The organism is Psychroserpens luteolus (genome assembly GCF_021032705.1).
GTDB classification, from domain to species: Bacteria; Bacteroidota; Bacteroidia; order Flavobacteriales; family Flavobacteriaceae; genus Psychroserpens; species Psychroserpens luteolus.
This window is the reverse complement of sequence record NZ_JAHVXI010000002.1, coordinates 576,715-692,057: the sequence shown is the minus strand read 5'-3', so window position 1 is coordinate 692,057 and position 115,343 is coordinate 576,715. Positions and strand designations below refer to the sequence as shown.

General features: G+C 33.4%; 109 protein-coding genes and 1 other RNA gene (2 of these 110 only partly in view). 46 read left to right on the top strand and 64 right to left on the bottom strand.

Features of this window, described 5'->3' with window-relative positions:
- Both KWG70_RS08830 and KWG70_RS08825 read right to left on the bottom strand, forming a co-directional pair.
- Positions 1-1,173: the 5' portion of a glyceraldehyde-3-phosphate dehydrogenase gene (locus KWG70_RS08830; RefSeq protein WP_230935641.1), read on the bottom strand. It extends 276 nt beyond the left edge of the window; the window shows 1,173 of its 1,449 coding nt (coding positions 1-1,173); its start codon is at positions 1,171-1,173; the stop codon falls past the left edge of the window.
- A gap of 142 nt (positions 1,174-1,315) precedes the next feature.
- Positions 1,316-2,731 (bottom strand): trypsin-like peptidase domain-containing protein, encoded by a 1,416-nt coding sequence (locus KWG70_RS08825; RefSeq protein WP_230935640.1) that lies wholly within the window; start codon positions 2,729-2,731, stop codon positions 1,316-1,318.
- Between the two features lie 157 nt (positions 2,732-2,888).
- Between KWG70_RS08825 and dapF the strand changes: the two genes are divergently transcribed.
- From dapF to KWG70_RS08800, 5 genes are all read left to right on the top strand, one after another.
- Entirely contained in the window at positions 2,889-3,662 is a 774-nt protein-coding gene (dapF, locus tag KWG70_RS08820) for a diaminopimelate epimerase (protein ID WP_230935639.1), read from the top strand.
- Positions 3,662-4,186: a GNAT family N-acetyltransferase gene (locus KWG70_RS08815; protein WP_230935638.1), complete on the top strand. Its 525-nt coding sequence runs from the start codon at positions 3,662-3,664 to the stop codon at positions 4,184-4,186. The genes dapF and KWG70_RS08815 overlap by 1 nt, the downstream gene beginning before the upstream one ends.
- Positions 4,187-5,230, top strand: a complete 1,044-nt coding sequence (mltG, locus tag KWG70_RS08810) for an endolytic transglycosylase MltG (protein ID WP_230935637.1) — start codon at positions 4,187-4,189, stop codon at positions 5,228-5,230. It abuts the gene before it with no gap.
- 38 nt (positions 5,231-5,268) lie between these two features.
- On the top strand, positions 5,269-6,144 hold the full coding sequence (locus tag KWG70_RS08805; protein WP_230935636.1) for a DUF2279 domain-containing protein: 876 nt from the start codon (positions 5,269-5,271) through the stop codon (positions 6,142-6,144).
- Positions 6,145-6,252: 108 nt separating this feature from the next.
- Positions 6,253-6,945, top strand: a complete 693-nt coding sequence (locus KWG70_RS08800) for a peptidoglycan-binding protein LysM (RefSeq protein WP_230935635.1) — start codon at positions 6,253-6,255, stop codon at positions 6,943-6,945.
- 75 nt (positions 6,946-7,020) lie between these two features.
- Here KWG70_RS08800 and KWG70_RS08795 read toward each other — a convergent pair whose 3' ends face one another.
- The 6 genes from KWG70_RS08795 to dnaA all read right to left on the bottom strand — a co-directional run bounded on the left by KWG70_RS08795 (position 7,021) and on the right by dnaA (position 12,653).
- The gene (locus KWG70_RS08795; RefSeq protein WP_230935634.1) at positions 7,021-7,821 is read right to left on the bottom strand and encodes an energy transducer TonB; all 801 of its coding nucleotides are present in this window, start codon (positions 7,819-7,821) and stop codon (positions 7,021-7,023) included.
- A 195-nt stretch (positions 7,822-8,016) separates the two neighbouring features.
- Positions 8,017-8,478, bottom strand: coding sequence for a DUF2314 domain-containing protein (locus KWG70_RS08790; protein ID WP_230935633.1), 462 nt, complete (start codon positions 8,476-8,478; stop codon positions 8,017-8,019).
- A 70-nt stretch (positions 8,479-8,548) separates the two neighbouring features.
- Positions 8,549-9,265, bottom strand: coding sequence for an SAM-dependent methyltransferase (locus KWG70_RS08785; RefSeq protein WP_230935632.1), 717 nt, complete (start codon positions 9,263-9,265; stop codon positions 8,549-8,551).
- 3 nt (positions 9,266-9,268) lie between these two features.
- Entirely contained in the window at positions 9,269-10,684 is a 1,416-nt protein-coding gene (locus KWG70_RS08780) for a PQQ-dependent sugar dehydrogenase (RefSeq protein ID WP_230935631.1), read from the bottom strand.
- A 67-nt stretch (positions 10,685-10,751) separates the two neighbouring features.
- Positions 10,752-11,216, bottom strand: a complete 465-nt coding sequence (locus KWG70_RS08775; RefSeq protein WP_230935630.1) for a low molecular weight protein-tyrosine-phosphatase — start codon at positions 11,214-11,216, stop codon at positions 10,752-10,754.
- Positions 11,217-11,225: 9 nt separating this feature from the next.
- Positions 11,226-12,653 (bottom strand): chromosomal replication initiator protein DnaA, encoded by a 1,428-nt coding sequence (gene dnaA, locus KWG70_RS08770; RefSeq protein WP_230935629.1) that lies wholly within the window; start codon positions 12,651-12,653, stop codon positions 11,226-11,228.
- 189 nt (positions 12,654-12,842) lie between these two features.
- On the opposite strand from dnaA, the gene KWG70_RS08765 reads away from it, so the two are divergent.
- The gene (locus KWG70_RS08765) at positions 12,843-13,253 is read left to right on the top strand and encodes an acyl-CoA thioesterase (protein WP_230935628.1); all 411 of its coding nucleotides are present in this window, start codon (positions 12,843-12,845) and stop codon (positions 13,251-13,253) included.
- On the opposite strand, the gene KWG70_RS08760 is transcribed toward KWG70_RS08765, so the two are convergent.
- Genes KWG70_RS08760 through KWG70_RS08740 form a run of 5 tightly spaced genes read right to left on the bottom strand, consistent with a single transcriptional unit; the run spans position 13,250 to position 16,800 of the window.
- Positions 13,250-13,870: an IMPACT family protein gene (locus tag KWG70_RS08760; RefSeq protein WP_230935627.1), complete on the bottom strand. Its 621-nt coding sequence runs from the start codon at positions 13,868-13,870 to the stop codon at positions 13,250-13,252. The two genes, KWG70_RS08765 and KWG70_RS08760, sit on opposite strands and share 4 nt — an antisense overlap.
- On the bottom strand, positions 13,871-14,734 hold the full coding sequence (locus KWG70_RS08755) for a DMT family transporter (RefSeq protein WP_230935626.1): 864 nt from the start codon (positions 14,732-14,734) through the stop codon (positions 13,871-13,873).
- Positions 14,731-15,348 (bottom strand): HAD family hydrolase, encoded by a 618-nt coding sequence (locus KWG70_RS08750; protein ID WP_230935625.1) that lies wholly within the window; start codon positions 15,346-15,348, stop codon positions 14,731-14,733. The genes KWG70_RS08755 and KWG70_RS08750 overlap by 4 nt, the downstream gene beginning before the upstream one ends.
- On the bottom strand, positions 15,335-16,339 hold the full coding sequence (gene ribD / locus KWG70_RS08745) for a bifunctional diaminohydroxyphosphoribosylaminopyrimidine deaminase/5-amino-6-(5-phosphoribosylamino)uracil reductase RibD (protein ID WP_230935624.1): 1,005 nt from the start codon (positions 16,337-16,339) through the stop codon (positions 15,335-15,337). The genes KWG70_RS08750 and ribD overlap by 14 nt, the downstream gene beginning before the upstream one ends.
- Positions 16,336-16,800 (bottom strand): NDR1/HIN1-like protein, encoded by a 465-nt coding sequence (locus KWG70_RS08740; protein WP_230935623.1) that lies wholly within the window; start codon positions 16,798-16,800, stop codon positions 16,336-16,338. The genes ribD and KWG70_RS08740 overlap by 4 nt, the downstream gene beginning before the upstream one ends.
- Positions 16,801-16,864: 64 nt before the next feature.
- Here KWG70_RS08740 and KWG70_RS08735 point away from each other — a divergent pair, with 64 nt between their 5' ends.
- Positions 16,865-17,356 (top strand): GNAT family N-acetyltransferase, encoded by a 492-nt coding sequence (locus tag KWG70_RS08735; RefSeq protein WP_230935622.1) that lies wholly within the window; start codon positions 16,865-16,867, stop codon positions 17,354-17,356.
- Positions 17,353-18,216 (top strand): peptide chain release factor N(5)-glutamine methyltransferase, encoded by an 864-nt coding sequence (gene prmC, locus KWG70_RS08730; RefSeq protein ID WP_230935621.1) that lies wholly within the window; start codon positions 17,353-17,355, stop codon positions 18,214-18,216. Before KWG70_RS08735 ends, prmC begins: the two co-directional genes overlap by 4 nt.
- A gap of 41 nt (positions 18,217-18,257) precedes the next feature.
- Here prmC and KWG70_RS08725 read toward each other — a convergent pair whose 3' ends face one another.
- From KWG70_RS08725 to KWG70_RS08715, 3 genes are read right to left on the bottom strand one after another with little or no spacing between them, the layout of a single operon-like run.
- Complete coding sequence (locus KWG70_RS08725; protein WP_230935620.1) at positions 18,258-20,735, bottom strand: beta-mannosidase; 2,478 nt, start codon at positions 20,733-20,735, stop codon at positions 18,258-18,260.
- Positions 20,722-21,429 (bottom strand): copper homeostasis protein CutC, encoded by a 708-nt coding sequence (locus KWG70_RS08720; RefSeq protein ID WP_230935619.1) that lies wholly within the window; start codon positions 21,427-21,429, stop codon positions 20,722-20,724. The genes KWG70_RS08725 and KWG70_RS08720 overlap by 14 nt, the downstream gene beginning before the upstream one ends.
- 1 nt (position 21,430) lies before the next feature.
- The gene (locus KWG70_RS08715) at positions 21,431-23,719 is read right to left on the bottom strand and encodes a beta-N-acetylhexosaminidase (protein ID WP_230935618.1); all 2,289 of its coding nucleotides are present in this window, start codon (positions 23,717-23,719) and stop codon (positions 21,431-21,433) included.
- Positions 23,720-23,780: 61 nt separating this feature from the next.
- Here KWG70_RS08715 and ligA point away from each other — a divergent pair, with 61 nt between their 5' ends.
- Complete coding sequence (gene ligA, locus KWG70_RS08710; protein WP_230935617.1) at positions 23,781-25,775, top strand: NAD-dependent DNA ligase LigA; 1,995 nt, start codon at positions 23,781-23,783, stop codon at positions 25,773-25,775.
- Between the two features lie 97 nt (positions 25,776-25,872).
- Positions 25,873-26,616: a hypothetical protein gene (locus KWG70_RS08705; RefSeq protein WP_230935616.1), complete on the top strand. Its 744-nt coding sequence runs from the start codon at positions 25,873-25,875 to the stop codon at positions 26,614-26,616.
- Here the strand turns inward: KWG70_RS08705 and KWG70_RS08700 are convergent.
- A complete protein-coding gene (locus KWG70_RS08700) occupies positions 26,605-26,994 on the bottom strand; it encodes a DoxX family membrane protein (RefSeq protein ID WP_230935615.1) in 390 nt (129 codons plus the stop codon). The genes KWG70_RS08705 and KWG70_RS08700 overlap by 12 nt on opposite strands.
- Before the next feature lie 147 nt (positions 26,995-27,141).
- Between KWG70_RS08700 and KWG70_RS08695 the strand changes: the two genes are divergently transcribed.
- Positions 27,142-27,918, top strand: a complete 777-nt coding sequence (locus KWG70_RS08695) for a hypothetical protein (RefSeq protein WP_230935614.1) — start codon at positions 27,142-27,144, stop codon at positions 27,916-27,918.
- Here KWG70_RS08695 and KWG70_RS08690 read toward each other — a convergent pair whose 3' ends face one another.
- Both KWG70_RS08690 and KWG70_RS08685 read right to left on the bottom strand, forming a co-directional pair.
- Entirely contained in the window at positions 27,919-28,830 is a 912-nt protein-coding gene (locus KWG70_RS08690) for a bifunctional metallophosphatase/5'-nucleotidase (protein ID WP_230935613.1), read from the bottom strand.
- A 5-nt stretch (positions 28,831-28,835) separates the two neighbouring features.
- Positions 28,836-29,594 carry a 5'-nucleotidase C-terminal domain-containing protein gene (locus tag KWG70_RS08685; protein WP_230935612.1) on the bottom strand — a complete coding sequence of 253 codons (759 nt, stop codon included), beginning with the start codon at positions 29,592-29,594 and terminating at the stop codon, positions 28,836-28,838.
- A gap of 72 nt (positions 29,595-29,666) precedes the next feature.
- On the opposite strand from KWG70_RS08685, the gene KWG70_RS08680 reads away from it, so the two are divergent.
- The 15 genes from KWG70_RS08680 to KWG70_RS08610 all read left to right on the top strand — a co-directional run bounded on the left by KWG70_RS08680 (position 29,667) and on the right by KWG70_RS08610 (position 46,251).
- Entirely contained in the window at positions 29,667-30,185 is a 519-nt protein-coding gene (locus tag KWG70_RS08680) for a DUF6913 domain-containing protein (RefSeq protein WP_230935611.1), read from the top strand.
- The gene (gene dapA, locus KWG70_RS08675; protein ID WP_230935610.1) at positions 30,185-31,066 is read left to right on the top strand and encodes a 4-hydroxy-tetrahydrodipicolinate synthase; all 882 of its coding nucleotides are present in this window, start codon (positions 30,185-30,187) and stop codon (positions 31,064-31,066) included. The genes KWG70_RS08680 and dapA overlap by 1 nt, the downstream gene beginning before the upstream one ends.
- Positions 31,067-31,185: 119 nt before the next feature.
- Positions 31,186-32,001, top strand: coding sequence for an outer membrane protein assembly factor BamD (locus KWG70_RS08670; protein WP_230935609.1), 816 nt, complete (start codon positions 31,186-31,188; stop codon positions 31,999-32,001).
- 12 nt (positions 32,002-32,013) lie between these two features.
- A complete protein-coding gene (locus tag KWG70_RS08665) occupies positions 32,014-32,343 on the top strand; it encodes a DNA-directed RNA polymerase subunit omega (RefSeq protein ID WP_230935608.1) in 330 nt (109 codons plus the stop codon).
- 7 nt (positions 32,344-32,350) lie between these two features.
- Complete coding sequence (coaBC, locus tag KWG70_RS08660) at positions 32,351-33,562, top strand: bifunctional phosphopantothenoylcysteine decarboxylase/phosphopantothenate--cysteine ligase CoaBC (RefSeq protein ID WP_230935607.1); 1,212 nt, start codon at positions 32,351-32,353, stop codon at positions 33,560-33,562.
- Positions 33,555-34,442, top strand: coding sequence for a type IX secretion system protein PorD (porD, locus tag KWG70_RS08655; protein WP_230935606.1), 888 nt, complete (start codon positions 33,555-33,557; stop codon positions 34,440-34,442). The genes coaBC and porD overlap by 8 nt, the downstream gene beginning before the upstream one ends.
- A gap of 59 nt (positions 34,443-34,501) precedes the next feature.
- Positions 34,502-36,154, top strand: a complete 1,653-nt coding sequence (gene recN, locus KWG70_RS08650; RefSeq protein WP_230935605.1) for a DNA repair protein RecN — start codon at positions 34,502-34,504, stop codon at positions 36,152-36,154.
- A 49-nt stretch (positions 36,155-36,203) separates the two neighbouring features.
- Positions 36,204-37,022 (top strand): enoyl-ACP reductase FabI, encoded by an 819-nt coding sequence (locus KWG70_RS08645; protein ID WP_230935604.1) that lies wholly within the window; start codon positions 36,204-36,206, stop codon positions 37,020-37,022.
- Positions 37,023-37,258: 236 nt separating this feature from the next.
- Positions 37,259-38,968, top strand: a complete 1,710-nt coding sequence (locus KWG70_RS08640) for an FG-GAP-like repeat-containing protein (protein ID WP_230935603.1) — start codon at positions 37,259-37,261, stop codon at positions 38,966-38,968.
- Between the two features lie 239 nt (positions 38,969-39,207).
- Positions 39,208-41,259, top strand: a complete 2,052-nt coding sequence (locus tag KWG70_RS08635) for a T9SS type A sorting domain-containing protein (RefSeq protein WP_230935602.1) — start codon at positions 39,208-39,210, stop codon at positions 41,257-41,259.
- Between the two features lie 75 nt (positions 41,260-41,334).
- Positions 41,335-42,345, top strand: a complete 1,011-nt coding sequence (locus tag KWG70_RS08630; protein ID WP_230935601.1) for a glycosyltransferase — start codon at positions 41,335-41,337, stop codon at positions 42,343-42,345.
- Complete coding sequence (locus KWG70_RS08625; protein WP_230935600.1) at positions 42,335-43,303, top strand: CdaR family protein; 969 nt, start codon at positions 42,335-42,337, stop codon at positions 43,301-43,303. The genes KWG70_RS08630 and KWG70_RS08625 overlap by 11 nt, the downstream gene beginning before the upstream one ends.
- The gene (gene coaE / locus KWG70_RS08620; RefSeq protein WP_230935599.1) at positions 43,300-43,899 is read left to right on the top strand and encodes a dephospho-CoA kinase; all 600 of its coding nucleotides are present in this window, start codon (positions 43,300-43,302) and stop codon (positions 43,897-43,899) included. The genes KWG70_RS08625 and coaE overlap by 4 nt, the downstream gene beginning before the upstream one ends.
- Positions 43,900-43,962: 63 nt before the next feature.
- Positions 43,963-45,537, top strand: coding sequence for a sensor histidine kinase (locus tag KWG70_RS08615; protein WP_230935598.1), 1,575 nt, complete (start codon positions 43,963-43,965; stop codon positions 45,535-45,537).
- A 3-nt stretch (positions 45,538-45,540) separates the two neighbouring features.
- Positions 45,541-46,251 (top strand): response regulator transcription factor, encoded by a 711-nt coding sequence (locus KWG70_RS08610; protein ID WP_230935597.1) that lies wholly within the window; start codon positions 45,541-45,543, stop codon positions 46,249-46,251.
- Positions 46,252-46,322: 71 nt separating this feature from the next.
- Here KWG70_RS08610 and KWG70_RS08605 read toward each other — a convergent pair whose 3' ends face one another.
- The 10 genes from KWG70_RS08605 to KWG70_RS08560 form a co-directional block, all read right to left on the bottom strand.
- Positions 46,323-46,514: a cold-shock protein gene (locus KWG70_RS08605; RefSeq protein WP_230935596.1), complete on the bottom strand. Its 192-nt coding sequence runs from the start codon at positions 46,512-46,514 to the stop codon at positions 46,323-46,325.
- A gap of 88 nt (positions 46,515-46,602) precedes the next feature.
- Complete coding sequence (miaA, locus tag KWG70_RS08600) at positions 46,603-47,517, bottom strand: tRNA (adenosine(37)-N6)-dimethylallyltransferase MiaA (RefSeq protein ID WP_230935595.1); 915 nt, start codon at positions 47,515-47,517, stop codon at positions 46,603-46,605.
- Positions 47,507-48,337 carry an ion transporter gene (locus KWG70_RS08595; protein ID WP_230935594.1) on the bottom strand — a complete coding sequence of 277 codons (831 nt, stop codon included), beginning with the start codon at positions 48,335-48,337 and terminating at the stop codon, positions 47,507-47,509. The genes miaA and KWG70_RS08595 overlap by 11 nt, the downstream gene beginning before the upstream one ends.
- Positions 48,338-48,359: 22 nt before the next feature.
- Positions 48,360-50,324 carry a DUF3857 domain-containing protein gene (locus KWG70_RS08590; protein WP_230935593.1) on the bottom strand — a complete coding sequence of 655 codons (1,965 nt, stop codon included), beginning with the start codon at positions 50,322-50,324 and terminating at the stop codon, positions 48,360-48,362.
- A 6-nt stretch (positions 50,325-50,330) separates the two neighbouring features.
- Complete coding sequence (locus tag KWG70_RS08585) at positions 50,331-51,692, bottom strand: exonuclease domain-containing protein (RefSeq protein WP_230935666.1); 1,362 nt, start codon at positions 51,690-51,692, stop codon at positions 50,331-50,333.
- A gap of 12 nt (positions 51,693-51,704) precedes the next feature.
- A complete protein-coding gene (locus KWG70_RS08580; protein ID WP_230935592.1) occupies positions 51,705-52,367 on the bottom strand; it encodes a YggS family pyridoxal phosphate-dependent enzyme in 663 nt (220 codons plus the stop codon).
- Positions 52,368-52,370: 3 nt separating this feature from the next.
- Positions 52,371-53,609, bottom strand: a complete 1,239-nt coding sequence (locus KWG70_RS08575) for a DUF1015 domain-containing protein (RefSeq protein WP_230935591.1) — start codon at positions 53,607-53,609, stop codon at positions 52,371-52,373.
- Entirely contained in the window at positions 53,610-54,251 is a 642-nt protein-coding gene (locus KWG70_RS08570; protein WP_230935590.1) for a M23 family metallopeptidase, read from the bottom strand.
- A gap of 20 nt (positions 54,252-54,271) precedes the next feature.
- A complete protein-coding gene (locus tag KWG70_RS08565) occupies positions 54,272-55,162 on the bottom strand; it encodes a 3-hydroxyacyl-CoA dehydrogenase family protein (protein ID WP_230935589.1) in 891 nt (296 codons plus the stop codon).
- An 82-nt stretch (positions 55,163-55,244) separates the two neighbouring features.
- On the bottom strand, positions 55,245-56,204 hold the full coding sequence (locus KWG70_RS08560; RefSeq protein ID WP_230935588.1) for a Gfo/Idh/MocA family protein: 960 nt from the start codon (positions 56,202-56,204) through the stop codon (positions 55,245-55,247).
- Positions 56,205-56,361: 157 nt separating this feature from the next.
- Here KWG70_RS08560 and KWG70_RS08555 point away from each other — a divergent pair, with 157 nt between their 5' ends.
- Positions 56,362-57,003: a protein-L-isoaspartate(D-aspartate) O-methyltransferase gene (locus KWG70_RS08555; protein ID WP_230935587.1), complete on the top strand. Its 642-nt coding sequence runs from the start codon at positions 56,362-56,364 to the stop codon at positions 57,001-57,003.
- Positions 57,004-57,045: 42 nt separating this feature from the next.
- On the opposite strand, the gene KWG70_RS08550 is transcribed toward KWG70_RS08555, so the two are convergent.
- From KWG70_RS08550 to smpB, 5 genes are all read right to left on the bottom strand, one after another.
- A complete protein-coding gene (locus tag KWG70_RS08550) occupies positions 57,046-57,537 on the bottom strand; it encodes a GNAT family N-acetyltransferase (RefSeq protein ID WP_230935586.1) in 492 nt (163 codons plus the stop codon).
- 4 nt (positions 57,538-57,541) lie between these two features.
- A complete protein-coding gene (locus KWG70_RS08545; RefSeq protein WP_230935585.1) occupies positions 57,542-59,383 on the bottom strand; it encodes a Xaa-Pro dipeptidyl-peptidase in 1,842 nt (613 codons plus the stop codon).
- 164 nt (positions 59,384-59,547) lie between these two features.
- Positions 59,548-60,063 (bottom strand): hypothetical protein, encoded by a 516-nt coding sequence (locus tag KWG70_RS08540; RefSeq protein WP_230935584.1) that lies wholly within the window; start codon positions 60,061-60,063, stop codon positions 59,548-59,550.
- 10 nt (positions 60,064-60,073) lie between these two features.
- Positions 60,074-62,539, bottom strand: a complete 2,466-nt coding sequence (locus KWG70_RS08535) for a DUF5686 and carboxypeptidase regulatory-like domain-containing protein (RefSeq protein WP_230935583.1) — start codon at positions 62,537-62,539, stop codon at positions 60,074-60,076.
- A 167-nt stretch (positions 62,540-62,706) separates the two neighbouring features.
- Positions 62,707-63,165 (bottom strand): SsrA-binding protein SmpB, encoded by a 459-nt coding sequence (smpB, locus tag KWG70_RS08530; RefSeq protein WP_230935582.1) that lies wholly within the window; start codon positions 63,163-63,165, stop codon positions 62,707-62,709.
- Between the two features lie 82 nt (positions 63,166-63,247).
- On the opposite strand from smpB, the gene KWG70_RS08525 reads away from it, so the two are divergent.
- Positions 63,248-63,988, top strand: coding sequence for a DUF6503 family protein (locus KWG70_RS08525; RefSeq protein ID WP_230935581.1), 741 nt, complete (start codon positions 63,248-63,250; stop codon positions 63,986-63,988).
- Here KWG70_RS08525 and KWG70_RS08520 read toward each other — a convergent pair.
- From KWG70_RS08520 to KWG70_RS08490, 7 genes are all read right to left on the bottom strand, one after another.
- Positions 63,981-64,496, bottom strand: a complete 516-nt coding sequence (locus tag KWG70_RS08520; RefSeq protein WP_230935580.1) for a SixA phosphatase family protein — start codon at positions 64,494-64,496, stop codon at positions 63,981-63,983. The genes KWG70_RS08525 and KWG70_RS08520 overlap by 8 nt on opposite strands.
- A gap of 6 nt (positions 64,497-64,502) precedes the next feature.
- A complete protein-coding gene (locus tag KWG70_RS08515) occupies positions 64,503-65,282 on the bottom strand; it encodes an alpha/beta hydrolase family protein (RefSeq protein WP_230935579.1) in 780 nt (259 codons plus the stop codon).
- 93 nt (positions 65,283-65,375) lie between these two features.
- Complete coding sequence (deoC, locus tag KWG70_RS08510; RefSeq protein ID WP_230935578.1) at positions 65,376-66,038, bottom strand: deoxyribose-phosphate aldolase; 663 nt, start codon at positions 66,036-66,038, stop codon at positions 65,376-65,378.
- A gap of 221 nt (positions 66,039-66,259) precedes the next feature.
- Positions 66,260-67,120 (bottom strand): TraB/GumN family protein, encoded by an 861-nt coding sequence (locus KWG70_RS08505; RefSeq protein WP_230935577.1) that lies wholly within the window; start codon positions 67,118-67,120, stop codon positions 66,260-66,262.
- A 57-nt stretch (positions 67,121-67,177) separates the two neighbouring features.
- Positions 67,178-67,666 (bottom strand): acyl-CoA thioesterase, encoded by a 489-nt coding sequence (locus KWG70_RS08500; protein WP_230935576.1) that lies wholly within the window; start codon positions 67,664-67,666, stop codon positions 67,178-67,180.
- Between the two features lie 49 nt (positions 67,667-67,715).
- Positions 67,716-68,312: a TetR/AcrR family transcriptional regulator gene (locus KWG70_RS08495; protein WP_230935575.1), complete on the bottom strand. Its 597-nt coding sequence runs from the start codon at positions 68,310-68,312 to the stop codon at positions 67,716-67,718.
- 107 nt (positions 68,313-68,419) lie between these two features.
- A complete protein-coding gene (locus tag KWG70_RS08490) occupies positions 68,420-70,000 on the bottom strand; it encodes a T9SS type A sorting domain-containing protein (RefSeq protein ID WP_230935574.1) in 1,581 nt (526 codons plus the stop codon).
- A gap of 261 nt (positions 70,001-70,261) precedes the next feature.
- Between KWG70_RS08490 and KWG70_RS08485 the strand changes: the two genes are divergently transcribed.
- Entirely contained in the window at positions 70,262-70,885 is a 624-nt protein-coding gene (locus tag KWG70_RS08485; protein ID WP_230935573.1) for an OmpW/AlkL family protein, read from the top strand.
- Positions 70,886-71,013: 128 nt separating this feature from the next.
- On the opposite strand, the gene clpB is transcribed toward KWG70_RS08485, so the two are convergent.
- Complete coding sequence (clpB, locus tag KWG70_RS08480; protein WP_230935572.1) at positions 71,014-73,623, bottom strand: ATP-dependent chaperone ClpB; 2,610 nt, start codon at positions 73,621-73,623, stop codon at positions 71,014-71,016.
- A gap of 206 nt (positions 73,624-73,829) precedes the next feature.
- Between clpB and ytxJ the strand changes: the two genes are divergently transcribed.
- From ytxJ to KWG70_RS08460, 4 genes are all read left to right on the top strand, one after another.
- A complete protein-coding gene (gene ytxJ, locus KWG70_RS08475) occupies positions 73,830-74,213 on the top strand; it encodes a bacillithiol system redox-active protein YtxJ (protein ID WP_230935571.1) in 384 nt (127 codons plus the stop codon).
- 123 nt (positions 74,214-74,336) lie between these two features.
- Positions 74,337-75,146, top strand: a complete 810-nt coding sequence (locus KWG70_RS08470; protein WP_230935570.1) for a TylF/MycF family methyltransferase — start codon at positions 74,337-74,339, stop codon at positions 75,144-75,146.
- A 584-nt stretch (positions 75,147-75,730) separates the two neighbouring features.
- Positions 75,731-76,486, top strand: coding sequence for an SDR family NAD(P)-dependent oxidoreductase (locus tag KWG70_RS08465; protein ID WP_230935569.1), 756 nt, complete (start codon positions 75,731-75,733; stop codon positions 76,484-76,486).
- Between the two features lie 24 nt (positions 76,487-76,510).
- On the top strand, positions 76,511-77,428 hold the full coding sequence (locus KWG70_RS08460) for a helix-turn-helix domain-containing protein (protein WP_230935568.1): 918 nt from the start codon (positions 76,511-76,513) through the stop codon (positions 77,426-77,428).
- A 21-nt stretch (positions 77,429-77,449) separates the two neighbouring features.
- Here KWG70_RS08460 and KWG70_RS08455 read toward each other — a convergent pair whose 3' ends face one another.
- The 7 genes from KWG70_RS08455 to fahA all read right to left on the bottom strand — a co-directional run bounded on the left by KWG70_RS08455 (position 77,450) and on the right by fahA (position 88,432).
- Positions 77,450-80,893 (bottom strand): DUF7619 domain-containing protein, encoded by a 3,444-nt coding sequence (locus KWG70_RS08455; RefSeq protein WP_230935567.1) that lies wholly within the window; start codon positions 80,891-80,893, stop codon positions 77,450-77,452.
- A gap of 114 nt (positions 80,894-81,007) precedes the next feature.
- Entirely contained in the window at positions 81,008-82,192 is a 1,185-nt protein-coding gene (locus KWG70_RS08450) for a hypothetical protein (RefSeq protein WP_230935566.1), read from the bottom strand.
- Between the two features lie 193 nt (positions 82,193-82,385).
- Positions 82,386-83,990, bottom strand: coding sequence for an ELWxxDGT repeat protein (locus tag KWG70_RS08445; RefSeq protein ID WP_230935565.1), 1,605 nt, complete (start codon positions 83,988-83,990; stop codon positions 82,386-82,388).
- 136 nt (positions 83,991-84,126) lie between these two features.
- Positions 84,127-84,462, bottom strand: coding sequence for a hypothetical protein (locus tag KWG70_RS08440; RefSeq protein WP_230935564.1), 336 nt, complete (start codon positions 84,460-84,462; stop codon positions 84,127-84,129).
- Between the two features lie 75 nt (positions 84,463-84,537).
- Positions 84,538-85,161: a response regulator gene (locus KWG70_RS08435; protein WP_230935563.1), complete on the bottom strand. Its 624-nt coding sequence runs from the start codon at positions 85,159-85,161 to the stop codon at positions 84,538-84,540.
- Positions 85,151-87,016, bottom strand: a complete 1,866-nt coding sequence (locus KWG70_RS08430) for a sensor histidine kinase (protein ID WP_230935562.1) — start codon at positions 87,014-87,016, stop codon at positions 85,151-85,153. Before KWG70_RS08430 ends, KWG70_RS08435 begins: the two co-directional genes overlap by 11 nt.
- Positions 87,017-87,139: 123 nt before the next feature.
- Positions 87,140-88,432: a fumarylacetoacetase gene (gene fahA, locus KWG70_RS08425; protein ID WP_230935561.1), complete on the bottom strand. Its 1,293-nt coding sequence runs from the start codon at positions 88,430-88,432 to the stop codon at positions 87,140-87,142.
- Positions 88,433-88,622: 190 nt separating this feature from the next.
- Here fahA and KWG70_RS08420 point away from each other — a divergent pair, with 190 nt between their 5' ends.
- Entirely contained in the window at positions 88,623-89,897 is a 1,275-nt protein-coding gene (locus KWG70_RS08420; protein ID WP_230935560.1) for a serine hydroxymethyltransferase, read from the top strand.
- Positions 89,898-89,949: 52 nt separating this feature from the next.
- Here the strand turns inward: KWG70_RS08420 and KWG70_RS08415 are convergent, their stop codons facing one another.
- The 6 genes from KWG70_RS08415 to KWG70_RS08390 all read right to left on the bottom strand — a co-directional run bounded on the left by KWG70_RS08415 (position 89,950) and on the right by KWG70_RS08390 (position 95,349).
- A complete protein-coding gene (locus KWG70_RS08415; protein ID WP_230935559.1) occupies positions 89,950-90,405 on the bottom strand; it encodes a nuclear transport factor 2 family protein in 456 nt (151 codons plus the stop codon).
- A 67-nt stretch (positions 90,406-90,472) separates the two neighbouring features.
- Complete coding sequence (locus KWG70_RS08410) at positions 90,473-92,044, bottom strand: choice-of-anchor Q domain-containing protein (RefSeq protein ID WP_230935558.1); 1,572 nt, start codon at positions 92,042-92,044, stop codon at positions 90,473-90,475.
- 114 nt (positions 92,045-92,158) lie between these two features.
- Positions 92,159-92,890, bottom strand: coding sequence for a carboxypeptidase-like regulatory domain-containing protein (locus KWG70_RS08405; RefSeq protein WP_230935557.1), 732 nt, complete (start codon positions 92,888-92,890; stop codon positions 92,159-92,161).
- A gap of 94 nt (positions 92,891-92,984) precedes the next feature.
- A complete protein-coding gene (locus KWG70_RS08400; protein WP_230935556.1) occupies positions 92,985-93,374 on the bottom strand; it encodes an acyl-CoA thioesterase in 390 nt (129 codons plus the stop codon).
- Positions 93,375-93,410: 36 nt separating this feature from the next.
- Complete coding sequence (locus tag KWG70_RS08395) at positions 93,411-94,244, bottom strand: hypothetical protein (RefSeq protein WP_230935555.1); 834 nt, start codon at positions 94,242-94,244, stop codon at positions 93,411-93,413.
- A gap of 73 nt (positions 94,245-94,317) precedes the next feature.
- Entirely contained in the window at positions 94,318-95,349 is a 1,032-nt protein-coding gene (locus KWG70_RS08390) for a glutaminyl-peptide cyclotransferase (RefSeq protein ID WP_230935554.1), read from the bottom strand.
- Between the two features lie 88 nt (positions 95,350-95,437).
- Between KWG70_RS08390 and ffs the strand changes: the two genes are divergently transcribed.
- From ffs to fsa, 4 genes are all read left to right on the top strand, one after another.
- An RNA gene (ffs, locus tag KWG70_RS08385) (signal recognition particle sRNA small type) lies at positions 95,438-95,536 on the top strand.
- A 60-nt stretch (positions 95,537-95,596) separates the two neighbouring features.
- Complete coding sequence (locus tag KWG70_RS08380) at positions 95,597-96,400, top strand: SDR family oxidoreductase (protein WP_230935553.1); 804 nt, start codon at positions 95,597-95,599, stop codon at positions 96,398-96,400.
- Between the two features lie 42 nt (positions 96,401-96,442).
- On the top strand, positions 96,443-96,862 hold the full coding sequence (locus KWG70_RS08375; protein ID WP_230935552.1) for a hypothetical protein: 420 nt from the start codon (positions 96,443-96,445) through the stop codon (positions 96,860-96,862).
- A gap of 102 nt (positions 96,863-96,964) precedes the next feature.
- Positions 96,965-97,618, top strand: a complete 654-nt coding sequence (gene fsa, locus KWG70_RS08370) for a fructose-6-phosphate aldolase (protein ID WP_230935551.1) — start codon at positions 96,965-96,967, stop codon at positions 97,616-97,618.
- A gap of 59 nt (positions 97,619-97,677) precedes the next feature.
- Here the strand turns inward: fsa and KWG70_RS08365 are convergent, their stop codons facing one another.
- A complete protein-coding gene (locus KWG70_RS08365; RefSeq protein WP_230935550.1) occupies positions 97,678-99,126 on the bottom strand; it encodes a TlpA family protein disulfide reductase in 1,449 nt (482 codons plus the stop codon).
- A 192-nt stretch (positions 99,127-99,318) separates the two neighbouring features.
- On the opposite strand from KWG70_RS08365, the gene KWG70_RS08360 reads away from it, so the two are divergent.
- Positions 99,319-100,944, top strand: a complete 1,626-nt coding sequence (locus KWG70_RS08360) for an ABC-F family ATP-binding cassette domain-containing protein (RefSeq protein WP_230935549.1) — start codon at positions 99,319-99,321, stop codon at positions 100,942-100,944.
- A 16-nt stretch (positions 100,945-100,960) separates the two neighbouring features.
- On the opposite strand, the gene KWG70_RS08355 is transcribed toward KWG70_RS08360, so the two are convergent.
- Positions 100,961-101,197 (bottom strand): putative signal transducing protein, encoded by a 237-nt coding sequence (locus KWG70_RS08355; protein ID WP_230935548.1) that lies wholly within the window; start codon positions 101,195-101,197, stop codon positions 100,961-100,963.
- Positions 101,198-101,613: 416 nt separating this feature from the next.
- Here KWG70_RS08355 and katG point away from each other — a divergent pair, with 416 nt between their 5' ends.
- Entirely contained in the window at positions 101,614-103,824 is a 2,211-nt protein-coding gene (gene katG / locus KWG70_RS08350; RefSeq protein ID WP_230935547.1) for a catalase/peroxidase HPI, read from the top strand.
- A 73-nt stretch (positions 103,825-103,897) separates the two neighbouring features.
- Entirely contained in the window at positions 103,898-104,365 is a 468-nt protein-coding gene (locus KWG70_RS08345) for an ankyrin repeat domain-containing protein (protein ID WP_230935546.1), read from the top strand.
- A 67-nt stretch (positions 104,366-104,432) separates the two neighbouring features.
- On the opposite strand, the gene KWG70_RS08340 is transcribed toward KWG70_RS08345, so the two are convergent.
- Both KWG70_RS08340 and KWG70_RS08335 read right to left on the bottom strand, forming a co-directional pair.
- Positions 104,433-105,071 carry a peroxiredoxin gene (locus KWG70_RS08340; protein ID WP_230935545.1) on the bottom strand — a complete coding sequence of 213 codons (639 nt, stop codon included), beginning with the start codon at positions 105,069-105,071 and terminating at the stop codon, positions 104,433-104,435.
- Positions 105,072-105,177: 106 nt separating this feature from the next.
- Positions 105,178-106,854, bottom strand: a complete 1,677-nt coding sequence (locus KWG70_RS08335; protein ID WP_230935544.1) for a Na+/H+ antiporter NhaC family protein — start codon at positions 106,852-106,854, stop codon at positions 105,178-105,180.
- A 102-nt stretch (positions 106,855-106,956) separates the two neighbouring features.
- On the opposite strand from KWG70_RS08335, the gene KWG70_RS08330 reads away from it, so the two are divergent.
- Both KWG70_RS08330 and KWG70_RS08325 read left to right on the top strand, forming a co-directional pair.
- The gene (locus KWG70_RS08330; RefSeq protein WP_230935543.1) at positions 106,957-107,979 is read left to right on the top strand and encodes a metal-dependent hydrolase; all 1,023 of its coding nucleotides are present in this window, start codon (positions 106,957-106,959) and stop codon (positions 107,977-107,979) included.
- 224 nt (positions 107,980-108,203) lie between these two features.
- Entirely contained in the window at positions 108,204-108,566 is a 363-nt protein-coding gene (locus KWG70_RS08325) for a hypothetical protein (protein ID WP_230935542.1), read from the top strand.
- A 21-nt stretch (positions 108,567-108,587) separates the two neighbouring features.
- On the opposite strand, the gene KWG70_RS08320 is transcribed toward KWG70_RS08325, so the two are convergent.
- Positions 108,588-109,802: an aminotransferase class I/II-fold pyridoxal phosphate-dependent enzyme gene (locus KWG70_RS08320; RefSeq protein WP_230935541.1), complete on the bottom strand. Its 1,215-nt coding sequence runs from the start codon at positions 109,800-109,802 to the stop codon at positions 108,588-108,590.
- A gap of 190 nt (positions 109,803-109,992) precedes the next feature.
- Here KWG70_RS08320 and KWG70_RS08315 point away from each other — a divergent pair, with 190 nt between their 5' ends.
- Together KWG70_RS08315 and KWG70_RS08310 are read left to right on the top strand one after the other, a co-directional pair.
- Positions 109,993-110,451 (top strand): Lrp/AsnC family transcriptional regulator, encoded by a 459-nt coding sequence (locus KWG70_RS08315; protein ID WP_230935665.1) that lies wholly within the window; start codon positions 109,993-109,995, stop codon positions 110,449-110,451.
- Between the two features lie 26 nt (positions 110,452-110,477).
- Entirely contained in the window at positions 110,478-111,104 is a 627-nt protein-coding gene (locus KWG70_RS08310) for a CPBP family intramembrane glutamic endopeptidase (protein WP_230935540.1), read from the top strand.
- Here the strand turns inward: KWG70_RS08310 and KWG70_RS08305 are convergent.
- Together KWG70_RS08305 and KWG70_RS08300 are read right to left on the bottom strand one after the other, a co-directional pair.
- Positions 111,101-111,787 (bottom strand): LytR/AlgR family response regulator transcription factor, encoded by a 687-nt coding sequence (locus KWG70_RS08305; RefSeq protein ID WP_230935539.1) that lies wholly within the window; start codon positions 111,785-111,787, stop codon positions 111,101-111,103. The genes KWG70_RS08310 and KWG70_RS08305 overlap by 4 nt on opposite strands.
- A complete protein-coding gene (locus KWG70_RS08300; protein ID WP_230935538.1) occupies positions 111,780-112,832 on the bottom strand; it encodes a sensor histidine kinase in 1,053 nt (350 codons plus the stop codon). The genes KWG70_RS08305 and KWG70_RS08300 overlap by 8 nt, the downstream gene beginning before the upstream one ends.
- 201 nt (positions 112,833-113,033) lie before the next feature.
- Between KWG70_RS08300 and KWG70_RS08295 the strand changes: the two genes are divergently transcribed.
- On the top strand, positions 113,034-114,452 hold the full coding sequence (locus KWG70_RS08295; RefSeq protein WP_230935537.1) for a serine hydrolase domain-containing protein: 1,419 nt from the start codon (positions 113,034-113,036) through the stop codon (positions 114,450-114,452).
- A gap of 7 nt (positions 114,453-114,459) precedes the next feature.
- Here the strand turns inward: KWG70_RS08295 and KWG70_RS08290 are convergent, their stop codons facing one another.
- Entirely contained in the window at positions 114,460-115,143 is a 684-nt protein-coding gene (locus tag KWG70_RS08290) for a LytR/AlgR family response regulator transcription factor (RefSeq protein WP_230935536.1), read from the bottom strand.
- Positions 115,140-115,343, bottom strand: the 3' portion of a protein-coding gene (locus tag KWG70_RS08285; protein ID WP_230935535.1) for a sensor histidine kinase. 816 nt of this gene lie beyond the right edge of the window; the window shows 204 of its 1,020 coding nt (coding positions 817-1,020); the start codon falls outside the window, past its right edge — the gene reads right to left on this strand; the stop codon is at positions 115,140-115,142. The genes KWG70_RS08290 and KWG70_RS08285 overlap by 4 nt, the downstream gene beginning before the upstream one ends.

Sequence of the window (115,343 nt, the reverse complement as noted above, 5' to 3'; positions counted from 1 at the left end):
TTCTTTTTCTAATTCTAAATTTAAAATAGCTAGAGAACCATTTGGAACAGGAACTCTAATAGCATTAGAAGTTAGTTTTCCTTCAAGAGAAGGTAAGGCTTTTGACACCGCTTTACCAGCACCAGTTTCAGTAATAACCATGTTGAGTGCCGCAGCTCTTCCACGACGGTATTTTTTATGGAAATTATCCACTAAATTTTGGTCATTTGTATAGGCATGAATCGTTTCTAAATGTCCACTTACAACTCCAAATGTATCTTCCATAGCTTTTAAAACAGGCGTAATTGCATTTGTAGTGCATGATGCTGCTGAAAAGATATCTACTTTATCAGGATTGTTTTCAAGGTGATTTACACCATGAACAATATTAGGAACACCTTTACCTGGAGCTGTTAATAATACTTTCTCTACACCTTTAGATTTTAAATGTCTTCCTAAAGCTTCGTCATCTCTAAAAGCACCAGTATTATCAATAACTAAGGCATTATTGATACCTAATTTGGTATAGTCGATGTCTTCTGGAGCATTTGCCGAGATAACATTTACAGTAGTTCCATTAATAATTAAGGCGCTGTTTTTAGCATCTGCAACAACAGTACCAGGAAAATCTCCATGTACAGAATCATTACGTAGTAATGATGCTCTTTTTTCTAAAACAACCTGATCTATGGCACCTCGAGTAACGATAGCTCTTAAACGTAATTGACTCCCTTTTCCGGTTCGAGTCATTAATTCTCTTGCCACTAGACGACCAATTCTACCAAAACCATAAAGAACAACATCCTTAGGTTGTATGGCTTTATTTTTCTTTGCGTCTTTAAGTTTAGCTGCAACAAAACCTGTAGCATTACTATATTTTTGATCTTCTAAATGAAACTCATACGTTAACTTTCCAATGTCTAATTTAGCAGGAGGAAGGTCTAGAGTTTTAATAGCTTGGGCAATTTCTACAGAGTCAAAAATTGAAATTGGTTTCTGCACAAACTCTCCAGCATATTCGTGAAGATTTAAAATTTCGCTCACATTGCGATCAATTAATTGGTTTCTAAATAGCACCAATTCTATTGATTTATCGTACCAAAGGTCGCTAACAATTTTAATAAATTCAACTGTAGCTCTTCTACGATCTGCCTGAAAAGCAAGTTCTTTTTCATAAGTTCCGTTCAAACCCATTGTAAATGATTTAGTGTGTTGTGTGTTTAAAAATTTTTGCAAAAATAATATATTTCAAACGTTTTCGTAGCGTTTTTTGATAAAATAAAAACCCCTTCAAAATTTTATGTTCTGAAGGGGTTTGTATACATTTAATTTATATCTATCTAAAGATGACTTCTTTTCGTTCTAGATCTGTATTTAAATATTCTAGTTTGAAAATGTTTTCTTGAGCATTTTCGCCATACTTTTTTGTAAACTTTGTAATATCTTCCACACTATGTATTGTAATATCATTTATTCCTGTAATGATATAACCACGTCTGATGCCTAATTTAGAATAGAGAAACTTATTTTTATTATCTTGCACGATAACTCCATTTTTAATATTATAGTCCTTTTTTAATTTAGACGGAAGGTTACGTAATTCCATATTAATAAACTCAACACTTATAATATCACTTTTAGACAGTGTTACAGGTATAATCTTTACTTTACTGTCTCTTTCAATTTCAACATTAACAACATCATTAGGACGTTTGGTTTTTATATAACCACTTAAATCTGAAAACTTCGAGATCGCAACATTATCTAACTTTCTGATAATATCTCCATTTTTAATACCAGCCTTTTTAGCACCAGAGTTATCTTCAACATTACTAATGTAGACCCCTTGAATTTCACTAACACCTAGTTCTTTAGCTTCATCTGAGTTTCTATTTAAAATAGACACACCAAGAACACCTTCTTGAACATCTCCATATTCCATAATGTCTTGAACTACTTTTCTGGCAATATTACTTGGTACTGCAAATGAATACCCTATATATGAACCTGTTCTTGAGCTAATCGCTGTGTTAATGCCTATAAGTCGTCCGTTAGAATTCACCAAAGCGCCTCCAGAATTTCCTGGATTTACAGCAGCATCCGTTTGAATGAAGGATTGAGAATTTCTCCCAGATAAGTCTCTAGATTTTGCACTAATAATTCCTGCAGTAACTGTAGATGTTAAGTTAAAAGGATTGCCAACAGCTAAAACCCATTCACCTACTTTTGCATGATCTGAATCACCAAACTCTATAGCAGGTAAATCTTCTTCTGCATCAATCTTTAAAAGCGCAATATCAGTTTTTTCATCAGTACCAATTAGTTCTGCTTCAAATACTCTGTTATCATTTAAGGTAATTGAAATGTTGCTTGCACCAGCTATAACATGATTGTTGGTGATAATATATCCATTTTTATCAATGATAACACCACTTCCAGTTCCAACTTGAGCACGTTGAGAGCGTCTTCCGTAGAATAAATCTTCAAAAGTAAGAGCACCACTTACAATAGAGGTGTTCTTTACGTGAACCACAGAATTTATAGTGTTCTCAGCTGCTAATGTGAAATCTGATTGTTCTCCATTAATGAGATTGGCTGTTTTTGTATTGTAGCTTGCGTTTAAAAACTGAGGCTCATTTGAGCTTTCAGTTACAGTTATGATTTGTTCTTTTTCTATAAAGTGAGTGTAGGTAGATAATGCAATAATTCCACCTAAAACAGACACAAATACTAAGGTTAAAATCTTTTTCATAAGTTATTAGGTTTTTAAAATGTTTAATAGCGTATTTAACGATTAAATTTAGTTATTTATTGAAATTGAAATTCAACTTTAACGATTTTTAACGTTGAATTTAACGCTCATTTAACAGCACAATTATCGCGTCATAATTTATATATTTGCAACACGTATGGCATTTACATTTTATAAATATCAAGGAACAGGAAACGACTTTGTAATAATTGATAATCGTCGGCAAACTTTCAACAAGAAAGACACCAAGCGTATTGCCTTTTTGTGTGATAGACGTTTTGGTATTGGAGCAGATGGTTTGATACTTTTAGAAGATCATGAATCATGTGATTTTAAAATGGTATATTTTAATGCTGATGGAAATGAAAGTTCAATGTGTGGAAATGGTGGTCGTTGCATCACAGCTTTTGCCAACTATTTGGGTGTTATAGAGAATGAAGCCACTTTTGAAGCTATTGATGGTTTGCATAAGGCTAAAATAGAAAATGGCTTGGTAAGCTTACAAATGCAAGATGTTGATGATATCGATGTGCATGAATCACATACGTTTTTGGATACAGGCTCACCACATCATGTTCAAATGACAGATCGTTTAAGTGAGTTTGATGTAAAAACTATCGGAAGACAAATTAGAACAAGTCCACTTTACAACGAAGCTGGTAGTAATGTGAATTTTGTTAGTAAGAATACTGATGATAATTTTTCTGTTAGAACCTATGAAAGAGGTGTTGAAGATGAGACTTATTCATGCGGAACGGGAGTTACTGCTGTTGCTTTGGCAATGAACTATATTGGTGAGACCACTAAGGATATCATTACTTTGCAAACTGAAGGAGGAACTCTTCAAGTGTCGTTTGAAAGGCATGAAAATGTTTATAAGAATATATGGCTTATAGGTCCAGCAACTCTAGTTTTTAAAGGCGAGATCTAATGAAAACACTTAAAGGCACACATATTTATTTAAGAGCATTAGAGCCAGAAGATCTTGAATTTATTCATGAGATTGAGAATAATCAGGATATTTGGGAGATTAGTAATACGATTACACCATATTCTAAGTTCTTAATTAAACAATATTTAGAACAAGCACATAAAGATATTTTTGAAGTCAAGCAATTACGCTTGGTTATCTGTGATACTAATGATAAAGCGCTTGGTATGATAGATTTATTTGATTTTGATTTTAAAAACAGGCGAGCTGGTGTTGGTATTTTGATTAAAGAATCTGCCAATAGACAAAAGGGTTATGGAAAGGAGGCCTTACAATTATTAATAAACTATTGCACATCTCATTTAGATATGCATCAGTTATTTTGTAATATTTCCGAAGATAATAGTGTGAGCTTGAAACTATTTGAAAATCAAGGATTTGAAATTATCGGACTAAAAAAAGATTGGAACTATGTGAATGGTTCTTATAAAAATGAATACTTATTACAAATACTATTTAATTAAATGTACTTAAAAAAAATACTTTGGGCTATTGCTTTAGTCGGTTTGGTTGTTGCTGCATATTTTGGTTTTTATGTATACAATGCTATGATAGCACCTAATACAAATTTCAATAATGACGAAGCCTATATTTTTGTCTCTAAAAGTGATACTTATAAAGATGTTAGAGTACAGCTAGAACCTTTACTTAAAGATATAGACAATTTTGATGCATTAGCAGAACGAAAAAAATACACGACCAATTTAAAAGCAGGTCGATTTGTGATTAAAAAAGGAATGAGCAATAATGATATTATCAATTCTATTAGAAGCAATAATATTCCTGTTAAGATATCTTTTAATAATCAAGAGAGTATAGAGAAATTAGCAGGTCGTATTAGTGTTCAAATCGATGCAGACAGTACATCACTTATTGCTGTGATGACCGATGATACGTTTTTGAAGACAAGTGGGTTTACTAAACAAACGGCCTTAGGAATGTATATTCCCAACAGCTATGAGTTTTTCTGGAATACATCACCAGAAGGTTTTAGAGACCGAATGCTCAAAGAGTATGCTAGTTTTTGGAATGGTAGCAGAACAGCAAAAGCAAAGGCTATTGGTTTGACCAGAGACCAAGTAATGACTTTAGCGTCTATAGTTCACGAAGAGTCGAAGCAAGCCAGTGAGCAACCAAGGATAGCTGGTGTATATATGAACCGTATTCGCATAGGAATGCCACTTCAAGCTGATCCTACATTGAGATTTGCTGCATATCAATTGCCTGAATATAAGAATACAGTGATTAAACGTGTACTAAATAAACATAAAGAGATTAAATCACCTTACAATACTTATATGAATGCAGGTTTGCCTCCAGGTCTTATTGCTATGCCTGATATTTCAGCAATTAATGCTGTGTTGAACTACGAAAAACACAATTACCTTTATTTTGCTGCTAATGCAAAAAAACTTGGATTTCACAAGTTTGCAAAAACTCTAACACAGCATAATGTTAATGCAAGAGAATATCAACGTTACTTATCGTCACAAGGGATAAATAAATAATGTCAATAAGTCGTTACATTCTTTTTTCATTTTGTTGTATGGTTGCACTTTCAGTAAGTTCGCAATCTAAGATAGATTCTTTTTTAAAAATCAGTGATACATTAAATAAATCAAGACGAAACGCTGTAGTCATCACTCAAGCTTCTTTAGCTTCTTTAACATTAGTAGGATTGGATCAATTGTGGTATGCTGATTTTCCAAGATCAAAATTTAAGACCATTGATGATACAGATGAATGGCTGCAAATGGACAAATTGGGTCATGTGTTTTCTTCATATCAACTCGGACGAATAGGCGCAAATACATTGAGATGGAGTGGAGTAGGCAAAAAGGATCAGCTCGTCTTTGGAGCGACATTAGGTTTCGGATTTTTGACAGCCGTTGAAATCTTTGATGGTTATTCTGAAGAATGGGGATTTTCATGGTCAGATATGGTTGCTAACGGATTAGGAACGGGATTATATATTGGGCAAGAATTGCTTTGGGATGAACAACGTATCACAATGAAATATTCATTTCATCAAACACAATACGCCAGTCAGCGGCCAGATAAATTAGGCGAAGGGTTTCTAGAGGAAATGCTAAAAGATTATAATGGTCAAACCTATTGGTTAAGTGCTAATTTACATTCGTTCTTTAAAGAAAGTAAAATTCCTAAGTGGATTAATGTCGCAGTTGGCTATAGTGCAGAAGGAATGCTCACCGGAAAAAATGAAAATGTTGATAATATATTTATAACTCAAGACAGGAGACGACAATTCTTCCTGAGTTTAGACGTAGATTTGTCTAGAATACAGACAAATTCTCGAGTGTTGAGGACTGTATTTGACGTTTTGAACGTAATTAAGGTGCCATTTCCAGCTATTGAATTCAACGGGAAAAATGGCATAAAGCTCCACTATATCTACTTTTAACAACACTTTAACAGCTTATTTTTAAATATATAGAAAAAAGCGTATATTTGCAGGCGCAATTTGTAAGTCATACAAGGGGACAATTTTGACTTACTAAAATTAGCTATTATGATTAAAAAAGTAGGTAATTATTTTGTTGTACCATTAGCTATTTGTGTCACACTTTATATGGCACTTAAACCTGAACAATCGATCAATTATGCCGATTATTCAACTGAAGGTTTAGAACTGGATTACAACATATCTAAGGAAATGGCTTTTACTGAAGATGCTTCTGATGATGTAAATACTTCTGCAGAATTATCTAACCCGTTTCAGTCAACACATACATATTTCCCATATTTAGGTAAATCGTATCATGGGTTTAAGGAGGCTTTAGCATTTAAAGAATCCAGAGGAAATTACTTTACGGTAAATACGCTTGGTTATTTGGGTAAATATCAGTTTGGAGCCGAAACCTTAAAAATGATCGGAATTTACAATCCAACACAATTTTTATACAATCCGGAGTTACAAGAAAAGGCATTTTTAGCGAATGCAGAACGTAATAAATGGATTCTAAGAAAGGATATCAAACGTTTTGTTGGAAAGAAAATTAGTGGTGTAGAGATTACAGAATCTGGTATTTTAGCTGCAGCTCACCTAGCAGGTCCTGGTAGTGTGAAGAAGTTTTTAAGAAGCTATGGAGGTAATAATTTCTCTGATGCTTATGGAACAACAGTAAGACATTACATGAAGAAGTTTTCAGGCTATGATACATCATTTATAGAAGCAGATAAGAAAGCGAAAGCTACATTATAATAGATTGATAATGAATAGTTGAAAAGCCACATAGTATATGTGGCTTTTTTTAGTTTAAATATGTATCGTGTGAGTTTAACATCCTATGCTAAAAGAAAATACGAGTTCTTGATCCACATACTCTCCATTGACATTCTTTGCTGGTTTCCATGCTCCTGATGTTGTGTTAATTACTTCAATTATCTTCTTGTCAATATCTGGGTCACTTGAGTTTGATTCAATTCTGGTATTAGTAATCTTGCCTTGCTGTGTTACTGTAAAGTAAACCTTTGCAGAATTGAGTTTTTCTTGGTCTATATGTCCTAATAGACTATGACCACGTTCTTCGAGATATGTTATAAGTGCGTCTTCTCCATCTATATATTCAGCTTGTTGATTGGGAACAATTGTAAAGTGCGGACACCAATAGTCGTATTTGGTTTGCAATGTTTCTTCGTTTATTTGTTCATAATCTCCTCTTACTAAAATATTTGTTGAAAAGTCAGCTGCTTTTAATAGCTCGATTTGAGATTTAGATAATTTATCATCCTTGCTTAGTGCAACAAAATTAGTTTGCTTGTTATCTTTAACTACAATAATACTGACAGACTGGTAAGATTCTAAAGGAGGCATTTGTTGTTTTGATAAGAAATCAGTTATAGATTTGGCTTTGATGAGGTCAGATTTTTTAATAGCATCATATCTAGTGCCTACTGAATAAAAAAAGCGAGGACTATTTTTTTTCATGTTTTTAGAAACTCCAGTAATAGAAGCAAGTCGATTATCTTCAGAAATTTCAGTTTGATCTGTTACTTTAGTATCAACGTTTAATACCCCATAAACCACTAAGCTAAAAACAATAAGAGCTGTGCTAAAAATTATTCTATTCTTTTTCATATGATATATATCTATTAATTCATAGTTATAAATGTATGATATATAGCAGATTAAGCTTTATTTGAAATGTCAAAAAAGTGTGAAATTAGTGTGAATCACGCTGAATTCAGATAAGATGGTTGGTGTTTTATTAGACAGAGAAATGGTGATCTATAGATTGAAAATTGTTTTTTTTCTATCTATAGCTCTAAGCTGTTACTGTTCTTCAAACAGATATTTTTCCGTAAAATCGCCTTCGGAAATTTGTTTTACATCATTGGTGATTACCCAATCTTCAATATCAGTTCTAATAATTTTAACGGTATCGCCAATACTTACATTTTGTACCCAATATGGTTCATTAATTAAAATCCCAGTAAATTGATTGTTATCAAAACCTAATGTGCTTACCCACATATGTTCATTATAATCGGCACTTTCAAATTTACTTTTTACAACAAACCAATAATTGGTGTCTTTTGCATGCTTACTTAGTTCTTCGATGAAATGATCAAGAGTTTCTTGTGCCTCTTTTACTGCTAATTTAATCTTTTCATTGTCGGCATTAACTTCAAACGTGTCTTCATTAATCGTTGTCACATTATTTACATTTTGTTTACATGAGAAGCTTAGCATCATAAATGCTGAGACTAAAATAATGGTTACGACTTTTTTCATCAGGTATATTTTTTTATTTGGTGCTATTATATGATTTGAATTGTAAGAATTACGTTTACTATGTTGTGTTTTAATCCTTATGAATCACAAAAATAGCGGGACGTTTATGCAGATCAATATTAGTGTGTTTCCATTCACCGACAGTCATGGTTTTAATATATTCTGTAGGTAGGGTAATATCGCAGGCCACACATACACGTGTATTCTTATGAAGTGTAGCACATATATCTTCTAAGATCTTATTATTACGATAGGGTGTTTCAATAAATAACTGCGTTTGATTTTGTTCAAATGATAAGCGCTCCAATCGTTTTAAGGTGGCTTTCCGTTCTTGTTTATCGATAGGAATGTAGCCATTAAAAGCAAAACTTTGTCCATTCATTCCCGAACTCATTAATGCTAATACTATAGAGGAAGGACCAACCAGTGGTACTACCTGAATGTTATTATTGTGAGCCAATTTTACAATATCTGCTCCAGGATCTGCTATTCCAGGGCAACCAGCTTCAGAAAGCAATCCCATAGGCTTGCCACTTTTACAATCATCAAGAAAATTTTCAATTTCTTCTGGTTGTGTGTACTTATTTAAAATCTTAAAGTTTAAGGTAGATTGTTGTTTCCGCGAATCTACCTTTTTTATAAATCGTCTTGCTGTCTTTTCATTTTCAACAATATAGTCGTCTACTAGTTCAATAATTTTTTTTACTGAAATGGGTAAAACCTCGAGTGGAGGATTATCGCCTAGACGTGTTGGAATAAGATATAGCTTACCGAAGTTTGAATTCATTAGTTACTCTACTATTAGTTTGCGCACACTCTTCTCACCATTTGTTCCCATGATTTCTACAATATACAATCCGCTTGTTAAAGATTTTGTAGTTATGGTCACCAACTGTTCATTAAAATTAGATTGTGATTGCACCAACTTGCCTTGAATATCATGTATGTTGATATTGCTTATTTGGCCAGATGCGTTTAAGAAATCAAAAGTGAGTGAGTTTTTTGTTGGATTTGGATACATTTTAATAGCATCTATTGTTTGCTCATTTACACTTAAATTGTCATCAATAATTCGTGATATAGTTCCATTATCTAGCCCTACAGTATATAATTCACCATTTACATCTTCTCCAAAAGCTGAGAAACCATGGCCTACAAATCGGTCGATAAAATTAAGTTGAAACACATCTGTTGAGGTTTCTTCGACTACCCCAATCTCATCACTACAATAATCAGCGAAAAAATATAAACCTTGCAAATTAGGTTGTGCAGTTCCTCTGTATCGAAAACCTCCAGTTATAGCACATTTAAAAGGGTTGCCACCATAGTTGTATTCAGCAACAGGTGCTGTGTGAGTGATTGTACTACACCCTGTAACGCTACTAAATGTTGAGGTGCCTTCAAAACACTTCCAGCCATAGTTTTCACCACCTGATGATGTAAATGGAACTCGATCGATTTCTTCTCGATTACTTTGACCAACATCAGCTATCCAAAGATCTCCATTAGAACGATCAAAAGAAAATCGTGATGGATTTCTTAAACCATAAGCCCATATTTCATCTAAAGCGGAAGAATTACCAACAAAAGGATTGTCATTAGGAATAAGATATGTTGTACCTGCATCTATTTGGGCTTGAGTTACATTAACATCAAGTCTTAACATTTTACCTAACAGTGTTGTAAGATTTTGAGCTCTATTTCCTGGGTCTCCACCAGATCCACCATCACCAGTAGAGATGTATAAATAACCGTCATTGGGACCAAAATGCATATCGCCAGCATTGTGGTTAAAAAAAGGTTGATTTATAGTAAGTAGAATAACTTCTGAGCTCGAATCTGCAGTATTAGCGGTAGCTCTTGTGAATCGAGAAATTATTGTATTTTCATTATTATCAATGAAATTTACATAAAAATAGCCATTAGTTGCATAATCGGGATGAAATGCAATACCTAGTAGGCCTTGTTCACCTCCATTATTTGTGACTCTAGGGTCAATGTCTAAAAATGGAGTGGCATTTACAGAACCATCGGCATTTATAATTTTAATAACACCTGCACGTTCGGCTACAAATAACCTGTCGTCTCCAGCGTGTTTTAAATTTAAAGGGCTAGAAAGCCCAGTTGCAAAAACTTCTAAGTTGACGTTTTGGCCGTAACTTAGAGATATGACAAAGCAGGCTAGTAAAAGAGTTAAATTTTTCATTTTTCTAGATTTTAAGGAATTTTTTTTACAAAATACGAAAAAAAATAAGAGTTTATTTACAAATTCATTATCTAGAACTGTTTGTCAACTCCTTAGAAAGAATCGTGCAGGCTCTATCTAGAAGAGAAAATACATGCTCGAAATCTGAAATATCACCATAATACGGATCTGGAACTCTTTTATCATTAACAGAATTATCAACTTCTAGAATAAGCTTAATTTTTGCAATGTCTTTATTGTTTCTGGCGAGTTTAGCCACATTGTCAAAATTTGATTGATCCATGACATAAATAAAGTCGAAGGTGTCAAAGTCTGATACTTTAAACTGTCGCCCGCGTTGATTTGAAATGTCTATACCATACGATTTGGCTACAGCAATCGAACGCCTGTCAGGCAAATCCCCAACATGGTAGTTGGCAGTTCCGGCCGAATCGACATAAAAATGGTCTTGAGAAAGCTTAGATTGCAAAATGCCATGAGCTAATGGCGAACGACAAATATTGCCTAAGCATACCATTAGAATACTAGTCATGATAATGATTTAAAGCGATAATTTTTTTGAAAGATCTTCAACATATTTTCTAAACTGCTTATCTGTAGAAGATAAGTTGTCCACAGTTTTGCAAGCGTGAAGAACCGTAGCATGGTCACGTTTTCCAATTTGAGAACCAATACTTGCTAGTGATGCTTTGGTGTATTTTTTAGCAAAGAACATCGCTAATTGTCTGGCTTGAACAATGTGACGTTTTCTCGTTTTAGATTGAAGTGTACTCACATCCATTTGGAAATAATCAGAAACAACTTTTTGGATGTAATCTATAGAGACTTCACGTTTGGTGTTTTTGACAAATTTCTCAACAATCTCTTTAGCGAGGTTAACTGTGATTTCTTTTTTATTGAACGACGATTGCGCAATTAAAGAAATTATAGCACCTTCTAATTCGCGAACATTGGTTTTAATATGTTTAGCGACGTATTCAATGATTTCGTCTGGCATCTCAACACCATCACGATATAGTTTATTTTTAAGAATTGACACACGTGTTTCAAAATCTGGACTCTGTAATTCTGCAGAAAGACCCCATTTAAAACGAGATAGTAAGCGTTGTTCAATATCTTGCATATCAACAGGCGCTTTGTCACTTGTTAGAATGACTTGCTTTCCGTTTTGATGTAAATGATTAAAGATATGGAAGAATACATCTTGCGTTCCTGATTTTCCAGATAAGAATTGTACATCATCAATGATAAGAACATCTATAATTTGGTAGAAATGAATAAAATCATTCCTATTATTCTTCTTTACAGAATCAATATACTGTTGTGTGAATTTTTCAGCTGAAATATATAATACTGTTTTTTCAGGATACTTATCTTTAATATCAACACCAATAGCATGTGCTAAGTGTGTTTTTCCAAGTCCTACACCTCCAAATATTAATAAAGGATTGAACGATGTGCCACCAGGCTTATTTGCTACTGCTAAACCAGCATTTCTAGCTAAACGGTTCGAATCACCTTCTAAGAAATTTTCGAAACTGTAGTTTGGATTAAGTTGAGACTCAATTTTTACATTTCTAATTCCAGGAATTACAAATGGATTTTTGAGTTCAGGATTTTTATTATTTAATGGAACATCTACATCTTGAGATTTCAAAGCACCACGATTAGAACTAGGAATCTTTTCTGTAAACGGTTGTTTATTACCGTAAGTGTTTTCCATTTTGATAACGTAAACCAATTTGGCGGTTTCACCTAATTGTTTGGTAAGGGCTACTTTTAAAATTTTCACGTAGTGTTCTTCTAACCACTCATAGAAAAATTTACTTGGCACTTGAATACTTAAAGCGTTATCTGTAAGTTTTACTGCTACTATAGGCTCAAACCAAGTTTTATAGGCTTGAGGTTGTATGTTGTCTTTTATAAATGACAGACAGTTAGTCCAAACCGATTGCGCAGTTACATCCATTCTCTAAGTTAATTTTTGTATTGTTAGTTAGTTAGCAAAAAAAAGAGAAATTCGAGTTTCTCTGTGTAATTTTAACATGACAAATATGTGAACAAAATTTTTAATAAAAAAATCAAAATGGGTTGATTTTCTAGAATTTTTTCCTCATGTTTAAATCGATTCGAAAATACAAAAAAAATATCAAAAACTATGGTGAATGTTTCCAAATCTGATGAAATACAATTTAGAGTGCGTTATGGTGAAACAGATCAAATGGGAGTTGTGTATCATGGTAATTATGCACAATATTTTGAAATGGGAAGAACAGAATGGCTACGTAAAATGGGATTTTCTTATAAAGAAATGGAAGATGACGGAATAATGTTACCTGTAATTTCATTACATATAAATTACAAAAAGTCAGCGTGTTATGATGACCTCATTAAAGTAAAAACTAAACTTGTTAAAAAACCAACAGCGAAAATAGAATTTGATTATGAAATTGTAAATGAAAACGATGAAATTTTAACAACGGGAAATTCTATTTTGGTATTTATGGATATTCATAAGAATCGGCCTACAAGATGTCCAGATTATATTTTAGACAAACTGCAAATTTAATCGTTCAACTTCTTAATGTTAATCTCGTAAAGTGCATCAAAAATTTCAAAAATAGATTGTGCATCTTTTAATCTTACTGAAATTATAATTTCACAACTCAATTCTAGCGTTTGATTTATAATATTTAGATGTTTCTCTTTTACAATCCTCATCACTTTATTCATGTTTTTGTAATCAAAAGAGATAGCATAGTCTACATTGACCGTTTTTGATATAATTGTAGAGGCCTCAAGTGCCAATTGAGCTCCAGTTTTGTATGCATTTATTAATCCGCCCACACCTAATTTTGTGCCTCCGAAATAGCGCACAACGACAATCAGTATGTTGGTTACTTCAAAAGATTGAATTTGACCATAAATTGGCATTCCGGCACTATTATTTGGTTCACCATCATCATTAGCTCTATAGACAAGCTCTTCTTCTTGCGTACCAAATTGATAAGCGTAACACCAATGTCTTGCTTGGTGGTGTTGTTTTTTTAGAACATCTATATGGTGTTTTACTTCGTCTTCTGAAGTCACTGGAAAGGCATAACCAAAAAACTTGCTATTTCGGTCTTTAAATAAAACCTCGGGAGAAGGCTTGGTTATTGTTTTGTAAATATCGGTATCTTTCATTTAGGCCAAAGTTACTATTACTATCGAAATAATAGCGAGCGCTATTCCAATCCAATTCATTTTAGAAATTTTTTCCTTAAATAGGTAAACCCCTAATAGTGTCGATACCATTACTATCGCTACATTATTAATTGTAAATAGGGTGGAGCTTTCCAGATTTTCGTGATTCAATGCTTTAAGTAAATAATAAATGGAGAAATAATTGATAATACCTAAAATAGCTCCTCCTAAAACTGTTTTAAGCTGAAATTTTTCTAAGCTTTTAGTGCTTTTGATACATAACAAAATGGCGCCAATACAAAAAGCAAAGGAAAAAATTGTGGCTGAAAAGATAGGAATTCCGTTTTCCGGTAAATATGTGGTTTCCACATATTTTATCGAAGTGTCTATAACTCCAGTACCTATAAATAATAATAGAGGTAACCATAGACCTTTTGTTATATTATCTGATGTTTTTGGTTTTACTGAAGCAAGGTATACTGCTACAAGCGCTAGAATAATACCTGAAATTTTCTGAAAACCAACCCCTTCATTATAAACATATATTCCAAATATTACAGGAATAATCACGCTCATCTTAGCTGCAACAGAAGCTACTGAGAGTCCGTTGCGTTGGGCTGTTAAAGCCATAATGTTAAAAACTGCAATAAATAAGAATCCTAAACCTACTGCACCATAAATCCACTCAGACTTTATAATATCTTTTATAACAATAGGCTCGTCATAGATCCACAATCCAAATAAACAAGCTGTGAGATAATTAACAACAATAGCCTGAAGCGTATTGATTCTATATGTGTTGAAAAGTTTAAATAGTATGAATATACCTGTAGACGCTGCAATACTAAGTAAGAGATATATCAAAATAAGTCTTTTTTAATGTTGAATAGATTGATGACATCCTCTTTGGTTTCATCAATATTCCATGTGTGGATACCTAGTTTAGAAGCGGCATCTGTATTAGCTTTAGTGTCATCTATAAATAAGCAGGCTTCAGCTTTTAGATTGTTTTCTGTTAATACAAATTCGTAAATATCTCTATTAGGCTTTCTTAATTTGATTTCATGAGACAGATAAAATTTATGAAAGCAGGTTTTAAATTCATCATAGAATGAAACCCTGTCTTTAATCCATGTGATGTGTAAATCATTAGTATTGCTCAGTAAAATGAGCTGGTAGTTATTATCTTTTACAAGTGATTTGAGAAACTCTAGGCGATGAATAGGAAAGTCTTTCAATATGAAATTCCAAGCATTAACAATATCTTTTTGAGATAAATGAGGAAAGTTATCAGTATAAAATGCTATGAACTCTTTTGTAGATATCAGGCCTTGTTCATACAAGGTATTTATGGCAATCAGGTCCTCAGGAAGATCTTCCAACTGAAATAGATTTAGTGCATTTTGCATAGCACCTTGTTTATCTAAATTGATAAAGACATCTCCAAAATCGAAAATAATAGTTTTAATTGTTGACATATATTTTTAACGAATCTTCAAGGATAGGTGTTTCTGAAATGAGTTGTCCAGAACATTGTGGAGCTTTAGTTCCTTTAGAGAAAATTGAAGCTCCAGTGAATACTCTGGCTTCATCCCAGAAATTTTCATCTATAAATGCTTGAAGCGTTTTTGCACCACCTTCTATAATGACTGAATTAATATTTTTTGAATGTAATAATGCTCCGATTTGTTGCGGAAGCGGTTTTTCGAAATCCGTGTTTTCTTCTGAAATAATCAATGTTTCAGCTTTTGAGTCGAATACCAAATAATCTTGGGATAATTTATTTGTCCTGTCAATAACGATTCTAATTGGCTGATTTCCTGTCCAATCTCTAACCGTCAAACTCGGATTATCTTCTAGAACTGTATTTGTGCCAACTAAAATGGCTTGCTCTTCTGCGCGCCATTTGTGCACAAGTTGTCTAGAGCTCACATTTGTAATCCAAACAGGTTGTTTTTTATCTTTCGAAATAGGTGCAATAAAACCGTCTTTGGTTTCGGCCCATTTCAATATGATATAAGGTCTCTTTTTATTATGAAATGTAAAAAAACGTTTGTGATGTACTTTGCATTCATGTTCTAAAACACCAACAATCACATGACATCCAGCTGCTTTTAGCTTGGCAATACCTTGTCCAGCTACTTGCTCATTATCGTCAATACATCCAATCACTACATTGGGAATATTATGTTTAATAATAAGGTCACTGCAAGGCGGTGTTTTTCCAAAGTGAGCACAAGGCTCTAGCGTGACATATAGCGTAGCTTCTTTGAGCAAGCTTTTGATCTTAACAGAATTAATAGCATTTACCTCTGCATGCGCGCCACCATAAGTACTAGTATAACCTTCACCAATAATTTGATTTTGATATACGATCACACAACCAACCATTGGGTTTGGTGCTGTGGAACCTAATCCTTTTTTTGCAATAGCGATGCAACGTTCTATATAGTTTTCGTGTGCGGTCAAAATTTAATTTTTACCATTTCGGTTTCATCTACAGGATAAGTATATGAGAATCCAAGCGTTTTGTAGATAATATCACCTTTATATTGAACTTTGATTTCTTTATTAATGACACTGTTTAAAATATTTCCAAGTATATTCTTATTGTCGCTTCTTAAAATACTATCTGTATCTACTTTAACTTTTAGAGGAATGGTGAATTCTTTTTTTGCTGGTACTTTGAAACTTTCAGAAGATACATGGGCAACTTTCACATCATTAACATATACCGAAATGTTATCACTTTCTAATCGGCCACCTACATCATTAGGGTTTTGAAAAATCGCATTAGCCTTTAATGTTATTGTTTTTGACGTAGACTCATCAAGTTTAATATCTTCAATAGCAACAAACAGGGGTTTTTCATTAACACTACAATTAAAACAGACTAGTGATACTGTTAATAATAAAATGAATTTTCTCATCTCTTTAAAATAGATTTATCTGTATCTTCATACCGAAATTAGAAAGCAAAAATACTACAATAAAGTGAGTCAAGATAATATCATTATTAGAGAAATTCGTCCAGAAGATAATTCGCAAATTGAAGCCATAATCAAAGGTTGTTTTCCAGAATTTAAAATTCCGTTGAAAGGCACGGCTTATGAAGATGCTGAAACACCTTTTATGTATGAATCTTATCAAGGTGATAAAGAAATATATTATGTAGTTGCAAATGATAAAGAAGTTTTAGGTGGAGGAGGAATCAAGCCATTAAAAGACTACGATGGCAATGTTTGTGAGCTTCAAAAAATGTATTTCTCGCCTAAAGTTAGAGGAAAGGGGTTTGGTAAAAAAATGTTTACCAAATGTTTAGAGGCTGCCAAAGATTTTGGTTTTGAGACTTGCTATTTAGAATCGGCATCGCAACTTAAAGCGGCTATCCATATCTATGAGCAATTCGGATTTGAGCACAGGAACGAACCTTTAGGTAATACAGGACACTATTCTTGTGGTGTTTGGATGACTAAAGCACTATGAGGTTAAAGGATATTCAGGATATTTATCATAAAGAGTTAGATGTAATCTACGGAAAAAATGAAGTAGATGCGTTCTTCAATCTTGTTATTGGTCATTATTTGAAACTCGATAGGGTACATCTTTTAATGGAGCCTGATTATTCGATTACAAAAATAGAAGAGCAGCCACTATTTGAGACTTTGAGTCAGTTGAAATTAGAAAAACCTATCCAGTATATTTTAGGAGAAACTGAGTTTTTTGGTTTGCTATTTAAGGTTAATGAATATACATTAATTCCGAGACCAGAAACTGAGGAGTTAGTGGCTTTAATCTTGGAAGATTTTAAAGGACAGTCTTGTAAGATTCTTGATATAGGAACAGGTACAGGTTGTATTGCTATTTCATTAGCAAAGCATATTGAACATGCAAGTGTATCTGCTGTTGATATTTCCGAAGATGCTATAATCATAGCAAAACAAAATGCCGAGATTAATACTGTAGATGTAAACTTTATAACAGATGATATTTTAAATCCTCGCTATGTTAAACCTGTTTCGGGATCTCATGATTATGATGTTATTGTCTCAAACCCACCTTACGTGCGACATTTGGAGAAAATCGAAATAAAACCCAATGTACTAGATCATGAGCCGCACTTAGCGTTGTTTGTAGATGATAAAAACCCGTTGCAATTCTATAAAGCGATTTGTGAATTTTCCCAAACGCACTTGAAAGATAATGGGGTTTTATATTTTGAGATTAATGAATATCTCGGTGAGGAAATGATTGAGCTTTTAACTGATTTTAATTTTAAACACATTGAGCTTAAAAAAGATCTATCGGGAAAGGACAGAATAATCAAAGGAGTAAAAAAGGGCTAATTTTAATATTTATAATGTTATGCTGAACTTGTTTCAGTATCTCAATCGAGCATCTCATTCAAAGTTTTAATATTTAAATCATCTAGGCTGTCAGCCTCTGTTTCGAATTCAATTGTAATAGTTTCATTTGGCATTAAGTCAAAATAATTATCACTAAAATGACCTTTGTTTTTTGTATAAAGGAATACATTTTTTTGAAGTGTAGTACTTTTCAATGTAATCTTAAATCCGTTGTCTGATTTAGAAACTGTTTTAGCTATGGTCTCTTTTTTGAGTTTTAGGTTTTTTGGTTTGACCAAATAAAAACAGGAGTTATAATCTCCAAACGTAGTAATGACAATAACTTCATTCTTATTGATGTTGAGTTTTGTTAAATCAATTTGATGTATTAGTTTACTCGAGCTCTCATTTATTTTTGGTGCTGTGTTATTTGCTGAGGTTATAAGATTTCCATTAAAATCTATAATCCTTAGCGTAAAGGAATTCTCTATCTTGCTTAAGTTATCATTAACGATGTAGGTTTTTAGTGTGTCATTTTCAACTGTGTTAGATATAAGGATATTCTCATATGATTTTTTAGCCTGATAATGCAACGCTTTCCAATTTCCGAAGTAATCAATGCTAGACCAAGACACGGCTGGCCAACAATCATTAAGTTGCCAATATAAGGTTCCCATATTGTAGGGTCTAGCTCTACGATGAGCTTTAATGCCTTTTGTTATACCGTAAGCTTGTAACAACTGACTCACATATATATAATCTTCAGCATTAGTTGGAACAGGGAAATCACCTTGCATATACTCGTCAATAAGTTGAAACCCGCGTACATGCTTTTGATGATTTTTAAAGCCTGCCGAGGTAATCTCAATAGAATCGTTCTGGTTGATATATCTAATCGCTTCATAACTAGGGAACGATTGAAACCCAAATTCACTCATAAAACGTGGTACGTTTTCTTCTAAGTACTCAAAAGGATAGGCGTCATGCCAAATCCACCAATCGTGAGCATCCCCTTCAAATTTATATTTAGGATTTCCACGACCATATTTTGGTGAAGATTCCCAATATGATGTTTCAGTAAGGTCTTTAACGGTTTTTGGTAAGATAGAATCAAATACTTTTAAGTAGTTATTCCAAATTTCCTCTTTTTCTTCATCACTTCGGTTAGCTTGCCAACCCCAACGATGCCAACCTTCAGAATTCTCATTATTACCGCACCATAAGGCAATAGAGGTATGGTTTCTAAGTCGTTTTACATTTTGAGCTGCTTCCAATTGTATATTGTCAAGAAACGCTTTGTCTCCTGGATACATAGCACAAGCGAACATGAAATCTTGCCACACTAAAATGCCTTTTTCATCACACAGATCATAGAAAGTATCATTTTCATAGATGCCGCCTCCCCAAACTCTGAGCATGTTCATGTTAGCTTCAACCACATCACTTAAAAGGTGTTGGTAATGTGCATCTGTGACTTGGTTTTGCATGCTGTTTTGCGGAATATAATTTGCGCCTTTAGCATAAACAGGAGTATCATTAACTTTAAAGTAAAAGGACTCTCCAATACTGTCTTTTTCATTAACAAGTTCTATGGTTCGTATACCTTTTTTTATTGATATGCTGTCAAGAATTCTTTTGTGATCGCGTACTACAACTTTTATATCATATAAATACGGTTCTCCTAAGTTGTGAGGCCACCATAGTTTAGGGTTTTCAATACGTATAGGTAAGTAGGAGTGATTTGAATTGGGTAGTTTATCGTGGGTGCTGTTCAATGAACCATTGATATAAATATCACATTGATAGGAATTTTCTAAATTTGACTCAGTCTCTAAATCAATAAGGAAAGTCGCAACATGCTTTCCAACAATTACTTGTTGCGCATGGATGTCCTTAATTTTTATATCATTCCAAGCTTCAAGAGTTATAGGTCGCCAAATCCCACTAGTATTAAGTTTTGGTCCCCAATCCCAACCATATTGAAATTGTGCTTTTCTTGTAAAAATGCGATTCCCCTCTGGTAATTGATAATTGAGTTTTGCTTTGTTGCGTTCTTCGGAAATAGAGCTGTGTTCAAATACAATGTGCAAGTTGTTTTCTGATGTCAAAATCGACTTTACATCAACTGAAAATTCTCGAAAGGCATTATCTGTTTTGAGAATTAAGCTATCATTTAAAAAGACAGAGGCATAGGTGTCTAAGCCTTCAAAGTTAAGCAAGATGTATTTTTTGCTTAGTGTTTCTTTAGCTACTGAAAATGATGTTTTGTATTCCCAGTCGGTATCAGAAATCCATTGCAAACTGTCTTCATTAGCACCAATAAATGGATGTTCAATACGCTTATTATTTAAAAGATCTGAATGCACATTTCCAGGTACCGAAGCCGTATTCCATAAAGAATCATTAACGGCTTTAAAAGACCAGTTATTATGTAGGTTTATTGATACTGGAACATCATGTTTTGGCTGACAGCTCATCAACATCAATACCGTTATGACTAGAATGCTATAGGTCTTCATTAATTGTTTTTAGAATGGCTTTTATTTCGTTGAGACTAGATACGGTTTGAGGGGTGTTTCCAAAAAAAGGAGAAGACTCAAAGCTTGTGGTTTCGGATGCTGAAGCATGAATTTCATCAAAGCCTTCATCTTTAAACACTTTGGCGTTTTCAGAAGAGATACCACTTCCAACTAAAATCGTGATTCGATTATTTGCTTGTTGATGTAATGTTTTCAAAAGATTTAATCCATTAATTGCTTTTGGTTGTTGACCAGAAGTTAACACCCTTTTAATCCTAAGATTAATAAGTTGTTCTAAGGCCTCTTTTACGTTTGGAACCATATCAAAGGCACGATGAAAGGTAAATGACAATGGTTTTGATAATTCGACCAGTTCTCGCGTACGTTCTATGTCTATAGTATGATTAGGATTTAAAACACCAGATACGATCCCATGACAACTTAAATCTTTGCAGATTTGAATATCTCTTTTAATAATCTCGAATTCTTTTTCAGTATAACAAAAGTTGCCACTTCGAGGTCTGACGAGTACAAAAGTTTCAATGTCTAATGTTGAAATCACTTCTTTTATCAATCCAAAACTTGGCGTCATGCCTCCAATGGATAATTCGCTACAAAGCTCAATACGTTTTGCACCAGCGTCTTGAGCGTGCTTAGCAGATTGATAGGAGTTGGCACAGATTTCTAATAGCATACTAGTTGATTATTATTTCGTCTATAAAAGTCCACGCTTTATTGCCAGCACCTTGTTTACCGTCTGGAATGGTTCCGTAATTTGGAACTTTAATTTTGATATACCTGGTTAAAACGCTTTTACGTTGTTTATTTTGATTATTAATTTTTACATCATGTTGTAATTCGTTCCTCTTATTCAAAATAATTTTTCGTTCCTCTAAATCGTCATAAATAACATTAACGTATTTTGGAGCATAAATCCATTGACCTTCACCATTATAAAAACGCATATCTATAGTATAAACATCAATTTTTTCTCCTAAATCAATAGTGATCTCAATATCTTCTCCCCAAAAGCCTAACCATTCTTTGTCGCCATAACGCGAGTCGCTTCCTGAGATGCCATTAATTAATCCTTGAGGTCCACTTCCGGAGTAAGACTTATGTGGTGTTTTGTTAATGGTGATTGTTTTACCAACGCCTTTGTGATAGTTGATGGTTTCAGAAAACACTGCTCCTAATCGTTTTTCAGAATTAAACACGGCAGCCTTAATGGTTTGGCTTGTATTTATAGGAATAGCTTGTGTATATAGTTCTGAAGCTAAATTGGGTTCAGAACCATCTAATGTGAATCTAATATGTTTGTCTTGTATTGTTGTTGAGAGTTGATAAGATGTGGTATTGTTTTTTGAAACGAGTTCTCCAGAAATCTCATAGAGATGGTTAGCGTAGTTAATGCTTAATGCGTCTAGTCGTTTATTAAAATGTTCAACACGCTGAGTAAAATTTGTGTAGTCTTTATTGTCGCTTTTTGACCAAACGACTTCGCTCATGGCCAACATTCTTGGGAATGCCATATATTCTACGTGCTCTTGAGTTGGCATGTATTCTGTCCAAATGTTGCCCTGAGCACCTAATACGTATTGTACTTCGTCTTCTGTTAATTCCTCGGGAATAGGATTGAAACTATAGACCTTTTCAAGAGGTAGAAATCCACCAATAGCAGTAGGTTCATCGGCATTAGTTGATTGGTAATAATCAAAATAACAATGCGATGTAGGTGTCATGACGACATTGTGTTTCTGTTTGGCTGCTTCCACAGCACCTTTAGTACCTCGCCATGACATGACTGTGGCATTGGGAGCTAATCCTCCTTCTAAGATTTCGTCCCAACCTATAATTTGTTTGCCTTTAGCGTTCAGGTAAGTTTCAATGCGCGTAATAAAATAATTTTGAAGCTCGTGCTCATCTTTTAAACCTTCAGATTTGATGCGGTTTTGACATTGCTTACACGTTTTCCATTTGGTTTTAGGTGCTTCGTCACCACCAATATGAATATACTCACTTGGGAAAAGAGTAATAACTTCATCTAGCACGTCTTCCAGAAAATTAAAGGTTTCATCTTTAGAACAATAAATATGTTCAAAAACACCCCATTTTGTAGCAACATCTACTTGTTCACCAGTGCAACCTAAATCAGGATATGCAGAAATAGCTGCTTGAGCATGACCTGGTAATTCAATTTCTGGAATAACAGTCACATGACGACTTTGTGCATAGGTAACTATATCTTTAACCTCTTCTTGAGTATAGAAGCCACCATAGCGCTTTCCGTCAAATTGATGTGGTTGGTCACTATAATGACCAATGAGTGTTTCATTTCTAAAAGCAGCAAGCTCTTGAAGTTTTGGATATTTTTTAATCTCTATTCGCCAACCTTGATCTTCGGTTAAGTGCCAATGAAACGTATTCATCTTTAACATAGCTAAGGCATCTATGTACTTTTTGATAAAATCTACAGAAAACATATGTCGTCCAACATCTAAATGCATGCCTCGATATTTAAACTGAGGCTCATCAGTAATAGTCATGCATTGAATAGAAATTTTTTCTTCAGACGTTGAATTATTTTCAAACTCTTTAGGTAACAATTGTCTTAAGGTTTGGACTGCATAGAATGCGCCTTGATCGGTGTTTGTTCTAATACTTATTTGATAGGGTTGAATATCTAGTGTATAACCTTCCTTGTTGTTTATAGTTTCGTCCTTTATAAATTGAATGTCATTGTTGTTCTTAAGTTTGATTTCGCTACCGTTTTCTATAAAATGTCTGAGAAAATCACCCGATATTTTAAAGGTATCATCATAAGAGATGCCAACATTATCATCTAAAACAAAATAGCCTTTATTAATGGTTTGGGTTGAAGGAATAGGGATAATTTGCGGAATTTCAGCACGATACTCTTCGGATTTACAATTGAATAAAAAGCTGATAAAAACACTGAGTGCTACAATTTTTTTGAATGACATTTTAGTATATTAGTGTGCTTTAAATATAAGGTAAAAAGATAACTTTTTCACGACGATTTTAATGAGTATACAACAAAAAATTCAGGACCTTCGCAATGAATTGCGCGAGCATAACTATAATTATTACGTTCTTGATAATGCCACAATAAGTGATTACGAGTTTGATATGAAACTCAAACAACTAAAAGACTTAGAAGCGCAACACCCAGAATTTTATGATCCAAATTCGCCAACATTACGAGTTGGAGGAGAGGTGACTAAAAATTTCAATACGATTGTTCATGAACATCGTATGTACTCATTAGATAATTCGTATTCGAAGGAAGATTTGCTAGATTGGGAAAAACGAATAAAAAAACTTGTAGATGGAGACGTGTATTATACTTGTGAATTAAAATATGATGGTGCTTCAATAAGTTTAACTTATGAAAACGGAAATTTGTTGCGTGCAGTGACTCGAGGTGATGGTACTCAAGGCGATGAGGTTACTGCTAATATCAAAACGATTAAATCTGTACCATTACAATTGAAAGGCGATTTTCCACCTAAGTTTGATATTAGAGGAGAAATTGTATTGCCTTTTGAAGGCTTCAATAAAATGAATGAAGAACGTTTAGAAGCAGGAGAGGAGCCTTATCGAAATCCGAGAAATACAGCTTCAGGAAGTTTAAAACTTCAAGATAGTGCCGAAGTAGCGAAACGCCCTTTAGAATGTTTATTATACAATATTACAGGACATAATCTTGGATTTAATACGCAATTTGAAACTCTAGACAAGGCTAGACAAATGGGTTTTAAAGTTCCGAATGCTGCGAAACTTGCAACTTCTATTGATGAGGTATTAGAATTTATAGCTTATTGGGATGTACATCGTCATGATTTGCCTTATGAAACTGATGGTGTTGTAATTAAAGTGAATAACCTTCAACAACAGGAGGAGTTAGGATATACAGCAAAAGCACCACGTTGGGCAATGGCTTATAAGTTTAAAGCAGAGCAGGTATCTACACGTTTAAATGAAATTACCTATCAAGTGGGAAGAACTGGAGCGATTACGCCTGTTGCTAATTTAGAACCCGTAGAATTGGCAGGTACCACTGTAAAGCGTGCATCATTACACAACGCAGATCAAATAGAAAAGCTGGATATTAGGGAAGGTGATGAAGTGTTTGTTGAAAAAGGAGGAGAGATTATTCCGAAGATTATTGCTGTTGATATGAGTAAGCGATCAGTAAACTCAATACCAACACAGTATATAACGCATTGTCCTGAATGTCAAACCGAACTTATAAGACAGGAAGGAGACGCTAAGCATTATTGTCCAAACTATAATGGTTGTAATCCACAGATTATTGGACGTATCCAACATTATATTTCTAGAAAAGCTATGGATATTGAAGGGTTGGGAGGTGAAACTGTGGCGTTATTGGTTAATGAGGGCTTGATTTCGAACTATTCAGATTTATATACCTTAAAAAAGGATGAAGTGATGCCATTAGAGCGAATGGCTGAAAAAAGTGCTGAAAACTTGATTAATGGCATAGAAGCATCCAAACAAATCCCTTTTGAACGTGTTTTATTTGCTATTGGTATTAGATATGTAGGTGAGACTGTTGCAAAAAAACTAGCGAAACATTATAAGAGTATTGATGCCATTGTTGAAGCAACTGTTGAAGACTTGGTATCAGTTGATGAAATTGGAGATCGAATAGCCGATAGTGTTGTGGAGTTTTTTGCTTCAGAAGAGAATAAGGCGATTATTCAAAAACTGAGAGATCATGGATTGCAACTAGAAGTATCTGCAGATAAGCTTGCAAATCAAACCGATAAACTGAAAGGGTTGAGCATCGTTGTTTCTGGAGTATTCGAAACGGTTTCAAGAACAGAATTAAAAAAACTTATAGAGGATAACGGAGGAAAAGTGTCCTCTTCAATCTCATCTAAGACCAATTTTTTAGTAGCTGGTGATAAAATGGGACCAAGTAAGCGCACTAAGGCGGAAACATTAGGTGTGGAAATAATTTCAGAAAAAGACTTCTTATTGAAATTGAATTAAAAATCCTACAAAAAGTTATTTTTTATCGATTAAATGCATTTTTTAACGTTTATATGTATTTTTTATATATATTTGCTTTGCTATTAAGGAATAAATTATGTACTTAAGTAAAATTTTAGGGATTATACTCATACTGTTGAGTATACTATTTCTAGGACTACAGTCTTTAGGAAAAGAGTTTGATGCTTTTGGTGTCAAAGCTTTGGCTATGACGGTATTGATTATTTTGTATTTCGTCAATGTAAAACAAAAGCATATTTTATTTATACTGTTTTTAGTGACTTATGCCGCTGCCGAAATTCATAATTATTTTACTTACAATCTCTTTCCTCCAGAAAATGCGACTTATGACATTCATTATCTTATTGGAAACGGACTTTACATTTCGGCGTATTTGTTTTTAATAGCTAGAATTTTGTCTATTATGAACTTCAGAAAAGCGATTTTGAGGTTTTCAATGCAGACGTTGCTTCTCTTCGCTTTAGGTATTTTTGTTGTTTACATGATTACTGATCTATCTAAAGAGGGAATAGGGATTGACTATGGTTATACTGTAGAAATGGTGTATAACTCTATTATCATGTTTTTAGTCTGCTTAGCATTGGTTAACTATATGTATAATGATAGCAAAAAATCTATGAATCTACTCATAGGTTCTATATGTATAGTGTTTTCTGAAGTCATTCAAATAGCTTATTACTATATTTCAGATTTCGATAATACTTTAAGTGTTATCTATTCATTCTTTTTAGTAGGTGCATTTGTATTCTTTTACCTTCAATCAAGGTTAGTCCAAGAGTACAATGCTGTCTATGAACAGCACCAAGAATTAAAAGCTTAACTTCTTTCCAACTATTGGAATATCTTTTCTATAGATATAAAGAATAATAAATGACAAGATAAACGTTGTAACAGCGGTGTAAAATAACATACCTCCATCACCTTTTATTTCAATACCTAGTTGAGTTAAGTGCATCAATACGGCACCACCAATAACACCTAAGGTTAAAGTAGCACCTGCCCAAGCCGTTTTTTTGAACAATAATAAAATCCCAGCAATTAACTCGGTAATTCCAATTCCTATTCTTCCAACAGGTTCTAATCCAACTTTCGTGAAAATATAAATACTGTCTTCATGTCCTGTAAATTTAAATCGTAACGTTTGGATTAAAATTACAGCGACGATAATTCTTAAAATGAGTGGAAAATGTTTTTTCATAATATAATTGTATTGTGTATTAGACGATTAGAAAAATAAACCCTACACAGATTTCTAAAATTTGATAAAAAATCGATAAAACGTGCATTTTTTACGTTGAAATACATAATTTTTATTATATTTGCCTTACCCAATTAAAAATCTACCATGCAAAAAAAGCAAAAAATAAGGCCAAATATGGCTTTAGTTATAGTCTTGTTTGTGTTGCTATTAGCTACGTCTATTGCGACCTATTTTGACTATATCATTGTAACAAAAATAGCTAAGTTAATAACAGTTACCGTTTTACTTACATTTTATTTTTGTCAGCTTAACAAGATGGCTAATGTGTTTTTAACGCTGTTTTTAGTATTTTTTATTGGTGACGCGTTATCTGTGTTTGATTTTGGGGCACTGTCTTCCAAATTGTCTAAATCAATGTACATTGGAGCTTATCTATTACTCATTTTTGTGCTTTTAGGGAAGTTGAAGCGCGTTAAGTTTGAAGGCTTGGTAAGTGTTTATTTAGTACTTGTATTAATGCTCAACTCTTATTTCTTGTATACTTTATATGGTGTAGCTAAAGAAAATTTTGTCGATACTGTGAATTTGGTTTTGTATGTATGCCACGGAATTACACTTATAGCTATGACTTATTTTGCTTTTGCGGTTTATTTAAGTAGAGAAACGGCACAGTCAATTACATTTTTATTAATGGTCTTTTGTTTTGTGTTTTCAGATGTATTAAACTATATCTGTAATTTGTATGTGTACTTTTGGATTTTTGAGGTGTTTGAAAAAGTACTCCATACTGCAGGATTGTTTCTTTTATATAAATATGTATTTGACCATCATATGAATAGGAATAGTGATAAACGAATTAATTTTTCTGAGTACTTCATCCCAACCACAGAGTCCTTACGTGAAATACAAGTTAATCTATAGTTAGACAATTATAGACTTGCCATTCGCCGCTTTATTCTTATCGGCATCAAAGTAAAAATCTATTCGTCCTAAATTAATACCATAACAGCCAACTTGGTTTACCAAAAGGTTTTCACCTATAGAATTTTTAACAACGGTAGGCTTTTTTAGAAAGGTATGTGTATGACCTCCAATGATTAAATCAATATCTTTTGTGGCTTCCGCTAATTTAAGATCACTAATTTTTTCTGGACGATTACGGTAATTATACCCTAAATGAGATAGACAGATGATGAGATCACATTGTTCGTCTTGTTTCAATATTCTTGTCATTTCTTGAGCGGCTTCCGTCGGGTCTAAATACTTAGTTTCTTTATACATTTTTTTGTCTACAAGTCCGTTCAATTCAATCCCTAGTCCAAAAACTCCAATTTTAATACCATCTTTTACAATGATGCGATATGGCTTAACATGAGTATCCATAATCGTATTGGTAAAGTCATAATTAGCAGAAACAAAATCAAATTTGGCATGTGGTAATTGCGCATAAAGACCATCAATACCATTGTCAAAATCATGGTTCCCTATGGTAGCTACATCATATTTAAGCATACTCATAAGTTTAAACTCAAGTTCGCCACCATAATAATTAAAATAAGGTGTGCCTTGAAAAATATCACCAGCATCTAATAATAATGTATTTGGATTTTCTTTTCTTATTGCGGCTATTAAGCTTGCGCGTCTGGCCACACCACCTTGGTTTGGATTTCGCCCATCATCTGGCCCAAAAGCATCAATATGACTGTGAACATCATTAGTATGTAATATGGTGATCTTTTTTGTTGCAGGAGCGAATGATGTTAAACCCATTCCACCAAGACCAATTAAAGCCGATGCAGCTGCTGTTTGTTGTATAAACTCTCTTCTTTTCATGGTCATTAGTTTTTTAGCTGAATAAATCGGTTATCTGTAACTGGGTTAAGTGTATCTATCTTAGTAAAGTAGTCGATAAGTACATTTCTAATTTTATAATCCAAAACATAAAGACTATCATTAGTTTTAAAGAAATCCATGCGGTCTCCTCCGTTATATAAATAATCGTTGGTGGCAACATTATAGGTTTTATTAAAATCTATGTTTTGTCCATTAATGCCAGCAGATTTAAAATTACCATCGACATCCAAAACAATATTCAATTTTGAAATAGGATGTGCTCGTTTAGCTTTGACGAGATAATCAATAAGTTCTTTAACTTGTGCGCCTTTTAATTTAACCACGACAGTCGAGTTGTCAAATGGCATCACTTCGTAAGCGGTTCTTGTAGTTACATTTCCTTTAGAAATAATAGCACGTATACCTCCATGATTCAGTAGTACAAAATCAATATCCTCTCCAGTTCTGCTTTTAAAAATTGGATTGGATTGCTCATAAACGGCATCTGCCATCATGTTGCCAATGGCTGTGTTGTAATCACCATCTCCTTTAGAATAGGTATCAACAGCGTAGGCTAAAATACTATCCAGATTAGCGTTAACATGGTCTCTGTAAGGTTTGATAAAGTCTTCAACAGCTTGGTCTATGTCTAGACTGTCCGAAATATTAATTTGCTTTCCTTCAATTTTATTGAGATGCATCTCTTTTTTGCACGAGCTAAACGCAACAAGGCAAACGAGAAGTATAAAATGTTTATAATTCATAGAATTTATTGTGAAATGTTTAGAATATCGTACGATGTGTTTTTACTACATTTGTACAAAGCATAAATATAAATGATTTTAAAGGCATTTAAGACAAAATCAAACCAAAAATACATCAACAAATTGTTAAGTGCTAGGAGTGTTGCAGTTAGTAACACAAAAATGAATACTGTTGGTGTTATTCTGAATATGAGTGAATATTCAGATTTTGAGTCGTTTAGAATGTATTTTAAAGGTTTGGGAATTCATGAGGCAAAAACTAAAATTATCGCTTTTGTCGAAGATCCTAAAGATTCTAATGTGCTATGGGATACTTATTTTAACCCTAAAGATTTCGGTTGGAAAGGAAAGATAAATAATATCGACTTACAAACCTTTATAGACACAAAGTTTGATGTATTGATCTGCTATTATGAAGAGCATCACTTAGAGCTTGACATGATTACAGCATTATCTAAAGCAAATTTTAAAGTGGGTTTAACAAATGATGATCAGCGTTTTTACGATTTGATGATTGATATAAAACCGAAAGAGTTTTCAGTTTTTAAAACAGAAATGAAAAAATATTTAACAGTTCTAAATAAATTATAATGACTAAATTTCATGGTACAGGTGTAGCTATTATTACACCTTTTAATGCAGATCTTACCGTAGATCACAATGCATTAACAAACTTGGTAAACTTTAACATAGAAAATGGTACCAACTATATAGTAATTAGTGGTACAACGGGAGAAAGTGTGACTATCACTAAACATGAAAAACAGGCTATTATTAAAACGATTGTTGAGGCCAATAATGGACGAGTGCCTTTGGTTTTAGGTATTGGTGGAAATAATACAGCGCAAGTTATTGATGAAATTAAAACAACAGATTTAAGTGCTATAGATGCACTTTTATCGGTATCGCCTTATTACAGCAAACCGCAGCAAGAAGGAATCTATCAACACTTTAAAGCTATTTCTGAAGTATCTCCAGTTGATATTATTTTGTACAATGTTCCTGGTCGTACGTCATCAAATATGACTCCAGAAACTACCTTGCGTTTAGCAAGAGATTTTAAAAACATTATTGCGGTAAAAGAAGCTGGAAATAATGTACACCAGTACTTAACATTATTAAGAGATAAACCAGAAGATTTTTTAATCATCTCTGGAGATGATGATCTTGTGCTTGGTGTTGTGTTGGCTGGAGGAGCTGGTGTAATATCGGTTTTAGGTCAAGCGTTGCCTAAGCAATTTACGACAATGATAAATCTAGGATTGGAAGGAAGAGCCAAAGAAGCCTACAAGATTCATTTTGGCCTGATGGAAATGACATCACTCATTTTTTCTGAAAATAATCCTGCTGGTATAAAAGCAGTTTTAGAGGCTTTAGGCTTATCAAAATCTACTGTTAGATTGCCATTAGTTGAAGCAACTAATGAGCTTAAACAAAAGATTAAAACAGAACTTCAAAAAATAGAAAGTTAGATAAATAGTTAAATAATACTTAAACATAATAGCAGCCTAATTTCAACCGTTATTTTAGCATGAAATTTAGTTTTTATAATACGTTAGAAATACGTACTTTTGCAACCTGTTTTTTATTTATGAAGAAATTAGTTTACTTATTAGCAATTCTTTTAGCATTTAGTTCATGTAGTGAATATCAAAAGGCATTGAAGTCTGAGGATATAAAAACTAAGTTTGAGGTTGGTACTCAAATGTTTGATGCTGGTAAATGGTCTAAGGCCAATAGGATTTTTGCTCAAATAGTACCCAATTATAGAGGAAAGCCTCAAGCAGAAAAATTGATGTACATGTATGCGAGATCATTTTATGAAATGAGAAGCTACATAGAAGCTGGTTACCAATTAGGTCGATTTGAAAATGCATATCCAAATAGTGAAAAGGTTGAAGAAATAGCATTTTTAGCTGCTAAGAGTTACTACCAAGTGTCTCCTGTTTACAGTAAAGAGCAGCAAGAGACAGTAGAAGCTCTAGAAAAGCTTCAGTTATTTGTAAATAAATATCCTAATTCTGAACTGTTACCAGAAGCGAATAAATTGATTAAAGAATTAGATTATAAATTAGAACGTAAAGCTTTTGAAATTGCAAAACAATATAATAGAGTTGCTTATTTTGAATCTTCAGATTATGAAGCGGCAATAAAAGCGTTTGATAATTTCTTGGCAGATTTCCCAGGAACATCTTTTAAAGAACAAGCGATGTTTTATAGATTGGATTCTGCATACAAATTAGGAATCAATAGTATTGAAGCTAAAAAAGAAGCAAGATTAAATACAGCTATCAATTATTATGATAGTTTTAAAAAGTTTTTTCCAAATTCAGAATTACTGAAAGACGCAGATAAGATGAATGAAGAAATGACAACAGCGGTACAACAATTTAATACGAAAAGTTAATTTACATATATAATGGATTTAAAGAAAACCAATGCTCCTGTTACAACAGAAACTTATGATAGAAATATCATTGACGCTCCAACAGATAATATCTACGAAGCAATTTCTGTGATTTCAAAAAGAGCAGAACAGATCAATACTGATATCAGACGTGAGTTAGTTGACAAACTTGAAGAGTTCGCAACATATAACGATAGTCTTGAGGAGATCTTTGAAAATAAAGAGCAAATCGAAGTGTCTAAGTTCTACGAAAAATTGCCTAAGCCACACGCTTTAGCTGTTCAAGAATGGTTAGATGACAAGATTTATTACAGAAATACTGAAGACGACGTTCAGGAATAATACAAGCATGTCAATATTAAGCGGCAAAAACATACTATTAGGCATAACTGCTGGTATTGCTGCTTATAAAACAGCTAGCCTAGTAAGGCTATTTATAAAAGCAGGTGCTAACGTAAAGGTCGTTATGACACCTGCTTCTAAAGACTTCATCACACCTTTAACACTTTCAACTTTATCAAAAAATCCAGTCTATTCATCATTTACTAATGAAGATGATGATAATGCTATGTGGAATAATCATGTAGAGCTCGGACTCTGGGCAGATCTATTTATTATTGCACCTGCAACGGCAAATACCATGTCAAAAATGGCAAATGGTACTTGTGACAATCTATTGTTGGCGACCTATCTTTCTGCAAAATGTCCTGTCTATTTTGCACCAGCGATGGACTTAGATATGTATAAACACCAATCTACTATAAATTCTTTTGAAAAATTGAATGCCTTCGGAAATGTCATGATACCTGCTACATCAGGAGAATTAGCAAGTGGTCTTGTGGGTGAAGGTCGGATGGCAGAGCCTGAAGATATTGTTTCTTTTATAGAAAATGATGTTTTAGGTAAGTTGCCTCTAAGAGGAAAAAAAGTATTGATAACAGCTGGTCCAACTTATGAAGCAATAGATCCTGTGCGATTTATAGGAAATCATTCTAGTGGTACAATGGGATTTGAAATTGCCAAAGCAGCAACTAATCTTGGAGCTGAGGTGACTCTTGTTTCTGGTCCGTCATCACAAGTTGTAACTCATAGTTTGATCAATGTGATTAGAGTAAAGAGTGCACAAGAAATGTATGATGAAGTGCATAAGTATTTTGCTTCAGTTGATATTGCTATACTTTCTGCTGCTGTAGCCGACTATAGACCAAAAAATATAGCAGATCAAAAAATAAAAAAGAAGGAAACAACGTTTACTATCGAGTTAGAGAAGACTAAAGATATTTTAAAGTCTTTAGGTGTTATTAAAAAGCAACAATTTCTCGTAGGTTTTGCATTAGAAACCAATAACGAATTAGAGCATGCTAAAGGTAAACTTGAATCTAAGAATCTAGATTTGATTGTCCTTAATTCTTTAAATGATAAAGGAGCAGGTTTTGGTGGTTCAACAAATAAAGTTACTTTTATAACAGCTTCTCATGAGATTATAGCTCATGAGTTAAAATCTAAGGCAGAGGTAGCGAAAGACTTAATGCAACAAATTTTAAAACAAACAGATGCGTAATTTTATATATATTCTATTAGCTTTAATAACAACGGTGTCTTGGTCGCAAGAACTAAATTGTAATGTTGTAGTAAATGCACAAAAAACAGGTAACGAAAATGTGCAAGTGTTTAAAACGCTAGAACGTCAGCTAACTGAATTCATTAATAATACAAAATGGACAGACAAGTCCTTTAAGCCTCAGGAGCGTATAGATTGCGGTATGGTGATTACTATCGAAAATTATGATACCGATTTGTTTCAGGCTACACTACAGGTACAAAGTACACGACCTGTTTTTGGTTCTACCTACGGAACACCTATCTATAATTATAATGATAAAGATTTTAACTTTCAATATTTAGAGTTTCAGAACTTCGTCTACAATCCAAATCAATTTGAGTCTAATTTAGTATCGATGATCACCTTTCATATATACATGATGTTAGGGTTGGATGCAGATACATTTTCTCTCAAAGGAGGAGAAGAATATTACAAACAAGCACAAACTATTGTTAATTATTCACAACAGAATAATGCAAAAGGTTGGAAGTTGTCTGATGGTCAACAAACACGTTTTGTTTTGATAGATAATGTCCTGTCACCAACGTTTAAAGAGTTTAGAGATGTCATGTATAATTACCATCGCAAAGGCTTAGACGAGATGAGTAATGATGCGAAAGAGGGCAAGCAAACCATTGCAAGAACAATTACAGATTTACAGACTTTAAATAACCGTCGTCCAAACTCATATTTGATGCGCGTATTTTTTGATGCTAAATCAGATGAGATTCAAGACATATTTAGTGATGGACCTTCGGTTAATGTATCTGATCTTATATCTACATTAACTAAGATTGCACCTTTCCATGCTGCTAAATGGCGTAAAATAAATTTCTAAGCTTTCACTTGTTTTATAGTTAATTTCAGTATTTTCATACTGTAATTATTAATGCTTAAATGCTCACACAACTTACCATAAAAAATTATGCGCTTATTGATGAACTTCATGTAAGTTTCAATAACGGTTTGTCTATTATTACAGGTGAAACCGGAGCTGGAAAATCTATTTTGTTAGGAGGGTTATCCTTAGTTTTAGGTAAACGTGCAGACCTTAGTAGTATTAAAGATACCTCAAAAAAGTGCATAATAGAAGCGACTTTTGACGTTGCTAAATACAATTTAAAACCCATATTTGATACTGAGGATTTAGATTATGAGGCTTTCACTATTATTAGAAGGGAGATTTTGCCTTCTGGAAAGTCTAGAGCATTTATTAATGACACTCCAGTAAATTTAAATAACCTTCAGGTTATAGGTGAGCGCCTATTAGATATTCATTCGCAACATCAAACGTTGCAGCTTACTAATGATGATTTTCAATTTCAAATTATTGATGCTTTAGCAGATAATTCAGATAGTTTGGGTGTGTACTCTAAAGCGCTTAACAATTACAAAGAGTTAAAATTTCAGTTAGAAGCTGTGCAACAGCAAAAAGCAGAATCTATAAAAGAATTTGACTATAATTTGTTCCTCTTAAAAGAATTGGATGAAGCTAAATTGGTGCCTGGAGAACTGGAAACATTAGAAAGCGAGTACGAAACACTCAACAATGTTGAGGAGATAAAGGAAAAATTAGCACATTCTCATCAGTTGTTAAATAATGATGATGTTGGTGTTATAAATCATCTCACAGAGATCAAGAATTTGTTAGGTAAATTATCTGGCTATGGAAAACAATATGATGATGTTTCTCAGCGTGTTGCTAGTACTTTAATTGAATTGGATGATGTTTTTTCGGAAATTGAACAGCTTGAAGATCAGTTAGAGGCAGATCCAAATCGTTTGGATAGTGTTAATACTAAATTACAGGTCATTCACAACTTGATGCAGAAGCATACAGTGTCATCTGTGGAAGAACTTATTACTATTAAAGAGAAGTTGTCTCAAAACGTTTCTATGACCGAAAGCTTAGATGCTATCATTATTGAAAAAGAAAACGAAATAAATGATTTAGAAAAGCAATTAAAGTCTATGGCAATTTCTATTCACGATAATCGAGCAGCGATTATTCCGGAGCTAATTCAGCAATTGGAAACGATTTTATCAACATTGGGAATGCTTAATGCTAAATTCAAAATTGAATTGGAAACCTCTGATTTATTTTTAACAAACGGTACCGATCGTCTGCAATTTTTATTTTCAGCAAATAAAGGTGGTCAGTTTAATGATCTTAAAAAATCAGCTTCAGGAGGAGAATTATCAAGAATCATGTTGGCTATTAAATCGGTTTTATCAAAATACAAACAGTTACCAACCATAATGTTTGACGAAATAGATACAGGTGTATCTGGTGAAATTTCGAATAAAATGGCAGCTATTATGCAGCAGATGAGTAAAACAATGCAAGTATTTACCATTACGCATTTGCCACAAATAGCAGCAAAGGGTGACTCTCATTTTAAAGTCTATAAAAAGGATATAGATAATGTGACTCAAACCCATCTTAAAAAATTAAATCCAGATGAACGTATTGTTGAGATCGCAGAGATGCTTGGAGGTGTAGATGTTACAAATTCTGCTATAGAGCATGCAAAACAATTACTCAATTAATACTATCTTTGAACCATAAATAATCAACTAACATCTTAATTATATACGCATGTCATACAATTTATTAAAAGGAAAACGCGGAATCATCTTCGGCGCATTAGACCCAAATTCAATCGCTTGGAAAACAGCAGAGCGTGTTCACGAAGAAGGAGGTACGTTTGTATTAACAAATGCACCAATTGCAATGCGAATGGGACAAATCAATGATTTAGCCGAAAAAACGGGATCACAAATTATTCCTGCTGATGCAACCTCTGAAGAGGACCTAGAAAATTTAGTTACTAAGTCTATGGAGATTCTTGGCGGTAAGCTTGATTTTGTATTACATTCTATTGGGATGTCTATAAATGTAAGAAAGGGTAGGGCTTATACAGATCAGAAATATGATTGGACGCAAAAAGGAACAGATGTATCTGCAATGTCATTTCATAAAGTTATGCAAACCTTATACAAAGCAGATGCTATGAACGAATGGGGAAGTATTGTAGCCTTAACGTATATGGCTGCTCAACGTGTGTTTCCTGATTATAATGATATGGCCGATAACAAAGCATATCTAGAAAGTATAGCACGTAGTTTTGGTTATTTCTTCGGAAGAGATAAAAAAGTGAGAGTCAATACGATTTCTCAATCACCAACTCCAACTACAGCTGGTCAGGGAGTAAAAGGCTTTGACGGGTTTATAGCCTACGCAGAGAAAATGTCACCATTAGGTAATGCGACAGCACTAGATTGTGCAAATTACACAGTCACCTTATTTAGCGATTTGACAAAAAGAGTGACATTGCAAAACTTGTACAATGATGGAGGGTTTAGTAATATGGGCGTGAGTGATGCCGTAATGGATACTTTTGTAGATAATCAATAGATCCCGCAATAGACATATAAACTTAAAACCGATGTTAACGCATCGGTTTTTTATGTTTATAAGTGTTTTCTTTTAGAATAATTTACCGTTAAACAGATAAATTTTTTGTGTTTATGGATATTTCAGGAAGCTTGACTTGTATTGATGAGGGGTTTGATGAATGCGATAACAGATATAAACTTTATTGTTGAAGCCTCTTTTTTTATTATTATATTGTATAAGTTAATTTTTAGATCATGAGAAAAGTATATTACTCCTTTCTGTTTTGTTTCTTTTCATTGTTTTCATTGTATTCCCAGATACAATTTGGAAATGTAGCTAATGACCTTGGTGTTGCCATTTCTCCTGGATTGACATCCTATGGAAATGGGATTTCATTTTTTGATTACAATAATGATGGTTGGGACGATATCACTATAAGTACGGCAGATAACAATGAACTCAGGTTTTTTAAAAACATATATGGCGTTTTTGTAGAGCAAGATTTTAATTTGTCTTACATAAATTATCAAACACGCTGTGTTGTATGGGTAGATTTCGATAATGATGGTGATAATGATTTATTTGTGACTAGTGATACAAATGGAAATAAATTGCTAAAGAATCAAGGAAATATGATCTTTGAAGATATTTCTGCTACTTCTGGTATGGTAACAGGTAATGTATACACCTTCGGTGCGTCTTGGGGAGATTATGATAATGATGGTTATTTGGATGTATTTTTAAGTAATAGAACATCAATATTTTCTAATATACTCTATAAGAATAATGGAGATGGAACTTTTACAGATGTTACTATACAGGCAGGAATTAATAGTAGTCCTGTATTCTCATTTTGCTCTGCTTTTTTAGATATCAATAATGATGGTCATCAAGACATATATGTTTCCAACGATAAGTTTAGCTTTGAGAATAAACTTTACAAGAACAATGGTGACGGAACCTTTAGCGATATAAGCGTATCTTCTGGAACAAATATAGCTATTGATGCTATGTCTACTACAGTGGGTGATTATAATAAAGATGGCTACTTTGATATTTATATAACAAATAGTCCCACTGGGAATTATCTATTGAAAAATAATGGCGATGAAACCTTTCAGAATGTAGCAGTACCTACAGGAACTAGTTTTGATAGTATAGGCTGGGGAGCTGTATTTTTTGAAGCTGACAATGATAGTGATCTCGATTTGTATGTGAGCGGGCAATTAAACGGAAGTCAAGTAGGATTGTTGTCTGCAGCATTTTATGAAAACAACAATAATAATACATTTACCTTAAATAATAGCTGTTTTCCAGGAGACAATGGGACAAGTTATTCTAATGCTGTTGGTGATATTGATAATGATGGATTATTAGATATTGTTGTTAGTAATGATGGTCAAGATATATTTTTATGGAAAAACATGACACTTAATTCATTGCATTGGATAAAATTGAAATTAGAAGGAACTCAAAGTAATAAAAATGCCATAGGAGCAAGAGTTGAGATTTCAGTCAATGGAGAAAAACAATATGGATATAAGTTATGCGGCGAAGGTTATCTAGGCCAAAACTCTAATATGATGCATTTTGGGTTAGATGACAATGTGTTAATCGATTACATTAAAATATTTTGGCCAAGTGGCTTAGAGGAAACGTATTTTAATATTCAGTCTAATCAAATGCTTACTCTTTTAGAGGGTAGCGCTTTAGGAATCGATGAGAATGCGATTGATTATGGTTTGACTGTTTCTCCAAATCCGGTTACAAATCTATTGAAGCTTGAATCTACTGAAGTTATTGATACAATTGAAGTCTTTACTGTTTTGGGACAGCGAATAGTTTCTATTGATGGTCAACATGCAATCCAAAACATAGACATGTCTAACCTACAATCTGGTACATATATCTTAAAGGTTTTTATTAAAAATCAAACAAAAGTGATTCAGGTGTTAAAACAGTAATAGCCATTTCTAATTCAACTAAAATAAAAAGAGGTCACTATTGAGATTTATTTTTACCTTTTAGCTATTGCTTTTTGAATTTTTTTGTTGAGCTCTATCAGTTTTTTTAAACTATTGATTTCGAAATCAATACCTCTTTTCATCGGTGTTTTTCCCTTTTTATCGATTATATAATATACATTTCTGTTTATTAGAGAAATATCATAATTTTAAGACTTATTAATTAAATTCAACTAAATATGAAAAAAATTACTTTATTATTTGTAGCAATGCTGTTTAGCTCTTTTGCAGTTTTTGCACAAAATTGTGGAGACACTTTTACCGATTCTGGAGGTGCTGGATCTGATTATTCTAGTAATGAAAATATTACTTATACAATATGCCCAGACAATCCAGGCGATGTGGTTTTTGTAGATTTTAGTTTCTTTTCTACTGAAAATAATGGAACAGGATGTTATGATGGTTTAACAATTCATGACGGAGCAGACAATACTGCTACTACTATTGACCCTCCTGGAGGGGGAACAATATGGTGTTGGGATAGAGATGACGCAACTCCTAACGGATCAGGTGATTTACAAGGAATGACTATAATCTCAACTGATGCTTCAGGATGTTTAACATTTGTATTTACTTCTGATGGTTCAGTTACAAGAGACGGTTGGGAAGCTGCAATTACTTGTGGACCTCCTCCTACATGTACTCCAGTTGAGGGTAATGCTGTTTTAGGTACAACCGATTGTGGAGGAGCTGACAATTTCTTTATAGATGTTGATGTGACTAGCTTAGGAGATGCTACTACAGTTACTATTTCAAATGATGGTGGTGTTGCTTCAACAGATGTAACAACTACTGGTGTTGTTTCTGTTGGACCATTTGCTTCTGGTTCTAATGTAAATATTACTCTTGATCATGACGTAGATCCTATCTGTAGTGCAGATTTAGGTAATGTAGCATTTACTTGCCCAGCCCCTAATGATGATTGCGGAACAGCTATAAGCATAGCGATACCATCAGCTAGTACATGTCCAGGTAATACTGTTACTTCAACGTCAGTGGCTACTGAAGGTGCTGATGAATTGGTTAGTTGTGATACATTCGGAAATTTAGGTCTTTGGTATTCATTTACTGCTCCAGCATCAGGTCAGATGGAATTTGTTTCCGGAACTGGAAGTCCTGGAATTATAATTTATGAAGGTGCTTGTGGCTCTTTAACTGAAGTACCAGCTACTTGTTTCAATAATGCAAGTGGTTCGATTGCAGGATTAACTCCAGGTAATTCATATTTTGCTATGATTTGGACAGATTCTGCTGCAACAACGGTAGAGTTCTGTCTTTATTCTTTACCATGTACAGCTGCAACAGCTACTACATCTATTGTAGACGAATGTGGGACAGGTGAATTCTCTATTGATGTAGATGTAACTGATTTAGGTGACTCAACTACGATTACAATTTCTAACGATGGAGGTGTAGCAAGTACAAATACAAGTGCAACAGGAGTTGTAAATATAGGTCCTTTTGCTTCAGGTACTGATGTTGTAATTACTTTAGAGCATGAATCTGATGCAGGATGTAATGTGGATTTACCAGCTGTAAGTTTTGTATGTCCTCCAGCTAATGATGATTGTCCAACAGCACAATTAGTAGTACAAGAAACAAGTATAGTTGATGCAGCTTCGGCGACTCCAACTGCAGGAACTCTTAATGGTGCTACCGATTCAGGTTTACCAGCTGAGGAATGTAATGGTTTTACTGGAACAGCAAATGACGATATTTGGTATTCTTTTGAAGCTTTAACAACTAATGTTAACGTTACTTACGAGACAAGTAACTTTACAGACCTTGTTGCTGTATTATATTCAGGAACTTGTGGCTCTTTAACAGTAGTAGGTTGTGATGATAGTGGAAACCCTGAGGAAGTAAATGCTACAGGCTTAACTGTAGGTGAAACATACTATACTAGAGTTTTTCAATATGGTACAGGTTCTACTGTTGGCGATGATATTACAGTTAAAATATGGTCTCCAGATGCATTAAGTACTGAAGAATTTGAAAATGAAAACGCATTTACATATTTCCCTAACCCAGTGAAAGGTGAATTAACATTAAATGCACAAAAAAATATTCAAAACGTTGCTGTATATAACATGTTAGGACAAGAAGTTCTTAGAACTGCTCCTAATGCTGTTGAAAGCACAATTAACATGAATACATTAAGCCAAGGAGCTTATTTCGTTCAAGTTACAATTGGTGATGTTACAGAAACTGTGAGAATTATTAAGCAATAAGCTTAAATTTAAATACTTATTCAAAAGCCACCTTAAAGGTGGCTTTTGTATTTTCTTTACTTACCTTTGTGAGGTATGAAAGCATTACAATTTTCCTTTATAATTCCTGTATTTAATAGACCAGATGAAGTACAGGAACTCCTCAGTAGTTTTAGTAGTTTGGATGGCGATTTGTCGTTTGAGATTGTTATTGTAGAAGATGGTTCTAGCATTGATTGCAAAACTATAGTTGAAAATTTTGATGATTTAAATATTGCATATTACTACAAGGAAAATTCTGGGCCTGGAGATTCCAGAAATTACGGAATGCAAAAAGCTAATGGGAACTACTTTATCATTTTAGACTCTGATTGTTTATTACCTAAACAATACTTGACCATTGTAAGTAACTACCTATCCTCTAATTTTGTGCATTGCTATGGAGGTCCAGATGCAGCTCATAGCTCTTTTACAGATTTACAAAAAGCTATAAACTTTGCCATGACCTCCTATATAACAACCGGAGGTATACGCGGAGGACGTATCTCTGGCGATAAATTTCAACCTCGAAGTTTCAATATGGGGCTATCAAAGGAAGCCTTTTTAAAATCTGGAGGCTTTGGTGTGATTCATCCAGGTGAAGACCCCGATTTATCTATAAGGTTAAATGATTTAGGTTATAATACGATATTAATTAATGAAGCTTACGTTTATCATAAACGACGAATTTCTTGGAAAAAATTCTATCAACAAGTTCATAAGTTTGGCTTAGTAAGACCAATACTTAATAAATGGCATCCAAAAACATCACGTTTGACGTATTGGTTTCCTACATTGTTTACAATAGGTTTTATTGTTTCTATTGTATTGTTCTTATTAAATTATCAATTCTTTTTGAGTGTTTATATCGTCTATCTTGTATTAGCCTTTATTCTCGCATTTACCCAAACATTAAGTCTTAGTGTAGCTATTCAATCAATTTTGGCTATTTTTATTCAGTTCTTTGGTTATGGTTATGGATTTTTAAAATCTACGTTTGCCATTTCGATTTTAAATAAGCATCCTGAACAAAGATTTCCTAAATTATTTTTTAAAAATGCTAAATAGTATAAAACTAAAATTAGGGCAGTCAATTAGAAACAAGAAATTAAATGTTTTTGGGCTTTTCTTTTTAATAGCATTTTTAATTTTAGTGGTGACCAAACTTTCAGAAAATTATGTAGAAACAATTCCTCTTAGTATTGAGTATAAAAACTTACCAGAGACTAATGTTATTACATTAGATAGTATTCCTAAGGTGAATGTGACAGTGTCTACACATGGATTTAATTTGTTCTCATATTATTTTTATGATAAGACCTATGTATTAGATTTTGAAAATAGTACTGACATAAAAGATAATACGTATCTATGGGTTGCCGAAAAAGGGAGATATGCGATTAAAGAACAATTTGGAAATTCAGTTGAAATTGTTTCGGTAAAACCAGATACGTTAGTATTCCCGTTTGGAAAATTAAGCACTAAAAAAGTACCAGTTATCCTAAAATCGAAGATCAATTTTCGCAGTGGATATGATGCCTTAAATGAGATAGAGCTTATTCCAGATTCTGTTAAAGTTATTGGTGCTGAAGAGGAAATTTCTGAAATAGAATTTATTGAAACCAAACCTTTTGATTTAAGCGATGTAAAAACTAATATAAATACTTTGGTCGATTTAGAATTCGTAAAAGCCTCAAAGCATTTGAAGCTTTCAGCAGAAAAAACAAGGATTAAAGCAGAGGTCGACAAGTTTACCGAAGGAACATTCAAAATTCCGATCACTATATTAAATAAGCCTAACAAAAAGGACATCAATTTTTTTCCGAAGCATATAACAGTCTCATATTATATTAGTTTGAAAGACTATAAGCATGTCACACCAAATGACTTTAAGATTGAGTGTGACTATAATGAAGTTATAAAATCTGGAAAACCATATTTCACACCTAAATTAATTGTCAATTCGAATAAAGTTAAGTCTGCAAAAATGAAGCAGAATAAAGTAGAATATATAATCATTAAATGACGATAGTAGGACTTACAGGAGGTATAGGTAGTGGTAAAACTACAGTTGCAGCTTTTTTTGAAGCCTTAGATGTTCCCGTTTATATTGCAGATGTAGAAGCAAAACTACTTATGGCAAGATCTAAAGTAATTAGGCGCAAACTCATTGCTCTTTTTGGAGAAGAGGCTTATGTAGACAATGAACTTAATAGAGCGTATATTGCATCGAAAATCTTCAATGATAAAACATACTTAGAAAGAATGAATGCTATAGTGCATCCTAAAGTAGCTTCACATTTTAAAAGATGGATGACTAAACAAAAATCTGAATACGTTATTAAAGAAGCAGCAATTATTTTTGAACAAGGTAAAGAAGAACAATACGACTTTATTATTACAGTTACTGCAGATATTGAAGAACGCATTAAACGTGTTATCAAGCGAGATAATAGCAGTCGATCAAAAATCATGGCCATTTTAAACAATCAAATGAGTGATCAAGAAAAAATAGAAAAGTCTCATTTTGTGATTGTTAACGATGATTTAGAAGATGTGAAAAAACAAGTTCAAAAAATTCATCAATCTATCCTTAAAAAAATCAAAAAACGCCAATTTTAACATATTTGTTAATGTAAGGTTAAATGGCAATCGTTCTAAATGTTAAAATACTAAATTTGAACGATGGGCAAAAAGCTATTCATTTTATTGGTGGTTTTGATGAGTTTGTCACTCATCGGCATCATTTTCGTTCAAGCATTTTTTATTAATAATACCTTAAAAAACGAGGAAAAACAATTTACGTCTGACGTAATTCGATCTCTAAGTTTAGTGTCTAAAGCGATAGAAGATAAAGAACTTCTAAGTTACGATAGACTATATAAAGAGGTAACTAAAAATGGTCGAACACCTGATACAACAGAAATCAAGCAACTCTTGATTTATGATTCTTTTGATGAAGATACAAATCAGGCGATTCGATTTAAAAATGCCATTGCGGAAGAAAGCTTTAAAGTGCCATCATTGTTCTTTGACATTGGTACAGACAGTATAAACATAAGTAGGTTTACTAATATAAGTGAAACTAAAGTTTATGACCGCAGTCCTATAGATGGTAAAATTAGCTTAAGCCCAACACAAACCTTCAGAGATTATAGTACAATGGATGATTTAGGTCGTAGTTTTTACAAAAAAAACTATCGAGCTGTATATAAAAATTATCCAATTTACAAACGTATTACTAACGATGAAGTCTCAGATTTCTTGCAATCGCAGTTTTCTATTAATGGTATAAAAACAGCTTTTGAATATGCGATTTTTGATAAGGATTTATCTACAAAAATTAGATCAGATAATTTCGAATTGAATCCTGAATCAACTATTGGAATTCCAGTTTTCTTAGATGATAAAGGAAGAAGTAAATATTCACTCTATGTAGATTTTCCAGAGCGAAGAAAGTATTTGTTGTCTTCTATATTAGGAATGATTGTATTATCTATCATCTTTACATCTATAATCATTTTGGCCTATTCAAGCGCCATTTATCAATTAATTAGACAGCGTCAAATTTCTCAAATAAAAACAGATTTTATAAACAATATGACGCATGAGTTTAAGACACCAATTGCGACAATAAATTTAGCTTTAGACTCTATTAGAAACCCAAAAATAATAGGAGATCAAGATAAAGTCATGCGCTACTTGAAAATGATTAAAGATGAAAATAAGCGAATGCATGCTCAAGTAGAAAATGTATTGCGAATTTCTAAGTTAGAAAAAAATGAACTTAATATTAGTAAGGAACGTGTGAAGTTACACGACCTAGTTGAAGATGCAGTGACTCATGTAGAATTGATAGTTGAAGATAGGAAAGGCTATGTTAAGACGCATCTAGAAGCAGATAAATCGTCAGTTTTGGCTAACGAAACTCACTTTACAAATGTGATTGTCAATATTTTAGACAATGCTATTAAATACAGTGATAATGCTCCTAAAATTGATGTTTATACTGAAAATGTTGGCAATAATGTTCTACTTAAAATTTCAGATCAAGGAAATGGAATGTCTAAGTTAGTTCAAAAGCGAGTGTTCGAGAAGTTTTATAGAGAACACACTGGAAATGTACACAATGTAAAAGGTCATGGTTTAGGTTTGGCATATGTTAAACGAATTGTAGACGACCATCAAGGTCATATATCAGTAGAAAGTGAAAAGGGAAAAGGTAGCACATTCACAATAAAGCTACCATTAATATCATAAATTATGGAAGAGCAAAATAAGAAAATACTTTTAGTAGAAGACGATCCAAATTTTGGAACTGTTTTAAAAGATTATTTAAATATGAACGACTATGATGTGGTTCATGCTAAAAACGGAATGGAAGGTTTCGAAAAATTCAAAAAGGATGATTACGATCTGTGTATCTTGGATGTAATGATGCCTTACAAAGATGGATTTACTCTAGCCAAAGAGATTAGAGAAAAGAATACCGATGTACCGATTATTTTCTTAACAGCCAAGGCTATGAAAGAGGATGTGCTTAAAGGTTATAAAGTAGGAGCAGACGACTATTTAAATAAGCCATTTGATAGCGAAGTACTTTTAATGAAGATCAAGGCGATCATGCAACGAAAGGCTACAGATACAATTGCAGATAGTAAGCAATTTGAATTCAAAATAGGAAGATTTGATTTAAACTCTAAATTACGTTTCTTGAAATTTAATGGTAAAGATCCTATTAAATTGTCTCCAAAGGAAAATGAATTGCTTCGTATGCTAGCATTACACGAAAATGATTTAATGCCTCGTGAATTAGCGTTAACCAAAATATGGAGAGACGATAACTACTTTACATCACGTAGTATGGATGTATATATCGCTAAACTAAGAAAGTATTTAAAGTTAGATGAAAACGTTGAGATTTTAAATATTCATGGTGAAGGCTTTAGATTAGTAGTTAATCAAGATGCTTAAACAAACGTAATAAAAATAAGAAAAGCCAATCACTAGTGATTGGCTTTTTTGTTTAAAAAAATATCGAAATATTATACAACTTTTACGTTAATTGCGTTCAATCCTTTTTTTCCTTCAGTTAAATCAAAATCAACTGCATCTCCTTCACGAATTTCATCGATTAAACCTGAAATATGTACAAAATGTTCTTTGTTGTTTTCATCTTCAGTTATAAATCCGAATCCTTTAGAATCGTTGAAGAATTTTACTGTACCTCTACTCATAATATATATTAGATTATTTTAAGCTGCGAATGTAGGTCTAATTAACTGAAAACAAGCATTTTTATGATTTATTTCAAAACAAATTAATTTAAACTAATTTTATACCTCTCATCAGGGCTTCAATAATGTCTTCAGTAGGTGTACTGTAATCAAACCAAAGCGTATCTTCATTTTTTTTAAACCAAGTGAGCTGCCGTTTTGCAAAGCGTCTCGTATTCTTTTTTATTTCTGAAATGGCAAAATTCAAATCCCATTCTCCATTCAAATACTTAAATAATTCTTTATAGCCAACCGTGTTTAAAGCATTAAGTTCCTGCTTAGACTGTAAGCTTTTGACCTCGTCAATTAACCCTTCATCTATCATTAAATCAACTCGTCTATTAATTCTATCATATATAATAGCTCGATCGGCTGTTAAACCAATTGTAATTGTTTTAAAGGCTCTCACTTTATCCTTGCCTTTTAAAAAGGAAGAGTAGGGCTTTCCGCTAGATAAGCATACCTCCAAAGCTCTTATCACACGTTGCGGATTATCTATAGCAATTGATTGATAAGCTTTTGGGTCTAACTGTTTTAACTGAAATTGTAAGACTTCAAGTCCGTCGGTTTGTAGTCTAGTATTAAGTTGCTCTCTTATGGCTATATCAACCTTCGGCAAATCATCTAAACCTTTTGTGACCGCATTGACATATAACCCAGAGCCACCAACCATAATAACTACTTGATGTTCTTCATGAAGTGTTTTAAGTAAGGCAATAGCGTCATTTTCAAAAGCACCAACATTGTAATAATTCTCTACAGATAAATGTTTAATAAAATGATGTGGAGCGGCTGCTAATTCTGATGGCGTTGGCGCTGCAGTTCCAATTTGCATTTCTTTGTAGAATTGTCTAGAATCTGCCGAGATGATTTCCGTATTAAAATAATTAGCTAGTTTAATACTAAGTGCTGTTTTTCCTATGGCAGTAGGACCAACAATAGATATTAAATATTTATTCTTCATTTAAAATATTACCACAATTATGGCAAAAGTGAGCACCATCGCGGTGATTACCGGCTAAACAGTTTGGGCAGGATTGTGTGTTTGTGTGTACATCATGCTTTTTTATTTTTGTCATTTCAGATGAAACGATTCCAGTTGGTATAGCAATAATCCCGTAACCCATTATCATAATTAAGGATGCAATGAATTGACCTAAAGGTGTTGCGGGAGCAATGTCTCCATAACCTACAGTAGTTAAGGTAACAATAGCCCAATAGACACTTCTAGGAATACTTGTAAATCCACTACCTTCTTCACTTTCAACCAAATACATGACTGTACCTAAAATGATACAAAGAATGATCACGAATGAAAGAAAAACGGCAATTTTTGCACGACTCGTTTTTAAGGCGCGAACAAAATTTGTTGAAGCACCTATATAGCGAGTAAGTTTTAAAATTCTAAAGACTCGTAATAGTCGTAAAGCTCTAAACGCAACAAATGAACTAGAACTTACAAAAAAGAATGATAGATACATAGGTATTGTAGATAAGAGGTCTACAATGCCATAGAAACTAAAAACATACTTCCATGGTTTTTTAACAGTGATGACCCTAGCAATATATTCTATAGAAAATAAAATAGTAATAATCCATTCAGAAACAACAAGAAAGTTATGATATTTTGTATCAATACTATTAACACTTTCTAGCATAACTAAAATAATGCTAGTAAGAATAACAATAAGGAGAACCACATCAAATAATTTTCCAGCAGGTGTATCTGCTTCATAAATTATTTCATGAAGTTTTTTTTGCCACTTTGATGTTAGGTTGTTCATTAATTCAAAAATACTAAAAAGTTTATTGTTTTTTCTCTAAAACAATAAGTGCGTTGTTTTGGATATCTATAACCTTAGACATTATTTCTTTAAGAGCTTCATAATAATTTGGAGCGTAAGTAGCGCGATTGAATGATAATTTGAAATATAGTAGAACTTCGTTGTTTGTTTTTTGTGCAGAAAAGAGTACTGATGCTTCTCTTCCTGGCAGCACTAGGTTTGTGTTTTCAGGAATCTCTAGGATATTATATGCTTCATCTACATTAATTTTTATTTTATAAATGTAAGTATCCTTATAGCCAAAATCTATTGGATAACTACGCTGTTGAAGTCTGAAAGGGTTCTTCTTGAAAAATTTAAATAATATAGGGTTAAAGTATACATTGTTACCTATTAGTTCTGCAGTGTTTTGAACATCAAATTTAGTGATAAACTTTTTTGATGTTTTGTCCTTTATAGATACTTCAAAGTTTGAAATATCAACAAAATCGTATTCATTTTTGAAGGCATTGATAAATTTTTCTTCATCTTCAAAATAACTTTCCTTTATTGGTAAAGCATGATAACCTGTGGTCTCAAAATCTATGCTTGCTGTTACATTTTGATCCTTATCAATATTTAGAACATAGCTGTATTGCCTTAGGCTTGTATCCTCTATATTTAGTTCATACCAAGAACTCCCTTTTTCAAAACTCAAAACCCTCCCATATTGATTAAGGCATCTAAATGGGATTTCGCCAAAGGAAATATATTTGCTGGTTGCATCGAGCAAATAGGTTTTTCCATCTATTTCTGCTTTTATAATAAGATAGTTGAAATCAGAAATTACGGGATAATATGTAGTTATAAAACCATTTTCTCTTGTAGAAATAATTATGGGCTTTACATTAATACCTACATCATCTAATAATCTAAAAAGCAGCGCATTTATTTCGCCAGAACTGCCCGATTTATTTTTCAACAAACTTTCAATGGATACATCATGAAACATTTCGTAATTACCGTCCCAATTAAAATTTGATTGAACATATTTTAAAATGGTTTTTGCTTTCAATAAACTATCGCTAATCGCGATAATCTCATTAGAAAGTGTATTCTTGAATTTATCTTTTTTAGCTATTTCTTTTCCAAAACTGGTTTCTGTTAATATTTCATTGTCAATAGTCTCCCATGACTCGGTAAAATGTTTTAATCCTTTTTTATATACACCCTTATAGGTTTTTAGTTCATACTCTATTCTAGCGAGATAGTTGTTTTTTGTAGTCATGTAATCTTCCTTGATGAATGCAGGAATGTCCTTCATAACGTATTTATTTTTAACGCAATCTGTTCTTGAGTATTTAGATATTTGATAACAAAAAGACTCAGTAATTGTCTCGTTAGTTGATAATTTTTGGGCTCCAACGAGTTTCACATGATACTCCCAAGGAGCAGGTATACTAGTATTATATTCGCTATATAATTTGGGGATTTCTTCTTGAAAGTTCCATTCTTTATACTTAAATATAAATGGAGAAATAATTTTGTAGCTATAGACTATTACTGAACCTGCTTTAACTTTAGGAAAAGCAATCTTTAGGATGGTATGATTATCGTCATAATTTTCTTCAAAAATCGATATTTTCTTTAATTTAGTTTTTACAATCTGATTGTCTTCAATATTATAGATTGTAGCTTTAATGTTTTTAACCTTTTCTTTATCACCCTCATTGTTTTTATATAATACTATTGAGACATCAGCATTATCATAACCATTTTGATTAAAAATTTTGAGTTTTTTTATTATTTCAGAATGAATACCATTGGTTTTATGGTAAAAATAACTGTTGCCTTCCTCTCTAATTATTAATGCATTGGCAGTAGAATCTTTTTCAAACACCTTCAACTTTAAATCTGCTTTAGTAACGTCAAAACTTTCAGAGTTAAATTTTGATTGAGCAGTAGCGGTAAAAAAAAGCAGAAGTAAAATATGACTAATATATTTCATATACTATTAAAGTGAAATTGTCTTAACCTTCTTGTTTCGCCTTAAATAGCTTTGTATGATGTGCTGCGTGTCTCTATTATTTTCCATAGGCGTAATTATAGATTCAAGGACTTCGATAGTATTAATCTGGTGATTGAGGTCATAAAAGCCTAAGCCTTTAAAGACACCATTTTCTATATAAATCACACTTTTTTCATCAATGTCCCGACCTTGATCGATAATGACCATATTTTTATTTTCGTAGCTATTTTTTGAAATGAGCTCATGAACACGCTTGTTATAGTCTTCTGGAGATTCTTCGTTAAGACATGCGCCATTACAACTTTTAATGGTGTAGTTGAAACAATTTGATTTCGTAGGATATAATCCTGTTAATTTTTGACAAAGGCCATAATGCTCCATAACTTTAAACATGAAACTTTTAGCACTTTGCATATTGCTAAACGTGGTGATAGGTTTTTCTTTAGCGTTTGTTTTATCAATTTTTAAATTGATATAGCCGTTTTCGTCAATAAAATGATATAAAGCATGAGTAAATATAGTTCTTCTTAATGCTCTGTTATACAAGGGTTTGTTTCTTTTTATTTCTTCGCTTTCCTTTAGTAATGCAACTAGTTCACTACCTGTTGCTTCATAGGTCACAGACTTAGCTAAGAGTTGTAGTTTTTTTGACTTGGTGCTATTATTCGTAAAATGCTGATTGATACGATGCTTGATATTTTTACTTTTTCCAATGTATATGATTTCACCATTTTCATCATGAATGTAATAGACACCTGTAATGGATGGTAACTTATCAATAATTACGCGGTGGTTATCATTAAGACGTTTGATGATTTCCGTTTTTATATTGTCTTTTATGATGTGTTTATCCAAATCTTTTGACAGTAACATTTTAAAAAGCTTTACTGTTGCCATAGCATCACCATTGGCTCTATGTCTATCACTAACAGGAATACCAAGAGCACGCGTTAATTTGCCTAAACTATATGAAGGTTGATCTGGAATTAATTGCTTCGAAAGTTCTACTGTGCATAATGTTTTTCGCTTAAAGCCAAAGCCTAAACGCTTAAACTCTGTTCGTAAAATTCTATAATCAAATTGTGCATTATGGGCAACAATAATACAATCTTCAGTAATTTCAACAATACGCTTGGCTACTTCATAGAACTTTGGCGCACTTTTAAGCATATGGTTGTTTATACCAGTTAGATTAACTACAAAGGGTTGGATTTCTCGTTCAGGATTGACCAAACTAATAAATTTGTCAAGGACTTGATGGCCATCAAATTTATAAATAGCAATTTCTGTAATACCTTCTTCATTGTATTTTCCTCCAGTGGTCTCTATGTCTAAAATTGCGTAGATATCTCTCTGTTTTTAATTTGAATAATTACGACTGCCAAATATACTACTTCCTACACGAATCATTGTACTTCCGCAGTCAATCGCTAATTGATAATCTCCACTCATACCCATGCTTATAATTTCAATTGAATGCTGTATGCTTTTTAATTCATCAAACGTCGTTTTAAGTCTCTTAAACTCTTGTTCAATCTGTGAATTGTTAGTAGTAAATGTTGCCATTCCCATAACACCACTAATGTTAACGTTGTTTAATTGTGAAAATTCTTCTGATCTCAATAATTCTTTTGCATGGCTTAAAGACATACCAAATTTACTGTCTTCTTTAGCAATTTTAATTTGAAGTAAACAATTAATAATCCTGTCATATTTTTTAGCTTGTTTATCAACTTCCTTGAGCAATTTCAAACTGTCTATACCATGAATTAAATGTACAAACTCAGCCATGTATTTCACCTTGTTGCGTTGCACATGACCAATCATATGCCATTCAATATCATTGGGCATTTGCTCATATTTCTCAACCATTTCTTGGATTTTATTTTCTCCAAAAATCCGCTGACCAGCGTTGTAGGCTTCCATTAGGTCACTTACAGGCTTGGTTTTTGACACGGCAACAAGCGTGACATGTTCGGGGAGTTGAGAGTTTATTTTATTTAGGTTGTCTTGTATGCTCATTTTTTAAAATTCGTATATCGTAACACCGCTTCTTAATTTAGGCTCAATAAATGTACTCTTTGGTGGCATTTTGAGTCCGTCGTCAGCAATATGCTTCATTTCATTAATATCTACAGGAACCATACCAAAACCAACAGCAAATTCGCCATTGTCAATACGATCTTTTACATTAATGATGTCTTTCTTTCCGTTGATATAATCAATACGTACGTCGTTTCGTAAATCATCAATACCTAAAATGGGTTTGAGAATAGTATTGTATAAGATCTGAGGATCTAGAGCATCCAAAGAGGTTTTGAAATTGTATAACGATTTTCTTAGGTATAAGGAATAGAACTCACCATCAAGATACATGCTGAAATGATGCTTTTTAGATGGTTTGTATGGCATAATACCTCTATTTTCTATTCTGAAAATGGTATCTAATTCAATTAAAAATTCTTCTTTTGTAAGACCATTTAAATCTTTAACCAGTCTATTGAATTCATGAATGCGTAATTCAGATTCAGGTATAAGAAAGGTCATAAATTGGTTATAAGATTCATCCCCTTTATGGTTTGGATTATTGTTTTTTTCGTCTTTGTATAATAAATAAGACGACGCAGAGCGATGATGCCCATCGGCTATGTAAATGGTCGACATCTTTTCAAACTCATTTTTTACGATCTCAATGAGGTTTGGATCATCTAGTTTCCAAAGATAGTGTGTATCTCTGTAGGTGGTAGTGAATTCAAATTCTGCGCGCTCCTTCTGTGTTTCAGTAATAATTGTTGAGATGACCTTATTGTCAGGATAGGTAAGAAGCACAGGCTCTGCATTAAAACCTACAGTTTTTAGGTAATCTTTAAAAATACGTTCTCGATACTCTATGGTATCTTCATGCTTTTTGATAATGTCATTTTCATAATCTTCTGCACTAGCGGCTGCCACAATTCCATTAAATACTTGATGATCTCTATCTACAATCTTGTATATGTAAAAAGAGGGTGTTTTATCATGTACAAATACATTATCTTCCTTAAATTCTAAATAACGGTTTCTTACCAGAGTATAGCGTTCGGTACCAGTAATTTCTCTTGCGTACTTATAACCTGGATTCACAATATGTAAAAATGAAAAAGGATTATAATCTAAGCGAGCTTCACGTTCAGCTTGTGTATAGGTTTGGTAAGAGCGAGAAGCCACCAAACTCACTTTATCTCGTGTAGGTCGAACTGCTTTAAATGGAAGTATTTTTGCCAATTAGTTTCTGTTTTTATTTATAAAATCTGTAGGGTCTAAATATCCTGTTGTATCAGAAGAATATCCAGGACCAATACTTAAGCCAACCGAATCCCTTAACTCTAAATGCAAATGAGCAAGGTAGTTGCCATTGCAGTTACCAATAGTAGCAATTTGCTCACCTTTTTTTACGAATTGATTTTCAGATACTAAAATAGTATCACAATGCGCATATAAAGATTCGTATAGTTTGTTGTTATGCAAATGCACTATTCTAACAATATTACCCCAACCACCTTCATAATCTTTCACTTCACTAATATAACCATTTGCTAAAGAATATATTGGATCTCCTAGGTCAGTATTTCCACCACCAACACCATTCCAATCATCACCCAAATGATTATTTTCTTGAAATTTTTGAGCATTGTAATAACCACGAGCATTGGGCTTACCAACTGGAAAGTCAAAACCGTCCGAATTGTAATTTGATCGATCTTCGAAGAGTTTATGATAGTCTGTTTTTTGCTCAGCAACCAAAACGGAATCTTGTTTACTATCTATTTCATCTGCAGTGATCACTGGTTCAGATGTTGTCTTGTTGTCTTGTTTGCAGGCCACTGCCCAAAAAAAGATAACACCACAAATAAACAAATGCCTCATACAAATACTAAAAAAGAAAGTTACTTTGCAAACTGTTTTGCTACTGTTTCTGCTTTTCGACTTTCAGAATAATCATAAAACCCTTCACCAGATTTAACACCAAGTTTTCCAGCTCTTACCATATTAACAAGTAATGGGCAAGGTGCGTATTTTGGGTTTTTGAATCCGTCGTACATTACGTTCAAAATAGATAAGCATACGTCAAGTCCAATAAAATCGGCTAGTTGTAAAGGCCCCATTGGATGTGCCATACCTAATTTCATAACCGTATCTATTTCTTCGACACCAGCAACGCCATTATACAAGGTCTCGATAGATTCATTGAGCATTGGCATTAAAATACGATTAGCTACAAATCCAGGATAGTCATTAACTTCTGTAGGTGTTTTACCTAGAGTTCTTGACAATTCCATGATCGTATTAGTTACATCATCACTAGTATTGTAGCCACGAATAATCTCAACTAGTTTCATGATTGGTACAGGATTCATAAAGTGCATTCCAATAACCATATCTGGACGAGATGTCACTGCAGCAATTTGCGTAATTGAAATCGAAGACGTGTTAGTAGCTAAAATAGTATCATCTGGACAAGCGTCATCTAACTGTTTAAAGATGTTTAGTTTTAAATCAATATTTTCTGTAGCAGCTTCAACGACAAGACCTGCATATTCTACACCTTCAGTGATATTAGTAAACGTTGTAATATTATCTAAAGTGGCTTGCTTATCGGCTTCGGAAATTTTCTCCTTAGCAACCATTCTATCTAAATTTTTAGAAATGGTAGCCATACCTCGTTTAAGAGAGTCTTCGCTGATATCTATTAATTGAACTTTAAATCCAGATTGAGCGAACGTGTGGGCAATTCCATTTCCCATAGTTCCGGCTCCAATTACTGCTACATTTTTCATTGAAAATTAGTTTTTATTTCCATAAGGTTGGAAATCGTATTATTATTTTTTTAAGTATTGAGGTTTCCTTCTTCAAAGGAGATTAAAATTGATCTATAATTATCGTTGCAACTCGTAATGCTTCGGTACCATCGTGTAATGTCACGATAGGTGTGGTATTATTGTTAATAGCATCGGCAAAGGTTTCTAGCTCATCTAAAATAGCATTATTGTTAGCTATTTCAGGGTTGTCAAAATAGATTTGCTTTTTTATACCTTCAGCATTTTGGAGTATCATATCAAAATCTCCAGGTTGTTCAGGTGCATCTTTCATTTTTACAACTTCACACTTCTTTTCAAGAAAATCTACAGAGATATAAGCATCCTTTTGAAAGAAACGTGTTTTTCTCATATTTTTTAGTGAAATACGACTGGCTGTCAAATTGGCAACACAGCCATTTTCAAATTCGATACGTGCATTTGCAATATCTGGAGTATCACTAATAACTGAAACACCACTAGCTGAGACGTTCTTTACTTTAGATTTCACTACACTCAAGATAATATCAATATCATGAATCATTAAGTCAAGAACAACAGGAACATCTGTACCACGAGGGTTAAATTCAGCCAATCGATGTGTTTCAATAAACATTGGATTGTTTACTTGATCCCTCACCGCAATAAATGCAGGATTAAAACGCTCTACATGCCCAACTTGCCCTCTAATATCATGTTCAGCTAATAAAGACCTAATGTGCTCTGCTTCTTCAACTGTATTCGTAATAGGTTTCTCAATAAAAATGTGCTTGCCTTTGGCTATGGCTTTTTTAGCACAATCATAGTGAGATAAGGTAGGCGTAACGATATCTACCATATCTACAGCGTCTATAAGTCCTTCAATTGAATCAAAATATTTGTAACCAAATTCTGCTTCTACCTTTTTTGCATTGGTTTCGTCTGCATCATAAAACCCAACAAGGTCGTATTTATCAGATTGATTAAGAAGTCTTAAATGAATTTTACCAAGGTGACCAGCACCAAGAACACCTGCTTTTAGCATTATTTTATGTTTTCAACAAAAATAAGATTTTTCGGAGTTTTTTTGTGTGAAATGAATAATAAAAAATAGTTGTTTTTATGTGGTTGATAAATCAATTAGATTTAACTTTCAGTATAAAAATGTTTCAGTTATTTTAGCATAAGTAAACTTAACTACTTTGAAAGACACGCTTAAACATCAAGGACTACGACAAAAACTGGTCGCAACAATTAAAAAGAAAGGGATTACCAACGAACAGGTGCTTAATGCTATTGGTAAAATCCCTAGACACCTATTTATGGATTCTGGGTTTTTAGATCATGCCTATCAGGATAAAGCCTTTCCAATTGCAGCAGATCAAACCATTTCACAACCTTATACTGTAGCTTTTCAAACCGAACTATTACAAGTCAAACCTGGTGATAAAGTTTTAGAAATTGGAACGGGAAGTGGTTATCAAACTGCTGTATTGTGTGTTTTAGGAGCCAAGGTGTTTAGCATTGAACGTCAGCATGAATTGTATAAAAAAACCAGTAAGTTTTTACCAAAGTTAGGGTATAGAGCCAAAAAATTCGTTTTTGGAGATGGTTATATAGGTTTAGAATCTGAAGCACCTTTTGATAGTATTATTGTCACGGCTGGAGCACCTTTTGTACCAAAGCCTTTATTGAGCCAATTAAAAATAGGAGGTCGGTTGGTTATTCCAGTTGGAGATGACATACAAATTATGACACTCTTTATCAGGAAAGGTCCAAAAGAATTTGAACAACATGAGTTTGGAGAGTTTCGATTTGTGCCTTTGTTAGAGGATAAGAATTAAGTGACGTTGCAAGCTTTGTAGAAAAAATAACACATTCACTAATTACAAGGGTCTCTCCATTGTATAATCGTCCATTACATAGCCTTTACCAATATCTTGAACTACTGTCCCAGTTTTTATGAATCCTAATTTCTCATAAGCTTTGATAGAATGTGTATTATGTCTATTTACAGTTAGCGTTATAGATTGACATCTATTATTAATGGCTTCTTGTTCAATAAAGTTTAATGCTGTTTTTCCAATGCCAAGACCTCTAAGGTCTTTTGATACATATATTTTACTTAGAAATAAGGAGGCGTTTTTCTTTTTAATAGATAAGTAACCCGCTAGGTTTTGATTGTGATTGATGATATAATACTTATAACCATTTTCAATTTGTGTGTTGATGGCTTTGGGAGACTGGAATTTAGTTAACATATATTCTACCTGGTCAACTCCAATTATAGGCGTGTAATGCTCACGCCAAATGACATTGGCTAATTGTGCAATATTGAGGTAGTCATCTTTGTTTTTTGCAATACAAATTTCTGTCATTTATTTATTTATTTGTAGCTTTCTTGTAAGCCTCTATTCCTCCAACTATAGGTAGCTTTAAATTGGTGTTTTTAATGTTAATTGTTAGCTCGGTTCCTGGATCTGGGTGTAGGGTGAACTCTTGATCGCTTGAAAAGATCATTAACCCTATTTGTTGACCTTTCTTGATAATCTGGTCATCTGGCTGCAAGTCAAAACTTAAGGTATATGCTTTATTGGGTTTTAACGGCTCACTTTCGCTCAGCGACTTATGGTTTTGAGGATCTGCCCAACCACGAGTAATAATGTCATTAGTGATTTTTCCGCCATCCCAAGGTAATGCAACTAACCAAACTGATAGGTTTGCTGCAGGTTTGCTACTGCTTAATTCAATAGTTATGTTTGCTAATCCCGAGATATGTATATCTTCAGTAAGTATTGGAGAGACATATAACAATCTGTTTTTTGAACTTTCAGCTTTGGCTAGATCTTTTCCAGAAAAGCTTACATCATCAATGAGTTGTTCGGTTTTCACCTTGCCTTTAGTTTTGGATGTAGTCAAGCCTCCAACGGTATTTCCACCAGAAGAGAGATGTAAAACAACATTTGTTGCATCTGGGTTTGGATAATCCTTATAAGCTGTCGGATTTGCTCTTTTATCATCCTCTCTAACAATATGTGCTTTGTTTTCTTCATTTTCAACACCATTTTCAATGCCATGTAAGTATTTTGTAAACCAACGGTTTATCATTGCAGTTGGAGGTGGGCCACCATGACCATTTTGATGGTAATAAATTTGTGCTGGTAATCCTTTTTCTTTTGCAGCTTTATAGATACGAAAGCTATGTTCTGGCATCACATTCCAATCATTAAATCCGTGAGACATTAATAAGGCAGCTTTCATTGGTTTCATTTTATTAAGATAATCACGTCCAGCCCAAAAGTCATTATAGTCTCCAGTAATCCTGTCTATACCGTTTGCCATTTCTGTATCTCTAACTGTTTTGTTGTTATAAGGACGTTTACTTTCATCGCCGCTATGAATATAATCATAAAGTACATCTATGTCTTCTCCTAAATAACCACCTGGAGAACGTACCAATCCGTTAGATCTGTAATAATGATAATAGGATGTATTAGGAGCTACAGGAATAATCACTTCTAAACCTTCTACACCAGTTGTGGCTGCAGCTAGGGGTAAAGTTCCATTGTAAGATGTTCCAGTCATACCAACTTTACCTGTAGACCAAAAGGCTTTTACTTCCTCTGTTCCATTAGGCGTAGTGTAACCTTTTGCTCGACCATTTAGCCAATCAATCACGGCTTTAGGTGCTAATGATTCATTATCACCTCCAACGGTTGGAGCGCCTTGCGATAATCCTGTTCCGGGCGATGATGAATGTACTACTATATAACCTCGAGGTACCCAGGTTCTAATTAGTGAATTGGAAATAATCGGACGCTTTCCACGACGCTTTACTTCAGGATGCACGCGTTCTTCAGCGGCTTCTCCTAGTTCTACTTTTACATTCCAAAATACACCTTCAACATCAGCCGCAACTCCAGCATAGTATGGACTGGTTTCATAAATCACAGGAAGTTTTAAGCCTTCACTATCGGTTTGCTCTGGTCGTGTGACATCAACATGCATACGATCTAGTTTGCCATCACCATCAGTATCAAAATTTGTTTCGACCCATAGGTCATGCCTGATCCAATTTCCCGAATCACTGAATGCTTTGACAATCTGGGCTTCACCATCTTTAAAAACAGGTTGAGCTTTACTTGAAGTGTCTTGAGCAGAGCTCAAAAAACATACAGACAATACTAATAGTATAATTGTATTTGATTTAAATGAAAATGTCATAACTAATGCGATAAATGTTTTGATAAAAATAAGAAGTAAAATGACTAAACTAAAATGATTTAACCTTTTGATAGTAGTTATTTCATCTCATCGTTGAAAATGTCTAGCTGTAGGCTTTTAAGTTCAAAGATGATAAACAAATACATAAGACAAATTTTATCATCTTATTCGTTTTTGAGATATTGCTTTGGTATTGGATTATCATCTGTTTCTTGTTGCCAATAAATATTGATAATCCACCATCGTTTTCCATCATTGAGCAATTGAATACTATTAATGCCTCGCATAAAAGGTTCTGTATCGCTTTTATTTCTGAAGGATTCATAAGTACTGAATACCTGAGTGATATGTCCAAAGGTTTGTACATTACGACCTATTTCAATTTCGTGAAACCCATTCTCAACTAGCCATTTACCAGCACGTTGAATATAATCATCAGGCGTCATGAAAGTCGCACCATGTAGACCTTCTTTAGTCTTTCCGGTAGGAATGAGTTTTGCGTCTTTATGGAAAAGGTATTTGAATAGTTCCCAATTCCGAGCTTCGCCTTTATCGCCAGAGATTACACTGTAAAGGGTTTTTACTGTGCTATCTAATGATTCAACTTTTTTTGAATAGTCATTGTCTTGACCATATCCAAACAGGCCAACGACAAAAACAATTAGAACTAAATTTTTCATAATGTTTAGATTAGAAGAATTTCAAACCAAACAAAATCGCGTCGCTTTGAAATCCGCTTTGATACGAACGTACGTAATCTAAACGTAAAAATCTAAATTTTCCCCAACCAATATTATCTAAACCTATTGTATATTCTTGATACGGTTTGTTGTCTGGAGTAGATAGAGCATGAGCACCAACTATTAAATTAAAATTAAGTTTCTTTAAAAGCGGAACTCTTCCTAGCAAGAAGCCATTAAAATCATGCTCGGCATGCATTTCCAAATAAGAGTCATTTGTACTCGCTGTATAGTATGGTAAGTTGTTAAATACATTTAAATATGAACCAGAACCAACCTGAGTTTGGTTACCATTAAAATGTTGGAAATCAACAAAAGCGATATCATCACCACCAAAGAACTTACCAGCTTTCGCATTATACCTAAAACGTCCTTTGTCTCCCAGATTAAGTCCTTGTGTAACTCTAAGCTTTACTTGATTAAAGTTATAGTCATCTATAGATGATGCAAAGCCTTTTTCATACCCTAAAATAACTGTTGGGTATTTAGAATTTGGGACATTAAATTTTCCATTAGGATAACTCAAATAATCTTGTGCAAAATTGATACGAGCCGTAAGATTAAACTTCATAATGTTATGTGTGTCAAAAGGAGCCACACCATATGCCGTTTCATCTAATGGGTTATTACTTGTATAGACCTTATCCTCTTTAGGATACCAAGCTTGATCTGTGGTGTTGAATAATGCTTTACGCCTTTGGTAGCCTAAATTTGCATTAATTCTAAATCCATTAAATAACTCATTAGAGTAGGAGGCTTGAACATAACTATTCTCATAGATCTTCATGTAATTTTCTTCAGAAAATAAAGAAAAACCAGTATTCAACGCTTTAGAAATAGGATTGCTAGCATTAAACTGTTGTGTTGTAACACCACCAGAAAGAGTTAAGAACGGTCTACTCTTATTGTTAAATTTGTAGGTAGCAGAAAGTGTTCCTCTTAAGCGATCGTCACTAAACCCATAATTAATGTTTCCTCTTATAGAGAAGAAGCGTTCAAAGTCATCAAAACTTTTTGTGTAGAACGCACCAATATTGGCATTCCAACCTTGAACAGTATTAAAACTAATAGCTTCTATAGGGGAAGAAATGCCTGCGCTCCAGTTTTCATAAGAATTTCTGTAGGTATAACCTCCAATAACATCACCGAGTTTAAACTTATTATTAACGCTGTCTACAGAGTCTTTATAGGTTTTAGATTCTCTAACAATTTGGATGCTATCTTTTTTGACATAATCTGTGACCTCCTCAAGTGTCAATGGTACAGGTCTTATGGTATTCCAAAATGTAGAATCTTTTTTATTGGCTTCGTCTGCAAACGATACAATTTCTCGAGTAAAATCCTTACGTGTTAGACCAGGATTGAATTCATAGTTACTGTACACAGCTGTAAATCGGCCATCTCCTTTAATTCCTAAGATACCATACTTGAAATCAATATTTTGAGAGATCTTTGCCCAAATATTATCTTTTTCAGAAAACGAAAAGTTTTGAGTAATAGTAATTTTATCAACTGCTGGAATTCGGGCTTGTATTCCTGTGATATCTAATTCGGCCGCATATATGGTCCATTGATCTTCAACAATATAGATATAGCCTTCAAAAACAGGGTCATTTTCACGTCTTGGTGTTGCTTTAATCTTGTTGATAAGGTTTCCTCTATCATCATAAAAGATACCTTCTAATTTGTAGCGATAATATCCAAAAGCATTATTAGCAATTGGTGTAATGATTTGATTTCCTATTTCTACCGTATTATTATAAAGATCATAGTCGACGTCAATAGCATTATTAAAACTAAAACCATTATCATCACCACTCACTTTAGAGGCTAATATTTTTTCTTTGAGTTTACTTGGTCTTAAAAACTCTAATTTAGAAACGGTTTCAGATAAATAGATGACACCACTTCTCGTTGAGTCTAATCCACCTCCAAGATCACCAACTTCGGCACCGAGAATTTTTTCTGGAGCATCTTTAATTCGGATCAATCCACGAGAATAAAAATCTGATTTGTAGCTCTGTATTTTTGCTTGATTTTCTTTTCGTTTAGCAATAGCCTGACGCATGATGATATTTGCAGGGTTTTCTTCGGCATTCACAATCACTTCATTTAGGGAGATTTCCTCATCTAACAAAGTTGCATCCAAAGTATATGGAAACGAATTGATGTCTACTTTTTTCTTTACTGTTTTATAACCTAAATACTGAAATACAACGGTGTAATTTCCAGATTTGGTAATATTGAGTTCATAGTTTCCGTCTTCGTTGCTAGTAGTTCCTGTATAGGTGTTTTCAATATAAATATTTACAAAAGGTAAGGCTTTGTCATTGTTGTCTGTTACTGTTCCTTTAACTTGGGAAAAACTGTGAATACTAAATAAAAGTGCAAATGCAAGGAGTAAATGTTGTTTCATAAGAATTGATTGATGGTTTTTTTATATAGACGCACTTTTTTATAAAAAGGTTGCCTAAGCGATGCCAAACATAGCCATTAATTTAAATGACTTTTGTTAAACAATCATAAATAAAACCAAGTTTACTGTTAAATATTGCCTTGTAATGGATGACAATTTACAATGCGTTACTTGTAGATTTTTTTAATGCGATCTAGGTTTCGTTTATTGTCACGATCTTTAATGGTATCCCGTTTATCAAAGAGTTTTTTACCTTTTCCTAGTGCAATTTCTAATTTTGCTAAGCCTTTTTCATTGATAAATAGACGCAATGGAATAATTGCATTTCCTTTAACATTAACTTCTTTTTCTAACTTTTTAAGTTCACGTTTATTAAGTAGAAGCTTGCGTTCGGCCTTAGGTTTGTGGTTGTAGTAGTTGCCGTAGATATATTCTTGAATTGTCATATTAATGACAAATAACTCACCACGATCATTAAACTCACAAAAACTTTCGGCTATAGAAGCCTTGCTATCTCTAATGGATTTAATTTCAGTTCCAGTAAGCACAATACCAGCAGTATAAGTATCGAGAATTTCGTACTCAAACTTTGCTTTTTTATTCTTTATGTTAACCGGTTTTTGCATGGAGAGCAAAGGTAATTATTTTTAACTTTTATAGCTGTTATGAAATGATTAGTTTTCCGACTTAGTTTTAAACCAATCGTATATGAAATATCTAGTAGTTGTTATTTTGTTTTTTAGTTTTCTAAATTGTAAACAGGATGTTCGAGAAGACATGTCTGCTCAATCACTTGTTGATAGAACTATTGAAGTGTCTGGAGGGCATTTAATAGATTCTACTATCATAGATTTTGATTTTAGAGACAAGCATTATATGTCTTTTAGAAATAAAGGTGTTTTCCATTTAGAGCGTAGATTTAAAGATTCGGTTAAAGAGACTAAGGATATCCTTAACAATAAAGGATTCATGAGACTTATAGATAACATTCCTTTTGCAGTTAGAGATTCGATGGCTGTTAAATATTCAGCTTCGGTAAACTCTGTTCATTATTTTTCTGTGCTGCCTTATGGTTTAAATGACAAGGCTGTTAATAAGGAGCTATTAGATGATACAACAATTAAAAACAAGGCTTATCATACAGTTAAAGTCACATTCAACGAGGATGGAGGAGGAGAGGACTATGAAGATGTCTTTATCTATTGGATCAATAAAGATACTTTTAAAGTCGATTATCTCGCTTATTCCTATAATGAGAGTGACGGATTAGGATTACGGTTTAGAGAAGCGTATAATGAACGTTATGTTAAGGGAATTCGCTTTGTAGATTATAATAATTACAAACCCGAAAATCCTTCAATGCCATTGATTAAATTGGCTGAATTATTTGATCAAGGTGCCTTGAAACTCTTATCTAAGATAGAATTGGAAAATGTAACGGTTAATTAATAGTTAGGACTTGGTCTATCGTTTTTCCATTGGAAATAGTAACGATATATAAGTTTCCGTTATTATTGTCATCAATATCTTCATATTTCTTTTCCTTCAAAACCATGTTGACAAAAGCTGGTGTGGTGTTGCTATGGCCTACAACTAAGACTGTCTGGCCTTTTGTTGCTGTAGCGAAGTCTTCGGAAAATAATACTCTAGGATCGTAAAATTGAATTTCAACTTTATTTTTCTCAGCTGTTGGAGCAGCTGTTTGCATAGTTCGGTTGTATTTTGTGGAGTATACAGCATCAAATTTCACATGCTGAAGAATTTTACTCCAATGGATGGCTCTTGTTTTACCAGCTTTGGTTAGGTCTGGATTTCTGTTTGTCTTATCACTTCTATCTTTTTCGGCATGACGAATAAAATAATAGGTTGTGGTCTCAGACTCTACTTTAGTTTTTTCTTGAGAAAATGAAGGTAAAGAAATGGCAACGATAAGTAAAAGCGTAAAAATATGTTTCATTAGGTTTTAATTTTTAAAAGGGTCTATAAATTCATTTACAATATTCCAATTGTCTGTGACATCATGATCTACTCGGCTTTCAACTAACATTGATGAGCCGTGAACACCATATTGAGCCACATAGGTTTTATGTCCGAAAGATTGCGCTAATGCCAGTTGGTCTTTCACACTTTGAAATTCGGCTTCTCTTTGAGGCCGCAATAACAACATCGGAACTTTCAGGGTTTCAAAATACGGATTAGGAAGACAATCTTTTAATTGATCGCCAGAGGCTGGTGAAAATGCCAAAACCGCGTCGATATCATTTGATCTATTATGAGCTAATTGGATAGCTAACGAAGCACTATAGCTGCTTCCCCAAACTAATTTTTTGCCAGTAAACCCTTCTGAAATCACATAATCTAGAGTACGTTCTAAATCAGGATAAGCATCACAGTATCCGTAATTATTAGTAGATATATCAGAAACGGTTTTATTATAATTACCATAGATTTGTCCGCCAACTCGCTGGTCTATAGCAAGAACATTAAAACCTTTGTTCGTTAACTTGGGTATAATGGTATGATATTCGGCTTCCCAATTTGATCCACCTTGATGGAATAATAGAATTATAGAAGCCTCTTTATTGATCTCAAACAGTTTACCTTTGATTTGAATACTGTCTGTTGTATAGAAGTGAACACGATTGTCATCGTTTTTAGATGTAGTGTTCTCTGTTTTTACATGACCATTACAAGCAAACAGTAGAGTTAATAGACTAATAAAGATGAAAACGGAAGATTTCATTTTAGAGTTTTTAGTGATGATCAAATATAAATGACTCTAATTCTAAAACTGAAAAAACTATGTTAAATCTTATATTATGATAGAGTGTAGCTATTAGTAATTAGCACGTGAAAACTCACCATTAGAAATTGCTACACCTTTTGATGTTCCAATGCGTTCAACACCAATATCTGTATATTTTCGTGCAGTTTCGTAATCACTGATACCACCAGAGGCTTTAATTTTACATTTATCTCTAACGGTTTTTCTAATAATCTTCACAGCAGTAAGAGTTGCTCCACTTTTTGTGAATCCTGTTGATGTTTTTACAAAATCAACTTTTGCATCAAGACAAATTTCAGAAGCTTTTACGATTCCGTTTTTTGAAAGTTCGCTAATTTCTATAATGACTTTTAATGGGGTTTTTCCAATAGCAGTTTTAACGTCTTTAATGTCTTTAAAAACCTCGACATAATTTTTGCTTTTGAAAACTCCAATGTTCATAACCATGTCTATTTCATGTGCACCATCATTTATTGCTTGTTTGGCTTCAAAAACCTTAGCTTCGGTAGAAGAAGCGCCTAATGGGAATCCAACAACTGTACATATTTTTATTTTAGTATCTTTTAGTAATTGTTTTGCTAAAGGGACATAGCAACTGTTGACACATACAGCATAAAATTTATGTTTCTTGGCTTGATTGCAATGGTCGATAATGTCACGTTCAGTGGCAGATGCACTTAAGAGTGTATGATCAATATATGAGTTAATATTCATATTAAAGTAGGCAGTTTTTTTACTAATCCTTGATTTGAAGAAGAACTAGAGTGCTTTTAACTAATGTAAATTTGGGAATTAATAGCAATTCAAAGTTAGCAATTAAATCTAATAATCATAACCTTAATTGCTAAACTTTTATTGTATAAACAATGAGTTTTAAACAGGTTTTCAACAAAAAAGCCCCTAAATTAGGGGCTTTCAGTAAGATTTGCTGAGATTTAGTTTACTGCTTTTACAGTATAACCAGCTTTGCGTAATAGCTTTATAACACCATTTTCTCCTGCAAGATGGCCTGCGCCAACTCCAAAAAAGGTTGGTTGTTTCTTAGATAAATCTTCAATTTTTGAAATCCAATTCTTATTTCTGTTGTCAAGAAGTTTGTCTCTATGCTTAGTCGTTGATAAATTTTTATCTTCTTTCATCATGGTATCCATACCTTCGATATCTTCTGTATCATAGAGTTTGAGCATTTTATCAAAAGATTCCTTGTCGTGAGCTAAATTATCTTTTGCTGAGCGCAATAAATCTGCCACTTGATCTTTATAAGGAATTTCATCAAAAACGTTTAATTGTTCTTCAACTGTTTCCAAACCTAGAATCTCTTCCCCTTGCTCATGAGCCACTTTCATTAATGCCTCTTCGTATGATTGGATTGGGCAGCCTAGTAATTTAGGGAGGAACATAGCACTTATAAAGAATGGCTTAACGTTTCCGAGAGATTCAAGAGGCATTCCCATTTGCTCTTTGATAAATTTTGATAATGTTTCATATTCTTCAGCACTAACTAGGTCTTTAATGTTTTTTCCATCTTTCATATAAAGTCCACTCATCATGGTGGTTTGCATAGATGGGTCGTCTATATCTAGCTCTAAAACTAAAAGTTTCGTGTCCTTCATGGCTTTTTGAACGTCTTCGTCTAAAGTAGCATTACAGGTCATATGTATTGTGCCGTAAAGAAATGATGATTCTTTTAAGCCGTTACCAGATATTTCCCATAGTAATGACTTTTCAAGTTCTTGAGCACCTGATACATTAAATACGCCAAAACATAGCGTCAGACAGAATAGTAGTTTTTTCATAATTTAAGTTTAGATTTCCTAATAAGTATGTGTAGCTACCGAAATGTTACATCTGTTTTAAATTTCAGCCTTTATTTTTTTAAATTCTAACAGACGATCTTCAAATTTATCAGCACTTATAGGTGTAAGAATACTCTTGAATAAAGCTATAAGATCTTCGGAATGTGTTTCTCTAGATTGCTTAAGAAGATTAAAATGAACAAAACTACACCATATGACAGCTTTTAACTGTGATTTATCTTCATTGAACATTCGCATTTCTACTTTCAACTGACTAGAATCATAGTAAATTAATTGTGATTCTATAGTTACAGTTTCCATTAAAAAAGCGGGTTTTAAATAGGCAATTTGATTACTGCTTGAGACCCAACTTTTTCCAATTTGCTGTGCCATTTTATAGATATCTATATTATAATGCTCTACTAATTGATCTTCGCGATGATTCATGAAATAATTGATATAGCTACCATTGTTTAAATGATTGAAAGGATCACAATCTTGAAATCTAATTTTTGTTTTACTACTTACAATTTTTGGTAATTCCATAATTTTCGTTTTTAAAATATACCAATTGGTATATTATTGGTTAAAATTTTTAAGCTTTTAATTCGTTATGAATCATTTGATCGATTTGATTCATAGTGTCTTTCATATAAAATTCGTCATCCATAGTGTAGGTCATAAACACAGCGCCTTGAATCATGGTATCCAACCGTTTAGCGTACTGCATGGCGTTTATTTCGGTTGAAATTTCACCAGCTTCGATGCCATTTTCTATAATTGTGGCTACTTGGTCTTGAATTTTCTCAATTACTATTTTTACATTTTCCAATAGAGGTGTATTTTGATTATTTGCGTCTACACCAATGTTAAGTACAGGGCAACCACCGAGTTGCTTACTATAATCATAATAATTTCTGTAAAAATCTGAAATCAAAAATAGCTTCTGAATAGGCGAATCGCTAAGTTCTAAATGTCTAGCGATGCGTTTCATTAAAGCTTTCACAGTAAATTTAAATGCAGAAATGGCAAGTTCTTCTTTATTTTTAAAGTTACCGTAAATTGCACCTTTAGTTAAACCAGTGGCTTGTGTTATATCGCTCATGCTTGTAGCAGCATAACCATTTTGATTAAAAATTGGTGCTACAGTCTCTAAAATAAACTGCTTTGTAAGTTCTGCTTTGGTTTGCATGACAACAAATATATATAAAATATACCAATTGGTATATTGAATAATTAAAATTCTTTTTATTTATGTCTATTTATAAGAAAAGTGAAGTGTAAACCTTTTGTCTCTACCTAATCAATGATTAGCTTTTTAGTCGTAATTCCTTTGTCAGATTTTATTTCGAGAATATACAGTCCGCTACTAATTTGATCTCTAATATCAATGGTGACTTCGTTGGAAACTCTATTACCATCATCTAAATTGAGTAGTTGTTTGCCATTAATACTATAGATTTGAATTGAAACATTGGATAAAATACGATCATCTAATGTGATTGTGATTATGCCATTACTCGGATTAGGAATAACACTAACGAGTTCTTTATTAATAAATTCTTGATTAGAAAGTGAGGTGTTCTCTTGCATGAAAATTTTGTAGCCATCACATGTACCAAGAATGATATCCATAAAACCATCGTCATTAATGTCTATATAATCATGATCATAAGTTGAGACATTCCAAGCATTAATGGTGCTTCCATAAGGATGTATTAAATTACCGCTGTGAAGTCCGTCATTTTCAAAAATAATAAATCGTCTAATTTCGCTGGTTTCACAAGGTGGGAGGTCTGTATCTACGCTAGATAAACCAATATCTAAATCGCCATCATCATCTAAGTCAATCATTTTTACATTTCCGCCAAAACCATCAGTTCTATTCGTTGGCATATTATATTGCGTTGCGCTAACACTTTGGTCTATAACGACACTTGTGACCTTATCAACATAATCGGCTGCATCATCGACTAAATAGAAATCAAGAAAGCCATTATCATCTAAATCACCTGCTGTAAACATATATGGATTTGGACCAGGTAATCTTTGCCAATTGGTAAATGTTGCATCACCATTATTGTATAAAATTATAGTGCCTTTGGTATTAAAGGGAGCAATGTCATTTAAACCTAAATTTTTAACAATATCTAAATCAAGATCATTATCTACATCATGAAATTCAACACCAGTTCCAAAACTAGAATTTCTTAGATCACCTAAGCGGCTTACGGTCTCATCAGTGAAGTTTCCTGTACCATCATTAATTAATAGTACGTCTCTTGCATTCCCAGAAGGAGCATAATTTATCATATAAAGATCATTGGAATCATTCCCTGTTAAATCGCCTCCCCAACCTGCACAAAATTGTATGGGGTTTACTGTAATTGTAGGCAATCGTGTACTGGATTCGTCTGCAAAGCCTTGCCAATCTCCAGATACATCATTTCCTTGGTTGATAAACAGTTTTGGTTGATCGCCAAAGGTACTAATGATAAAGAGGTCTAGCCATTCATCATTATTCACATCAACACAAATCACATCTCTTGAATCTGTAACATCTGATAAGAAATCTGGAGCATAAAGATTAGTTTCGTCTGTTAAAACACCATCTCTATTCATAAATAGTAAATCTGTTTTTGCTCCAGGAGCAGAAAACGGTGATTTTCTTACGACAACAAGATCCATTTTTGAATCTTTATCAAAATCGCCAACCGCCAAATCTTTTTCTTGATCGTCTACAGCGTTAACATCAGTATTTCCAGTAACATTAGTAATGACAATACGTGTATCGGTTTCATCATCGAAATTCACCCATTGTGCACTGGCACTAGAGTAAATAAGAGTAAATAGAAGTAGGAAAGTGTATTTTGTTTTCATGGTTGAGGGTTTTAAAGGTTAATGAAAATCTATTTAAAGAACACGATCAATTTGATGTATACTGAGATTCATCTTTTAAAAATAATCATTTTATTAGAAATAAATACTAACCATTTGTTTTTCAGTGATTTCTAAATCTAAAAAGATTTATATATGTGCGTTTAAAACAGCTTTTAAAACAAAGTTTTTAGACTATGATTTTTGTCATAAATCTTAATGTTTTTTCAATCTAATTTTGTGTAAATCTTAAATAGATATAACATGAAAAAAATAATTTTCGCATTACTAATGACTGGTCTTTTTACGATGACCAATGTCAATGCTCAAGAGACAAATTCAACTGATGACACAAGCTTTAATAGATGGCAAGCACGCTTTAGAGTGGTTGCTGTAATCCCTTCTCCTGATGATGATATCGATGGTGCAGATGTTGATATATCTACAACTTTAGTTCCTGAGGTGGATTTTACATATTTCTTTAATAGAAATCTTGCTGCAGAGTTGATTTTAGCAACAACAAAGCACGAGGTAGAGGTAGAGAATGGTCCAGATTTAGGATATGTATGGTTATTACCACCAACCCTAAATTTACAATATCATTTTTATGCCGATGAGTTTAAGCCTTATGTTGGAGCAGGAATAAATTATACCATATTCTATGCAGAAGACGCAGGTGATTTGGATGATATTGATTATGAAAATACAATTGGTTTTTCACTACAGGCAGGATTAGATTATAACTTAAACGACAAATGGTTCTTGAACCTAGATGTCAAGAAGTTATTTCTTAATACAGATGTGACTTTAAATAATGATGCATCTACTGAAGCTAAAGTAGATATAGATCCTTTAATAATTGGTTTTGGAGTAGGTATGAAATTCTAATAAAAATTAATTATCTATAACACTTATAACGGAAAAGCAACGCTCGTTTTATTTCTAAAACTTACGTTGCTTTTCAACTAACCAACCACTTAAAAGACTGTTATATAATCATTTTGTTACACGAATATTTAAATTTCTTCTGAAACAAAACTTGCTTCGTTTCTAAATACGAGTTTATCGTCAAACGAATCCAGTAAAATAATACTATCTGTCGTTATTTTTCCTGATAGAATTTCTTTGCTCAATGCATTTAATACTTCTTTTTGAATCACTCGTTTTACAGGTCTTGCTCCATATTCTGGATTAAATCCTTTTTCAGCTAAATACCCTATAGCCTCAGGAGTTGCGTCAAAAGTAATACCTTGTTTTGCAATCATTTTTTGAACACCTTTTAACTGCAAACCAACAATGTCTTTAATATTAGCTTTGTTTAACGGTGTAAACATTATTGTATCATCAATTCGGTTTAAAAATTCCGGACGAACACTTTGCTTTAATAAGCCTAAGACATCAATTTTTGCGGCTTCAATTGCTGAATCTATATCTTTTATTGCTTCAAATCGTTCTTGTATAATATGACTTCCTAAATTAGATGTCATAATTATGATGGTATTTTTGAAATCAGCCACACGACCTTTATTGTCTGTTAATCGACCTTCATCCAATACTTGCAATAAAATATTGAATGTATCTGGGTGTGCTTTTTCAATTTCATCTAGCAATACTACTGAATATGGTTTCCTGCGAACAGCTTCAGTTAATTGTCCGCCTTCATCATAACCAACATATCCTGGAGGCGCACCAACTAATCGACTTACACTATGACTTTCTTGAAATTCACTCATGTCAATTCTGGTCATTGCATTCTCATCATCAAACAAGTATTCTGCTAATGCTTTTGCTAATTCGGTCTTACCAACACCTGTTGTTCCCAAGAATAAAAAGGTACCTACTGGTTTTTGCGGATTTTGTAAGCCTGCCCTAGAGCGTCTTACAGCATCACTAACAGCAGTTATAGCTTCTTCTTGTCCAACAACACGTTTGTGTAATTCGTCTTCAAGTTTTAATAATTTATCGCGCTCACTTTGTAGCATCTTTGTTACAGGAATGCCTGTCCATTTTGCTACAACTTCAGCTATATCATCGTAAGTGACTTCCTCTTTGATTAGTGAACTTTCACTCTGATTTTTTTGTAATTCTTTCTGAAAGCCTTCAAGAGCCTCTTGTGCCTCTTTAATTTTTCCGTAGCGAATTTCAGCTACTTTTCCATAGTCACCTTCGCGTTCTGCACGTTCGGCTTCTAGTTTGTACTCTTCGATATTTGATTTTGTAGTTTGAATATTATCAACCACTTCCTTTTCACTTTTCCATTTCGCATTAATCTCGTTACGCTCTTCCTTAAGGTTTGCCAGATCTGAACGTAAAGATTTTAATTTCACTTCATCTTTTTCTCGCTTAATGGCTTCAATTTCAATTTCCAGTTGCATAATCTTTCGATCCAATACATCCAGTTCTTCAGGTTTTGAATTGATCTCCATACGTAATTTAGAGGCAGCTTCATCCATAAGATCAATAGCTTTATCTGGAAGAAAACGATTTGTGATATAACGTTCTGAAAGCTCTACAGCACCAATAATGGCTTCATCTTTAATACGTACTTTATGATGGGTCTCATACTTTTCTTTAATGCCTCGAAGAATAGAGATTGCACTTTCAGTATCTGGCTCATTCACCATGACTTTCTGAAAACGACGCTCTAAAGCTTTATCCTTTTCAAAATATTTTTGGTATTCGTCTAGTGTGGTAGCACCAACAGCACGCAGTTCACCACGAGCTAAAGCAGGCTTCAGGATATTTGCTGCATCCATAGCGCCTTGTCCACCTCCAGCACCAACCAATGTGTGGATCTCATCAATAAATAAAACGATATCTCCATCGCTGGTCGTCACTTCTTTAATCACGGCTTTTAAACGTTCTTCAAATTCGCCTTTAAATTTCGCACCAGCAATTAAAGCACCCATATCTAGTGCGTAGATTTGCTTATCAATCAAGTTTTCTGGAATATCACCATCAACGATACGATGTGCTAAACCTTCAGCTATAGCTGTTTTACCAGTACCTGGTTCTCCAACCAAAATCGGATTGTTCTTAGTACGTCTTGATAAAATTTGAAGAATGCGTCGTATTTCTTCATCACGACCAATCACAGGATCGAGTTTGCCGTCTTTAGCTAACTGATTGAGATTCTTCGCGTATTTATTGAGTGAATTATAAGTGTCTTCCTGACTTTGAGAAGTCACCCGATCGCCTTTACGCAGTTCTTCAATAGCTGCATTTAATGCCTTTTCAGTGACACCTTGATCCTTGAGCATTTGGGCAATTTTGCTTTTCGATTTAAAAACTGCCAATATCAAATGTTCTACGGAAACGAACTCATCATTCATTTTTTTAGCAATGATAGATGCTTCGTTAAGCGCTTTGCTAGCTTCACGAGAGATCATGAGATCTGCTCCTGATACTTTTGCAAAACTTTCCAATTGCTTATCTAAGGCTAACTTTAATACGTCTATATTAACATTCAGTTTCTTCAAAATGAATGGTAATACATTCTCATCAACATCGAAAATGGCCTTAATAATGTGCTCATTTTCTATTTGCTGATGTCCCATGCTTTGTGCCAGCTGTTGCGCCTGCTGGATCGCCTCTTGGGATTTTATGGTATAATTATTAAAATTCATATATCTTAAACTATTATTTATTAGTATTTTTCGGTAGCTATAGGTCAATAACCTTACCAATTATAAAAGGTGAAAATTAAACGACAAAATGACCGATTTAGTGTGTGATAGCGTGACTTTTCGTCAGTTTGTAAGTTTATACTAAAGGTACGACTTATACTATGTAAACGTGCTTAGCGCATGTGAAATTTATGTAAAGATTAACTATGGGATTTTTAAAGAGTATATTTGGGTCATCTGAACCAAAAGAAGAGAAAGTATTGCCTTGGCAAGCGTTGACTAATGTTGCACAACTAACTGAGATCGAACAACGATCACGAACGAAAACACAAGTTATATTTAAGCACTCAACACGCTGTGGAATTAGCAGTATGGTGATGAACCAATTTGTAAGTGCTTATGAGGTCGATGCTAATCTTGATTTGTATTATTTAGATCTCTTAAGTTATAGAGACGTGTCTAATGAAGTTGGTTATAAGTTTCAAGTGATGCATCAATCACCGCAATTATTGATCATTAAAAATGGCGCTACTGTAGCACATGCATCTCATGGAGCAATCAATGATATTGATTTAGAGCGGTTTGCTTAAATTTTTGAAGAGTTGAATAGTGCTAATTGAATATAAATACTTATTTTGGTTCAATACATCTATCGGTCTTTAAATTTGAGTTGAAAGTACAGCGTATTAGTATACTTCTATTAAAACTAAATTATGAAGAAACTAATACGAGTTATTTTGAGAAAATTTGGATTAGACATTGTACGATCAAACAGCTTCAAGGGAGATGTTTATGCATTGAATAAAAACTTCGAAAACCTAGTATCTAATTTTGAAAGCCTATTTGGTCAAAAGTTTGGTGAGATTCCTGAAAATGAAACACGATCTGAACTCATCAAAGATTTATCTGGAACACCACCATCTGAAGCATATTTCATTATTAACTCATTACACAAGACCAAAACTATTGAAGGGGAGGTTTGTGAGTTTGGTGTGGCACAAGGAAAAACCTCTCAACTCATCGCTAATGAAATAAGAGATTGGACTAAAAAACTCCACTTATTTGATTCATTCGAAGGTCTTCCTGAACCTACAGAGAAAGATGTACTTAAAGATGATATTTTTAATTTAGGAGACATTAAAGCTTATGCTGGGACTATTAGTAATCCGGAAACTTTAGTAAGGAACGGACTAAACAAATTAAAATTCCCAGAAGATAGGTTTGTGGTTCATAAAGGATTTATTGAAGAATTAATAAAGACCAAATTTGAATCCTTTCCAAAGTGTGTATCATTTGCTTATGTCGATTTCGATTTCTACGAGCCAATTCAAATTGCTCTAGATTTTTTGCATAAGGCCTCTAAAAAAGGTGCTATTTTTATGATTGATGATTATGATTTCTTTTCAACGGGAGCAAAAACTGCTGTTGATGAATTTACCAAGCAGCATACTAGTGCCTATGAGGTGTTCATTCCAGAGAACATATATGGGCATTTTGCAATTCTGAAAAAAATAAGAGACTAATTTAAAGATCAACTTCATAGCCAATTCACCAATATCATAGTATTTGATTGAAGTTCTATTAACATTAAATAAGAATTTTAACCAATAGAGTTTAGTGTAACGAAAATAGAACACCTAAATGTAAGTCTTTTGAAGCGATTTAATCCAACTAATATTGCTACAGCCACAGACATTTTAGAATAGAATTTTGTTTGACATTATTTTAGTCCAAAACTACCTGACTTACATGGAGACTCCCTAAGTATTGAAGGTTTTATGGGTTTTTCAAAAAATGGCAGGATCTACAGATGGTACTTTTAAGGTGAATCTCATATCCATCACACCAATAGGTGATGAACTAGTTATTATCATGTGAAAGATACGATGGTATTGGAGCGCCATCAATTGGAGATTGACGCAGTTGCTGTATGGCGTATCGTTAATGATAAGATTAAAGAGGCGTTGGATATGCCAGTCGTGTAAGTTGCTAATTAACACTATTAAAACACTAGAACTGAGATTAGGATAAGACAATCATAGATTTGGAAAAGTATAGCAAAGGTAATAGACTCAACTTTGTATTGTAATTAAAAAACAATATAAAAATGAGACAAAAAACAGCAATTATTACAGGAGCAAGCCGAGGATTGGGTCGCGATATGGCACTTAATCTCGCAAAAGATGGAGTGAATATTATATTTTCATACCACAGTAATAAAACGAAAGCAAAGGAAGTGATTTCAGAGATTGAATCGCTCGGACAAAAAGCAATTGCTTTTCCTTTTGATGCGAATAACTACAATAGCGGAAAAGAATTCATTAGCAAGGCCACTGCATATTTAAATGAAGAGTATGGGAGCCCAAATTTCGATTTTTTGATTAATAATGCAGGTACAGGAACGTATAATCTCATTACTGATACTACAGTGGCACAATTTGACGCCATGATGAATGTACACCTTAAAAGCATCTATTTTTTAACACAGGTAGCATTACCACATATCAACGAAGGTGGCCGAATTATCAATATCTCTAGTGGATTGGCACGTTTTAGTTTACCAGGTATGTCGGCTTATGCCATGATGAAAGGTGGATTAGAAGTATTTACGCGTTATTTGGCAAAAGAATTGGGGTCAAGACAAATCACAGCTAATGTGATTGCTCCTGGAGCTATTGCAACCGATTTTGCAGGAGGTAGTAATCGTGATCCCGAAAAAGGAGCCTTGATAGCTAGTATTACTGCATTAGGACGTGTAGGTGAAGCCGAAGACATTGGAGGCACTGTTGCTTTCTTATGTTCGGATAGAGCGGGTTGGGTGAACGGACAACGCATTGAAGTCTCTGGCGGTATGTTAGTGTAAGATCTTTTCCATAAATTTATAATGATGAAAGATCTAAAACATTTTAAAAAAATAGGAGATTACCATAAATTGGCAAATATCGCAGCACCAGAGCATCCGTTGATTAGTCTAGTAGATTACAGTGAGGTGCAGTATCCAGAACATATAAGTACTTTAAAATGGAAACAGGATTACTATACCATCGGATTAAAACGCAACATACCTTATAAGTTTTTTTATGGTCAGCAAGAGTATGATTTTGATGAAGGTGTCATGACATTCGTGGCACCACATCAAGTCATGAGTTTGGGGAGTAATCCCAATGTAACTAGTGATAAACCTTCAGGCTGGTTGTTGTTGGTGCATCCCGATTTTTTATGGCATACATTTTTGGCCAAACGCATTAAGGACTATGAGTTTTTTGGTTATGCTATTAACGAAGGTTTGTTTCTTTCTGAAAAAGAAGAGCAGATGATGGTTGATCTTCTGAAAAATATACAGCGAGAATACCAATCTAATATTGATAAGTTTAGTCAGAATATTATTATTTCACAATTGGAGTTATTGCTTAATTATGCTGAACGCTTTTATGAACGTCAGTTTATTACACGACAAATTACAAATCATGGAATCTTATCGCGTTTGGAAACCCTATTATCACATTATTTTGAAGATGATAATTTGATTGATAAAGGATTGCCTACAGTACAGTGGGTTGCAGAAAACCTTAACTTGTCACCAAACTATTTGAGCGGCATACTTAAATCACTTACAGGGCAAAGCACACAGCAGCACATTCATAATAAATTAATAGAAAAAGCGAAAGAGCAATTATCAACATCTATGCTTTCAGTTAGTGAAATTGCTTACGGTTTGGGTTTTGAACGTCCTGCATCATTTACAAAGCTTTTCAAAAGTAAAACGGAACAATCTCCATTAGAATTTAGAAAGACCTTTAATTGAAATATGTGATTTACATTGAGTTTATTCCTTAATAATCTTTATTGTTTTTTCTTGTGCATTAGACGTAATTGTGATTAAGTATATACCATTTGACATAGCTTTTAAATCTAGACTTCCATCAAGGCTATTAATGTCTTTGGTTAAAATTTCTCGCCCTAATAGTGATGTGATTTTTACAGTTTCAATTGGTGTATTATTTGATAGAAACAGCTTATCTTTTACTGGGTTTGGGTAGATAGATAGATTTGAAAATGTTTCCTTTTCGGTACTTAAGTTTTCTTCCACAAATTCTGTCATCCAAGTATTGGTAACTATAGCTGGATTGAAATCAAAGTAAATTTCTGCTGTATTAGGAATAATATCTCCAATAGCATAATCAGGGAACGGTTTTATTTTAAAAGTGATATAACCATGTCCTGTTGTAGAGTCATCATCTTCTGAAGGTGGTAAATTAATTCCGAAGAAATTCCACACCAAACCTTTATTTACACGCTCTAGGGTATAGGTATGACTAGCATCCACCATTCTAAGTGTGGACTCGTCCAGTTGTTCGTCTAAAACATCCTCAACTCTTATATTGATTGCGTTTGCAGTTCCCGTATTTTCAAATCGTATGGTATAGGTCAAGTAATCATCTGTTGTAAATTCGGAAAACACAATCTCAGGACCATGACGTTCGGTAATATCATTTGGGTCATATGAACCTACAATAGTTTGTGTCAAACTCGATGAATTGTTTAATGGTAAAATATCTCCTGGAAGCATAGTTATATCAACAGAGTTTGTAACTAATTGACCCAGACTTACTGTTGGAAGTGTAGGAACGCCCATTCTTACCCAAAGATAGCGAGTTTGATAGGGTTCTAAATTTGAAAATGTATATGAGAAACCAGTTGGTGTAGTCGTAATATTAGCAGAATTTAGCGTAAGCCAACTTTCAGATACACCAAGTAAGTTTAGTGCACTATCCATAGTAAAATCAATAGTTCCAGATGGGACGGTAACATTAGAATTGTTTGTATATGTGATGTAATTAGAATAATTAAAACCAGGAACAGCAGCCTCCAAATTTGACGAAATATTAACCGACAAATCGTTATAAGGAGTCACTGTAATTGGAAAATCATAAGTCGTAATGCCAGAACCTACAGGAACAGTGACATTGGAATAACTAGCAGTGGTTGTATTATTTGCTGCATATTCTGGATCTACAGTATAACTTAGATTATAAGTAGTACTAGGATTAGATTCGTATAAGTAATGTGGTGACACATATAAATTATGCGCTATACCATCATTGTTCACTTCATAATTAAACTGACCTAACGGAAAGTTGATTTCTCCAACATCTTGCGTTCCATTACCATTGGTATCTACAAAAGCGTTTAGTTTTAGACCATCAGATTGTTGTAATTGAAAGATCTCATTGGAATTGTACACATTATCTTGAACCTCATAGCCATAGTACGTCCCAAAAAAGTTTACACCTTCTAGACCGCCGTCAAAATATCCAAAATTAATATCATCCTGTGTTATGATATGCGTTGCCGTGAACGTTGTATTGTCTGTTTGTCCAGATGCTAAACTCACCAAAGGACCTCCGACAATGTTTAAATCTGGAAAGGACACGTCTGCGTAAATATCAGATATGACTGCATTTCCGTTGTTTGTGACTGTAAACTCATATTCGATGGTGTCACCAACGCTCGTAAATCCGTCACCATTAAAATCAACATATGCAACAGTATAGCTTGCCTCTAGAGGAGATTCTACTCTAACCGTTAGACTAGCAACATCACAACTATTTGGGTTTGCAGATTCACAGATTTCATAGTATAAAAAATAATTACCAAATGAAGCAGTAGATGGAATAGTTAAAACACCTGTGGCACTTAATGTAATACCGACGGAATTTGTTCCAAGTAAGGTGACATTTAAACTGGAAGCGTCGACCGATAACCCTTCAAATGTATCATTAGCAAGTACTTGAAACGTAGCGCCAACTTCTAAAATAGAAGTGATTACATCGGGTTGGGCGTTAATATTGTAATTGTCTAAAATAATGCCTTCTTCTGTAGTACTTGTATTGAACGTATTTCCAGATGTTACCTGAGCCGTAATAAAGAGGTTCTCATCGTCTTCGTCCAATTGATCTAAAATAGTAGGATAACTTAATTGATCTTGATAATTAAAATATTGACCAGCTGGAATAATTGTTGTTATAGTAGATGTTGTGTAGTCTGAGGCGTCTGCAGTTCCATTGGTTGATGTGATGGTGATTTCTGTATCTATCGGACTTGGGTGTGTGAGTCCTGGTCTAAATTTAAGAGGAAAGCCTTCTTCAACGGCAATGCTATCACCATAGTTTTGGGTGTTATCAAAGTTATAAACTGGTTTTAAGCGCAAATCAGGTAACCCATCATTATCAATAATATCAACGGTTCCAGTTTCCGAAGTATTTGTTGTATTCGCAGATGTGACAGTAATCGCATAATTGATTGATTCGATTGGTTCATCTAAATTATCATCTGCCGTAGGAATTTGAAAATTAACACCATAATCACCAGCAACAATGGTTTTTGTTTGGTTGATATTTGTATAATCAGCATTGCTTGCAGTACCATTTGTGGTTACTAGCTCAACAATTACATCGCTGCTAAAGGTTCTGTTTAAATTTGTACTAACATTTATAGTATTACCCTCATTAACTTCATAAGTATAAACATTTAGAGTTGGTGTGGTGTCATTATCAATAATGGTTACCGTAATAGAAATTAAATTATTCGTGGCATTTGCAGATGTTACAGTTGCAGTTATGGTATAGGTTTCGTCGGGTTCAATTAAAGCATCATCTGCTGAGGTTATAGGAAATTGAGCAAAACGTTCTCCAGCTAAAAAAGTTACAGAGGTGTTGGTTTCAATATAATCTGATGCCTCAGCTGTTCCAGACGATGTTGTGAAATCTATAGTCACATCTGAGTTAAAATAATTGCTTAAACTTACATTAGAATTATAACCTTGTCCTTCAGTTAAATAAGGGCTAGTTGAAATATTTATTGTTGGAGTAGCGTCATTATCAAATATGTAAATTAATCTACTAACTTCAGTGTTTTCTGTATTATTACTTGTAACAGTTGCTTCAATTGTAAAAGACTCATTATCTTCTACAGTTGAATCATTTCCTGTTGGAATAGTAAGTAAGTTACTACTCAATTGTCCGGCAGGAATAGTAACAGTCGTATTTAAAGGTGTATAATCTGAAGTATCTGCTGAATCATCTATAGTAATAACATCAACAATGACATCTGTTGCGGCTGCGCTATATAAGTTTACTGAAAATGTATAGGTGTTTCCTTCAATGACAGCATAATTAAAACCACCATTTGTAATATAAACTGTTGGGTCTTGTGAAAAGCAAAAAGTAGACGATAAAGCGATAAGTGTAAGAAGAACTAATTTTTTCATAGTTGACGTTAGAGTTTTTTTAATAGATGAACTTTCTTACAAAAGGTTGCGTCAAATTATAAACAAAAACTCCCAAAGCATCACTTTGGGAGTTTTTTTGGATATATAAATGAATTAACTTCTTCTCATACGATAAGAGTTAATGATGTTTTTCAATTTCAGTTTTAAATCCTCACCTGTATCATAAACCATTTGAGCATCGGTAGGGAAGTGGACTCTTCTATTTCTGGTTAAGTCATATTCTCTTCTATTTAAGGCTCTTTTATCACCTCTAACCGTTGCATAAAAGTGTTCGAATACAAACTCACTGTCAATTGGAAAAGCATCTAGGGTCTGACTTGTTCTTAAGTTGGTGTAGACCACATCTGCAATCACTTGAGTTGATTTGAACTGATTCACTTCAAAGTAACGAGCTCTCACATTTACGATCTTGTCCACCTTTATTTTGTTTCCTAGGCTATCCACTACCACATTTCCATTATTATCTGTTTGGTATTCCCAACCATCAACAATATTTTTCTGCTTCAGCTTTTGAACAGTATTGACCTGTTCTGGTGAAATATTAATTTGTTTTAATTGCAATTGCATTGCAAAATCATAATTTAAATCTGATACTTGATTTGCATGATATACTGTCCAAAACTGATTCAATCCATATGTGTCAAAGTTTAAAAGATCAGCTTCCAATTGTTGTGGAATGATTTGACGTGTTTGATTTTCGATAGACACGATCACATAATCCGTTCCTTTTTGATGTGCTTCAGTCATTAAACTTCTAGTCTCTTCAAAGTTTGGATTAATGTTTTCGATATACTTAAAGATCTTATACGCTTCTCTAGCATTGTATTTGTCTTCAGAATCTAAAAGTGTAATTCCTTCATCAATTAAATATTCAGAGGTTTTGTATCTATAATCAACAATCTCCGAAGTATAATCATTGAATTTTAAATTTAGGTTTCTACCATTAATCTGCAATGGCAATACACGTTTAATTGCGTCCTGTCTTGCCTCTAGATCTAAATAGATCTCATAGATGGTTCTGTATTGTTCTGGGTTGCCATCTTTTTTTAAATGTTGGATGTCTTGTAGGTCTTCCTCTAAAACTTTGTAATACGCATCTTCGAGCATGACAATATAGTCTTGCTTACGTTTTTTGTCTTTGTTGTTTTCGAGTTTTCGTAACGCATCATTGATTGCTTGGTCATAATTACCATGACTAATTGCTTGTTCAATTTGTTTTCTTCCGCTACACGATGTTAGTACCAGAAGAAGTACTGTTGTGAGTAGTAATTGCTTCATAATTCTGGATTTTATTGATTATTTATAATTTAGAATTCCAATCATCGTGCCAAACTAAAAAAAGCACCCTAAAAGGATGCTTTTTCAACTCTAAACATACTAACTAAAAAGCCACCAAATACTACGTATAAATAGTAAGTAAAACACGAATAGAAATAGTTCTAATTTATATTTATCAACTTTAGAATCCATCTTATTTCTTTAAGAGTTTTACAACATATTCGCTTTTATTACTTTTAATTCTTACAAAATATAGACCATTAGTTAAGTCTTCGATATTATAGATATCTTTACTTTCAGAAAAGGATTTTATCATTTTACCTTGAATGTCATAAACTAAAATGTTATTAATAGTTTGGTTTGTATCAACTGAAAAATATTTGCTTGTTGGATTTGGATAGATTGTGAAGTTTTGTATTTCGACATCTACGTTGGATAATGAAGGTTCAATATACCTAAATAACTCACGTCCCGTTGCTGAGGTTGTAGCAGAAAAGAACAAATTATCTCCAGCTACTGTCAAATTTAATGGATCACTATCTAAGGCTCCAGTGTTAATATCGCTTACTAATACAGTTCCTGCGTTTGTGCCATCAGTTTTCCATAATTCTCTTCCATTAACGCCATCATCTGCGTTGAAATAGAGCTCGCCAAAGTATTCTACAAAACCTTGAGGTGTGCTTTCATTTGTGGTATTGATATTTTTTAATAGTATAGTATTTGATGGAAATCCGCCAGATTGCCATAATTCGACGCCATTAGTGCCATCATCAGCTGCAAAATATAGATTTCCATTATATACGGTTAATCCAAAAGGAGAGCTGTTGGCTGAACCCGGATTAATATTTCTTAAACTAGTGACATTTTCTGCGAGATTCATTTTAAAAATCTCAATGCCTAGAGAAGGGTTATTTGCTGTAAAATATAAAGCATTATTATAAACTGTTAAGTTTGTAGGATTACTACCGGTTGTTCCTGGATATAAATCTATAATCATTTGAGTACCTGCTTGCGTACCATCTGTTCGCCATAACTCTCTGCCAGAAGCACTGTTGGCACTGAAATATAGTAAACCATTAAATTCGGTCATATCTCCTGGAAATGAAGAACTAGAACCAGAATTAATATCTATCACCTCATTTATAGGTGGACCAGAAGTAGGTATGGTGCTTTTACATAATTCTGTACCAAAATTAGTTGTTATAGATCTATAAAAGGCTGAGCCATTATAAAATATGCCATCTGATAATTCTGTTATTCCAAGATTAGAGAACACATCTAAATATTGAGTTCCTGTTGTTGCAGGAAAAAAGAATGCTGTTGCTGTCGTAGTTACTGGATGATTAACTACAGCAAGCATATAATTGTTATTGACTTCTAAATAATCATAAGCAAACGAATCAGTGTTAGGAGATGTAGAAATGTCAGTTAGAGTATTAGTTGTGCCTTGAGTTGTAAGTAATCTTTTTCTAGGATTTGTACTTGAAGAAAATTGGCTTGTGGCTGTAAAATAAACTTTATTATCGGCGGCCCTAACGTGAAAATCTGTTGGATTAGATCCATTTGCTCCAATAAAAATATCATTTACTAATTGAGTGTTTGCGTTACTTCCATCCGACATCCAAAGTTCAAAACCATTTATTGCATCATTTGCTGAAAACAAAATTTTGTTATTGTAAGAAATAAACTGATCAGATACACCATCAATAGGGCCAGGGTTAATATCTTTAACTATACTCACTTGAGCATTTAAAGTTGTAAAGGCAATAACAGCCAAAAAAAGTAATGATTTTTGCATAATAAATAGGTTTTAAGGTTATGATGTAAAAATAGATTTGGAATGAAAATGATGTACTACCCAATAGGGTGGAAATTAAAAAAAGCATCAAATATAACTTGATGCTTTTCCCCTCTAATTGATAACCTAACTTAGGTTATTCTTCACCTTCAAGATCAATAATGATGAAATGTCCTTTTCTAGTCCCATCTGCTTGTGTTACAGAATATCTAACTTTAATTCTTTCGTTATCATAATTTCCACAGAGTCCTGTGGTGCTACCTCCATCTACTAATGATAATTTACCAGTATCTTGGTTTACGTCTAAAACTGCACATGGTTCTTGTGATTCGATTTGAAAATGAATTGGTTCATCGCAATGTGCTGGTAGATAACCTAGCCTTTTTTCTAATTTACTAGTACTAATGACAGTAAAAGAGAACAGTAAGCATCCTAATATTAATAATGCGGGCAGTACAATTAATTTTTTCATATAGGCTCAGTTTTGATTAATATGAAGTAAAACTAGCTTGCAAATACCGATCTTGTGATACCCAAAAGGGTAGTTTTAAAGTAAGTTTTCTTTGCTTGCTTTTTGAACTGCTTCTATATTAGAATTGACTTGAAGTTTGATGTAAATATTTTTTAAATGGAACTTAATTGTGTTTTTGCTAATGAATAAATGTTCTGCAATGCTATCATAACTGTTTCCTTGTGAAAGTAGAGAAAGGACTTCTTTTTCTCTTTTTGAAAGTTCAATTTTACTTGGTTTCTTTTGAAATGAACTCACTACCATTTTTGCAATTTTTATGCTCATTGGTGCGCCTCCAGAAATACATTCTTTAAGAGCTACGATTAACTCTTCTGGTTCAAGATTTTTAGTGAGATATCCGGTAGCACCAGCGCATAATGCATCAAAAACTACTTCTGAGTTTTCATAGACGGTTACCATTATAATGTGTGCTTTAGGAAATACTTTCTTTATTTCCTTAGTCCCTTCAACACCATTCATTCCTGGTAATTCGATATCCATCAAAAATAGTTTAGCGTAATCTTTGCGTAGATTTTTTATGGCATCCTCACAGTTGTTATAAATGGCCACGACTTCAAAATCACTGGAAGTATCTATGACTTCAGCAAAGGCCTCGCTTAAAGGGATGTTATCTTCAATTATGACGACTTTATATTTCATTTTTTTTAATATGTCCAGTAAATCTAATTGTTGTTCCTTTGCCGATTTGTGAATCTATATGAAATTGCCCTCCAATTTTTTCAGCCCTATTTTTCATATTTAAAAGACCGTTAGAAGATACCATGTCTTCATTAGAAATGCCTATGCCATTGTCTGAACAGTCAATAGTCAATTCCTTGTTTTTGTAAACAAATGAAAGTAAAACACTATCACATTTTGAATGTTTTAATGCATTCGTTAAAGCTTCTTTAAAGATAAAAACCAGTTGCTTATTCCAATAATGTGGTAGTTTGGCGTTTACTGAAATGTCCTTTTTTACGACAAACTTTACTTTTGTTTTTTCAAAAAAATCTTCCCCGAAATCTGAAATATAAGTGGCTATTTCTTCAATACGATCACTATTGGATTTCAAAGAAAACACAAAATCCCGAGTGCCTCGATACAACCCATTTGCATCTTCAGTTATTTGCCTAATTTTTGATTTCACTTTTGGGTCATCGATTGATATTTCACCATTTACTAGATTTGAAAGCAATGAAATTCTAGCCAATTTGTTTCCGAGATCATCGTGAAAATCTTGTGCGATTTCATCACGTACATCTGTCAATTCTTTTTCTAGCTGAATTTGCTTTTCAAAAGCAATGCGTAATGCTTTATTCTGTTTTTTCGATTGTCTCAGTCTTAAAAGAGTGCCAATTAATAATAAGCTTACAATGCCTAGAGAGGCGATTGTTAATAATGTTGTTAGCCGTTTTATTTTGTTATCCTTTATTTCAGTTTGGTACTTGGTTTCGAGATCATTAATTGCTTTTAGTCTTTCTGTGCTAATCAAACTATCTTTTAACTTACTGTAGGATTTATAACTATGGTAAGCTTTTTTTAGATTTCCACTTCCTTCATAGAGTTCTGAAGCTTGTAATAGGGTCATCATGAATCCTGCAATATCTTTTTTATTATCAACATAAAGCATGGTGTCTGTCCATTTTTCAACTTCGTTGAATTCTCTTAAGTCATAATGATTCCAAGCTTTTGATAAATATAGACCACTTAAATTTTTGCTGCCTTTTAATTTTTTACCAAAATAGATTGCTGTGTCAATATAGATAAGACCTTGTGCCAATTCACCCTTATGGTAAGAAAAGGCTTCTAAAGCACGGTATATTTGAGTTAATTCATAAAAATCACGAGTTTTAATAACCGTGTTTTTTGCTTTTTCTATATAGGATAATCCTGAGTCAATCAAGGTTTTTCTATTGGTTAAGGTATATTTTTGTTCGTATTGATATCCAAGCCATCTATAATTAGATGTTGATTGATGCTTATTATTGGATAAAATCAATCGCTCGGCATGTTTGGCGTGGTTCCAGGCTTTGTCGTCCTCATCCATTCTGGTATATAAAAAAACCAGTTCCTTTAAAGCTTCTATTTTTATATGCTTGCGATCTAATTTTTCTGATATTTTAAGAGCTTCCAAAGCGTAGTGTTGCAATGATTCGAAATTATTTGTTAAATGATAATATCTAGCTTTGTTTAAGGTAATTTCAGCAATAAATTCAGTCTTGCATGGACTATCTTGAACTAGTTTCTCTTGTTCCTGAATTAAAAATTGAACTCTTGAAGGTTGTTTTTGTGATATGTAGTAATGACATTTGTTGTTTAATGCTTGAAATACACAAGCTTGTTCCTTAGAAGATTGAAGTTTAGATGACATTCTAAAAACAGAAATTGAATCTCTAAGATTAGTGTTTTTTGTTTTGCTGAGTGTTCGATAGAGTGAGCATTCACAATTATCTTGTGCATTTACCGATAAGCTAGCTAAAACAAAAGCGCTTAGAGCTAGGCGATTAATAAACATTTTGATTTTTGTTTTGTTACAGGTCAATATGCACAATTATTACTATCCTCAAAAATACGAAATCACCTTAAACAAAAAACCTACCCGAAGAGGTAGGTTTTGATATTAATATTTTGGTGAATATTACTTCTTTTTCTTAGGATTAAAAACAGGTAGCAATTGTGTTTTTACAGAGCCAAATCCAATTCGGGTTCCATCATTTTCACAATATCCTCTCATGATAACAGTATCATAATCATTGATAAATTTACGTTCGCTACCATCTTTCATTTTTAATGGTTTAGTTCCTTTCCATGATAGCTCTAGCATTGAGCCGTACGAATCTTCTGTTGGACCAGAAATGGTACCGCTTCCCATCATATCTCCAGAATTTACAGGACAGCCATTAACTGTATGGTGCGCCAATTGCTGAGACATATTCCAGTACATATATTTGAAGTTAGATTTGCAAACCGTTGTTTCTTTTGCACCTTTTGGTTGAATTGCTGCTTCTAAATGAATATCAAAACTCTTTTTACCCTTCGACTGTAAATACTCTAAAGGTTTTGGATCTTGTTTCGGACTCTCAACTCTAAAAGGCTCTAAAGCATCAAGGGTTACAATCCATGGCGACATAGAAGATGCAAAGTTTTTTCCTAAGAAAGGACCTAATGGTACATATTCCCATTTTTGAATATCACGAGCAGACCAATCATTAAACAATACCAATCCAAAGATATATTCTTCAGCTTCTTCAATAGGAATCGGTTCTCCCAAATCATTAGCGTCTGTCGTGACAAAAGCCATTTCTAATTCAAAATCTACAAGCTTTGAAGGACCAAAAACAGGTTTTTTAGCGCCTTCTGGCATGGTTTGACCTTGCGGACGGTGAATTGGGATTCCAGAAGGAATAATAGACGAACTACGACCATGGTAACCTACAGGTAAATGCAACCAGTTTGGCATTAATGCATTGTCTGGATCTCTAAACATGGTCCCTACATTTGTGGCATGTTCTTTACTTGCATAAAAGTCTGTATAATCACCAATTTGAATTGGCAATTGCATTTCAATTTCGTCTAAACGAAACAATACAATTTCTTTATGCGGATTGTTATTTTTTAATTTATCACTCTCAGCATCAAAAATTTCAGCTATACGATTACGAACCAAACGCCAAGTTTTTCTACCATCAGCAATAAAATCATTCAGCGTATCTTGAAGGAAAATATCATCAGTTAATGGAATGCCATCAAAATAGCCTAGTTGATGTAGTGCTCCAAGATCTATCGCTGTATCTCCAATTCGAGTTCCAATAGTAATGATATCATCACGTGTAAGAAAAACACCAAATGGAATGTTTTGAATTGGGAAATCTGAGTTTTTTCCAACGTGCAACCAAGATGAGCGATCAGGATTATTTGCAGATAAAGGCATATTGTAGAGAGTTTAAATGTTTTTGTTTTCTATTCAAACCTACATATTTAATTGCATAAAACCATAAAAATTCGAACTAATTTTACCTGTTGATAACATGCTCATAAAAGATAGCGTTAAACTGAATTTTTTGAATCTTTTTGCGACAATGATTTCTTATTTTTGGTAAAATTTAATTTAAACTTGATATATGCAACGCGATTCACAGATTTTCGAACTCATCAATGCTGAAAAAGATAGACAAATAAATGGTTTGGAGCTTATTGCTTCTGAAAACTTTGTAAGCGACCAAGTTATGGAAGCTGCGGGTTCTGTATTAACCAATAAATACGCCGAAGGTTATCCAGGAAAGCGTTATTATGGAGGTTGTGAAGTTGTAGATGAAGTTGAACAAATTGCAATTGATAGAGCTAAGACTCTGTTTGGAGCAGCCTATGCCAACGTGCAACCTCATTCTGGAAGTCAGGCAAATACTGCAGTGTTTGCTGCTTGCTTAAAACCTGGTGACACCATTTTAGGGTTTGATTTATCACATGGTGGTCATTTAACTCATGGTTCTCCAGTGAATTTCTCAGGTAAACTATATAATCCAACATTTTATGGTGTAAAAAAAGATACTGGACTTATCGATTATGATATGTTGTCTGATGTTGCTGAGCAAGAAAAACCAAAATTAATTATTGCTGGCGCATCGGCTTATTCTAGAGATATGGACTTTGCTAAATTTAGAGAAGTGGCTGATAATGTTGGTGCCATTTTACTTGCCGATATTTCTCATCCTTCGGGTTTGATTGCTAAAGGCATCTTAAACGACCCATTACCACATTGTCATATTGTGACCACTACAACGCATAAAACCTTACGTGGTCCTCGTGGAGGTTTGATTATGATGGGAGAGAACTTTGAGAACCCATTTGGTTTACGACTTAAAAATGGAAATTTAAGAAAAATGTCTGGTTTATTAGATTCTGGAGTGTTCCCTGGGAATCAAGGTGGGCCTTTAGAGCATATCATAGCAGCTAAGGCTATCGCTTTTGGTGAAGCACTTTCGGATGAGTTTATGCATTATATGCTACAAGTGAAACGAAATGCAGCGGCTATGGCCAAAGCATTTGTAGATAGAGGTTATCATATTATTTCTGGTGGAACAGATAACCATATGATGCTTATAGATCTAAGAAATAAGGATATCACTGGTAAAGATGCTGAAGAAGCATTAGGAAAGGCAGATATTACTGTAAATAAAAATATGGTGCCTTTTGATGATAAGAGTCCGTTCGTTACTTCAGGAATTAGAGTAGGTACAGCAGCTATTACAACTAGAGGCTTGAAAGAGACAGATATGGAAACCATTGTTGGTTTTATGGATGAAGCTATAATGAATTATCAAGAGGATGCTAAGCTAGAATCTATCGCAGAACAAGTTAATGCCATGATGAGTGGTAAGCCTTTATTTACATCGTAATGTATTTGGAATTATAAATAAAAAACCCTTTCAATTTGAAAGGGTTTTTTATTTATTTTTTTCCTTGATGTTCCTTTTTTAATGGACCTTCCCAAAGCACTTGTTCTATCATCCATTTGTCTCCTCTTTTGGATAAAAGAATAAAGTCAATTCCCCACCAGGCAGTAACTCTAGCTGCGGCAATTGTATCACCAATATCTAATATGGTCACCTCTTTAGGTGCATCTTTTGCAGGAAACTTTTTATTCTCTTTAACGTCTTTTGCAAACGCCAATGCCGCTTCGAACGACATGTGATTTACTTGTCTGTAATCATCCTTTCCTTTGTCTTTCCAAAAGCCAAATTTATGAAGAGTAGGTTGTAAGCTAGCTTTAAGTTTTAGTGTATCACCTTCATAAAAACCTTCAAGATAATTCATACAGGCTTTAGTAACACCAGATGCTGAAGATTGAGAAAGCGCTGTGTAGCTAAACAAGCATAGTGTTAGAATGCATAATAGTCGTTTCATAATTATAAGAGATTGGTTGTTGCCTCTAAATTACTCAATTATATGATGTATTGATGTTAAGTGCATGTTAATCCTCATCAAAGGTCACATGCTGATAAGCGCCTAAATCTGGACCTTGACCAGGAGTAAATGTTCGGTTAGTTCCTAAAATATCAGTGGCAATCAAAAATAAAGGGTCACCTTCATCGATTGCTGCAGAATTATCTCCAATCATAAGCTCATTTTCAAAGGGTAATTTGAAATCGGGATCACTATTGAAAATGCAATCGTCATATAGGGCTTCATTACTAAAGTTATATTGATCTTGAGGAAAGTTATTGTTACTATCCTGAAAGCGAATCAAACAATTGGTAAACTTGAAGTTAAACAATGTACCATTATCAATATCGTCTAAAATAATCTCTGGATTATCATTTCCGAAGATGATGCAATTATTGAAATTAGCTTCTATCAAGTCAACGCCATTATCGATACCATTTTCATCTGTAAAGAAGTTATTGACCAATACCGATGGAAATTGTCTAAAACTATTGTTCCAGTAATTCGCTAATGTACAATGGGTGAAATTATACTTTCCCCCAAAAATACCTGCAAATGAGGATTGTCCAGAATTATTTATGACTAGATTTTCACCTCTAACAGAACTCGCTCTTGCCAGAATGCCATAATTACTAGAGTTATAGATCTGCGAGTTGGTGATTGTTAATTTATCATCTATTGCTGTAGCATTTCCATCAGAAACAATGCCAACAGTACCATTTTTTATAGTAGCATAATTAATATCATTATCAATACTTCCATCAAATAACCAGATGGTTTCCCATTGCCCAGGGACATCAGAAAATGCAGGTTCTAGTCGGTCACTTTCAAAAATAACTTCATTTTCTAACAAATCTTGATCATTACTCGGCGCTCCATTAACTTTGAGAGAGGCATTATTTGTTATGAGCAAGCCTGAATTCGCATGAAAATGAACACGTGCTCCAGCTTCAATTGTAAGAACATCGCCTTCGTCTACAGCCGCGTAGCCATATATTACATAAGGTTTTTCATTAGTGAACGTCAGTTCTGAGTCTTCAAGAAAACGACCTTGAAGGGTTGTTTCATCTGGAGTTCCGTCTCCATTAGCGTCAAAAGTTAAAGTCTCGATAACACCTGTCGTATTGTCTCTATCGGGATAAATAAATACCGCATCTTTTATTAAAGTTACTAATTCTACTTTCTGAAGATTTACTCCGCTATCAAATTCGATGGCGTCTGTATATAAAAACTCTAAGCTGTTTTGAGCAAGTGTTTGGATGTCTGCAGTGGTTTCAACAAAAATAAATAGACTATCATTAGCTAAAAGTTCTACATTTTGAAATTCTTTGCCTGGAAGCCCGTCAACATTCAGTCTATAATTTGAGGCTTCTCCTTGACTGAGACGAACGGTTGGAATTGAAATATCTTCGTCGCTTCTATTGTAGACTTTTAAATTGTAAGTACTCGATCCAATATTGGTGAATACCGTATCCAAATAGATAGTATCCTTAGAAAATGTCAGATTCCCTGTGCTTGGAGAAAAATCAAAATCTTTGCGGCATGAACTCCAAAAGACCAATATAGAAATAGTTAAAAGAAAGTATAATATTCGTTTCATAAATGTATTCTGTCTCTATAACGCATGAGTGAGAAAAACTAATGCATATTATGTGCTAAAAGTATAACTTTTGAAGTCATCTTTTAGTATAGATAGTAAAAAAATATTCGAAATTTAATCTTTTTTGTGTTCTTCGAGAAGTATGTTGAAAGCTTTACTATGTTTGAGTAGTTCGTCTAATAACATGAATTCATTGTCTTTTAAGAGTAGAGAAGGGCTCAGCTGTTGTGCACTACAATATTCAAAAAACAAGTAGTCGTAGGATTCTTGAATGTTAAGTTCGTTGCGTAAAAAAACCATATTGAATAGTGCGCCCTTTTCAAATAACTTCAGAAGATCTTCAACTTCAATAACTTTTACTTCTACTGTTTTCTTTTTAAAGAGTTTGCCTATAGCTTTTGCTAAACCAATCAAATCAAGAGTGGGCTGGAGGTTTTTTCCACTACCAAAGACTCTCTTTTTAAAAGCTATTTGTCCTTGTTTTGCAGTTGTACTTGATAAGGCCAAAGTATCTACTTTCTTTTCTTTGATTTTGGTAACTTCAACTTCATCTAACTCATTGGTGATTTTTTTGAGTTCGATAACCACATCTTGACCAAAGTACTCTTGTGTCACTTTAATACTTTGCTCATGATGGAAATAGGAACTTACTACAATTGTATCATTAAGTTTTGCTTGAATTTCAAATAGACCTTTACCGTTAGAATAGGTTAAAATATTTTGAGTTTTATTGACAAATTTAGCTCCTTTTATTGTGGCCTCTGCATCATATATAATCCCTTTAATTGTTTGAGCTCCAGAACATAGAGGGATAAGTATAAAGAAGAATAATTTTAGTGATTTCAAGAATAATTGTTGATGGTTGTTATCTCAAATTAAGAGAAATTTATGCGTAGGTGTATTCTTATTAAGAGACTTTAACAACCACTTTAATGTTCTTTTAACTAAATAAGGTATTTATGCTTTCAGGAATTCGTGTTGGTTTATTGGTGTCATGAGACATAAAACACCAAATAGTTTCTGAAGAGGTAAGTAATTGCTTCGTTGTTGCATTATAGATCTCAACTATCCTTGTAGATCTCACACCTTGAGATTTTGTGACAAAGGTTTTAAGTACTAATAAATCACCTAATATGGCTTGAGCTTTATATTGAATATGGTGACTTACCATAACCCAATAATAATCACTTCTAATTACTTCTGAAGACTTTAATAGCCAATGTGCTTCGGCAATATCTTGAACCCATTGTACATAATGTACATTGTTAACATGCTGGCGTACATCTAAATGATCTTTAGTAACCGTAAGTTTTTGCTCGTGGATTTGCATACTTTCATTGTTGAAATAAAAACTTAAAAGTAGATATTATTCTTTCCTTCTGAAAATAGAACTTATATTATATAGGAAGTTTCCAATAGAAGTGCGCTCAATAGTTCCTTTTCTAATAAGTTTTCGACGTTCTTTCCTTTTTGAATTTGTTTGCGATATAGAGCGAATGCCTCCGAGAATTAAAATATTAGAGGCATTTGGTTGTCTTTCCTCAGGATTTACTGAAGAAACCATACCAGTTAAATTGGAATTTACTTTAGTTTCTGGTATTAATGTTACTTTATAAGTACTCGATTGTTTAATCGTAATAGTCATTGTTTCATAACCTTGACATTCAATAATTAATATATCTCCTATTCCGCACTTTAGAGAAACATCACCAGCCATGTTGGTCTTTTTCTTATTAGAGCTTCCTTTTAATGAAACAAAAGCATTTGGAAGTCTGTGTTTAGATTTCCCAAAAATGGTTATTGAAATCATCTTATTTCTAAGAACAGAAACTCCTACTTTACCTCTCAGGCTATTGTACTGTGAAGAATCAACCTTTATCATTCGAGGCTTACCTTGTGCTTGAACATCTTGAGTTCCTAAAGTAAAAAAAGCAAAAAGTGTAGAGGCGATGTAGGATAAGTAGTTGTTTTTTTCTTTTCGATTTAATACCAGTTCTCTTTTTAGTTGTGACGATTTGAATCGTCCGCAGAGATTTGTTTCGGTTTGAAATGTTTTGACGATTTGCTCGTCAGTTTTACTCGTGAAGTCTAAAACTGTTTTGTTGCATGAATTGCAATGACGACCTTTTTCATTAGCTGTCATCTGATCCCAACTTTCATGGCATGGCTCAGGAATATTGACGTGTATTGATGTTCTCATGGTTCAAAGAACCAAAAGAAATTAGAAATATAAAATGGTTAATGAGTGAACGTGTCCTTTGAATGAGTGAAGCCTACTTTTCAAAAACTTCTACTTCAAATAATTTGTCCCAGCGTTTTCCAGTAACAAATAAGGTTTTTGTTTGTGGATTGTATGCAATCCCGTTAAGTACATCTAAACCACTATGCTGCTTAACTAATTTTTTTAAAGGGGAAAAATCGATTACACCTTCAATCGCACCATTTTTCGGATTAATAATGGCCACACCATTTTTTTGGTAGCGATTGGCATATATTTTTCCGTTAACCCATTCTAATTCGTTAAGTTCAACAATTTTACCTTTATTGGTATATGCTTGGAGTTTTCCTTCCTCGACTAAGGTGTCGGGATTTAAAAACCAGATTTGCTCAGTACCATCAGTTTTATATATGTGCTTTCCATCATTACAAATCCCCCAACCTTCTTTGCTTTTTCCGTAGGTGAAACTACCCGTTTTTTCAAACGTATTAACATCATAAATAAAACCAATGCCTTCTTGCCAAGTTAATTGGTAAATAGTATTGTTGAAAATAGTAAGACCCTCACCAAAATATTGATCTGCTAAATCTATATTTTGCAAAACCTCACCAGTTTTATAGTCTACTTTTCTCAATTTTGATTCACCATACTGACCTGTGCTTTCGTAGAGTTCGCCATTGTGAAACTCCAGACCCTGAGTATAAGAAGTAATATCATGAGAGTAGGTGTTAATAATATTATAGCCATATACTTTTGGTGTTTGGTTATTTAAAATAGTGAGCTTGGTGCTAATATCTTCAGAAGCATCACCATATGTTACTGTAGCGGTAATGGTTTGAATACCTAGTCGCTCATCATCTAGTGTAAATGTTTCATCTACTGCTATCCCATTTAATGTGTAATTAACAGAAGAAATTTCAAGATCTTTAGGATTTTTAATCGATAATTTAACTGTCTCACCAAGTTTAGCTACATTTTTTTTTGCATCTGTAACAATAGATAAGCTCGTTTTCTGGGTACCTGAATTTCCACATGAGATTAATATCACACTTAAAACAGTGATTATGAAAGCTTTAATTGAGCGCATTTTTTATTTGATTTTGATGCAAGTTATTTAATAAAATTCAGTTTAAAAAATCATTGCATAAGTATTAAAAGATTGTATCTTTGCAGCCGGGCAAGTCCTACACAACCAGCTCCTGCTTAATCCTCCAGGTCGGGAACGAAGCAAAGGTATGCGGTCGTAGCGGTGTGATGTAGGTAGCTTGCCTTTTTTTGTACCCAATACTTTCCTATTTTATTGTACTTTTAAAGTCAAATTAGCCCATCATTTTATGTCTAAAGTTGTTTTAATTACAGGCGGATCTTCAGGAATTGGTAAATCCATAGGAGAATTTTTATCCCAAAAAGGATTTACAGTCTATGGCACAAGTCGGTCTCCCGAACGTTATCCAGATTCTAAAATCAAGTTAGTCGCTTTAGATGTTGCAAATACGAGTTCTATTGATGCCGCAATTAAAACCGTTATTGAAAGCTCTGGTAAAATAGATGTTGTAATCAATAATGCAGGTGCGGGTATTACAGGTCCAATTGAAGAAGTTCCTAACGATGAGATCAAACGTAATTTTGAAACTAATCTTTTCGGACCAATAAACGTTATCAAAGCTGTTTTGCCTCAAATGCGTAAACAAAATTATGGGCTTATTATAAACGTCACCTCTATTGCTGGGTATATGGGACTACCATATCGTGGTATTTATAGTGCAAGTAAAGGCGCTCTCGAATTAATTACTGAAGCCTTTAGAATGGAAATTAAAGCATTTAATATTAATATGACCAATGTTGCTCCTGGCGATTTTGCTACAAATATTGCAGCTGGTCGTTATCATGCTCCAGTTGTAGCTGGCTCTCCCTATGAAAAACAATATGGAGCAGTTTTAAAATCTATTGATGATCATGTTGATAGTGGAGATGATCCAATTATGGTGTCACATATGATCTACAAAATTATTAATACTCCAAACCCAAAAATTCATTATAAGGTTGGTGCCTTTATGCAAAAATTTTCAATTGTATTGAAACGAATTCTTCCTGATAAGATTTATGAAAAATTACTTATGAATCATTATAAATTATAGTCTATGGTATGTTTTTTGATATGAATTGAAAAACTCATCATCATGAAACGACTATTACCTTTACTATTAGTTTTAAGCTTATTTACACTATCCGCTTGCGAGGATTTCCTTGACTGCATTATTAATCGACGACCTGAGTTACCTAACAAATCTTTTGGTGTAGGAGAATTAGAGACTTACTATTATGAAGAATTCAAAGCCGAAATTAAAAATGAACCACGCGATGATGATTATGGCTATTTCTTTGAAATTGATGGTGAATTACCAGAAGGCTTAGAAATGTTTGTTAATTACAGAACGGTCTCAATAGAAGGATTGCCTACAAATCCTGGAACTTATAGGTTTACTGTACTTCTGTTTGTTGATCCACCTGTTAGTTATGATTACGAAACAGATCAATATGATGATCCTTTATGTTCTGAATCGACTTCGAAAGAGTATATGATAAGCATTAATCCTTAGATGGTGTATTGTTAATATCATTTGATAATATGTTCTCAGAAAGGTGTGATAAAATTGTAAATTCGTCCCGTAATTTTAATCACAACTATAACATAACTACACATGAAATTTTTTATTGATACAGCGAACTTAGATCAAATCAAAGAAGCGCAAGACCTTGGTATTTTGGATGGAGTAACTACCAATCCGTCATTAATGGCCAAAGAAGGCATCACAGGTCATGATAATATTATGAAGCATTACATTAATATTTGCAATATTGTAGATGGCGACGTTTCTGCTGAGGTGATTTCTACCGATTTTGAAGGCATGATTAGAGAAGGTGAAGCGCTAGCCGATCTTCACGACCAAATTGTAGTGAAATTACCAATGATTAAAGACGGTGTAAAAGCATGTAAATATTTTACAGATAAAGGTATTAAGACCAATGTAACGTTGGTGTTTTCTCCTGGTCAAGCCCTATTGGCAGCAAAAGCAGGTGCAACCTATGTGTCTCCTTTTATTGGTCGTTTGGATGATATTTCTACAGATGGCTTAAATCTTATAGCCGAAATTAGAATGATCTACGATAATTATGGTTTCGATACCGAAATATTAGCAGCCTCAGTTCGTCATACAATGCATGTAATCGATTGTGCTAAATTAGGAGCTGATGTTATGACTGGACCGTTAAGTTCAATAATGGGTTTATTAAAACATCCATTAACAGATATAGGCTTAGAGAAGTTTCTTGCAGATTATAAGAAAGGAAACTAAACAGATTTCAGAATAGAAAAAATACAAGAAACTCTTGATTTGAATTAATCAGGAGTTTTTTATTTCAAAGTGTATTTCTTTGCGGTTTTTTTATCAGATGCTAAAGCCTTTTCTATATGATAGGCTATTTTATCATTTAACAAGTCGGCATTTGATTTTACAATGGTACCGTCTTTACCAACAATGATTACTTTTTGAGAATACACAATAGCAAATGTCTTTTTGGCTTCATTTGGATTTTTAAACATATATTCATTTGCAGTAGGAAATTTTAAAAGTTCCAATGTTTTCTTCCAAGAAGCCGTATTCATATCATTGATGTTGATGGCAATAAAATTCATTTCTGGATAGTCCTTTTTGAGTTTTGTCATCATGTAATGATTATTTCTATAACTCCATTTAAAATTTGACGACCAGCAATAAATAACTGTAGGTCCATTGATTACCGAATGTAAATCCAATACATTGTTTTTAAAATCTACAATCTCTATGGTAGGAATTGTATTCCCAGGGAATAGATTTATAGTAGAAGCGACTAGACCACTTAAGTATTCATCATTTTTATTGTCTGTGCTTTTTTCGAGAAAAGCATCTAACATACTTTTAGATTTTTCTGCATTTGTACTGTTGAAAACAAACTCTCGAGTAGCGTACATGAGGAGATAGTTTTTGATGGTCTCATTGTGAACAACACTATCAATCATTGTAAGTTTATCGAGATTATAGTCTAAAGAATGTCTATTAAAAGCTAGATGTGAACCATCTTCATAGTATTTTTGAAGTCCTATATTTTGAAAATACCAAAGTAAAAAGCGATTGTAAGAGTACATTCCACTAAGGCTGGCATCATTAAAATTAACATCAGCGCGATAACTGTAAAAGCCTTCGGGTAAATCTTTAAAGTGTATGAGTTGATTATTACCAAAGTAACCAAACGGGTATAACTCTTTATAAGCATAATAATCATAATTGATACTCGCTCTTGCTATTTTAGCAAATAAAGATGAGGTTTGATGAGACGCTAGAAATTGCTCTAAATTTTCAATTTTTTGTTGCCTTTGCATTTTAATATGAACTTCAAATTCTTCAGGCTCTAAATGTTGAAGTTTTCTAAATTTCTTACTCTCATTTTCATCATGTAGAAATGCTTTGATAAAGTAATTGTTCTTTTTTGAACCTTCTCCAGTATATACAAGTGACTCATCAAAATCGTTAGTATTCAATCTAAATAGAATACTGTCATTAGGTTCAATAAGTAGTGATTGATACTCACCGCCATGAGTGAATGAATATATGCCAGTTTGTAGATTTTCTATTTTGTGAAGAAATCGATTGTTTCGATCCAAATAAATTGTATCACGCTCTTTTTCATTACAGTAAATCGTAATATAGTTGTTGTTTGGATTAATTATTTCACCGCCAAAATAGGCTGTATCTCCTTTTTCAGCATTAGAATTACAACCCAAAAAAAGAGAAGATATTAAGAATGTAACTAAATATAGTTTCATAAGTATTTAAAATCGTCGGCATTATCTATTTGCAACAAAAATAAACGTTGCAAATAGTAAGTCTTGTTAATACGTTGTTAAATGTTGATTTTACTGTAATTATGAAACGAATTAACTCGTAAAATTAAGGACTTTTAGTTTCTCTCAATGAACATAATTTTCTACTTTTGCAGCGAAATTAAAACACGCATTATGTTATCAGTATCAAACCTTTCGGTTCAATTTGGAAAAAGAGTTCTTTTTGATGAAGTTAATACGACGTTCAACAATGGGAATTGCTATGGGATTATAGGAGCCAATGGTGCCGGAAAATCTACATTTTTAAAGATTCTTGCTGGAAAGCAAGATCCTACTTCTGGTCATGTTCATTTAGAACCTGGTAAGCGTATGTCTGTATTGGAACAAAACCACAATCTATATGATGAACATACTGTTTTAGAAACAGTAATTATGGGGAATAAACCTTTGTTTAAGTTGAAATCTGAAATCGATGCGCTTTATGCGGACTATACAGATGAAAATGCTGAGAAAATAGGAGAACTACAAGTTACGTTTGAAGAAATGAATGGTTGGAACGCTGATAGTGATGCAGCAGCAATGTTATCAAATCTTGGTATTAAGGAAGATTATCACTACACTTTAATGAATGATCTAGATGGTAAGCAAAAAGTTCGTGTGCTATTGGCACAGGCTCTTTTTGGAAACCCTGATGTGCTTATTATGGATGAGCCTACCAATGATCTTGACTATGAAACAATTACATGGCTGGAAAACTTTTTGGCCAATTATGATAACTGTGTAATTGTTGTATCACACGATAGACACTTTTTAGATGCTGTGTGTACTCATATTTCTGATATTGATTTTGGAAAAATAAATCACTTCTCTGGTAACTATACATTTTGGTACGAGTCGTCTCAATTGGCAGCCAGACAACGTGCACAACAAAACAAAAAAGCGGAAGAAAAGAAAAAAGAATTAGAAGAATTTATTAGACGTTTCTCTGCTAATGTCGCAAAATCAAAGCAAGCTACAAGTAGGAAAAAAATGATCGATAAGCTTAATATATCAGATATTAAGCCATCTAGTAGACGTTATCCTGCCATTATTTTTGAGCGTGAAAGAGAAGCTGGAGATCAAATATTAAATATTGAAGGTTTAGCAGGATCTATTGATGGTGAAACCTTATTTCAAAATATAGATATCAATCTGACTAAAGGAGACAAGGTGGTTGTATATTCAAAAGACTCTAGAGCCACAACGGCTTTCTATCAGATTATAAATAATAAAGAAAAAGCTGATGCTGGTAAATATGCTTGGGGAGTGACAACATCTCAATCTTATCTTCCACTTGACAACAGTGAATATTTCAATAACAAATTAACGTTAGTCGATTGGTTAAGACAATGGGCAACAACTGAAGAGGAACGAGAAGAAGTATATATTAGAGGTTTCTTAGGAAAGATGATTTTTAGTGGAGAAGAAGCTTTAAAAACCGCAGATGTACTGTCTGGAGGAGAAAAAGTGCGTTGTATGCTTAGTCGTATGATGATGGTAAGAGCTAATGTACTTATGCTAGATGAACCAACTAACCACTTAGACTTAGAAAGTATTACGGCATTTAATAATTCTCTTAAGAACTTTAAAGGTACTGTAGTGTTTACAACGCATGATCATGAGTTTGCACAAACAGTAGCCAACAGGGTTATAGAGTTAACTCCGAGTGGTATTATTGATCGATATATGACTTTCGATGAGTACATGAGCGATAAAAAGATAAAAGAGCTACGAGAAAAAATGTACGCTGTAACAGCTTAATTAATATCGATCTATGTTAAGATTTTAGTTCTTCATTGACGCTATCAATGATGGCTTTTGCTTGTTCTAATTCTTCATCACTGACATAAAGTTCTTGGTAACCTTGTATTGAAGCACCAAACCCAGCTAATCTTCCAGATTCAGATTCGTCTTTAATAATGGCGTTAATACCTGCGCTTTTTAATCTGTCTAATGCTAATTGGACAATAATGAAATTTCCTGAAAATATTTTTGTATAGGTTGTATCAGACATAATTTTAAATGTTATGGTTTCTATATAAGTATTCTATTTAATCTATAAGTTACAAAAAATGTACCACTTGTTGAATGTTAGAATACATAATTAAAACGTTAAATTTTTTATAATACTTATAGTTTTGTTTAATTAATTCTTAAATTTGTTAAACAAATAAAGTAATTATCGCTAGATAATATTTTGATTGATTTAGTTAGGTTGTTAAAAAGCCACGTTCGGAATGAGTGTGGCTTTTTTCATGTTCTATATTTTAGTTTTATACAGTATAAATCATAGATTATATTAATGAAAAATGCATGCATAGATAAATTTTATCAATCATGATATAATTTTAAAAAATGTATAACTCCTTTAATTTGGGATGTAAATTTTCTAACTTTATAGAATCAAAGAATCATCTAAACAATATAATCATGAACAACAACGAAGATCATCATATGAATGGTGATGCAAGTCAATGCCCTTTTTTAAGTGGAACACAAAAGAAAACAGCAGGAAAAGGCACCCAAAACAGAGATTGGTGGCCTAACGAATTAAAGCTAAATATTTTACGTCAGCATGCATCTAAATCCAACCCATTGGGAGACGATTTTGATTACGCAAAGGCATTTAACAGTCTTGATTTCAAGGCTTTAAAACAAGATGTCATTGATTTGATGACAGATTCTCAAGATTGGTGGCCAGCAGATTATGGGCATTATGGTGGGTTTATGATTAGAATGGCTTGGCATAGTGCAGGTACATATCGAGTTGGTGATGGAAGAGGAGGAGCTGGTACAGGCACTCATCGTTTTGCACCATTAAATAGTTGGCCAGATAACGGTAACTTAGATAAAGCACGTTTGTTATTATGGCCAGTTAAAAAGAAATACGGAAATAAAATTTCATGGTCAGATTTAATGATTTTGGCAGGAAACTGTGCTTTAGAGTCTATGGGATTCCCAACATTTGGTTTTGCTGGAGGACGGGAAGATGTTTGGGAACCAGAACAAGATATATATTGGGGAAGTGAGACAGGTTGGTTAGATAATGATGAGCGTTATGATACAAGTGATGGTGATTTGGAAGGACATCTAGGTGCTGTCCATATGGGATTGATTTATGTAAATCCTGAAGGGCCAAACGGAAATCCAGACCCTTTAAAATCGGCTCATGATATCCGTATTACTTTTGGCCGTATGGCAATGAATGATGAAGAGACTGTTGCTTTGGTAGCGGGAGGACATACTTTTGGAAAAGCACACGGAGCTGCTAATCCAGACCAATATGTAGGAACAGAACCTCATGGTGCATCAATAGAAGAAATGAGTACTGGATGGAAGAATACTTTTGGAACTGGTGTTTTGGATGATACTATTACAAGTGGATTAGAAGGTGCTTGGACACCGCATCCAACACGATGGGATGATGAGTATTTTGATGTGTTATTAAATTATGATTGGGAATTAACAAAAAGCCCAGCTGGAGCACATCAATGGACACCAACAGCAAATTCTGGAGCACCTATGGCGCCTAAAGCGGGTGACCCAAATGGTAAACAAGATTTAATGATGTCTACAGCTGATATGGCCTTAAAAATGGATCCTGGATTTTTAGAAATATCTAAGCGTTTTCATAACGACCATAAAGCTTTTGAAGATGCATTTGCTAGAGCTTGGTATAAATTAACTCATAGAGATATGGGACCTATTTCACGTTATCTTGGTCCTGAGGTTCCTCAAGAAGAACTATTGTGGCAAGATCCTATTCCATCAGTAAATTATAATTTATCAGATTCAGATATATCATCATTAAAGAAAATGGTTTTGGCTTCTGGGCTTTCAGTATCACAATTAGTGACTACTGCTTGGGCTTCAGCTTCTACATTTAGAGGTTCTGATATGAGAGGAGGAGCTAATGGTGGTCGATTACGATTGGAACCACAACGCAGTTGGGAAGTAAATAACCCATCTGAATTAAATAAGGTTTTGAATGTACTTGAAGGTATACAAAATGAGTTTAGTGGTACTATTTCTATGGCAGATTTAATAGTCTTAGCTGGTAATGCAGGTGTCGAGGAAGCTGCGAGACTTGCAGGTCATGATATTTCAGTTGACTTTACTCAAGGAAGAGGTGATGCCTTACAAGAGCAAACAGATCTTGAATCATTTGGCTATTTAGAACCGTTAGCTGACGGCTTTAGAAATTATATCAAAGATGACCTTGAAATTGCTGCAGAAGACTTATTAGTTGACAGAGCAAATCTATTAACGCTTTCAATTCCTGAAATGACCGCTTTAGTTGGAGGGTTAAGAGTTTTAGGCGCAAATTATGATGGATCAAATTATGGTGTGTTTACTGATTCCGTAGGAAGTTTAACTAATGACTTTTTTGTCAATATTTTAGATTTCACCTATACATGGAGTGCCACTTCTGAGGACGATAGAATTTTTGAAGGAAAAAATCGTAGAACAGGGCAAGTTAAATTTAAAGGAACACGAGCAGACCTTATATTTGGTTCTAATACAGAATTAAGAGCTGTATGTGAAGTATATGGCGCAAATGATGGACAACAACGATTTGTAAATGATTTTGTTGCTGCTTGGGCTAAAGTGATGAATTTAGACCGTTTCGATTTAAAATAATTATAACACTAAAATAAAAATAGGGATGGGTTCTTATTAACTCATCCTTTTTTTTGAATTAAAATTAACGAAAATGAAAGATACAGATTTGTTTTTCGATACTATACGCGCTGGAGATCCAGATAGGCTTCAGGCCTTTTTAAATATCAATCCGCAGTTGGTCAATGCAAAAGACTCACGTGGCTTTACACCATTAATTTTTGCAACATATTTTGATAATGAAGAAGCCACTAAAGTTTTATTAGATAATAATGCAGAAATTGATGACCAAGATGCTACAGGTAATACAGCATTAATTGGTGTGTGTTTTAAAGGGAATGAAAAATTAGCAAAAACTCTAATTCAACATGGAGCTAATATTAATGCCGTTAATAATATGGGAACCACACCATTGATATTTGCGACAATGTATAATAAAGAAGGAATCATAAAATTGCTATTGGAGATAGGTGCTGATAAAAATATAGCAGACAATGAAGGGCGAACAGCTTATGATCATGCCGTTGAGAAAGGATTTAAAAATCTAATCAAGCTTTTATAATATGACCTCTTATAAATAAAAAAAGCCACTTAATTTAAGTGGCTTTTTTTATAAGTGAGAACACAATTTAGTTAACGTGCTTTTCTAAAAATTCTGCAACACCTTCATGAGTGGCTTGCATTCCAGTTTTTCCTTTATTCCAGTTTGCTGGACAAACTTCACCATTCTCTTCAACAAATTGTAAAGCATCTACCATGCGTAAAGCCTCATCAACATTTCTACCTAAAGGTAAGTCATTTACGATCTGGTGACGTACAATCCCTTCCTTATCAATTAAGAATAATCCACGATAAGCAATTAATTCGCCTTCAGCTTGAAGCATATCATCTTCATCATAGAAGTAATCTCCAGCTAAAACATCATAATTTTTAGAAATCGTTTTGTTCGTATCTGCGACTAGAGGATATGTGATACCTTTAATACCTCCGTTGTTTTTTTCCATCTGTAACCAACCATAGTGTGATTGTTCTGTATCTGTTGAAACAGCTATTACTTCAGTATTTCTAGATTTGAATTCTTCTAATTTTTCTTGGAATGCATGTAGTTCAGTTGGACAAACAAATGTGAAATCTTTTGGATAAAAGAATAATACAACGTGTTTTTTACCAATGAATTGATCTAAAGAAAAGTTAGTTACAAATTCGCGACCGTTTACAACCGCTTGTGCATTAAATTGAGGTGCTTTTTTTCCTACTAATACAGCCATTTTTTAATATGTTTTTTTGAGTTAAATTTTAAATTTGGCTGCAAATATAGTCAATCGAATCGTTCAAAAAAATGATGCATATCATTTAATTTTATCTCACTATAGTTTAGTTCAATTTACCCGAAATTTGTCTGATTTTTATTCGGAAAGCTGCAAATAATAATGTCGTGAACGGACTTAGCCAGTTGAAGATAGCATACATAAAATACTGACTCACATCTACACCTAAAACTCCAGATTGGTATGCACCACAGGTGTTCCATGGCACTAATACCGAAGTTACCGTTCCTGAATCTTCGAGAGTTCTACTTAAATTTTCAGGAGCTAAACCTCTGTCCTCATAGGCTTGCTTAAACATTTTTCCAGGTATAACAAGTGCAAGGTATTGGTCTGAAGCAATAACATTAAGCCCAAGGCAACTAATAACTGTGCTTGCAAATAATCCAAATACTGTTGTAGCAACCGATAATAAAGCTTTGGTAATTCTGGCTAAGGCTCCAATAGCATCCATAATACCTCCAAAGACCATAGCACAAACAATTAATAAAATGGTCCAAATCATACCATTCATTCCACCAGAACTAAAAAGTTTTTTAAGTCGCTTGATCGTTATTAACTTTTCTAAATTCTCAGCTTTGGTTTGAATAATAGAAGCATCTTGATAATTAGAAGAGAAAAATTCTTTTAAACTTTCAATGGTATAAAGACCTTTTAGGTCATCATCTGAAAAAAGATTAGCTAGTCGACCTTCATCATTATTGATTCTTTCTAAATCGGTTTCAGATAAGGCTGCTAAGTATTCTTTATCAGAAATTTCAATATTCGTATCTGTAAATACAGAATTCACGACAGTTTTGGTTGAAGAATCTGTTATGGTATCAATAAGTTTTGGTTGAAAAATAAAAGCAAAAATAATAGCTAAAACTACACCAGAAGCGAGCGCGACTAAGGGTTTTGTTTTGAGTAAAATTAACCCAACTACAGCAACGGGAACCAAGAATAACCAAGGCGTAATATTGAAATAGTTATCTATTGTACCTAATATAAATGTTGTGTCTGAACTTCCTGTAGATTCAATAGAAACGCTTATAATTCCAAAAACAATCAATGTCACAATAATTGTTGGAACCGTTGTAAAAGCCATGTATTTAATGTGTGTAAACAAATCTGTTCCAGCCATAGCAGGAGCGAGGTTTGTAGTATCACTCAAAGGGGACATTTTATCTCCAAAATAAGCACCTGAAATAACTGCACCAGCAATCATTCCTGGATTAATACCTAATGCTGTTCCAATACCAACAAGGGCAATACCAACGGTTGCTGAGGTTGTCCATGAGCTTCCAGTAGCAATCGAAATGACAGCGGCAATCACAACTGAAGCTGGCAAGAATATTTCTGGACTCAATACTTGAAGACCATAATAGACCATAGCAGGAATAACACCACTGATAAGCCAAGTACCTGCGAGTGCTCCAACTAAAAATAAGATCATGATAGGGACAAAAACACTTTTGAGGTTTTCCCAAATTTCTTTGATCATACCTCCCAAAGTCACTTTATTAAAAAAGCCTACTGTTGCAGCAACTAGTCCTCCAAGCAATAAAATAATTTGATTGGTGTAAGTGCCAAACCACTCTTGGCTCTCAACAAAAAAGATGTTGTAAGCAAGTAATGCCATTAGTATAACAACAGGAATCAGAGCTTCATAGAAATTAAGTTCCTTATTTTCAACGATGTTCTGATCTTTAGCTTTAAATTCTGAGATATTATTGTCTTCGCTCATTTGGTTTTAGTGACTATTTGTGCTTGTAATGTTACGATAATGTTGTCTATTCTGCAAATCATAATTGTTCCGTACTTTTACATTTCAATTCTCAAAATGTAAATGGATTCATTAACTCAGATTGTTTTAGGTGCTGCATGTGGAGAGGCAGTTTTAGGTAAAAAAATTGGAAATAAAGCTTTATTGTTTGGTGCTATTGGTGGAACCATTCCCGATTTGGACGTATTTATTGGAAGTCTTTTACATAACAATGAGATCGATGCCATGTTGTTTCATAGAGGCTTTATGCATTCTATAGTGTTTTCTGTTTTGGCAGCTTTTCTGTTGGGTTGGTTAGTTCATAAATTATATGATCGTGGAAAACGATTGGATACAACAACCCAAAAAGATTGGATATCATTATTTTTCTGGTCGTTATTTACGCATCCAATTTTGGATTGCTTCACACCTTACGGCACACAGCTCTTCGCACCATTTTCAAATTACCGTGTAGCGTTTAATAATATTGCGGTGGCCGATTTGCTGTATACAACACCGTTTTTATTATGCATGATTATTTTGATGTTTTTTAACCGACAAAATAATACGCGCAGATTATGGCTTAAGTTAGGTATAGGTATAAGTTCGACTTATATGATATTTACGATTTTTAATAAACTTCATATTGATAATGTATTTGAGACGTCTTTGGCCGAGCAAAATATTACATATCAACGTTTCAGTGCTCAACCTTCTATTTTAAATAATATTTTATGGTATGGCATAGCCGAAACCGAAACCGATTATCAAGTAGCTTTCTATTCGTTATTGGACAAATCCAATCAGTTTTCAGAATGGAGAACTATTCCTAAAAAACGATTATTAAATACACGCTATGCTAGTGATATAGAATGTTTATCATGGTTTAGTAATCATTATTATAATGTTCAGGAACTAGACAATGGAGAGTTTATATATAATGACTTAAGATATCCTTTGGTAAAAACACGTGAAGGTTATAAATCTGTTTTTAATTTAAAACTTTACGAGTCTGAAGGGCGTTTAGATATGAAACCTTTTGAACCAGAAATGGAAGATTTTAGTTTTACTATGTCTGCGCTTTGGGAACGACTCAAAGGGAAATAATTACGATGTATTAAACCATTTTTATTAGTCTTTGGCGAAAGATTTATACTCAGTATCAGCACTTTGTCGGATTTTCCTATCCTTTAAACATTGAAATTTACTTTATATCGAATTGTTGTGACCTTCATCAATTATGGTGTCCAATTAGTAACAACAATTAATTAGCTATCAATATGTTACCCATTTTATATTTAGGTTCTTTGTCAATCATGACTCTTTTTTTTATGCGCAAAGAAGTAGTTGCCTCTGCAGTGTCAGAGTATGATTATAAAACGAAGGTTATACAATTTAGTGCGAATTCAAAAAAGCTACAGTCTAATACTGAAAAGCAAAAGGATTTAAAACTAAATGGTTCTTTTAGCCAATTCGATTATGATTCTCAAATACGGCTATTAAATTGGAAACTAAAAAAAAATTTAGACACATTGATATTTCTTTCAGAATTAGAATCTCGATATGAAGAAGAGAATACTTTGTCTTCAGTTATTCAAGAATATTATGACCTAAAGAAAGATGTACAAAGTAAAACAGTAGAATTGTCTAATGAATTAGCTCACTACAAATCGTTACAAATTAAATGTGCCTAAAATTGACTGGATTGAAGTAGACTATACTACTTCAGGAATTAGAATGTTTAGTTCAATCATACAATTCTTCATAATTTGGTAAGTACGCTCAATATCGGCATCTAAACCAATTGAGAAGCGTATTAATCCATCACTTAATCCCATTTCCTTTTGCTCTTCTTCAGGAATTTCTGAAGATGTTGAACTTCCTGGAGCCGAGAATAGTGTTTTATAAAACCCTAAGCTTACAGCAAGATAACCAAGGTTCTTCTCTTGCATCATTTCCATGAGTTCATTAGCTTTATCTAAGCTCCCAACATCAATGGTTAACATACCTCCATAACCATATTTTTCATTCATCATTGACTTAAATATCTCATGAGATGGATGTGAAGACAATCCAGGATATACAGTTTTTAGTCCATCTTGTTCAAACTTTTCGGCAAGATATGTAGCATTATAGCTATGTTGTTGCATACGAATATGTAATGTTCTTAAGTTTTTTAATACTGAAGATGCGCGTAAACTATCCATTGTTGACCCTAATAACATTGAGGCACCATCATTAACATTTCTTAGATCATCGATAAACTCTTGAGTGCCACATACTACTCCACCAACGGTATCACTAGACCCATTAATAAATTTAGTCAAACTGTGTATCACCACATCTGCTCCTAACTTTGCTGGTGAAATAGACAAAGGAGAAAAGGTGTTATCGATTACAAGTTTTAAATTATGACGTTTAGCAATCTCTGAAAGTCCTTTTATATCTGCAACTTCCAATAATGGATTGCTTACAGATTCGCAGTATAATACTTTCGTGTTTTTAGTGATTGCAGACTCTACAATATCCAGTTTTGTGATGTCTACAAAAGAGGTTTCAATACCAAATCGAGGTGCAAAATTTTTAAGAAAAGCATACGTGCCACCATAAATTGTTCTACTTGATACGATATGGTCTCCGGCTCCACAAAGCTGCATTAATACAGGTGTTATAGCTCCCATCCCTGAAGCAGAAACGTTAGCAGTTTCGGTACCTTCCATTGCAGCTAAAGCCTCTCCTAAGTATAAATTTGATGGTGAGGAGTGACGCGAATATAAATAACAACCATCTGCATTACCTTCAAAAGTATCGAACATTGTTTTTGCAGATAAAAATGTATACGTAGACGAATCTGAAATAGAAGGGTTAACACCTCCAAATTCACCAAAATATTGTAAGTCTTGAATGTTGTTAGCTGGTTTAAAAGCCATTAGAGTATCGTTTAGTTGGCTAAGTGCAATCTAAGCCTAGTTAATATCACACCAAAAATCGTTATATTTAGATTATATATCAATGATTAAAATCATATTTAGAAAATAAAACTATATAAATGTGATTTAATAGTTATTTTTGTTTAGGTTATTGAGTTTCGATTTACAAAACTGAAAATTTTTCAAAATGATACAATTGGATAGTATTGACAAAAAATTACTGCACTTTCTTCAAGAGGATAGCAAACAAACAAATAAGGAATTATCTAATAAGTTAAACCTTTCTGTAACTGCAGTCTATGAGCGAATTAAAAAATTAGAGCGGGAAGGCGTTATTTCTAAATATGTAGCACTTATCGATAAAAAAGTCATAGATAAAGGGTTTGTGACCTTTTGTAGCATAAAGTTGCTTCAGCATACCAAAAACTATGTGGTTGATTTTGAAAAGGAAGTGACTAAATTGGATGAAGTATTAGAGTGTTATCATATTAGCGGTGATTATGATTATTTATTAAAAGTTTTGGTTGCAGATATGGACGAATTTAGAGAGTTTATGGTGAAAAAGCTTACCAGTATTAGCCATATTGGAAGTACACATAGCGCTTTCATGATCAATGAAGTAAAACATACAACAGCTATTAGTATCTAACACTAATAATTGCCTATATTTAGATCATGCAATCAACACGCTATAAACTTTCAGAGTTTTTTATCATTTTCATTTTAATCCCAGTGAGTTTTGCCATACAGTATCCATTATGGATAAAAATGCTCATCGGACTTTTAGGTTTCTTGTATGTGATTTTTATTTTACTGAAAATTGAAAAATTAAAATTTAAAATGTCCCCAACTTTAGATTGGAATACTTTTTTTAAACGTACCATAATTCAGTTGATAGGTATTGCTGTTTTGACAACACTTTATATGTGGTTTGTTGATGTTGAGAACCTCTTTGTGGTACTTTTTAACAAACCACTATTATGGTTAATGATTCTATTTGTGTACAGTTTTTTTTCGGTATATCCGCAGGAATTAATCTATAGAACCTTCTTTTTTCAGCGTTATAGAAAACTATTTAAAAGTAAAGTATTGTTCTTGTTTATCAATGCAGCACTGTTTTCATTAGCACATATTTTTTTTAGAAACGGACTGGTTATGATATTGACTTTTATAGGAGGAATTCTTTTTGCATTAACGTTTCAGAAAACAAAGTCAACACTTTTGGTGTCTATCGAACACGCCATATATGGCTGCTGGTTATTTACCGTTGGAATGGGAGAAATGCTTGGCTTTCCGTCTTAAGATAGTTTTTGTTCCAAGTTAACTTTATAGCGGTGACTCACAGGAATTTTTACCCCTTTAATATGTACATGCTTTGATTTTAGTACTTCTATATGTGTTGTAGATACGATAAAAGATTTATGAGTTTGAATAAACGTTTCAGGTAAACGTTCAAGAGCAGCACTTACAGTTTCTCTGGCCAAAATCTTCTTTTTGAGAGTGTGATACACCATATAGTTACCGTCTTTTTCTAAATACAAAATGTCATCTATAGAAATTTGATATTTCTCATATCCGCTTTTCACAATAATAGTGGGCTTAGTACTTTTGTTTTTAAGCTCTGTCTCTTTTTTTAGAGCTATTGATACCTTATCTACAGCTTTAAAAAACCGTTGATATGTTATGGGTTTGAGCAAATAATCGGTAGCGTTTAAATTGTAACTTTCTACAGCATACTCTGGATAAGCAGTCGTAAATATAATATGAGAATTAGACGGAATTAGTTTGGCTAATTGCGTACCAGACAACTTAGGCATATTAATATCAAGAAATATGACCTGAGGTGTTTTTTGTTCTATAAATTGTAAAGCTTCAATTGGATTTCTAAATGATTTAATACACAAAATCACACTGGATCTATTGCAGTAATTTTCCAATAGTTCAATGGCTTTTGGCTCATCGTCTATGATTATGGCTTCAATCATAAGCTAATTTAAGATCAACAATATAAGTATTATCAGTTTCTGAAATATTTAAATCGTGTTTATTTGGATATAAAATGTCCAATCTTCGCTTCACATTTTGTAAGCCAATTCCAGAGTTTTTAGTTAACATCGCATCTGTGTTACTCTTTTCTTTTAATGAATTTCTGCATACAAAGTGTATGGTATTGTTATTCGCTATTAAATTTATATCTATAAACGACTTGTTATAAATATCAATACCATGTTTAAAAGCATTTTCTACAAATGGAATTAATAGGGCAGGAGCAATATCTATGTTGCTTAAATCACCTTTTTTTTTAAATGCTATTGATATTGGGTCATTCGTATCAAATCTCAGTTTGTTGAGTTGAATGTAATGTTCTATAAACTCAATTTCTTTTGATAAAAGAATGGTTTCATCTGATGTATCATGCAATAGAAAGCGCAATAATTCTGAGAGCTGCGCTATGCCAGAAGAGACTTCAGTTTGTTTGTGTTTTTCGGCAATCGATAATAAGTTGTTTAACGCATTAAACAAGAAGTGCGGGTTGATTTGCGATTTTAGTAATTGCAATTCGGCAGTGAGTTTATCTTCCTTTAATTTTTGCTTTAGAGCTTCTTCTTTTTGCCATCTCAGTATGATAATATGAACAAAGGAAATACCAACAAAGAACATATATAACCAAATGGTAGCAATAAATGTTTCAAATAAGATAAATTCCTCACCATATATTATCCTGTTTTTTAGTAATTCTATGCCAATTGTAATTATGGAAGCAACAAACAAAAAAACAAAGTATGTCTTAAACTGTTTTTTGTTGAAATACTTGGATAAGAAATATACATTAAAATAGTAAAGCCCCATTTTTAAAACAAATCCAATAATAGTACCTAGAACACTCATTCCATCATAGGAGATTTTTACAATCTCGGTACCGTTAATAATTTCGACTTCTCTGTTTTTTGGACTAATAATTGAAAAAATTAAATAAAAACAAATGAGCCAAAACAGAATGTTTAATACTATTTCTATATATCGCTTCATAACTTGAAAGTAAAAGTAAATTGAAATTTTTAAACTGATGGACGTAAAAGAAAGTTTGTGACAAAGACTCATTTTTATGTGATGAAACTATTAGTTTCTTCATATTCTATGCACTAATAACATTACGCTCTTGTTGGTCACTTTTATTTTAAATAGTCGGATAGCTCAGCTAAGTTTGAGCAAAACATTAAACATTAAATTATGAAATCAATCTTAAAACTAGCAGTCGTCTTATTTTTATGTGTAAGTTGTCAAGCTCAAACCGGAAATAATCAAGAGTTAAAAAAGAAGTTTACAAATTATCTTGGAGAATTAGAGAACAATCAATTTTCTGGAAGTGTTTTGGTAGCACACAAAGGTAAGGTGATTACTTCTGGTGGTTATGGATTCGCAGATAAGTCTGCTAATACTAAAAATAAGTCAACCACTGTTTTTGACATTGGATCAATAACTAAACAGTTTACAGCAGCTGGAATACTGAAATTAGAAGAGCAAGGAAAATTGTCTGTAAATGATAAAATCACAAACTACTTTAAAAATGTTCCAATATCAAAAGAAAATATAACCTTACATCATTTATTAACACATTCATCTGGATTGCCACCAGCTATTGGACATGATTACCATATAATTTCTAAACCCGATTTTATAGATAAATCTTTATCGTCAGATTTGTTATTTACTGTAGGAACAGGCTACGAATATTCTAATGTAGGTTATACGCTATTGGCTATGGTAATAGAGGAGGTGTCTGGGCAATCCTATGAGAACTTTTTGTATGATCACTTATGGAACCCTTCTCAAATGGAACAAACAGGATATATAAGGCCAAAATTTGATCAAAGTAATGTAGCAGTTGGTTATAGAGATTCTGGTAAATGGGGAAAACCTAATGAAAAATGGGACGATGGTATCTCATGGCACTTAAAAGGAAATGGAGGTATATTATCTACTGTTGAAGATATGTATAAATGGCATCAAGCTTTACTGGGTAATACTATTTTATCCCAAGCATCTAAATCTAAAATGTATACCAAGCATATTGAAGAGGGGCAAGGTGCTCAATCACATTATGGTTATGGTTGGGCTATTTTTCCAACACCACGCAATACCGAACTTATTGCACACAATGGAGGAAACGGAATTTTCTTTGCCGATTTTTGGCGCTATCTAGATGAAGATATTACAATCATTATGATGACCAATCATGCCAATCGAGGTTATGATATGTTAACCTCTCAATTGGCAGGTATTATTCTGAAACCAAACTTTGAACCAAATTCAGAATTAAGACAATCTCAAGCCGATGCACAATCTGAGCGTCAAATGGAGCAAATTCTTGATAGCTTTTTAGATGTCATTAAAAAAGATGATGCGACTGGATGGGAAACATTTATAAGGCACAATTTTTCAAAAGAAATGATAGATTTTATGCCAATGGATGAGCATTTAGCAATGTTCAAGAAAATGCATAACGAGTTAAAAAATCAAACGGTAAATGGCGTAATGCTTAATGAAAATGATGATATAGAAATAAAATTTGATGAGAATACCTTAGTCATAAGTATGGAAAAAGAACCGAATGCTAAAGTTAAAATTGGTGGACTAATGTTAGATTAGTTCTAGATTAACCAAGCATGTCAAACAGGCTATTTCTATAAGTAGAGCTTATAGGAATATGCTTGTTTTGTATTTCTACATATTCTTTAGTGTAGAGTTTTATTTTAGAAATATTAACAATATAAGATTTATGTATTCTAGCAAACATGCTCGACGGCAAGCTGTTAATGATCGTACTTAACTTTTCATAGACTACTAAAACTTCAGCACTTGTATGTACTTTGATATAATTGCTCATACCTTCAACATACAATAAATCTAAAAAGGACACCTTTACCATTTGTTTATTAACTTTTACATAAATGTATGTGCTGTTTTTTGACTCCACATTTTTTGAAACTGGTTGAGCTACTTTTTGTACAGCTTTTAGAAAACGTTCAAATGAAAAAGGTTTGAGTAGATAATCTGTGGCATTTAATTCATAACTCTCAATAGCAAATTCTCTATGGGCTGTTGTGAATATAATTTTCGTGTTCTTATTGATGAGTTTGGCAAAATTTAATCCAGATAGTTTAGGCATTTCTATATCTAAAAAAATAAGGTCTATCTCATTGTTTTGTATATAGTCTAAAGCTTCAAGTGCATTTTTAGATTCGTTAACAACCTCTAAACGAGGAACGTCATTAACATATTTTCTCAATATATTTCTTGCCGTTTGTTCATCATCAACTATAGCACACTTTATATTCATAAATGCTTAATTTTAAGTAAAATGGTAAATAGATGTTTACTATCGTTTATGGTTAATTCATGGTCATTTCCATAAAGGATATCTAATCGTTTTTTTATGTTTTCTAATCCAAGCCCTTTTTTAGTATTCGATTCAGTGATGTCATTCGATTTTGAGTTCTTTACTTCAAATAGTAACATATCCTTATCTATTTTAAGGTC

Bases quoted from the DNA above. Each gene is read 5' to 3' on its own strand.
- KWG70_RS08825 (WP_230935640.1), bottom strand. From the start codon at position 2,731: ATGAAAAAGATTTTAACCTTAGTATTTGTGTCTGTTTTAGGTGGAATT.
- dapF (WP_230935639.1), top strand. From the start codon at position 2,889: ATGGCATTTACATTTTATAAATATCAAGGAACAGGAAACGACTTTGTA.
- KWG70_RS08815 (WP_230935638.1), top strand. From the start codon at position 3,662: ATGAAAACACTTAAAGGCACACATATTTATTTAAGAGCATTAGAGCCA.
- mltG (WP_230935637.1), top strand. From the start codon at position 4,187: ATGTACTTAAAAAAAATACTTTGGGCTATTGCTTTAGTCGGTTTGGTT.
- KWG70_RS08805 (WP_230935636.1), top strand. From the start codon at position 5,269: ATGGTTGCACTTTCAGTAAGTTCGCAATCTAAGATAGATTCTTTTTTA.
- KWG70_RS08800 (WP_230935635.1), top strand. From the start codon at position 6,253: ATGATTAAAAAAGTAGGTAATTATTTTGTTGTACCATTAGCTATTTGT.
- KWG70_RS08795 (WP_230935634.1), bottom strand. From the start codon at position 7,821: ATGAAAAAGAATAGAATAATTTTTAGCACAGCTCTTATTGTTTTTAGC.
- KWG70_RS08790 (WP_230935633.1), bottom strand. From the start codon at position 8,478: ATGAAAAAAGTCGTAACCATTATTTTAGTCTCAGCATTTATGATGCTA.
- KWG70_RS08785 (WP_230935632.1), bottom strand. From the start codon at position 9,265: ATGAATTCAAACTTCGGTAAGCTATATCTTATTCCAACACGTCTAGGC.
- KWG70_RS08780 (WP_230935631.1), bottom strand. From the start codon at position 10,684: ATGAAAAATTTAACTCTTTTACTAGCCTGCTTTGTCATATCTCTAAGT.
- KWG70_RS08775 (WP_230935630.1), bottom strand. From the start codon at position 11,216: ATGACTAGTATTCTAATGGTATGCTTAGGCAATATTTGTCGTTCGCCA.
- dnaA (WP_230935629.1), bottom strand. From the start codon at position 12,653: ATGGATGTAACTGCGCAATCGGTTTGGACTAACTGTCTGTCATTTATA.
- KWG70_RS08765 (WP_230935628.1), top strand. From the start codon at position 12,843: ATGGTGAATGTTTCCAAATCTGATGAAATACAATTTAGAGTGCGTTAT.
- KWG70_RS08760 (WP_230935627.1), bottom strand. From the start codon at position 13,870: ATGAAAGATACCGATATTTACAAAACAATAACCAAGCCTTCTCCCGAG.
- KWG70_RS08750 (WP_230935625.1), bottom strand. From the start codon at position 15,348: ATGTCAACAATTAAAACTATTATTTTCGATTTTGGAGATGTCTTTATC.
- KWG70_RS08740 (WP_230935623.1), bottom strand. From the start codon at position 16,800: ATGAGAAAATTCATTTTATTATTAACAGTATCACTAGTCTGTTTTAAT.
- prmC (WP_230935621.1), top strand. From the start codon at position 17,353: ATGAGGTTAAAGGATATTCAGGATATTTATCATAAAGAGTTAGATGTA.
- KWG70_RS08725 (WP_230935620.1), bottom strand. From the start codon at position 20,735: ATGAAGACCTATAGCATTCTAGTCATAACGGTATTGATGTTGATGAGC.
- KWG70_RS08720 (WP_230935619.1), bottom strand. From the start codon at position 21,429: ATGCTATTAGAAATCTGTGCCAACTCCTATCAATCTGCTAAGCACGCT.
- KWG70_RS08715 (WP_230935618.1), bottom strand. From the start codon at position 23,719: ATGTCATTCAAAAAAATTGTAGCACTCAGTGTTTTTATCAGCTTTTTA.
- ligA (WP_230935617.1), top strand. From the start codon at position 23,781: ATGAGTATACAACAAAAAATTCAGGACCTTCGCAATGAATTGCGCGAG.
- KWG70_RS08705 (WP_230935616.1), top strand. From the start codon at position 25,873: ATGTACTTAAGTAAAATTTTAGGGATTATACTCATACTGTTGAGTATA.
- KWG70_RS08700 (WP_230935615.1), bottom strand. From the start codon at position 26,994: ATGAAAAAACATTTTCCACTCATTTTAAGAATTATCGTCGCTGTAATT.
- KWG70_RS08695 (WP_230935614.1), top strand. From the start codon at position 27,142: ATGCAAAAAAAGCAAAAAATAAGGCCAAATATGGCTTTAGTTATAGTC.
- KWG70_RS08690 (WP_230935613.1), bottom strand. From the start codon at position 28,830: ATGAAAAGAAGAGAGTTTATACAACAAACAGCAGCTGCATCGGCTTTA.
- KWG70_RS08685 (WP_230935612.1), bottom strand. From the start codon at position 29,594: ATGAATTATAAACATTTTATACTTCTCGTTTGCCTTGTTGCGTTTAGC.
- KWG70_RS08680 (WP_230935611.1), top strand. From the start codon at position 29,667: ATGATTTTAAAGGCATTTAAGACAAAATCAAACCAAAAATACATCAAC.
- dapA (WP_230935610.1), top strand. From the start codon at position 30,185: ATGACTAAATTTCATGGTACAGGTGTAGCTATTATTACACCTTTTAAT.
- KWG70_RS08670 (WP_230935609.1), top strand. From the start codon at position 31,186: ATGAAGAAATTAGTTTACTTATTAGCAATTCTTTTAGCATTTAGTTCA.
- KWG70_RS08665 (WP_230935608.1), top strand. From the start codon at position 32,014: ATGGATTTAAAGAAAACCAATGCTCCTGTTACAACAGAAACTTATGAT.
- coaBC (WP_230935607.1), top strand. From the start codon at position 32,351: ATGTCAATATTAAGCGGCAAAAACATACTATTAGGCATAACTGCTGGT.
- porD (WP_230935606.1), top strand. From the start codon at position 33,555: ATGCGTAATTTTATATATATTCTATTAGCTTTAATAACAACGGTGTCT.
- recN (WP_230935605.1), top strand. From the start codon at position 34,502: ATGCTCACACAACTTACCATAAAAAATTATGCGCTTATTGATGAACTT.
- KWG70_RS08645 (WP_230935604.1), top strand. From the start codon at position 36,204: ATGTCATACAATTTATTAAAAGGAAAACGCGGAATCATCTTCGGCGCA.
- KWG70_RS08640 (WP_230935603.1), top strand. From the start codon at position 37,259: ATGAGAAAAGTATATTACTCCTTTCTGTTTTGTTTCTTTTCATTGTTT.
- KWG70_RS08635 (WP_230935602.1), top strand. From the start codon at position 39,208: ATGAAAAAAATTACTTTATTATTTGTAGCAATGCTGTTTAGCTCTTTT.
- KWG70_RS08630 (WP_230935601.1), top strand. From the start codon at position 41,335: ATGAAAGCATTACAATTTTCCTTTATAATTCCTGTATTTAATAGACCA.
- KWG70_RS08625 (WP_230935600.1), top strand. From the start codon at position 42,335: ATGCTAAATAGTATAAAACTAAAATTAGGGCAGTCAATTAGAAACAAG.
- coaE (WP_230935599.1), top strand. From the start codon at position 43,300: ATGACGATAGTAGGACTTACAGGAGGTATAGGTAGTGGTAAAACTACA.
- KWG70_RS08615 (WP_230935598.1), top strand. From the start codon at position 43,963: ATGGGCAAAAAGCTATTCATTTTATTGGTGGTTTTGATGAGTTTGTCA.
- KWG70_RS08610 (WP_230935597.1), top strand. From the start codon at position 45,541: ATGGAAGAGCAAAATAAGAAAATACTTTTAGTAGAAGACGATCCAAAT.
- KWG70_RS08605 (WP_230935596.1), bottom strand. From the start codon at position 46,514: ATGAGTAGAGGTACAGTAAAATTCTTCAACGATTCTAAAGGATTCGGA.
- miaA (WP_230935595.1), bottom strand. From the start codon at position 47,517: ATGAAGAATAAATATTTAATATCTATTGTTGGTCCTACTGCCATAGGA.
- KWG70_RS08595 (WP_230935594.1), bottom strand. From the start codon at position 48,337: ATGAACAACCTAACATCAAAGTGGCAAAAAAAACTTCATGAAATAATT.
- KWG70_RS08590 (WP_230935593.1), bottom strand. From the start codon at position 50,324: ATGAAATATATTAGTCATATTTTACTTCTGCTTTTTTTTACCGCTACT.
- KWG70_RS08580 (WP_230935592.1), bottom strand. From the start codon at position 52,367: ATGAGCATACAAGACAACCTAAATAAAATAAACTCTCAACTCCCCGAA.
- KWG70_RS08570 (WP_230935590.1), bottom strand. From the start codon at position 54,251: ATGAGGCATTTGTTTATTTGTGGTGTTATCTTTTTTTGGGCAGTGGCC.
- KWG70_RS08565 (WP_230935589.1), bottom strand. From the start codon at position 55,162: ATGAAAAATGTAGCAGTAATTGGAGCCGGAACTATGGGAAATGGAATT.
- KWG70_RS08560 (WP_230935588.1), bottom strand. From the start codon at position 56,204: ATGCTAAAAGCAGGTGTTCTTGGTGCTGGTCACCTTGGTAAAATTCAT.
- KWG70_RS08550 (WP_230935586.1), bottom strand. From the start codon at position 57,537: ATGACAGAAATTTGTATTGCAAAAAACAAAGATGACTACCTCAATATT.
- KWG70_RS08545 (WP_230935585.1), bottom strand. From the start codon at position 59,383: ATGACATTTTCATTTAAATCAAATACAATTATACTATTAGTATTGTCT.
- KWG70_RS08540 (WP_230935584.1), bottom strand. From the start codon at position 60,063: ATGAAAAATTTAGTTCTAATTGTTTTTGTCGTTGGCCTGTTTGGATAT.
- KWG70_RS08535 (WP_230935583.1), bottom strand. From the start codon at position 62,539: ATGAAACAACATTTACTCCTTGCATTTGCACTTTTATTTAGTATTCAC.
- smpB (WP_230935582.1), bottom strand. From the start codon at position 63,165: ATGCAAAAACCGGTTAACATAAAGAATAAAAAAGCAAAGTTTGAGTAC.
- KWG70_RS08525 (WP_230935581.1), top strand. From the start codon at position 63,248: ATGAAATATCTAGTAGTTGTTATTTTGTTTTTTAGTTTTCTAAATTGT.
- KWG70_RS08520 (WP_230935580.1), bottom strand. From the start codon at position 64,496: ATGAAACATATTTTTACGCTTTTACTTATCGTTGCCATTTCTTTACCT.
- KWG70_RS08515 (WP_230935579.1), bottom strand. From the start codon at position 65,282: ATGAAATCTTCCGTTTTCATCTTTATTAGTCTATTAACTCTACTGTTT.
- deoC (WP_230935578.1), bottom strand. From the start codon at position 66,038: ATGAATATTAACTCATATATTGATCATACACTCTTAAGTGCATCTGCC.
- KWG70_RS08505 (WP_230935577.1), bottom strand. From the start codon at position 67,120: ATGAAAAAACTACTATTCTGTCTGACGCTATGTTTTGGCGTATTTAAT.
- KWG70_RS08500 (WP_230935576.1), bottom strand. From the start codon at position 67,666: ATGGAATTACCAAAAATTGTAAGTAGTAAAACAAAAATTAGATTTCAA.
- KWG70_RS08495 (WP_230935575.1), bottom strand. From the start codon at position 68,312: ATGCAAACCAAAGCAGAACTTACAAAGCAGTTTATTTTAGAGACTGTA.
- KWG70_RS08490 (WP_230935574.1), bottom strand. From the start codon at position 70,000: ATGAAAACAAAATACACTTTCCTACTTCTATTTACTCTTATTTACTCT.
- KWG70_RS08485 (WP_230935573.1), top strand. From the start codon at position 70,262: ATGAAAAAAATAATTTTCGCATTACTAATGACTGGTCTTTTTACGATG.
- clpB (WP_230935572.1), bottom strand. From the start codon at position 73,623: ATGAATTTTAATAATTATACCATAAAATCCCAAGAGGCGATCCAGCAG.
- ytxJ (WP_230935571.1), top strand. From the start codon at position 73,830: ATGGGATTTTTAAAGAGTATATTTGGGTCATCTGAACCAAAAGAAGAG.
- KWG70_RS08470 (WP_230935570.1), top strand. From the start codon at position 74,337: ATGAAGAAACTAATACGAGTTATTTTGAGAAAATTTGGATTAGACATT.
- KWG70_RS08465 (WP_230935569.1), top strand. From the start codon at position 75,731: ATGAGACAAAAAACAGCAATTATTACAGGAGCAAGCCGAGGATTGGGT.
- KWG70_RS08460 (WP_230935568.1), top strand. From the start codon at position 76,511: ATGAAAGATCTAAAACATTTTAAAAAAATAGGAGATTACCATAAATTG.
- KWG70_RS08455 (WP_230935567.1), bottom strand. From the start codon at position 80,893: ATGAAAAAATTAGTTCTTCTTACACTTATCGCTTTATCGTCTACTTTT.
- KWG70_RS08450 (WP_230935566.1), bottom strand. From the start codon at position 82,192: ATGAAGCAATTACTACTCACAACAGTACTTCTTCTGGTACTAACATCG.
- KWG70_RS08445 (WP_230935565.1), bottom strand. From the start codon at position 83,990: ATGCAAAAATCATTACTTTTTTTGGCTGTTATTGCCTTTACAACTTTA.
- KWG70_RS08440 (WP_230935564.1), bottom strand. From the start codon at position 84,462: ATGAAAAAATTAATTGTACTGCCCGCATTATTAATATTAGGATGCTTA.
- KWG70_RS08435 (WP_230935563.1), bottom strand. From the start codon at position 85,161: ATGAAATATAAAGTCGTCATAATTGAAGATAACATCCCTTTAAGCGAG.
- KWG70_RS08430 (WP_230935562.1), bottom strand. From the start codon at position 87,016: ATGTTTATTAATCGCCTAGCTCTAAGCGCTTTTGTTTTAGCTAGCTTA.
- fahA (WP_230935561.1), bottom strand. From the start codon at position 88,432: ATGCCTTTATCTGCAAATAATCCTGATCGCTCATCTTGGTTGCACGTT.
- KWG70_RS08420 (WP_230935560.1), top strand. From the start codon at position 88,623: ATGCAACGCGATTCACAGATTTTCGAACTCATCAATGCTGAAAAAGAT.
- KWG70_RS08415 (WP_230935559.1), bottom strand. From the start codon at position 90,405: ATGAAACGACTATTATGCATTCTAACACTATGCTTGTTTAGCTACACA.
- KWG70_RS08410 (WP_230935558.1), bottom strand. From the start codon at position 92,044: ATGAAACGAATATTATACTTTCTTTTAACTATTTCTATATTGGTCTTT.
- KWG70_RS08400 (WP_230935556.1), bottom strand. From the start codon at position 93,374: ATGCAAATCCACGAGCAAAAACTTACGGTTACTAAAGATCATTTAGAT.
- KWG70_RS08395 (WP_230935555.1), bottom strand. From the start codon at position 94,244: ATGAGAACATCAATACACGTCAATATTCCTGAGCCATGCCATGAAAGT.
- KWG70_RS08390 (WP_230935554.1), bottom strand. From the start codon at position 95,349: ATGCGCTCAATTAAAGCTTTCATAATCACTGTTTTAAGTGTGATATTA.
- KWG70_RS08380 (WP_230935553.1), top strand. From the start codon at position 95,597: ATGTCTAAAGTTGTTTTAATTACAGGCGGATCTTCAGGAATTGGTAAA.
- KWG70_RS08375 (WP_230935552.1), top strand. From the start codon at position 96,443: ATGAAACGACTATTACCTTTACTATTAGTTTTAAGCTTATTTACACTA.
- fsa (WP_230935551.1), top strand. From the start codon at position 96,965: ATGAAATTTTTTATTGATACAGCGAACTTAGATCAAATCAAAGAAGCG.
- KWG70_RS08365 (WP_230935550.1), bottom strand. From the start codon at position 99,126: ATGAAACTATATTTAGTTACATTCTTAATATCTTCTCTTTTTTTGGGT.
- KWG70_RS08360 (WP_230935549.1), top strand. From the start codon at position 99,319: ATGTTATCAGTATCAAACCTTTCGGTTCAATTTGGAAAAAGAGTTCTT.
- KWG70_RS08355 (WP_230935548.1), bottom strand. From the start codon at position 101,197: ATGTCTGATACAACCTATACAAAAATATTTTCAGGAAATTTCATTATT.
- katG (WP_230935547.1), top strand. From the start codon at position 101,614: ATGAACAACAACGAAGATCATCATATGAATGGTGATGCAAGTCAATGC.
- KWG70_RS08345 (WP_230935546.1), top strand. From the start codon at position 103,898: ATGAAAGATACAGATTTGTTTTTCGATACTATACGCGCTGGAGATCCA.
- KWG70_RS08340 (WP_230935545.1), bottom strand. From the start codon at position 105,071: ATGGCTGTATTAGTAGGAAAAAAAGCACCTCAATTTAATGCACAAGCG.
- KWG70_RS08335 (WP_230935544.1), bottom strand. From the start codon at position 106,854: ATGAGCGAAGACAATAATATCTCAGAATTTAAAGCTAAAGATCAGAAC.
- KWG70_RS08330 (WP_230935543.1), top strand. From the start codon at position 106,957: ATGGATTCATTAACTCAGATTGTTTTAGGTGCTGCATGTGGAGAGGCA.
- KWG70_RS08325 (WP_230935542.1), top strand. From the start codon at position 108,204: ATGCGCAAAGAAGTAGTTGCCTCTGCAGTGTCAGAGTATGATTATAAA.
- KWG70_RS08320 (WP_230935541.1), bottom strand. From the start codon at position 109,802: ATGGCTTTTAAACCAGCTAACAACATTCAAGACTTACAATATTTTGGT.
- KWG70_RS08310 (WP_230935540.1), top strand. From the start codon at position 110,478: ATGCAATCAACACGCTATAAACTTTCAGAGTTTTTTATCATTTTCATT.
- KWG70_RS08305 (WP_230935539.1), bottom strand. From the start codon at position 111,787: ATGATTGAAGCCATAATCATAGACGATGAGCCAAAAGCCATTGAACTA.
- KWG70_RS08300 (WP_230935538.1), bottom strand. From the start codon at position 112,832: ATGAAGCGATATATAGAAATAGTATTAAACATTCTGTTTTGGCTCATT.
- KWG70_RS08295 (WP_230935537.1), top strand. From the start codon at position 113,034: ATGAAATCAATCTTAAAACTAGCAGTCGTCTTATTTTTATGTGTAAGT.
- KWG70_RS08290 (WP_230935536.1), bottom strand. From the start codon at position 115,143: ATGAATATAAAGTGTGCTATAGTTGATGATGAACAAACGGCAAGAAAT.